The sequence below is a fragment of the Nostoc sp. MS1 genome (genome assembly GCF_019976755.1).
GTDB lineage: Bacteria > Cyanobacteriota > Cyanobacteriia > Cyanobacteriales > Nostocaceae > Trichormus.
The window spans coordinates 1,268,771-1,384,113 of the sequence record NZ_AP023441.1; the positions used below are offsets into that span (position 1 = coordinate 1,268,771).

103 protein-coding genes, 1 tRNA gene and 1 pseudogene (2 of these 105 running past the window's edge) are annotated in these 115,343 nt (G+C 40.1%); 44 read left to right on the forward strand and 61 right to left on the reverse strand.

Features of this window, described 5'->3' with window-relative positions:
* Positions 1-56 carry the final stretch of a type II toxin-antitoxin system tRNA(fMet)-specific endonuclease VapC gene (gene vapC, locus NSMS1_RS05575; protein WP_224091795.1) on the forward strand. Its footprint begins 343 nt before the window's first position, so the window shows 56 of its 399 coding nt (coding positions 344-399); the start codon falls outside the window, past its left edge; it ends in the stop codon at positions 54-56.
* A 206-nt stretch (positions 57-262) separates the two neighbouring features.
* On the opposite strand, the gene NSMS1_RS05580 is transcribed toward vapC, so the two are convergent.
* The gene (locus NSMS1_RS05580) at positions 263-580 is read right to left on the reverse strand and encodes a DUF2973 domain-containing protein (protein ID WP_224091796.1); all 318 of its coding nucleotides are present in this window, start codon (positions 578-580) and stop codon (positions 263-265) included.
* 244 nt (positions 581-824) lie between these two features.
* Positions 825-1,142 carry a DUF2605 domain-containing protein gene (locus NSMS1_RS05585; protein ID WP_224091797.1) on the reverse strand — a complete coding sequence of 106 codons (318 nt, stop codon included), beginning with the start codon at positions 1,140-1,142 and terminating at the stop codon, positions 825-827.
* Positions 1,143-1,584: 442 nt separating this feature from the next.
* Between NSMS1_RS05585 and thrS the strand changes: the two genes are divergently transcribed.
* From thrS to cysE, 3 genes are all read left to right on the forward strand, one after another.
* The gene (gene thrS, locus NSMS1_RS05590) at positions 1,585-3,432 is read left to right on the forward strand and encodes a threonine--tRNA ligase (protein WP_224091798.1); all 1,848 of its coding nucleotides are present in this window, start codon (positions 1,585-1,587) and stop codon (positions 3,430-3,432) included.
* Between the two features lie 430 nt (positions 3,433-3,862).
* The gene (locus tag NSMS1_RS05595; protein ID WP_224091799.1) at positions 3,863-4,354 is read left to right on the forward strand and encodes a hypothetical protein; all 492 of its coding nucleotides are present in this window, start codon (positions 3,863-3,865) and stop codon (positions 4,352-4,354) included.
* Positions 4,355-4,511: 157 nt separating this feature from the next.
* Positions 4,512-5,273, forward strand: a complete 762-nt coding sequence (cysE, locus tag NSMS1_RS05600; RefSeq protein WP_224091800.1) for a serine O-acetyltransferase — start codon at positions 4,512-4,514, stop codon at positions 5,271-5,273.
* Between the two features lie 78 nt (positions 5,274-5,351).
* Here the strand turns inward: cysE and NSMS1_RS05605 are convergent, their stop codons facing one another.
* Entirely contained in the window at positions 5,352-5,927 is a 576-nt protein-coding gene (locus NSMS1_RS05605; protein ID WP_224091802.1) for an Npun_F5749 family FMN-dependent PPOX-type flavoprotein, read from the reverse strand.
* A 341-nt stretch (positions 5,928-6,268) separates the two neighbouring features.
* On the opposite strand from NSMS1_RS05605, the gene nrdJ reads away from it, so the two are divergent.
* Positions 6,269-8,566, forward strand: a complete 2,298-nt coding sequence (nrdJ, locus tag NSMS1_RS05610) for a ribonucleoside-triphosphate reductase, adenosylcobalamin-dependent (RefSeq protein WP_224091804.1) — start codon at positions 6,269-6,271, stop codon at positions 8,564-8,566.
* Between the two features lie 58 nt (positions 8,567-8,624).
* Here the strand turns inward: nrdJ and NSMS1_RS05615 are convergent, their stop codons facing one another.
* Complete coding sequence (locus NSMS1_RS05615; RefSeq protein ID WP_224095118.1) at positions 8,625-9,470, reverse strand: lysophospholipid acyltransferase family protein; 846 nt, start codon at positions 9,468-9,470, stop codon at positions 8,625-8,627.
* Between the two features lie 199 nt (positions 9,471-9,669).
* On the opposite strand from NSMS1_RS05615, the gene NSMS1_RS05620 reads away from it, so the two are divergent.
* From NSMS1_RS05620 to NSMS1_RS35030, 3 genes are all read left to right on the forward strand, one after another.
* The gene (locus tag NSMS1_RS05620; RefSeq protein ID WP_224091805.1) at positions 9,670-10,779 is read left to right on the forward strand and encodes a D-alanine--D-alanine ligase family protein; all 1,110 of its coding nucleotides are present in this window, start codon (positions 9,670-9,672) and stop codon (positions 10,777-10,779) included.
* Between the two features lie 177 nt (positions 10,780-10,956).
* Positions 10,957-11,616, forward strand: a complete 660-nt coding sequence (locus NSMS1_RS05625) for a hypothetical protein (RefSeq protein WP_224091806.1) — start codon at positions 10,957-10,959, stop codon at positions 11,614-11,616.
* Between the two features lie 36 nt (positions 11,617-11,652).
* Positions 11,653-11,784 carry a hypothetical protein gene (locus tag NSMS1_RS35030; protein ID WP_263432562.1) on the forward strand — a complete coding sequence of 44 codons (132 nt, stop codon included), beginning with the start codon at positions 11,653-11,655 and terminating at the stop codon, positions 11,782-11,784.
* Between the two features lie 13 nt (positions 11,785-11,797).
* Here NSMS1_RS35030 and bchE read toward each other — a convergent pair whose 3' ends face one another.
* Positions 11,798-13,390, reverse strand: coding sequence for a magnesium-protoporphyrin IX monomethyl ester anaerobic oxidative cyclase (gene bchE, locus NSMS1_RS05630; protein WP_224091807.1), 1,593 nt, complete (start codon positions 13,388-13,390; stop codon positions 11,798-11,800).
* Positions 13,391-14,290: 900 nt separating this feature from the next.
* Here bchE and NSMS1_RS05635 point away from each other — a divergent pair.
* Positions 14,291-14,653 carry a hypothetical protein gene (locus tag NSMS1_RS05635; protein ID WP_224091808.1) on the forward strand — a complete coding sequence of 121 codons (363 nt, stop codon included), beginning with the start codon at positions 14,291-14,293 and terminating at the stop codon, positions 14,651-14,653.
* Between the two features lie 195 nt (positions 14,654-14,848).
* Here the strand turns inward: NSMS1_RS05635 and NSMS1_RS05640 are convergent, their stop codons facing one another.
* Together NSMS1_RS05640 and NSMS1_RS05645 are read right to left on the reverse strand one after the other, a co-directional pair.
* The gene (locus tag NSMS1_RS05640; protein WP_224091809.1) at positions 14,849-15,406 is read right to left on the reverse strand and encodes a hypothetical protein; all 558 of its coding nucleotides are present in this window, start codon (positions 15,404-15,406) and stop codon (positions 14,849-14,851) included.
* Positions 15,407-15,726: 320 nt separating this feature from the next.
* A complete protein-coding gene (locus NSMS1_RS05645; RefSeq protein ID WP_224095125.1) occupies positions 15,727-16,695 on the reverse strand; it encodes a CHAD domain-containing protein in 969 nt (322 codons plus the stop codon).
* 346 nt (positions 16,696-17,041) lie between these two features.
* On the opposite strand from NSMS1_RS05645, the gene NSMS1_RS05650 reads away from it, so the two are divergent.
* Complete coding sequence (locus NSMS1_RS05650; RefSeq protein WP_224091810.1) at positions 17,042-18,109, forward strand: DUF3616 domain-containing protein; 1,068 nt, start codon at positions 17,042-17,044, stop codon at positions 18,107-18,109.
* Here NSMS1_RS05650 and NSMS1_RS05655 read toward each other — a convergent pair.
* On the reverse strand, positions 18,106-18,510 hold the full coding sequence (locus NSMS1_RS05655) for an NIL domain-containing protein (protein WP_224091811.1): 405 nt from the start codon (positions 18,508-18,510) through the stop codon (positions 18,106-18,108). The two genes, NSMS1_RS05650 and NSMS1_RS05655, sit on opposite strands and share 4 nt — an antisense overlap.
* A 144-nt stretch (positions 18,511-18,654) precedes the next feature.
* Between NSMS1_RS05655 and NSMS1_RS05660 the strand changes: the two genes are divergently transcribed.
* Both NSMS1_RS05660 and NSMS1_RS05665 read left to right on the forward strand, forming a co-directional pair.
* The gene (locus tag NSMS1_RS05660; protein ID WP_224091813.1) at positions 18,655-19,233 is read left to right on the forward strand and encodes a thioredoxin family protein; all 579 of its coding nucleotides are present in this window, start codon (positions 18,655-18,657) and stop codon (positions 19,231-19,233) included.
* A 281-nt stretch (positions 19,234-19,514) separates the two neighbouring features.
* Positions 19,515-19,892 (forward strand): hypothetical protein, encoded by a 378-nt coding sequence (locus tag NSMS1_RS05665; protein WP_224091815.1) that lies wholly within the window; start codon positions 19,515-19,517, stop codon positions 19,890-19,892.
* A gap of 333 nt (positions 19,893-20,225) precedes the next feature.
* On the opposite strand, the gene NSMS1_RS05670 is transcribed toward NSMS1_RS05665, so the two are convergent.
* Together NSMS1_RS05670 and NSMS1_RS05675 are read right to left on the reverse strand one after the other, a co-directional pair.
* The gene (locus tag NSMS1_RS05670; RefSeq protein ID WP_224091817.1) at positions 20,226-21,080 is read right to left on the reverse strand and encodes a cyanophycinase; all 855 of its coding nucleotides are present in this window, start codon (positions 21,078-21,080) and stop codon (positions 20,226-20,228) included.
* Positions 21,081-21,357: 277 nt separating this feature from the next.
* Positions 21,358-21,561: a hypothetical protein gene (locus NSMS1_RS05675; protein WP_224091818.1), complete on the reverse strand. Its 204-nt coding sequence runs from the start codon at positions 21,559-21,561 to the stop codon at positions 21,358-21,360.
* 331 nt (positions 21,562-21,892) lie between these two features.
* Between NSMS1_RS05675 and NSMS1_RS05680 the strand changes: the two genes are divergently transcribed.
* Positions 21,893-23,803, forward strand: a complete 1,911-nt coding sequence (locus tag NSMS1_RS05680) for an acetate--CoA ligase family protein (protein ID WP_224091819.1) — start codon at positions 21,893-21,895, stop codon at positions 23,801-23,803.
* A gap of 132 nt (positions 23,804-23,935) precedes the next feature.
* Here NSMS1_RS05680 and NSMS1_RS05685 read toward each other — a convergent pair whose 3' ends face one another.
* The 3 genes from NSMS1_RS05685 to NSMS1_RS05695 form a co-directional block, all read right to left on the reverse strand.
* The gene (locus tag NSMS1_RS05685; RefSeq protein WP_224091820.1) at positions 23,936-24,979 is read right to left on the reverse strand and encodes a 3-deoxy-7-phosphoheptulonate synthase; all 1,044 of its coding nucleotides are present in this window, start codon (positions 24,977-24,979) and stop codon (positions 23,936-23,938) included.
* 310 nt (positions 24,980-25,289) lie between these two features.
* Complete coding sequence (locus tag NSMS1_RS05690) at positions 25,290-26,948, reverse strand: alpha-amylase family glycosyl hydrolase (protein WP_224091821.1); 1,659 nt, start codon at positions 26,946-26,948, stop codon at positions 25,290-25,292.
* 395 nt (positions 26,949-27,343) lie between these two features.
* Positions 27,344-27,724: a DUF1823 family protein gene (locus NSMS1_RS05695; protein WP_224091822.1), complete on the reverse strand. Its 381-nt coding sequence runs from the start codon at positions 27,722-27,724 to the stop codon at positions 27,344-27,346.
* A gap of 106 nt (positions 27,725-27,830) precedes the next feature.
* On the opposite strand from NSMS1_RS05695, the gene NSMS1_RS05700 reads away from it, so the two are divergent.
* Positions 27,831-28,136 carry an acylphosphatase gene (locus NSMS1_RS05700; RefSeq protein WP_224091823.1) on the forward strand — a complete coding sequence of 102 codons (306 nt, stop codon included), beginning with the start codon at positions 27,831-27,833 and terminating at the stop codon, positions 28,134-28,136.
* A 176-nt stretch (positions 28,137-28,312) separates the two neighbouring features.
* On the opposite strand, the gene NSMS1_RS05705 is transcribed toward NSMS1_RS05700, so the two are convergent.
* Positions 28,313-29,299 (reverse strand): zinc-dependent alcohol dehydrogenase family protein, encoded by a 987-nt coding sequence (locus NSMS1_RS05705; RefSeq protein ID WP_224091824.1) that lies wholly within the window; start codon positions 29,297-29,299, stop codon positions 28,313-28,315.
* 141 nt (positions 29,300-29,440) lie between these two features.
* Positions 29,441-30,193, reverse strand: a complete 753-nt coding sequence (locus tag NSMS1_RS05710) for a hypothetical protein (protein WP_224091825.1) — start codon at positions 30,191-30,193, stop codon at positions 29,441-29,443.
* A 174-nt stretch (positions 30,194-30,367) separates the two neighbouring features.
* Between NSMS1_RS05710 and NSMS1_RS05715 the strand changes: the two genes are divergently transcribed.
* Entirely contained in the window at positions 30,368-32,476 is a 2,109-nt protein-coding gene (locus tag NSMS1_RS05715) for a M3 family metallopeptidase (protein WP_224091827.1), read from the forward strand.
* Between the two features lie 100 nt (positions 32,477-32,576).
* Here the strand turns inward: NSMS1_RS05715 and NSMS1_RS05720 are convergent, their stop codons facing one another.
* Positions 32,577-32,831 (reverse strand): DUF4278 domain-containing protein, encoded by a 255-nt coding sequence (locus tag NSMS1_RS05720; protein WP_224091828.1) that lies wholly within the window; start codon positions 32,829-32,831, stop codon positions 32,577-32,579.
* Positions 32,832-33,400: 569 nt separating this feature from the next.
* Entirely contained in the window at positions 33,401-33,823 is a 423-nt protein-coding gene (locus tag NSMS1_RS05725) for a DUF4363 domain-containing protein (protein WP_224091829.1), read from the reverse strand.
* Between the two features lie 99 nt (positions 33,824-33,922).
* Between NSMS1_RS05725 and NSMS1_RS05730 the strand changes: the two genes are divergently transcribed.
* Together NSMS1_RS05730 and NSMS1_RS05735 are read left to right on the forward strand one after the other, a co-directional pair.
* Positions 33,923-34,207, forward strand: coding sequence for a peptidase (locus NSMS1_RS05730; RefSeq protein ID WP_224091830.1), 285 nt, complete (start codon positions 33,923-33,925; stop codon positions 34,205-34,207).
* 667 nt (positions 34,208-34,874) lie between these two features.
* A complete protein-coding gene (locus NSMS1_RS05735; RefSeq protein WP_224091831.1) occupies positions 34,875-35,726 on the forward strand; it encodes a universal stress protein in 852 nt (283 codons plus the stop codon).
* Positions 35,727-35,807: 81 nt separating this feature from the next.
* Here NSMS1_RS05735 and psbM read toward each other — a convergent pair whose 3' ends face one another.
* The 6 genes from psbM to NSMS1_RS05765 all read right to left on the reverse strand — a co-directional run bounded on the left by psbM (position 35,808) and on the right by NSMS1_RS05765 (position 39,381).
* The gene (gene psbM / locus NSMS1_RS05740; protein ID WP_017746279.1) at positions 35,808-35,921 is read right to left on the reverse strand and encodes a photosystem II reaction center protein PsbM; all 114 of its coding nucleotides are present in this window, start codon (positions 35,919-35,921) and stop codon (positions 35,808-35,810) included.
* Between the two features lie 100 nt (positions 35,922-36,021).
* On the reverse strand, positions 36,022-36,318 hold the full coding sequence (locus NSMS1_RS05745; protein WP_067766286.1) for a 2Fe-2S iron-sulfur cluster-binding protein: 297 nt from the start codon (positions 36,316-36,318) through the stop codon (positions 36,022-36,024).
* A 161-nt stretch (positions 36,319-36,479) separates the two neighbouring features.
* Positions 36,480-36,617: a photosystem II reaction center protein K gene (locus tag NSMS1_RS05750; protein WP_006195022.1), complete on the reverse strand. Its 138-nt coding sequence runs from the start codon at positions 36,615-36,617 to the stop codon at positions 36,480-36,482.
* 156 nt (positions 36,618-36,773) lie between these two features.
* Positions 36,774-38,411 (reverse strand): alpha/beta hydrolase, encoded by a 1,638-nt coding sequence (locus NSMS1_RS05755; RefSeq protein ID WP_224091832.1) that lies wholly within the window; start codon positions 38,409-38,411, stop codon positions 36,774-36,776.
* Between the two features lie 142 nt (positions 38,412-38,553).
* A complete protein-coding gene (locus NSMS1_RS05760) occupies positions 38,554-39,069 on the reverse strand; it encodes a GNAT family N-acetyltransferase (protein WP_224091833.1) in 516 nt (171 codons plus the stop codon).
* A complete protein-coding gene (locus NSMS1_RS05765; protein WP_224091834.1) occupies positions 39,070-39,381 on the reverse strand; it encodes a DUF1778 domain-containing protein in 312 nt (103 codons plus the stop codon).
* 125 nt (positions 39,382-39,506) lie between these two features.
* On the opposite strand from NSMS1_RS05765, the gene ggt reads away from it, so the two are divergent.
* Complete coding sequence (gene ggt / locus NSMS1_RS05770) at positions 39,507-41,276, forward strand: gamma-glutamyltransferase (protein WP_224091835.1); 1,770 nt, start codon at positions 39,507-39,509, stop codon at positions 41,274-41,276.
* A 60-nt stretch (positions 41,277-41,336) separates the two neighbouring features.
* On the opposite strand, the gene NSMS1_RS05775 is transcribed toward ggt, so the two are convergent.
* Together NSMS1_RS05775 and NSMS1_RS05780 are read right to left on the reverse strand one after the other, a co-directional pair.
* The gene (locus tag NSMS1_RS05775) at positions 41,337-41,600 is read right to left on the reverse strand and encodes a hypothetical protein (RefSeq protein WP_224091836.1); all 264 of its coding nucleotides are present in this window, start codon (positions 41,598-41,600) and stop codon (positions 41,337-41,339) included.
* 383 nt (positions 41,601-41,983) lie between these two features.
* Complete coding sequence (locus NSMS1_RS05780) at positions 41,984-42,583, reverse strand: DUF1802 family protein (RefSeq protein WP_411908665.1); 600 nt, start codon at positions 42,581-42,583, stop codon at positions 41,984-41,986.
* A gap of 79 nt (positions 42,584-42,662) precedes the next feature.
* Here NSMS1_RS05780 and NSMS1_RS05785 point away from each other — a divergent pair, with 79 nt between their 5' ends.
* Entirely contained in the window at positions 42,663-43,622 is a 960-nt protein-coding gene (locus tag NSMS1_RS05785; RefSeq protein ID WP_224091837.1) for an aldo/keto reductase, read from the forward strand.
* 754 nt (positions 43,623-44,376) lie between these two features.
* On the opposite strand, the gene NSMS1_RS05790 is transcribed toward NSMS1_RS05785, so the two are convergent.
* Complete coding sequence (locus NSMS1_RS05790) at positions 44,377-46,617, reverse strand: EAL domain-containing protein (RefSeq protein ID WP_224091838.1); 2,241 nt, start codon at positions 46,615-46,617, stop codon at positions 44,377-44,379.
* Positions 46,618-46,758: 141 nt separating this feature from the next.
* Between NSMS1_RS05790 and NSMS1_RS05795 the strand changes: the two genes are divergently transcribed.
* The 4 genes from NSMS1_RS05795 to NSMS1_RS05810 are packed head-to-tail and all read left to right on the forward strand — an operon-like array spanning position 46,759 to position 51,144.
* Positions 46,759-47,583: a PD-(D/E)XK nuclease family protein gene (locus tag NSMS1_RS05795; RefSeq protein ID WP_224091839.1), complete on the forward strand. Its 825-nt coding sequence runs from the start codon at positions 46,759-46,761 to the stop codon at positions 47,581-47,583.
* Between the two features lie 21 nt (positions 47,584-47,604).
* The gene (locus tag NSMS1_RS05800; RefSeq protein WP_224091840.1) at positions 47,605-48,066 is read left to right on the forward strand and encodes a hypothetical protein; all 462 of its coding nucleotides are present in this window, start codon (positions 47,605-47,607) and stop codon (positions 48,064-48,066) included.
* Positions 48,059-48,700 carry a GNAT family N-acetyltransferase gene (locus NSMS1_RS05805; protein WP_224091841.1) on the forward strand — a complete coding sequence of 214 codons (642 nt, stop codon included), beginning with the start codon at positions 48,059-48,061 and terminating at the stop codon, positions 48,698-48,700. The genes NSMS1_RS05800 and NSMS1_RS05805 overlap by 8 nt, the downstream gene beginning before the upstream one ends.
* Positions 48,701-48,759: 59 nt before the next feature.
* Positions 48,760-51,144, forward strand: coding sequence for a single-stranded-DNA-specific exonuclease RecJ (locus tag NSMS1_RS05810; protein ID WP_224091842.1), 2,385 nt, complete (start codon positions 48,760-48,762; stop codon positions 51,142-51,144).
* 118 nt (positions 51,145-51,262) lie between these two features.
* On the opposite strand, the gene NSMS1_RS05815 is transcribed toward NSMS1_RS05810, so the two are convergent.
* Positions 51,263-51,961, reverse strand: coding sequence for a YdcF family protein (locus NSMS1_RS05815; protein WP_224091844.1), 699 nt, complete (start codon positions 51,959-51,961; stop codon positions 51,263-51,265).
* Between the two features lie 323 nt (positions 51,962-52,284).
* Here NSMS1_RS05815 and ctpB point away from each other — a divergent pair, with 323 nt between their 5' ends.
* The 3 genes from ctpB to NSMS1_RS05830 all read left to right on the forward strand — a co-directional run bounded on the left by ctpB (position 52,285) and on the right by NSMS1_RS05830 (position 55,544).
* A complete protein-coding gene (gene ctpB, locus NSMS1_RS05820; RefSeq protein WP_224091846.1) occupies positions 52,285-53,622 on the forward strand; it encodes a carboxyl-terminal processing protease CtpB in 1,338 nt (445 codons plus the stop codon).
* A gap of 157 nt (positions 53,623-53,779) precedes the next feature.
* The gene (locus NSMS1_RS05825) at positions 53,780-54,751 is read left to right on the forward strand and encodes a glycosyltransferase (protein WP_224091848.1); all 972 of its coding nucleotides are present in this window, start codon (positions 53,780-53,782) and stop codon (positions 54,749-54,751) included.
* Between the two features lie 97 nt (positions 54,752-54,848).
* A complete protein-coding gene (locus NSMS1_RS05830; RefSeq protein WP_224091851.1) occupies positions 54,849-55,544 on the forward strand; it encodes a response regulator transcription factor in 696 nt (231 codons plus the stop codon).
* Positions 55,545-56,073: 529 nt separating this feature from the next.
* On the opposite strand, the gene NSMS1_RS05835 is transcribed toward NSMS1_RS05830, so the two are convergent.
* Positions 56,074-56,355, reverse strand: a complete 282-nt coding sequence (locus NSMS1_RS05835) for an Npun_R1517 family heterocyst differentiation transcriptional regulator (protein ID WP_067775773.1) — start codon at positions 56,353-56,355, stop codon at positions 56,074-56,076.
* Between the two features lie 758 nt (positions 56,356-57,113).
* Here NSMS1_RS05835 and NSMS1_RS05840 point away from each other — a divergent pair.
* Positions 57,114-57,470: an NAD(P)H-quinone oxidoreductase subunit M gene (locus NSMS1_RS05840; protein ID WP_224091853.1), complete on the forward strand. Its 357-nt coding sequence runs from the start codon at positions 57,114-57,116 to the stop codon at positions 57,468-57,470.
* 295 nt (positions 57,471-57,765) lie between these two features.
* On the opposite strand, the gene NSMS1_RS05845 is transcribed toward NSMS1_RS05840, so the two are convergent.
* Together NSMS1_RS05845 and NSMS1_RS05850 are read right to left on the reverse strand one after the other, a co-directional pair.
* The gene (locus tag NSMS1_RS05845; protein WP_317986581.1) at positions 57,766-58,251 is read right to left on the reverse strand and encodes a hypothetical protein; all 486 of its coding nucleotides are present in this window, start codon (positions 58,249-58,251) and stop codon (positions 57,766-57,768) included.
* 95 nt (positions 58,252-58,346) lie between these two features.
* On the reverse strand, positions 58,347-59,648 hold the full coding sequence (locus tag NSMS1_RS05850) for a cation:proton antiporter (RefSeq protein WP_224091854.1): 1,302 nt from the start codon (positions 59,646-59,648) through the stop codon (positions 58,347-58,349).
* Between the two features lie 660 nt (positions 59,649-60,308).
* Here NSMS1_RS05850 and NSMS1_RS35435 point away from each other — a divergent pair.
* Complete coding sequence (locus NSMS1_RS35435; protein ID WP_224095129.1) at positions 60,309-60,416, forward strand: pentapeptide repeat-containing protein; 108 nt, start codon at positions 60,309-60,311, stop codon at positions 60,414-60,416.
* 64 nt (positions 60,417-60,480) lie between these two features.
* Here NSMS1_RS35435 and NSMS1_RS05860 read toward each other — a convergent pair whose 3' ends face one another.
* The gene (locus NSMS1_RS05860; RefSeq protein WP_224091855.1) at positions 60,481-61,431 is read right to left on the reverse strand and encodes an RpoD/SigA family RNA polymerase sigma factor; all 951 of its coding nucleotides are present in this window, start codon (positions 61,429-61,431) and stop codon (positions 60,481-60,483) included.
* A gap of 287 nt (positions 61,432-61,718) precedes the next feature.
* Positions 61,719-62,147, reverse strand: a complete 429-nt coding sequence (locus NSMS1_RS05865) for a hypothetical protein (RefSeq protein WP_224091856.1) — start codon at positions 62,145-62,147, stop codon at positions 61,719-61,721.
* Between the two features lie 687 nt (positions 62,148-62,834).
* Here NSMS1_RS05865 and NSMS1_RS05870 point away from each other — a divergent pair.
* The 5 genes from NSMS1_RS05870 (at position 62,835) to NSMS1_RS05890 (ending at position 68,161) form a co-directional block, all read left to right on the forward strand.
* Entirely contained in the window at positions 62,835-64,490 is a 1,656-nt protein-coding gene (locus NSMS1_RS05870; protein WP_224091857.1) for an ABC transporter substrate-binding protein, read from the forward strand.
* Positions 64,491-64,627: 137 nt separating this feature from the next.
* Positions 64,628-65,653 carry an ABC transporter permease gene (locus NSMS1_RS05875; protein WP_224091858.1) on the forward strand — a complete coding sequence of 342 codons (1,026 nt, stop codon included), beginning with the start codon at positions 64,628-64,630 and terminating at the stop codon, positions 65,651-65,653.
* A gap of 315 nt (positions 65,654-65,968) precedes the next feature.
* Complete coding sequence (locus tag NSMS1_RS05880; protein ID WP_224091859.1) at positions 65,969-66,688, forward strand: MotA/TolQ/ExbB proton channel family protein; 720 nt, start codon at positions 65,969-65,971, stop codon at positions 66,686-66,688.
* Between the two features lie 135 nt (positions 66,689-66,823).
* Positions 66,824-67,447: an ExbD/TolR family protein gene (locus tag NSMS1_RS05885; protein ID WP_224091860.1), complete on the forward strand. Its 624-nt coding sequence runs from the start codon at positions 66,824-66,826 to the stop codon at positions 67,445-67,447.
* Positions 67,448-67,795: 348 nt separating this feature from the next.
* Positions 67,796-68,161: a phage holin family protein gene (locus tag NSMS1_RS05890; protein WP_224091861.1), complete on the forward strand. Its 366-nt coding sequence runs from the start codon at positions 67,796-67,798 to the stop codon at positions 68,159-68,161.
* 253 nt (positions 68,162-68,414) lie between these two features.
* On the opposite strand, the gene psb29 is transcribed toward NSMS1_RS05890, so the two are convergent.
* Positions 68,415-69,119, reverse strand: a complete 705-nt coding sequence (psb29, locus tag NSMS1_RS05895; protein WP_224091863.1) for a photosystem II biogenesis protein Psp29 — start codon at positions 69,117-69,119, stop codon at positions 68,415-68,417.
* 458 nt (positions 69,120-69,577) lie between these two features.
* On the reverse strand, positions 69,578-71,281 hold the full coding sequence (locus NSMS1_RS05900; protein WP_224091865.1) for a tetratricopeptide repeat-containing serine protease family protein: 1,704 nt from the start codon (positions 71,279-71,281) through the stop codon (positions 69,578-69,580).
* Between the two features lie 185 nt (positions 71,282-71,466).
* Here NSMS1_RS05900 and NSMS1_RS05905 point away from each other — a divergent pair, with 185 nt between their 5' ends.
* Positions 71,467-71,727, forward strand: a complete 261-nt coding sequence (locus NSMS1_RS05905) for a hypothetical protein (RefSeq protein WP_224091867.1) — start codon at positions 71,467-71,469, stop codon at positions 71,725-71,727.
* A gap of 90 nt (positions 71,728-71,817) precedes the next feature.
* Here NSMS1_RS05905 and NSMS1_RS05910 read toward each other — a convergent pair whose 3' ends face one another.
* The 12 genes from NSMS1_RS05910 to NSMS1_RS05965 all read right to left on the reverse strand — a co-directional run bounded on the left by NSMS1_RS05910 (position 71,818) and on the right by NSMS1_RS05965 (position 85,924).
* Complete coding sequence (locus tag NSMS1_RS05910) at positions 71,818-73,113, reverse strand: tetratricopeptide repeat-containing serine protease family protein (protein ID WP_224091869.1); 1,296 nt, start codon at positions 73,111-73,113, stop codon at positions 71,818-71,820.
* A 57-nt stretch (positions 73,114-73,170) separates the two neighbouring features.
* Positions 73,171-73,509, reverse strand: a complete 339-nt coding sequence (locus NSMS1_RS05915) for a XisI protein (protein WP_224091871.1) — start codon at positions 73,507-73,509, stop codon at positions 73,171-73,173.
* Complete coding sequence (locus NSMS1_RS05920; RefSeq protein WP_224091872.1) at positions 73,497-73,916, reverse strand: XisH family protein; 420 nt, start codon at positions 73,914-73,916, stop codon at positions 73,497-73,499. Before NSMS1_RS05920 ends, NSMS1_RS05915 begins: the two co-directional genes overlap by 13 nt.
* Before the next feature lie 118 nt (positions 73,917-74,034).
* Positions 74,035-75,636, reverse strand: a complete 1,602-nt coding sequence (locus NSMS1_RS05925; protein WP_224091874.1) for a serine protease — start codon at positions 75,634-75,636, stop codon at positions 74,035-74,037.
* Positions 75,637-75,799: 163 nt separating this feature from the next.
* Positions 75,800-77,659: a serine protease gene (locus NSMS1_RS05930; protein WP_224091876.1), complete on the reverse strand. Its 1,860-nt coding sequence runs from the start codon at positions 77,657-77,659 to the stop codon at positions 75,800-75,802.
* Positions 77,660-77,816: 157 nt separating this feature from the next.
* Positions 77,817-79,889: a serine protease gene (locus tag NSMS1_RS05935; RefSeq protein WP_224091878.1), complete on the reverse strand. Its 2,073-nt coding sequence runs from the start codon at positions 79,887-79,889 to the stop codon at positions 77,817-77,819.
* 3 nt (positions 79,890-79,892) lie between these two features.
* Complete coding sequence (locus tag NSMS1_RS05940; protein WP_224091880.1) at positions 79,893-80,654, reverse strand: serine protease; 762 nt, start codon at positions 80,652-80,654, stop codon at positions 79,893-79,895.
* Positions 80,655-81,242, reverse strand: coding sequence for a COP23 domain-containing protein (locus tag NSMS1_RS05945; RefSeq protein WP_224091881.1), 588 nt, complete (start codon positions 81,240-81,242; stop codon positions 80,655-80,657). It lies immediately after the preceding gene.
* Positions 81,243-81,363: 121 nt separating this feature from the next.
* Positions 81,364-83,070 carry an NAD+ synthase gene (locus NSMS1_RS05950; protein ID WP_224091883.1) on the reverse strand — a complete coding sequence of 569 codons (1,707 nt, stop codon included), beginning with the start codon at positions 83,068-83,070 and terminating at the stop codon, positions 81,364-81,366.
* Positions 83,071-83,161: 91 nt separating this feature from the next.
* Positions 83,162-83,908: an NUDIX hydrolase gene (locus NSMS1_RS05955; RefSeq protein WP_224091885.1), complete on the reverse strand. Its 747-nt coding sequence runs from the start codon at positions 83,906-83,908 to the stop codon at positions 83,162-83,164.
* Entirely contained in the window at positions 83,869-84,471 is a 603-nt protein-coding gene (locus NSMS1_RS05960) for a nicotinate-nucleotide adenylyltransferase (protein ID WP_224091887.1), read from the reverse strand. Before NSMS1_RS05960 ends, NSMS1_RS05955 begins: the two co-directional genes overlap by 40 nt.
* A gap of 64 nt (positions 84,472-84,535) precedes the next feature.
* A complete protein-coding gene (locus NSMS1_RS05965) occupies positions 84,536-85,924 on the reverse strand; it encodes a nicotinate phosphoribosyltransferase (RefSeq protein ID WP_224091888.1) in 1,389 nt (462 codons plus the stop codon).
* 433 nt (positions 85,925-86,357) lie between these two features.
* On the opposite strand from NSMS1_RS05965, the gene NSMS1_RS05970 reads away from it, so the two are divergent.
* Complete coding sequence (locus NSMS1_RS05970) at positions 86,358-86,510, forward strand: nicotinate phosphoribosyltransferase (protein ID WP_224091889.1); 153 nt, start codon at positions 86,358-86,360, stop codon at positions 86,508-86,510.
* Positions 86,511-86,989: 479 nt separating this feature from the next.
* Here NSMS1_RS05970 and NSMS1_RS05975 read toward each other — a convergent pair whose 3' ends face one another.
* The 3 genes from NSMS1_RS05975 to NSMS1_RS05985 all read right to left on the reverse strand — a co-directional run bounded on the left by NSMS1_RS05975 (position 86,990) and on the right by NSMS1_RS05985 (position 92,409).
* Positions 86,990-89,854: a PAS domain S-box protein gene (locus NSMS1_RS05975; protein WP_224091890.1), complete on the reverse strand. Its 2,865-nt coding sequence runs from the start codon at positions 89,852-89,854 to the stop codon at positions 86,990-86,992.
* Positions 89,855-90,075: 221 nt separating this feature from the next.
* On the reverse strand, positions 90,076-91,500 hold the full coding sequence (locus NSMS1_RS05980; protein WP_224091891.1) for an LCP family protein: 1,425 nt from the start codon (positions 91,498-91,500) through the stop codon (positions 90,076-90,078).
* A gap of 501 nt (positions 91,501-92,001) precedes the next feature.
* Positions 92,002-92,409: a hypothetical protein gene (locus NSMS1_RS05985; protein ID WP_224091892.1), complete on the reverse strand. Its 408-nt coding sequence runs from the start codon at positions 92,407-92,409 to the stop codon at positions 92,002-92,004.
* Positions 92,410-92,515: 106 nt separating this feature from the next.
* Between NSMS1_RS05985 and NSMS1_RS05990 the strand changes: the two genes are divergently transcribed.
* From NSMS1_RS05990 to NSMS1_RS06020, 7 genes and pseudogenes are all read left to right on the forward strand, one after another.
* Positions 92,516-93,679, forward strand: coding sequence for an AI-2E family transporter (locus NSMS1_RS05990; RefSeq protein WP_224091893.1), 1,164 nt, complete (start codon positions 92,516-92,518; stop codon positions 93,677-93,679).
* Positions 93,680-93,753: 74 nt separating this feature from the next.
* On the forward strand, positions 93,754-94,077 hold the full coding sequence (cutA, locus tag NSMS1_RS05995; RefSeq protein WP_224091894.1) for a divalent-cation tolerance protein CutA: 324 nt from the start codon (positions 93,754-93,756) through the stop codon (positions 94,075-94,077).
* Positions 94,078-94,368: 291 nt separating this feature from the next.
* A pseudogene (locus tag NSMS1_RS06000) lies at positions 94,369-94,923 on the forward strand (1,2-dihydroxy-3-keto-5-methylthiopentene dioxygenase).
* A 66-nt stretch (positions 94,924-94,989) separates the two neighbouring features.
* Positions 94,990-95,619 carry an HAD-IB family phosphatase gene (locus NSMS1_RS06005; RefSeq protein ID WP_224091895.1) on the forward strand — a complete coding sequence of 210 codons (630 nt, stop codon included), beginning with the start codon at positions 94,990-94,992 and terminating at the stop codon, positions 95,617-95,619.
* Between the two features lie 5 nt (positions 95,620-95,624).
* Positions 95,625-96,257 (forward strand): methylthioribulose 1-phosphate dehydratase, encoded by a 633-nt coding sequence (gene mtnB / locus NSMS1_RS06010; protein ID WP_224091897.1) that lies wholly within the window; start codon positions 95,625-95,627, stop codon positions 96,255-96,257.
* Between the two features lie 84 nt (positions 96,258-96,341).
* Entirely contained in the window at positions 96,342-96,662 is a 321-nt protein-coding gene (locus NSMS1_RS06015) for a putative quinol monooxygenase (RefSeq protein WP_411908666.1), read from the forward strand.
* Positions 96,663-96,773: 111 nt separating this feature from the next.
* The gene (locus NSMS1_RS06020; RefSeq protein WP_224091899.1) at positions 96,774-97,544 is read left to right on the forward strand and encodes a class II glutamine amidotransferase; all 771 of its coding nucleotides are present in this window, start codon (positions 96,774-96,776) and stop codon (positions 97,542-97,544) included.
* A 16-nt stretch (positions 97,545-97,560) separates the two neighbouring features.
* Here NSMS1_RS06020 and NSMS1_RS06025 read toward each other — a convergent pair whose 3' ends face one another.
* Together NSMS1_RS06025 and NSMS1_RS06030 are read right to left on the reverse strand one after the other, a co-directional pair.
* Positions 97,561-98,244 carry a thermonuclease family protein gene (locus NSMS1_RS06025; RefSeq protein WP_411908667.1) on the reverse strand — a complete coding sequence of 228 codons (684 nt, stop codon included), beginning with the start codon at positions 98,242-98,244 and terminating at the stop codon, positions 97,561-97,563.
* Entirely contained in the window at positions 98,234-98,602 is a 369-nt protein-coding gene (locus NSMS1_RS06030; RefSeq protein ID WP_224091901.1) for a 2Fe-2S iron-sulfur cluster-binding protein, read from the reverse strand. Before NSMS1_RS06030 ends, NSMS1_RS06025 begins: the two co-directional genes overlap by 11 nt.
* Before the next feature lie 106 nt (positions 98,603-98,708).
* Between NSMS1_RS06030 and NSMS1_RS06035 the strand changes: the two genes are divergently transcribed.
* A tRNA-Ser gene (locus tag NSMS1_RS06035) sits at positions 98,709-98,795 on the forward strand.
* A gap of 321 nt (positions 98,796-99,116) precedes the next feature.
* On the opposite strand, the gene NSMS1_RS06040 is transcribed toward NSMS1_RS06035, so the two are convergent.
* From NSMS1_RS06040 to NSMS1_RS06085, 10 genes are all read right to left on the reverse strand, one after another.
* The gene (locus NSMS1_RS06040) at positions 99,117-99,650 is read right to left on the reverse strand and encodes a PEP-CTERM sorting domain-containing protein (RefSeq protein ID WP_224091903.1); all 534 of its coding nucleotides are present in this window, start codon (positions 99,648-99,650) and stop codon (positions 99,117-99,119) included.
* 95 nt (positions 99,651-99,745) lie between these two features.
* A complete protein-coding gene (locus tag NSMS1_RS06045; protein ID WP_224091905.1) occupies positions 99,746-101,482 on the reverse strand; it encodes a M10 family metallopeptidase C-terminal domain-containing protein in 1,737 nt (578 codons plus the stop codon).
* 220 nt (positions 101,483-101,702) lie between these two features.
* The gene (locus NSMS1_RS06050; RefSeq protein WP_224091907.1) at positions 101,703-103,460 is read right to left on the reverse strand and encodes a type I secretion C-terminal target domain-containing protein; all 1,758 of its coding nucleotides are present in this window, start codon (positions 103,458-103,460) and stop codon (positions 101,703-101,705) included.
* A gap of 447 nt (positions 103,461-103,907) precedes the next feature.
* Positions 103,908-105,410 (reverse strand): IS5 family transposase, encoded by a 1,503-nt coding sequence (locus NSMS1_RS06055; protein ID WP_224085439.1) that lies wholly within the window; start codon positions 105,408-105,410, stop codon positions 103,908-103,910.
* A gap of 135 nt (positions 105,411-105,545) precedes the next feature.
* Positions 105,546-106,769, reverse strand: coding sequence for a bifunctional phosphopantothenoylcysteine decarboxylase/phosphopantothenate--cysteine ligase CoaBC (gene coaBC / locus NSMS1_RS06060; RefSeq protein WP_224091909.1), 1,224 nt, complete (start codon positions 106,767-106,769; stop codon positions 105,546-105,548).
* 92 nt (positions 106,770-106,861) lie between these two features.
* Positions 106,862-107,074: a DUF2555 domain-containing protein gene (locus NSMS1_RS06065; RefSeq protein ID WP_224091910.1), complete on the reverse strand. Its 213-nt coding sequence runs from the start codon at positions 107,072-107,074 to the stop codon at positions 106,862-106,864.
* 154 nt (positions 107,075-107,228) lie between these two features.
* The gene (locus NSMS1_RS06070) at positions 107,229-107,843 is read right to left on the reverse strand and encodes an alpha/beta hydrolase (protein ID WP_224091912.1); all 615 of its coding nucleotides are present in this window, start codon (positions 107,841-107,843) and stop codon (positions 107,229-107,231) included.
* 150 nt (positions 107,844-107,993) lie between these two features.
* Positions 107,994-109,562, reverse strand: coding sequence for a CHAT domain-containing protein (locus tag NSMS1_RS06075; protein WP_224091914.1), 1,569 nt, complete (start codon positions 109,560-109,562; stop codon positions 107,994-107,996).
* Positions 109,563-109,903: 341 nt separating this feature from the next.
* Entirely contained in the window at positions 109,904-112,159 is a 2,256-nt protein-coding gene (locus tag NSMS1_RS06080) for a protein phosphatase 2C domain-containing protein (protein ID WP_224091915.1), read from the reverse strand.
* Between the two features lie 1,351 nt (positions 112,160-113,510).
* Entirely contained in the window at positions 113,511-114,224 is a 714-nt protein-coding gene (locus NSMS1_RS06085) for a response regulator transcription factor (protein WP_224091916.1), read from the reverse strand.
* Positions 114,225-114,776: 552 nt separating this feature from the next.
* Between NSMS1_RS06085 and NSMS1_RS06090 the strand changes: the two genes are divergently transcribed.
* Positions 114,777-115,343, forward strand: the start of a protein-coding gene (locus NSMS1_RS06090) for an NACHT domain-containing protein (RefSeq protein ID WP_224091917.1). 1,764 nt of this gene lie beyond the right edge of the window; 567 of the gene's 2,331 nt are visible here — the first part of the coding sequence; the start codon lies at positions 114,777-114,779; the stop codon falls past the right edge of the window.

Below are 115,343 nucleotides of genomic sequence, written 5' to 3' on the forward strand. Positions count from 1 at the left end.
ATAATATTAGAGAATTTTCTCGCATTCCTAATTTGTTATTAGAAAATTGGGTTTAATGGGAAAATGTTATCCTAACTTTTCTTCATATTACATATAGCAAAATTAGGATTTTTTCCCTGAATCAATTGACAAAGCTGTAATCTAATATTTTAGTAACAATGAAAAAACCTGAATAGTCACTACAACTAGTTCAGGTTTTGGTTTAAATCAAGAATTTTCTTAAAAACTGAAAAATATTAAATTCGATGCTACATCTATTGCTCTATGCTTCTTCTGATTTTTCGCTTTTATGTCCTGGTGAAGATTCATAAAGAGCATCTAATTGTTGACGGGCATCTTCAACATTAATAGAACGCATAACCAACAGAGGCTCTTTAATAAATTTACCTGTACTATCCAATAATTCTGGATGTGGTGCGACTTGTCTATTGGATGATAAGTAACCATAGCCTCCCTGATTTCCACCACCAGAACGCAACCCATCACGATCAAAACTAAACATAATTAAGTTGCGAATTAAGTTAGCAACAGCTATGACAGCCAGAACCGTAAAAGCCAGAATATAGAGTAGGTGTAACATCGGATTTTCCTCCAGGGACAGCAAATTTTGAAATTTATACTTTAAACGTTTTATTTCGCCTGTTTATTACCACTGGCGAGGCTAAATAATTAACGCACTTACAGAAATTGCGTTTATATCTATTTGGAGAAATTTGTCAACATTATCTCATAAATTGTAGCTTATAATACATTATCTTTTTCTTAAAATAATATTAAGAATTTTCTATGATCATTATGAGTAATGCAACATTCTGCCATTTGTATTAATTAGACTGCTGAGAACGAAAGCGTGCTGCTACATTCCAGCATTCAGTTACTAATTGATGCCAAGGTGTCATCGTTGCCATGTCAATTCCCACTTGCCCCTCAGTAGCAGCAAACAGCATTCTTGCTGTGTTTAGTTCTTCCTGGGCTTGCTTAACACGTAAAAGCAAGTCTAACTGCTCTTGTTCATCCATAAATGAGAGCCGCTCAGTTTCCAGAAAGTCACACGATCGCTTAAACCAATACTGAAAATCGTCTAGCAACGGTTCCAATACCGTCTTTAGCAGATCAGTTCCCGATATGTTCGAGTCTGACATAAATGAGAGAGATACTTCTAATTTCTTTATTAATATTAACTCTATTTATCTTTCTTAACATTAGTATACGCTATTTCTCAAGAAATATTTAAGCCATATCTGTAGTCATAAATACAGAAATATACATCGGCTCAGATCGTAGAAACTAGAAAAGAAATATTTTTTTGACAATTTGCTGTATTATTTATGACACAAATATTCAGTTAGAAAGAAAGCAACAGTAAAACCATCTCTTTACCCTGCCAACTTGCTGTTTTGATTAAAATAGATAAATCTCAAAACATCCCCCAGAATCAATAGGTATTTATCAACATCTTCTGCTTTAAGCAAAAGTACCTTAATTACTAAGGAAAGCGTCCACAGCAGGAACATAAGCCCGTGTTATATTTGGGTAGATTTTGAGAACTTAAATTGATAAATTACTCTTGCAGTCACTTCGCTAATGGTTCAGCAGCCAATGTCGCCTAATCAAGACCCCAACAATCAGCCAGAACAACCCCAAAAAATTTACTTACCGCGTACCAGCGAATCAGAAACCTTAAAAAAGATTCGCCACACCGCTTCCCATGTAATGGCAATGGCAGTGCAGAAGCTGTTCCCCAAGGCGCAAGTTACAATTGGCCCCTGGATTGAGAATGGATTTTATTACGACTTTGACAATCCAGAGCCATTTAGTGATAAGGATCTTAAAGCCATCCAAAAAGAGATGGTGAAGATTATTAATCGCAAACTGCCAGTAATTCGGGAAGAAGTCAGCCGCGAAGAAGCCCAACGACGCATTGAGGAAATCAAAGAGCCTTATAAATTAGAAATCTTGGCAGATATTAAACAAGAACCGATCACAATTTACCACTTAGGAGAAGAGTGGTGGGATTTGTGCGCCGGGCCTCATGTAGAAAACACTAAAGAAATCAACCCGAAAGCAATTGAGTTAGAAAGTGTTGCGGGTGCTTATTGGCGTGGGGATGAAACCAAAGCCCAATTACAACGTATTTATGCTACTGCGTGGGAGACTCCCGAACAACTAACCGAGTATAAGCGCCGCAAAGAAGAAGCCTTACGACGCGACCACCGTAAACTCGGTAAAGAATTGGGATTATTTATCTTTTCTGAACAAGTAGGGCCTGGTTTACCTTTGTGGACGCCTAAAGGTACTTTGCTACGCAGCATTTTAGAAGATTATCTCAAGCAAGAACAAATCAAACGTGGCTACCAACAGGTTGTAACCCCTCACATTGGCAGAGTTGATTTATTTAAAACCTCTGGACACTGGCAGAAATACAAAGATGATTTGTTTCCCATGATGGCAGAGGATGAAAAAGCAGCAGAACAAGAACAAGGCTTTGTTCTCAAAGCTATGAACTGCCCTTTTCACATCCAAATATACAAGAGTGAGTTACGTTCATATCGAGAATTACCGATTAGATTAGCTGAATTTGGTACTGTTTACCGTTATGAGCAATCTGGGGAACTAGGCGGTTTAACTCGTGTACGTGGCTTTACTCAAGACGATGCTCACATCTTTGTTACCCCAGAACAGTTAGATGAAGAATTTCTCAAGGTCGTAGATTTGATATTGTCGGTGATTAAGACTTTAAAATTAGGTAGTTTTAAAGCGCGACTCAGTTTCCGTGATCCAGCTAGCGATAAATACATCGGTGCAGATGAAGCTTGGAACCAAGCCGAAAATGCTATTCGTCGTGCAGTTGAAACCTTGGGGATGGATCATTTTGAAGGTATTGGGGAAGCCGCCTTCTACGGGCCTAAGTTAGACTTCATTGTCAAAGATGCTTTAGATAGAGAATGGCAATTAGGCACCGTACAGGTAGATTACAACTTACCAGAACGCTTTGATTTGGAATACGTCGCTGAAGATGGTTCCCGCAAACGTCCGGTAATGATTCACCGTGCGCCTTTCGGTTCTCTAGAACGGCTGATTGGTATCTTAATTGAAGAATATGCGGGGGATTTCCCCTTATGGTTAGCACCAGTGCAAGCGAGATTGTTACCTGTAGGCGAAGCACAGCTTGACTTTACCAAAGAGGTAGCCGCAAAAATGCAGGCATTGGGTATTCGTGCCGAAGTTGACAATAGTGGCGATCGCTTGGGTAAACTCATCCGCAACGCCGAAAAAGATAAAATACCCGTGATGGCAGTTATAGGAGCTAAGGAAGTAGAAACCAACACCCTCAGCATCCGTACCCGCGCTTCTGGGGAGTTAGGCGCTATACCTGTGGATGAAGTAGTACAGAAGATGAAGGATGCGATCGCTAACTACGAGAACTTCTAGTCATCAGTCGCCTGGATATTATCCAGGCGATAACCTCAATTAATTAAACATACTGCTATGAGTACTACAAAAAATAAAGTCAGTCCAATCTCTTTTACAGCAACTACCAGATGATTGCTCAATTGAAGATATCCAATATCATTTATAGGTAATTGATAAAGTTATGCGAGGATTAGAAATACAACAAGTGAAGATTGTAATGAACTGTATTTCGCAGATTTTGGCTTTATAAAGCAGATAAAATGTAGCCATGAAGATACTGTGAAAATCTCAAATTTTTTAAGAAAAAGTTAAATCAAGCTAATCGTAAATACATAATTTCTGACAAATTTTAAGGTTGTACAAATTGTTTATCTTTTGCGGAAATTTTTAATTAGAATATGTATATAACATTACTATAATTAATATTAGAGCCTGTTGGAGGGCTGCTATGAAGTATTGTCGCCCCCGACTTCATTTTCGAGGCGGTTGGTTTTTGGCTATAGCTGCAACTGTAATTAGTACACCTGTAATTGCACAGACAGCTAATTTTGCCACACTTAACTTATCACCAGGGTTTACACCAGCACAAGGAAAGGTTTCTGGTTATACAGGTGGTGGCTATTCTGTCTCTGCTATTAGTAATCGCGATCGCGATAAAAAACCTTGCATTGGCTTTGCTGACCCCAAGCCAGACCACATCATGGTGTTAGAAAAAGACTTCCCGCGTCTGAAATTACAAATTAATAGTGGTGGGACTGATACTACCCTATTAATTCAAGGGCCAGACGATAAAACAATTCGTTGTGGTGATGACACAGGAAAGAGTAAAGACGCTAGTATTGATGACCGCAACTGGAAAAAAGGTACTTATCATATCTGGATTGCCACATTTAATCCTGGTGTCAAACGCAATTACACCTTAATTGTCCAAGAGCAATAAAACCCTTACACCCAGTCTTAAAATAGATAATCTAAGTGCATCAGTCCTAAATCAAAGTCTTAGTTTAGGATGAAAAATTTTTGTCTGCATAATAATTAACAACATGAGCGATATGATCAAACAGTAGCTTGTTGTGCTTTACCGAGGGTACTATCTCGTGCTATCTACACTACGTGCGGACTTTCGTATTATATTTGAACGTGACCCGGCTGCCCGTAACTTGCTGGAGGTCTTGTTTTGTTACCCCGGTTTGCAAGCCCTATTATTCCATCGGGTAGCTAACTGGCTTCATCGTGTCGGGATACCGTTTATACCCCGTCTGATTTCTCATATTGCCCGATTTTTAACAGGGATTGAAATTCACCCTGGTGCAACAATAGGAGAAGGTGTGTTTATCGACCACGGTATGGGTGTAGTAATTGGTGAGACTGCGATCATCGGAAATTACGCCTTAATTTATCAAGGTGTTACCCTTGGGGGAACAGGTAAAGAAAGCGGTAAACGTCACCCAACTCTGGGGGAAAATGTTGTTGTTGGTGCGGGTGCTAAGGTACTCGGTAATATTGAAATTGGCAACAATGTGCGTATTGGTGCTGGGTCTGTTGTGTTAAGAGATGTACCCTCTAACTGTACAGTTGTGGGTATTCCAGGGCGAATTGTTTATCGTTCTGGTGCTAGAGTCGATCCCTTGGAACATAACAATTTACCCGACTCCGAAGCGCAAGTAATTCGTGCTTTAGTTGACCGCATCGAATTATTAGAACAGCAAATACAAGCTTTACAGGATAACCAGTCTGTTTCCAAATCTTTTGCTTTAGTTGCTGCGACTGCTTCAGAAGAAAAAATTTCTCATGATTCTCAATGGTGCAATCTCAAGGATAAGGCAATACAAGAATTTCTTGATGGTGCAGGGATCTAGAGGAAATTCAAAATTCCCGAACCTCTCTTTCACAACTTCCCCTTTACTTGTTCCCACTCCCTACTCCCTACTCCGCATTTATGGATTAACAGTCTGCATAGACCATTCTTGGTCATCAAGACGATAGAGGTAACGGTTTTGTGGTTCACCACGTAATTCCAAATGGTCTACCTGGTTGGGTTCGAGGAGTAGTAGGCAAAAATTCGGTATGGGTTTTTGAGGATCAGGTGGCGGTGGGTTAAAAGCTGCCTGATCTTCTTTGTCTTTCCCAGGATGAGGCCAAGCAAACTGTAAGCGTGCTGCATCACTGAGTTCTTGCCAAGTAGCAATTCGGGCTGGTTGGAGATGAGGGTAAGATTCATTGTTTACCAAGGTTAAACAGCCACTAATGCGGAATTGTTCTCTTGTGTTTGGGAAGTACCAACAGGCTTCTGCCCAAGCGTGCTGCTGTATCTGGTCGATTTTATCGCTTCGGGCATCGGTAATGAATTTTAGCTGGTTAGTATCGGCTAAAAAGCCTCTAAAAACTACAGTCCGATTAGCTGGATGACCATTGGCTTTGACTGTGGCTAATTGTAGGTAACGAGAGTAAACTAAGCTGCGGTTACGATGGAGAGCATGGGCGATCGCACTTCGCCAAGGAGCAAGGGACATATTTTATAATTCGTAATTTGTAATTTTGAATACAATTATCTTGGTCAAAATAGGTTTTTTGCTAATACTAAAAGTAATATTTATTAAATTTTCGTAAAGTTTTTTAGCTGGATATCCTTTCTCTGTTCAGTTTTTCTTTATTTATGAGTTTTTTCAATACTGTTAATAATTGCTACTACGTATATAACCTTTTTAGGTAGAAAAAGACATTATACACTATAAATTTATGTGGCAATTTGTACAGTTACGACATAGCGCAAAGTGGAAAAATTTTCAATCTTTTATCCTCAATCCACTTGGTCTATAGTCGTAATCTGTGAATAAGCAATAAGACTAGTTTTATGGTTCGTGAGCTTGAGAGAAAACGTCAGAGTGCAAGGTTTCCTGAATCTGCCCCGGCTGCAAATCCGGTATTTTTTAGAACTTATAGCCGCCGTACAGAAGCGGGGTTAAGGGAAACATGGGATGAGGTATGCGATCGCACCCTCAAGGATTTGATTGAATTAGGTAAGCTTACTGAAGAAGAAGTAGCAATTCTAGAGAAGTCACAACGGAACCTCAAAGCCTTACCCAGTGGTCGTTGGTTGTGGGTAGGGGGTACAGACTGGGTTAACAAATCCAAAAACTTCTCCGGTGCGTATAATTGCACATCCACCAACCTCAAAGACTGGAAAGCCTTTGGGTTGATGATGAATCTGGCGATGATGGGCTGTGGGACGGGGGCTGTCATCGAACCACAACATACTAATCAACTACCACCCATCCGTAATCGCTTGAATGTTATTGTTCAAGGAGAAATTGGTACTACTGCTAAAAATTTACGTCGTGAATTTACACAAACCGTTATAGAAGGTAACAAAGCTACTATCTACGTTGGAGATAGCCGTGAGGGTTGGGTAGAATCTTATCAAGCCCTGCTGGAACTGTCCACCGATGAAAGATTTACTGATGAAGTACAGGTATTTGTTGATGTGAGCGATGTACGCCAAGCGGGGGAAACCCTCAAAGGCTTTGGAGGAGTTGCTAATCCTGTAAAGTTACCGGGATTGTATCAACGCTGTGCAGCCATTCTCAATAAAGCTGTAGGCAGACAATTAAACTCCGTAGAGTGCTGTCTGTTAATTGACGAGGCGGCTGTAACAATTGTTGCAGGCAATATACGAAGAAGCGCGGGCATGAGGCAGTTCACCTCTGACGACCAATTGGGGGCAAATGCCAAAGATAACCTGTGGCAGCAAGATGAAAACGGTAACTGGCGTATTGATCCTGAGCGTGATTCTTTACGAATGGCAAATCATACCAGAGTTTTTCACCGCAAGCCTACACTGCAAGAATCTATTGATGCTGTACGTAAACAATACTACAGTGGCGAAGGTGCGATTCAATGGGCTGGAGAAGCTATAGCTAGAGCAAATATTGATTTACTACCCACACAAGCTTTAAAAGTTGATTTCTTGAAGGCTTATAAGCAAGGAACAGCTAAAAATTGGTTAGAAAAACATTATCCACATATAGATACTGATGAGTTAGAGCATCGCTTGGCTCGATATGGCTTAAATCCTTGTGGAGAAATTATTGGTAGTGACTTCCACTGTAATCTATCAGAAGTTCACCTGAATCAAATTGACCCATTTGATTACAAAGAACAAGAGGAGGCTTTCACGGCTGGGGCTTTATCTGTAGCGACACTTTTAAACCATAAATTCCAAGAACCGCGCTATCAATATAGTCGGGAATTAGACCCAATTGTCGGGGTTTCTTTTACTGGCTTGTTTGATTTCTTTGTCCATGCTTTTGGTGTGGAGTGGTTGCGCTGGTGGGAGGAAGGTAGACCGGAAACAACCCAAGGATTGGCGTTTAAGCGCGAGGAAGAAAAATACCTTACCTCTTGGCGCGAGATTGTGCATCGGGTAGTGTGGGATTATTGCGATCGCCACAACATTAAACGCCCCAATCGTTGTACTACAGTCCAGCCTAGTGGGACAAAATCACTTCTTACTGGTGCTAGTCCTGGTTGGCATCCCCCCAAAGCTCAAAGGTTTATCCGTCGGATTACGTTCCGTAAAAATGACCCCGTAGCTTTGGCTTGTATTGACTACGGTTACAACGTCATACCATCGCAGTCAGATAAGGATGAACAGGGTAACTTGCTTAATGATCCCTTCGATCCTAGAGTGACTGAATGGCTAGTAGAAATTCCTGTTGCTGTATCTTGGGCTGATTTAGCGGGTGCTGATACTATTGAAATCAGTAAATTTGGTGCGATCGCCCAAATGGATTTTTATATGCAGGTACAGAAGTTCTACGTTACCCACAACACATCTGCAACCATTGAACTCCGGGAACACGAAGTAGAAACTTTAGGTACAAAAATTTGGGAAGCCATTCACAACGATGAAGGCTATATCAGTGCTGCACTTCTCGCTAGATTTGATGACCATCAAACTTTCCCTCGCCTACCATTTGAACCGATTTCTAAAGAAACTTATGAGCAAATGGTGGCTGAAGTTGCCCAACGTCGCAAAACTGATGATTTCTACACCGTTGTCAGCCGCTATGATTTCGGCGAGTTAATGGAAGTAGGCCCAGCAGGTTGTGACTCTGATAAGTGCATGATGCCTGAACAAAGTCCGAATTAGTCCATAGTCAATAGTCCATAGTTAAATGAACTGTGGACTATTGACTGTTGACTGTTGACTAATGACTAGACTCATCTACTAACTTGTCCAACTCATACTGCATCTTGCTTAAAACCAAGTTGTAGCATTCATTGACATAATGGCGATCGCTTGCGGCTTCCCTGCCATAATGTTCAAATACAATCGGTGGACAAATCCGCGTGTGTATGGTGACAGGAAAAGGAATATTGGGTAATGGGCCGATTGATAATCCCCAAGGCCAGCCTAGATAAATGGGAAATACTACTGGATCGATACCAAGTAACCAAGGCATTCCGCGATCGTGTAATTTCCTGACAATTTTATATATGTCCGCTAGCACAATTAAAGTATCGTGAGCGCCAGAGGAAATTGCCGGAATAATCGGTACATTTTCCCGCAGTGCTAGTTTAATAAATCCTTGTCTGTCAGCAAAATAGATTTTATTACGTAAATTATAGGGACGAAAAACGTCTTCTGCTCCCCCTGGATAAACTAATAAACTAGCTCCAGAGCGTAAAGCCGCATAAGCCATTTTAGGATGAGCCATAATCGCTCCGGTTTTCGCTACTAGCCCCGCGATTGGTGGGGTAACTTCCCAAACTCTGGGGTGCATCAGACCATAGACTGGTCGTTCTACTCCAAATCGGCGAAACCAGTCATACATCATCATCAGCATATCAGGAGCCGCTAGTCCACCATTATGGGAACCAACAATTAAGGCTTTCTGCTGTGCGGGGATGTTTTCCCAACCACTGGTTTGCACTCGAAAATAATGATCATAGAAAAAACCCAATATGGGCATAACAGATTTAATAAACTCTGGATCTCGCTCTTGTAAAGACCATCCAAGTTTTGTGTTTCGGGTATGTTGCTTTTGAGACAAAGTTACAGTCATTAGTCATTGGTCAGTAGTCATTAGTCTATAGTCAATAGTCCACAGTCAATAGTCAATAGTCCATAGCCAACTGACGACGGTTTACCCTGAGCGCAGCCGAAGGGTAAACTGTCAACTGTTAACTAACCACTGACTACGGAAAAATTGTGATACGCTATCAGCGTCGGGTGTGTATGAGGTACTAAATATGAGTAAATTGCGGGTGGGATTGTTGTTTGGCGGTCGTTCTGGAGAACATGAGGTTTCTATAAGTTCAGCACGGGCGATTGCTTCAGCCCTCAGTGCTGGGGAAAATGCTAATAAGTACGAAATCTTACCTTTTTATATTCAAAAGGATGGGCGGTGGTTAGCAGGTGAAGCGCCGCAAAAGGTTTTGCAGTCGGGTGTACCTCTGTTGGAATCGTCAAACTCCTCATCATCAACCGCAAGTAATATTGTAGCCAATCCGCAGCAACAAACCCTGGAACGTTGGCACTCACCTTCTCAAGTGGCGGAAGTGGATGTTTGGTTTCCCATTCTGCACGGGCCGAATGGTGAAGATGGGACAATTCAGGGCTTACTTACCCTCATGCAAATTCCCTTCGTTGGTTCTGGGGTTTTGGGTTCGGCGCTGGGGATGGATAAGATAGCGATGAAGATGGCTTTTGCCCAAGCTGGTATTCCTCAAGTCAAGTATAAGGCTGTGACTAGAGCGCAGGTATGGTCTAATGCTTGTGTATTTCCTAAATTATGTGATGAAATTGAGGCGGATTTAGGCTATCCCTGTTTTGTGAAACCTGCTAACCTGGGTTCTTCTGTAGGGATTTCCAAAGTGCGATCGCGTCAAGAATTAGAAAATGCTTTAGATAATGCTGCTCATTATGACCGCCGAATTATTGTAGAAGCTGGGGTTGTAGCCAGGGAAGTTGAGTGTGCTGTTTTAGGTAACGACCAACCCCAAGCTTCAGTAGTTGGGGAAATTACCTTTGATAGTGATTTTTATGATTACGAAACTAAATATACTCAAGGCAAAGCAGATTTACTGATTCCTGCTGCCATTCCCGACGAAATCAGCCGTAAAATTCAAGACATGGCTGTGCAAGCCTTCGCTGCTGTTGACGCTGCTGGATTAGCTAGAGTAGACTTTTTCTACGTGGAAGCTACAGGCGAAGTGTTGATCAATGAAATCAATACCCTACCAGGGTTCACCGCTACCAGTATGTATCCCCAACTCTGGGCCTATAGTGGCATCCCCTTTCCAGAATTGGTGGATAGGTTAGTTCAACTGGCAATAGAAAGACATAATCCTAGTGTTTAGTCATTGGTAATTGGTAATTAGTCAACTATAAAAAGCAGCAAATTTGGCAGAAAAGCGAATTTTGTAACCTAGATGGCACAAAAAGACTACTAAAATCGTTAAATCGGCTACGGATACCTCTTAGCTCGCCCCTTTAGTACAATCATGAACTAGAGGGGAATTAATCTGAAAGTGATCATGGAAAACAATCAGAGCATAAAGCATGAGCTAAATCAGGTAAAAAGACCTAAAGCAGTGCTAAAAAGCAGTAAATCCGTAGCAATCAATGGCTACAAAATTTTTATCTATCTGCTGACACGTCATCCCTTACTTTTATTGGCTGGGGTGTTCACAACAGTTATAGGAACGGCTAGTTTATCCTTATATAGCCTAGTCCATGTAAGTGATGTGGAACAGTTAGAAGCAGAACCAGTGCCAGCAGTAGTTGAGCAGCCTATTATTACTAATGCTGAGAATAGCGATCCTCTGCCTATGTGGATGGTGGTAGCGATCGCTCTTAGTTGTGCTAGTGGTTGTTTGGTAATTTTCCGTTTACTTAACCCACCAACACAGCGTCCTCAAGTCCAAAAGTGGCTGGCTATTTCTCATCAAGTACCATCTATACCATCCCGCGCCGCAAGGAAACAACAGCCTGTTATCAAGCCTCATCCTATTCCGGCACGCAAGCCAACAAGGCCGCCAATGACTCCTATGCAGGCTATTAAGAACCCTATAGTGGCGGTTATGTCAGCAGAACCAAGAAATCCATTTGAGGAAAGTAGGGAATCCTTGGTTGATTTGTTAGATTGGCGTAAACACAATTCTTTGACTTCGATTTTACAGCAGTATTCCTCTTAAATTTGGTAATGGGTAATAGCTAATTGGTAATTGGTTTTGACGATGGCCCTTTGGGTATGCCTCCGGCACGCCAAGGGCGAACACCAGTTCCCTACGGCAGGAAACCCGCCTACAGGACTGGACTCACCAATGACCGATTACCAATTACCAATTACCAATACCCTATAGGGTTACTCGTGGGCTATTCTTGTTGTGTTTCGTGATATTCCAGGTCATTGGGTGCGCCACAAGCTGAAATATTGCCTGTGAAATTCACATCTGCCATAAGTTCGGGATGTTCTTGTTTGCGCTGGGCTATTTGTTCGCGGGTGAGAATCTTCGATTCATCAAAACCTAGTTCAATCTCTGTATGTAAACCTTTATACTTGACTCGGTTGAGGTTGTAGAAGCGTTTGTTGAGGGTGGTTTTGACAAATGCTTTCAAGCAGCCCAATAGATACTTACGTTTGAAAGAATCTTTGACAAACCAGTACTCAAAGGTTTTACGCAAATAAAAACGGGCGTAGTTTCTTAATACACCTTTGAGAACATCTTCTCGTTCCATCGCGTCTGGTTTCATGATGGGGGTGACGAAATTGTATTGAGAATAATCTCTGACTTCGACGCGATCGCCTAAATCCTGAAATAATTCCGAAAATGGCCAAGGGGTAAACATATTCCAGTTCACCATGTCGGTTTTCCAGTCCAAAGCCATCTTGTAAGTTTCTTCGATAGTCTCTGGGGTTTCGTTCTCCAAACCCATAATAAATTGGGCTTCAGCGACCATACCATTGTCTCTTAACAGTTGAATTGCCCGTTTATTCTGTTCGATAGTTGTTTCTTTACGGAACAAGTTCAACTTCAACTGCGCCGCAGCTTCTGTACCCAAGGAAACGTGAACTAATCCAGCTTTACGGTAAAGGGCTAATTCTTCCTCATCCCGTAATATATCTGTCACCCTGGTATTAATTCCCCAATAAACACCTAAGTTTCTTTCGATTAACTCGTTACACAGGGCGATAAATTTAGGTTTGTTAATGGTTGGTTCTTCGTCAGCCAGAATGAAAAAACCTACCTTGTATTCTTTGACTAAGATTTCAATCTGATCAACGAATTGTTTGGGACTGCTAGAACGATACTTCCGCCAAAACGCCCATTGAGAACAAAAACGACAACTAAAAGGACATCCTCTGGCGTAGTTGGGAACAGCTACCCGGACATTGAGAGGAGTATATATATATTTACTCCAGTCTAAAAGACTCCAATCTGGGGTAAGGGTATCTAAATCAGCAATGGGGGGATGGGCTGGTGTGGCGATGACTTTGCCCGATTCGAGAAAGGCTATACCTAAAATATTATGGCGTTCATTCTTATCTGTACCATTGGCGATCGCCTTGAGCAAATTGACTGTAATTTCCTCCCCTTCCCCGCGAATAATATAATCTACCCAAGGCGCTTCATTGAGAACTTCTGTATACATATAGGTAGGGTGAACCCCGCCCATAATTGTGATTGCTTGGGGACAAACTTCTTTGACAATTTTTAGGGTTTTTTGGGATTGATAAATCATCGGTGTAATCGCCGTTGCCAAAACTACATCTGGCTGATGTTGGGCGATCATTTTAGCTAACACATCATCGGGAATATCATCCGTCATCGCATCAATAAAACGGATGTTGGTAAAGCCTGCTGTTTTTAACGCCCCACCCACATAAGGAACCCAACTCGGCGGCCAATTTCCAGCAATTTCCGCACCACCAGAATGATAGTTGGGTTGTATCATCATGATCCGCATAAACTACCTCTGAATTGTTAATAATTGTTCTCGCTAAGATGGAAATGGCTAGAATTTGGTAACAGGTAATTGGTAATTGGTGATAGTAAAAGATAATTACCTATTAGCTATGACCTGTAACTAAAGAAACTAAGCTGAATATCAAAATTTTCGTGTAGCGTTCTAGAAAAAAGCCTTCCCATATACGGCTGTATCCGCACAGTAAAGGCATAGCAATAAATTAATCATTTGGAGCGGCATTTGACCGCTTATTTATTATATAACTATTGAGTTATTAAAAATAAGAAATGAAATAAGCTTTTTAAAAGTTAACTTTATACCAATAAAATCAAGCCCGGCTAATTACTTATAATATGATTGTTTGGGTGAGCAATTGGTAATAGCTAATAAGTAATTTTTTAAACTAATCCCTTCCGGTTACTCCTACGGAGGAGCAAGCTACACCAGTTCCCTGGACGCGGGAAACACATATACAGGAATGGACTTACCAATTACCAGCCCCCAAGATACGATAAGTATTTAAGAGAACTGAGATAATTTGTTGTACTTTCTATTAGGAAGTGTAGGTAATTATTGCATAGTTATACTATTGACAAATGAAAGAACTCAATCTGCAAGGGGATGGAGAGATTGAGGTTTAGGTTGAATATTAGTAAAAGCAAGATGTAAAGGAAAACTAGCTAATGTTTATTTTCATTAAGTGATTGCTAAAGAAATCTGTTGAAAATGAGAGACTAGAGAAACTCAACTTAAAACAGTTGTATGAGAGTGAACGGATTTCACAATAAGCAATTTTTCCACCTAATGTAAGTTAGTAACTCAAGAGGATTCTTCTGCAATCATCTCTTAGTTGTTCGCTTTACATCAGTATTTAACTCTACAAAATAGGGATGAAGTTCTATGAAACAACCATATCTCTCTCCCGATGATTTACCTACCCATAAAACAATACTAATTAGTGAGCTATTACTTAGTCAGCTAGAAGAAACAACAAAGAAAAGATTTTATGTAGCTTGTAAACAAACGGTACGAATTCTGCTGTCTAGTTGCCATTGGTATTTTAAAGTTAATGGCGGCGTTCTCATGTTAATTATGGTTTGTCATGATATCGAAAGTTACCAAAATATCATGATGGTAGTGCCTTACCTAGCTAATAAATTGAAGCGTTTTGCTAACCAAGCGACAATTAGTATTAGTTCCCCAGTTAATCAAGGAATACCTTGGGTTATCAGCATTAATCAAATCATACCAGAGGAAGAATAATTTATATCAAGTTCGCTTAAATACTTATCATATTGTGGGGGGTGGTAATTGGTAATTGCTTTTCCCATTACCTATTCGCTATTACCGATTACCAAAAAAGAAACCATACTATAAGTAATTAACCGAACTGGATATTAGCAATTATTCATTGGTTTATGAACTAATGACTAATAACTTTTTCATCTGTATTAATTGTTAATTTGCTGTTTTTGATACATCTCTTCTACCCCAAGGTTTAATGATAGAGATGGCAATGATGGTAAATAGACAAATTACTTGAATTGCACCACCAATAATAACTCCATGAATATCAAACATGAACAAGGGATTGGTTAAGGCTTTGACTCGTTCCATATCTGCGATCGCAGTCATAGAGTTTGTCCAAGGCCCTAGCCAAAAAGTGCCAAAGGTAATCAACACGGTGGTAGCAATCCATTTGGTAATTACCCAGTAAAACTTGAAAAAGCCCCAAACTGTTAACCAACACAGCAATGTTCCTGTCAATACGGAAGCGATCGCCATTGGGATGACTACAAAATCGTCTAATAATTTCACCATCGAATTGACAGCATACAACTCATCACCATTTGTAGTTTTTAAATTAGCAACAGCCATTAACATCATTGCTAAGGCTACGCCAAACCAGACTGCATTAACGCCAACATGGAGAGAAACTAAAGCATCTTTGGGCAATCCAGTCAATTTTTTCTGCGTTGGTTTCTTTACAGATACGGTTGATGCTGTCTGAGTCATGTCGCTTTACTCCAATTTAAATAGAAGTACTCACATTAGCCTATAGAACGCTGAGTACGATTTTAGAACCTGGAGTGCAAATAAAAGCCTTTTGACCATTGCATCTGCAACATACAGCTATCAATATCATGGGTAGATGTTTATGAATAGCCCAAATCTCAAGAAAAACATCTTCAAGAAGCGATCGCTTTGATTATGGCAGGGGCAATTTTCACAGTAAGGAAGAAGTAGACAAGGAAGAACTCACCCGCAACCCCTCCTGGGAGGGGAACAGGCGAGAATATCTTGATAACTATGGACTATGGACTAATGACCAATGACTAAACTGGCTGCAATATCGTCACATGAAAGTTATGCCTATTTTCGGCTGTTAAGTATTGCTGTTGTAAAGGTTGCCATTGTTGCCACCAATGATAGCGATTTTCTGCCATTAACTTAGCAAGTGTTGGTAATTGCTCATTAAGCTGTGACTTAAATACCTCTACAAGCCACTCACCCATAACTACGCTATCTTGAATATTACCTAAAATGTCTTGGATGCTTTTAATGTCTGTGATGTATGCGGCGTAAGACTCACCATATAACTCAGTAAATAATTCCATTTGGTAGCGCACGCGCTTGGCTTGTTTTCGTAAACTATGGATAGTTTCACCTTCAGTAGTTAATTGTTTTTCTATCTTATCGGCTTTACCATTAGTGTCAATTTTTACTTCAATGTCAACAATATGGGTTCCCACTAATAATCCAGGATGCAGCAAGAAAGCGCTTACTTCTGGTAATAACAAGTCTGGTAATACTTGCTTGATAGGTAAAGACGCTAATGGTTGATAACTAGGTTTGTCTAACCATTCTTCTAACGAGTTTTTTAAAGACTTATAAGAGTCATCTTTTAAGGTTTCTATAGTTTTTTCTAAAACAGTTTCTCTTTGTTTAGCCAAAGCATCAAAGGCCTTCTGTAAAGTTTTTTGCTCTTTTTCTGGTAGATTTGGTTGATAAGTTGTTTCTAGAGTTTCTTTTAATACGTCTAAATCTCGGAGATTACCAAGACGACGAGCAATTTTACCAATATTTTTATCACTTACTGGCTTTGGCAAATTTAATGCTATATCGAATCTAGTAATAGCTGTACGTAACCGACGCATCCCTACTCGCATTTGATGTAATGCTTCTGGATCTTCATCTTTCTTAACAGATTTTTCCCACTTTAAGGTTTTCTTAAAATGTTTTTCAATAGCTTCGTAAGCATAGTCTCCAAGGGTTTCTACTTTTGGTTCTGTAGCTAGTTCCATCATTGATAATAATTATTTACTGCTTTAAACGGGTTATTGAATAATAGCAAATGATAGCCTTGATGAAAATTTTATATCTATCTTTTGATATGTCTGGTTAAGGAAATCATCCTTTGTAAGTATAATTAGATTCATTTAGGAATAAAAAAGTCTTAACAAGAGATTAAGTATAATAAAGTGTCTCTTTAGATAAATTTTGTATAAATTTATAAATTAATAGATATATAAAAATACGCAGTACATTTACTATATCGAGAGAGAGTTTTGTAATATTCTCTAGCTAAGTGGGGAATTAGCTGATTAAATTGTGTATTTAACAAAACTTTAACTCACGAGATTTAATGACATGGTAGACTCACCTGCGATCGCAAAAGTTAAGCTGACATTTACCAGTAATTTTCAAGAACACAGAGAAGATATTTCGGCAGTATTGCTGACTCAGGATCAGCATTTATGGTTGGGTTCAGATGAAACTACCACTATTGAGCGTTTATCTTTGGAGGATAGTGATAAGTTTACAAACCACCGACAATTTCGAGTAGCCGAATTTATTGATTTACCTGCACCGGAAGACGAAGAAATTGATATTGAAGGATTAGCTTATGCTAATAACTACTTATGGTTTGTTGGTTCCCACAGTTATAAGCGGAAAAATATCAAGTCAAACAAGTCAGATGAGGAAAATATTTCTCGATTAGCTAAAGTCGCTTCTGAAGGTAATCGCTACATTTTGGGTAGGATTCCTCTAGTAGATGGACAATTATATAAGTATTGTCGTCATCCCAAAAATCCCAGTCAGCAGTTATCAGCAGCTAAATTAGAGTTAACCAAGCAGGGAAATATTTTAATGTCGGCTTTGGCTGATGACCCGCATTTAGGTTTTTTTGTGCTGGCTGCAATTCCAGGAAAGGATAATGGCTTTGATGTTGAAGGTTTGGCTGTTTATGAAAATAAACTTTTTCTAGGTTTGCGTGGGCCTGTATTGCGCGGTTGGGCGATTATTTTGGAAATAGAGTTAAAAGATTCGAGTCCTGGTTTGATGAAATTACGCAACATTGGCACAGAAGAGAAAGCGTATAAAAAGCATTTTGTCTGGTTAAATGGTTTAGGGATTCGTGATTTATGCCTCGTGGGTAAAGACTTGTCAATTCTATCTGGCCCAACTATGGATTTAGATGGGCCTGTACAAATTTACCAATTAGAAAATGCTGTCAATCTACCAGAAAATATTCTCAATAGACCAAAGATAGTCAAAGAAATTGCCTATGGCGATCGCAATGACCACGCTGAAGGGATAACATTATTTGATCAGGTATCCGGTATACCTTCGATATTGGTCGTTTATGACTCCCCAGCCAAGGAGAGATTAATAGGTGATGATAGTGTCATCGCCGATGTGTTTGCATTAGGCTAAAGGTTAGTAGAGATTGCTTGTACAGGGCAGGTGGGTATACACTGCTCACAGACAATACAACGCGATCGCGTAAAAGTTAACTTAAATGTGTCTGGGTGTAAAGTCAGCGCTTCTGTAGGACAAACTCCAGTACACAAACCACAATGAACGCACACATCTTCATCAACAACAATTTCCCCTAAAGTAAGAGATACATTAATATGGCGCGATCGCATCCACTCAATAGCAGCATCTAACTGATCAATATCTCCTGATAATTCGACCACCAGCTTGCCAATTTGATTAGGCGCAACCTGAGCGCGGATAATATTTGCAGCCACATTAAACTCTTTCGCCAGTACATAAGTTACTGGCATTTGGATAGCACGTTTAGGGAAGGTGAGGGTAACTCGTTTTTTCACAGATTTAGCAGAGTCTTTTCTTTCTCTGTTGTAGCGTAATTAGTCATTGGTTATTGGTCATTAGTCATTAGTCCATAGTCAACAGTCAACAGTCAACTATCAACTGTAAAATGAAATTACTTAATAAGATTTAATAAATTTATTATGACTACAGATTCACCTATCAAGCCAGAAGTGACGACGGGAACGCGGTTGAGAAACTTTTTGATTGTAATTGTGGCGATCGCACTTAGCGTTGCTTTATTCTTAGGATTACGGGCGGAAACAACTGCTGTCTCTCTAGACAAGTTAAATCAAGCTTCCACACCTTTGGAAGTGGCAATCAGCAACGGTAAGCCTTCAATAGTAGAGTTTTATGCTGACTGGTGTACTGTTTGCCAAAAAATGGCTCCTGATATCGCCGTATTGGAACAAGAGTACGCAGACAACGTAAATTTTGTCATGCTGAATGTGGATAATACCAAGTGGTTGCCGGAGATGTTGAAATATCGGGTGGATGGTATTCCCCATTTTGTATTTTTAAACAAAGCAGGGGAGAGTTTAGCGCAGGCGATCGGCGATCAACCACGTACAATTATGGCTAATAATCTAGAAGCCTTAGTTAGTGGTTCCGCTTTACCCTATGCTCAAGCTAGCGGAAAAGTTTCTAAAGTCTCAACGTCAGTTGCGCCTGTTGGTAGTCAAGATGATCCTCGCAGTCACGGAAGTCAAGTTGTGGATTAGAAGTTTGTTGACGGTTAACTGCTAACAGTTAACCGTCAACAAAAAAAGATGTAATTGGCAATAGCTTATAACTAATTAGCTATGTTAATCTTAGACTTGAGAGAGTTACTAAAATTGATTAGTTCGCTAAAAGCATATATTTTTATGCGTGAAGCGAACATAAAAAATTTTTAATCTTAAATTTATTAAGAATTTATTCTAGTCTTCCAAAATAATAAGCAGGAATAGCAGGAGTAGTAACTGCTGGATTTACATAGCTTATTTATTTAGGGGACTGAAAAATGAAAAATGTATTTTTAAGTGGTTTATCTAGTGTGATATTGCTAGCTAGTGCAACATTACCTCATGTTGCGATCGCACAAACTACAGCTATCAACTCTACAACCTTGCGTGAAAATTCCACTAACGTTGCTTACCTACAACCATTTAATCTTGTTTCTCTTGGCTATCAAGGTTATTTAAAAGAGCAGGGAATACCTAGTGGAAGTTCTCTAATTTTAGATAACCAAATTGGCAGAATCACAGCAGTAGAGTTAGTACAAGCTGCAATTAATGCTAACAGATTACCTGCACAAATTCTCAATGACAAAGGTTACTTAAAATCTGTAGACGTACAACTAGCATCGCTGCGACGTAACGCTAACTCTGATGCTGAATAATTAGTAGTGGCGTGTCTAGCCTTAAATGTTGTAATAAATCTTCTTCTGGGGTGGGCATCCTGCCCGCCCAGGACGGGCAGGATGCCCATCCCACAAGAGAAAAGATAATGCACTATTTTAGCCTTGTCAGTTCACTACAGTTAGTTTGATTATGACAGTTGCCTAAGTCTTAAATTAGTGTGTATCTTAATCTATCTGACAACACTTATAAATTAACCAACACAAAACACAAGAGATATAGCAATGCTGCGTCTCTTGTGTTTTGTATGGACTGTGAAAAGTTATAAGTTATAAACAACTTGATAACTTTCCACTGTTCCTTATCCCTTTTGTTTAACTACTAATTGCAGAACCTACAGGTACAGCATCCACCGCAGCACCATTATTTAAGATAGGCTTGCGGGTTTTGAGGTCGAATTTATAGCCATGTGGCAAAATGTGCAGTTTTGCACCACAAATTGCTAAGGCTTCATCTTTGAGAATCTCATCCATATTGTTATACGAGGACTCTGATTCGTCTACAATGGTGACTGAACCTTGACCAATTATTTCAATTTGGTTATCAGTCACAACCATAGCCGTATTCTCGTCAATACCGAATCCTAAAACAACAGGTTCTCTAATCAAAGCTGTAATTAAGCGTCCCAACCTTCCGCGTTCAGAAAAATGTTGGTCGATGACTACGCCAGGAAGAAAACCCAAACCAGGCCCCATTTCTACAATTTCTAAACGAGGATTGGTTTCTGAATCACCAACGACAATCATTTTATCAGGCATGACTGCTGCGCCAGCACTAGTACCGCCAATAACTATACCTTCAGCCGCGCGTTCGTGAATTGCTTTGTCTAGTTCGGTTCCTTTGAGAATACTTGTAATTCGGGCTTGATCTCCTCCTGTAAAAAATATACCTGTTGCTTTGGCAACTGCTTCTAATGCAGTCGATGAAGACGCATCTTCACGTGTTTCTGTATCGATTATTCGCACGCTTTCCGCACCCAAGCGTTCAAAAACTCTAATATAGTTTTCTCCTACTTCTCTTGGTAGCTCTGTGGCTGCCGTCATAATGACAATATTAGCTCTCGTACCACCAGCGCGTCGGACAAATTCTCTTAATATTATTGAATCATTCTCTTTGTCTTCCGCACCACCAATAATTACCAACTGCCGTTTGTTTTCACCCGCAGCCATAATATCTCCTAAAGATAAAATTATTTATGTAATATCAATAAAGCATGACATACATATGTATAAAATCGCCCATACGGTAGATAAGAGGGGTGAAAAAAATACTTAACTTAGATACTAAGTTTTAAACTATTAAAAATTAATATAATTTTTATATTTTAAATTTATTTGTAATAGGTAATTTATAGAAATAATTACCTATTACTAAAAACTTGATTTGTCTAAACTCTATCAAAAATGCTTTAAAACTTGTCGAAAATACAGATTTAATGCCAATGATTTAGACAATTCGGTTTCTGTAGAGTTGGTTCATTAAGAATAACCGTGCTTGTTCTAGGGGCAGATGTCTGGGTTTACCTTGGTAAACGATTTGGTATTCTTCTTTATCTGGGCCATCTCCGTGACCAGAAATCAGTTTCAGGTGAAAAGCTTCTTCTGCCAGTTGTCTAACTTCATCTCTGATGTCAGCTTGGGTGCTATTCATAACTTAACTGTCTCGTATAACCATCCTTTTCTTTATATAAATTTTTGAGAAGTATTACACCCTTCAAAGGTTGTATTTTTATTGACTATTAATTTTTGAATGTTAAATTTTGACTGATAACTATAGAGTAATGACAATGTACTGAGCTAAATATTGATGTAATTATGCCTTCCGATAGTTGAAAATGCCTATAAGTAAAGTTAAATTCAAACAGGCAGTCTGTCAATTTTAACAGTCAAAATTATGATCTCAAGTAATCTACGATTGTTAAGGTTCATTAGTTGCAATTAAACGTTAAATTTAGAGGTGTTTCGCCAGAGGTTCAGCATCAATGGTTCAGGTAACAAGCACCGATTTCATCCGCATTAATGCTAGAAAGACAGATGTATTTGATCTCTTCAACTGTCGGTATTATGCAGGGCCTAACCCTAGTTTAGATGCGGGGGCGCTAGTATTTGATTTTGCTGTAGTGCCAGATAAAGAGCCTTTGCCTATTGAAGATTATGTTACTAGAGTAGGCGATCGCTATCCCCATCTACGTGAGCAAAATTATGAATCATATGCCCATTTATTTGCCCAAACCGTAGCGGAAGTGGGCAAATTGGACATGAGTTTACACCTCAATCGCTGGAGTGTAAAAAGCTACGACAGATACTCAAGAATTGCTGTTCAAGCACTGCACGAACGTACAATTAAATCAGTTACCTATCTAGTCTGGGACTGGTTTGAAGCCATTACTCAAGACGATGACTTTTTCTGGGATGACCAGCTTGTCACCTTGCAAAATAGATTTCGTCAGTCTGTCTATGGTGGCCCTACAGTCTACGCCTTATTGCGGACAGCCTACGAAAAAGGTATACCCGCCTTTTACCTGTGGGACGAAGGACTAATGCAATATGGCTGGGGGAAAAAACATATCCGGGGTGTAGCCACAACCTTTAACTGCGACAGCCACATTGATTCTGACTTTACCACCCGTAAAGATGACTGCAAAGCATTTCTGCACACTTTAGGTTTTCCCGTTCCCCAAGGTGAAATTGTTTACTCAGAAAAAGAAGCTAGACAAGTAGCCAGAGACATTGGCTATCCTGTAGCAGTAAAACCAGTGGTAGGTCATAAAGGTATTGGTGTTACCGCAGATATACAAGACGTAGAGGAACTAGAAAAAGCTTACGATAGAGCCTTAGCTGCCATTCCCGATAATGAACCAGCACGAATTATTGTCGAAAAAAGCATTAAAGGCAAAGATTTTCGTTTGTTGTGTGTTAACGGTCGGTTTGTCGCCGCCACAGAACGCCATCCAGCATCAGTTACAGGTGATGGCGACTCAACCATTTGGGAATTAATTCAGCGTGAAAACCGTAAGCCAGCGCGTTTGGATACTCCAACTTCACCGATGAGTAAAATTATCGTCGATGATGCGATGGAACACTATTTAGATGAACAAAACCTGACATTAAAAACAGTCCTTAAGAAAGGCGAAACTATTCGCTTGCGCAAAGTAGCTAATCTTTCTGCTGGTGGGATGAGTATCAATGCTACCCACACAATTCATGATGATAATATCATCCTGGCGCAAGACATCGCTCAATACTTCAACTTAACTTGCTTGGGTATTGATGTCATGACCGAAAGCCTTGCTGAGTCTTGGAAAGAGGGTAACTTTGCCATCATCGAAATCAACGCAGCACCAGGTGTAATGATGCACCTAAACCCGGCTGTAGGTGATAGTGTTGACGTACCTTCTCACATTTTAGAAACATTTTTTGCCTCTGGTTTAGAGGCTAGAATCCCGATTATTACCTTTAATAAAACAACTGTCCAGGATTTGCAAACTACGATTGACCACATTCTGTTGCAACATCCAGAATGGACAATAGGCGCAGTTTGTCGGGATGCCATTTTTGTCAACCGATCGCAAAAGGTATTACGCGAAGATTACAATAGCAACATCCAAAGTTTGCTACGTAATCCCAAACTCGATTTACTAATAGCAGAATATCCAGAAGATATTCTCGCAGAAGACGGGATGTTTTATTACGGCAGTAATTTAGTAGTGTTAGAAAATCCCACTGAAACAGAAATGATGTTAGCACGGGATCTTGTTGATGGTTCCACTGTCGTTATTAAAAAAGAAAATAACGTTTCCATTCGTCGTAAAGGGTTAATAGAAGATTACACTTTAGGCGAAGAAGAACCATTTACACGGGTTTATCTCAAAGAAGTCGGGGTAATTTTGTAGGAAAAATGTAGGGGCGTACAGATGTACACCCCTACCCCTATACTGGTCAGAAATAATATTGAATGAGGAAACTAAAAATCAAAATTTCTTACTCCCCACTCCCTATTGCCTACTCCCTATTCCCATCCTAAATTACTTCAGTCTTTCATAAGCATCTAGAATAATTCGTTCTGTTTCTTCCCAACCAATACAGGGATCAGTGACAGACACACCATATTTTAATTCTTCTCGCTTACAGTTAATTGGTTGATTGCCTTCATATAAGTTTGATTCCAGCATCATCCCTACAATTGATGTGTTGCCATCAACTATTTGTTGCACCACATTTTCTAACACTGAAGGTTGTAATTTGTAGTTCTTATTAGTATTGCCATGACTACAATCAATCACAATTCTGGGAGGTAACTTAGCCTCTTTTAATTTGTTTTCTACATCTTTCACACTTGCCGTATCAAAATTAGGTTGATTTCCACCCCGTAAAATTACATGACCGTAAGCATTACCTTTAGTTTCAAAAATACTTACCTGTCCTTCAGGGTTAATGCCTAAGAAATTGTGGGGCATTCTGGCAGAATGTAGCGCATTTAAAGCCACTTGAATATTACCATCAGTGCCATTTTTAAAGCCTACAGGCATAGAAAGACCGCTAGCCATTTCCCGGTGTGTTTGAGATTCTGTAGTACGTGCGCCGATTGCAGCCCATGTAATCAACTCACCAATGTATTGCGGTACGATAGGATCTAACGCTTCTGTAGCGGTGGGTAGACCCAACTGAGTCAGCTTGATGAGTAAGTCTCTAGCAAGTAGCAAACCGTTCTCTACATGAAAAGAATCATCCATGTCTGGGTCATTGATTAATCCTTTCCAGCCTACGGTAGTACGGGGTTTTTCAAAATAGACCCGCATGATTAACAGTAACTTATCTTGGACGCGATCGCCTAAATTTTTCAACTTATGGGCATATTCCAGCGCTGCGTTAGGGTCGTGAATTGAACAAGGCCCAACTACTATAAACTTTCGCCTATCTTGAAAATCTAAGATTTTTTCTATTTCCTCTCTGAACTGCAAAACAGTGTTTTCAGCAGCTTCTGTTAATGGCAATTTTGCTTTTACTTCGTTAGGAGTTAATAGAACTTGATAATTTTCAATATTTGCGTTAGTTAATTTATTGTGCATGGAAAATTTCTCTAGATTCCCTGAATGATATTTTGAGCGTATTGAGTATACATATTGTAGAGGAAATGGACAACTTAAACTCAAGAGTAATGCTAATAAAATCAAAAAATCCAGACATTAGTTATTAGTCATTAGTCCATAGTGATTATCCTTTATTTCTCAGTCCCCTTGCAAGTAAATATTTTTATCATGTTGCAAAACATAAAAAGGGGAAGATTTCTTCCCCTGATAATTAACTATTGGAATGTTGTGTAATACACAAACACCAGTAAGTACCACCCACCAAAACTATCATCACTCACTACTCTCTTTACTGCCACACAAACACCTTAGCTTCATAAGGCCCAATATCTGTGATGATGCCATCATCGCCAGCTTCTACGTCATAGTCACCAGTCCACTCATGCCAAGTACCACCTGAAGGAAAGTTGGGAACATGATAGCCAGCGAGGAAGTCTTTTGAGAAATTCGCCACCACTACCACACGGGAACCTTCATCATTCCAACGACTGTAGGCTAACACTTTAGCTTCTGCATTTTCGTGGATAAAGTCTATATTTTCTGTATATAAGGCATGACTACTCTTGCGTAAACCAATCAATCCTTTGTAGTAGTCAAACAAACTACGATTGAGGTCATTACCTAGCAAAGTCCAATCAATTTTAGCTTGGTCTTGTTGTTTGGGTTTGTATTCGCCAAATTCTTCACCCATCCAAACTAAAGGCACACCTACAGCTGTCATTAAAATAGCTGCACCTAGTTTAGCCCTTCTAAAAGCTTCCTCGTTAAAAATTTCTCGATTACCCAACTCGACCATAATGTGGTCATGGTCATGATTGGTGAGATAATTAACAACATTAGTAGCACCCAGAAAACCTTGGCGTTTTGGATCAATGACATCTTTAAGGTTTTCTAAATCAAATCTATCACCGCAGATATGTTCTTTAATGGTGTGGTAGAAACTATCATGCCAGCAGCCATCCATTGGCCCGTCTAAATTGGTAATGCTAGGAGTTTCTGGGATGTGTTCGGCAATATTATAAAATGGTTTTGCACTAGCCGTGTTTTTTGCTTCTTGAGTAATCCAGTGCATGAAATCATAGTTGGCTATTTGCCGTGCCGCATCATAGCGAATGCCATCTATATGATATTCTTTTACCCAAAATCTGACTGCATCACCAATAAATTTTCGTGCTGGGTAAGTGTCTAAATTTTCATCATAGTGTTCGTAATTAAATTCCGGCCCCCAGTTATTATCAGGATCACGAGGTTCGTGGTGATACCAAAAATCATGGTCTATCTGTGTTAACGGACTGGATGCTTCTGAATGATTATAAATCCCGTCCATAATGATGCGAATACCTCGCTGATGGCATTCATCAATCAGTTGTTTTAAACCTGCTGTAGAACCATAACTAGATTCAGTCGCAAAGAAATAACGAGGATTATAACCCCAACTATAATCACCAGGATATTCTTTTACAGGTAATAACTCAATTGCATTGATACCCAAATCACACAAATAATCTAATTTTTCAATAACATGCTTATATTTGCCGCGTGCATAAGGGTCATCTTCCCCACCAGAAAAATCACCTACATGTAATTCATAAATAACTAATTCATGGTCTGCTGGTAGAGGTTTATCATCATGTTGCCAAACATAAGTATCGACAATTCTTTCACCGTCTTTAATTTTGACGATGCCGTTATCTTTACCGCTTAATTCATCAATATCAGTGGCGTAAGGGTCGGTGACATCAACCCATTGGTCTTCTTCAAAAAACCATGATTTTGTCTGTACACGAAATTTATATTGATAAGTACCGTCTTCTAATTCAACAGTTGTCCGAAAATAACCATCATCACCTTTTTCCATTGGTATTTCTTGCCAATCAGAAAAAGAACCAATTAAGGCAGCGCCTTTGTTATATGGTGCAAATAGATTAAATTCAATTGCCTTTGCCATAAAATTATGTAAAATATAATAATGCGGATATAAAGCATTCTCTAAATTATTAATCAATTTGCAAATCGGTCATAGGAAATAATTAGTTTAACCTTTCCTCTATCAATAGATGTAGGCTTACAGAGATTAAAGGTATATTTATTATTCAGTAAATTAATAAATAGTTGGTTCCCTAACCATTTTATATTGTCTAGAGTCATTGGATAGATAAATAAAGATATTAGATTTTTGCTAAAAATTAGATAATTAAAAGTAAATAAATAGGAACTTTTAAAATTCAAACGCAAGTTTAAATAGAATAACAAGTAATTGTTTCTAACATAGATTTAATAGTACAAATCAATAATTAAATAAAAAAGCTAGGTAAGATTTACCTAACTTTTTTACATAAAAAATTATAATTCACCCTGGTCAATCTTTTGCTGCAAATGACTTAATAACCAGTTAGCAGCAGTAGCTCTCCGAGTTTCCCGTGGCGTAAAAGTGCCGATTTTGTAACCTTTAAAACCTAACTTCTCTTTTGTGATTTGTTTGTATTGTTGAGGAATAGAACGAGTTAATTTCATCGTTGCTGGGCGACTATCGAGAAAATTTGGGGGTTCTGGATACTCATCTCGCCATTCTGGTGCTACTGAGCTATTATACCATTTAGCTGTCGCTGAGTCGTAGCGGTAGCCTAAATAGTACCAGACTAATTGCATAACTGTAGCGTCATCAATTTGATCGTTGAGAATACCCCAGATAGTATCTGTATTCAGTGGTGGTAGTTCAGACATAAGCAATGCAGAATTAAGAATTTTAAATTAGCAGATTTCAATATAAAAAATCCGTTCTTGATTCACAAACAATGTAGACTGGTAATCGTAAACCATAGATGGATCAATGCCAAATTCTACACCACAGTCACAACTCATTCGCGCTCATGTATTTATTACGGGGAGAGTGCAAGGAGTAGGCTATCGCTACGCCACAGTTGATACCGCCAGCCAATTGGGGTTAACTGGTTGGGTACGAAATCTCCCTGATGGGCGTGTAGAAGCTGTATTTGAAGGGGCGCGAGAAATTGTAGAGGAAATAGTGCGTTGGTGTCACGTAGGGCCTCCGGCGGCTGTGGTTCAAGATGTGGCGGTGGAATATGAAGAACCAGAAAATTTACGTGGGTTTGAAGTGAAACGGTTAGTTAAGTAAGTTGAATTGTATTTGACGTAAGGGCGCGATCGCCTACAATCAATCGTAGGTCATCACTAAATTTCAGTTTTGTAACGACACTGAATCCTGTGGTAACAAACGCAATTTTTGACTTTTATGTATTTATTCCCAGATAACTACCTGAAAGTACTATGGAAATCCAATATAAAGTTCCCTCACTTCATTACTAAAACAGCAGACCCCTCTATCTTGCCACTACGTAGCGCATCTAAAGCCTCATTAGCTTGAGTTAAGGGGAAAGAATTAACCTCTGTACGGATAGGGATTTGCGGCGCTATAGTCAGAAACTCTTCCCCGTCTTGGCGTGTTAAATTAGCTACAGACCTTAACACCCTTTCTTCCCAAAGAATGCTGTAGGGAAAGGAAGGAATATCGCTCATGTGAATACCAGCACAAACAACCACACCTCCTTTAGCAACTGCGCGCAAGGCAGTAGGGACAAGTTTCCCGACTGGTGCAAAAATAATTGCTGCATCCAAAGGTTCTGGTGGTAATACATCTGAGTCACCCGCCCAATTTGCACCTAATTGACGCGCAAATTCTTGACCTACAATATCCCCAGGACGAGTGAAAGCAAATACTTTGCGTCCTTGATAACGTGCTAATTGAATTAAAATATGAGCAGAAGAACCGAAACCGTAAAAACCTAGTTTTGCAACATCCCCGGTCATATTGTAAGCCCGATAGCCAATTAACCCGCCACATAACAAAGGTGCAGCTTGTAAGTCTGGATAACTGGGGTCTAAAGGAAAACAAAAGCGGTGATCGGCTACTGTATAGTCTGCGTAGCCGCCATCTAGATTATAACCTGTAAACTCAGCATAATCACAGAGGTTTTCCCTTCCAGAGAGACAGTAAGGGCAATGAGCGCAAGTATGACCCAACCAAGGTACTCCTACTCTCTGACCAAGATGAAATTGATCAACTTTTTCACCTAACTCCTCAATCGTCCCTACAATTTGATGTCCCAATATCAGAGGAAGTTTTGGGTGTGTCAATTCTCCATCAACTATATGTAAATCTGTGCGGCACACAGCGCAAGCATGAACGCGAATCAATACTTGCTCTGAGTTCGGTTTTGGTACTGGTAACTCTGCAAGGCGTAAGGGTTGACGCGGTGCGTCTAAAATCATGGCGCGCATAATATTCGTAATTAATACAGAGGTGTAAAAATCTTGGTATAGGTAGTTTCCCAGAGTTTACACAATACTAATAAATTATTTATCAGCTAGTCCTATAACTAAGGTTGCAAAGTTGTAATGAGAATTTTGCAAAATAGCTGCTTAACTTTCTTGATTCTTTAGCTTTGTTTTCACTTGTGATAGCTTAAATGGGAAATGAACACCAAAGCCTAATGCCGCTATTGTTCCCATACTAAGTATGAATGAGGGTTCGGGAACTGATTGGGCTGATTGTATAACCTCTGTCTGCTGGTTGATTAAGGTTGGCTCATCTATACCAATACAGGAATTAAAACTACCAGGAAAATTATTACATAATGATGGGGAGGTTCTTGGTACCAATATTCCCGAATTATATTGTTGAACTCTAATATTACCAGGTAAAGGGCTAGGAAGCGGTTGACCAGTTTGGATAAGAAACCGAGGTGTTAATTCCACATTGTATGTAATACCTTGAGTTACCTGTGGCTGAGACTGCAATGGTATACCAAATTCGCCTATGTCGTTTTTAAACTGAACAATAGCCCCATCATAATACCGGAAAGAAATATCAGAGATGGAACGTTGTACTCCACCAATGGTTTGTACTTCTCCATTTTTGATGACATCTTCTGAATATATTAAAGACTCTCCTTCAAAAAGTTGATATGACCAATTATCTAAATCATTCTCGGTGATGAATGGATTGCTAGTTTGATCGCTTGACCAATCAACCACTATTTTAGTGATATCAGTGAAACGGAAATCGGAAAATGTCAAAGTAGTCCGAAAATCAGCAGCCATCACAGATGATGACGCATTAGCCAAAGTCATTGTAGTTCCTACTGCAATGGCAAGCTTTTGGATTAACTTCATAGGATTTGGATGATTACTGATTTAAGCTACATCGAGATTGTACACGTTTAAGCGCAATATCTTACAGTAACTTTACAAGATTGGCGATTTTGGCATTATGGCACGCCGAAATGGGGCTGCGATCGCTACATTAGAAGAATACACTTACCCATCATCTGCGACTCACATTTAACCATGAGTGCGAATCCTACCATTACTCATAATCCCTTACTTAAAGGTTCTGGTTTACCTCCATTTACTGAAATTCGACCAGAACAAGTAGAACCAGCCTTTCAAGCATTATTGGCGGAACTAGAACAAGAACTCACCACCTTAGAAGCTAATGTCAAGCCTACTTGGGATGGCTTAGTTGAACCATTAGAAAAGTTAAGCGAACGGCTGACTTGGAGTTGGAGCGTAGTGAACCATTTAATGGGTGTAAAAAATAGCCCAGAACTGCGTACAGCCTATGAAGCAGTACAACCGGGAGTTGTACAGTTTGTTAACCAGTTGGGACAAAGCCAACCCATTTACAACGCTTTTAAAGAACTCCGCGCCAGCGATAGTTGGGATACTTTAGACTCAGCCCAAAAGCGTATAGTGGAAGCAGCTATTCGGGATGCGGAACTATCCGGTGTAGGCTTACAAGGTGAAGCAAGAGAACGTTTCAACACCATTCAAATGGAATTAGCAGAACTTTCTACCAAGTTCTCTAACCATGTCCTTGATGCTACCACTGCCTTTAGCCTTACCCTTACAACTCAAGCAGAAATCAACGGCTTACCCCAAAGTTTAGTTAGTTTAGCCGCACAAACAGCCCGCGCAGCTGGAGAAGAACACGCCACATCAGAAAATGGCCCTTGGCGCATTACCTTAGACTTCCCCAGTTACAACCCCTTCATGCAGCACAGCACTAGACGGGATTTACGGGAGAAGTTATACAAAGCTTATATTACCCGTGCCTCATCTGGTGAGTTAGATAACAACCCACTCATAGAACGGATTTTAGAATTACGCCAAGAACTAGCCAACTTACTCGGTTTCGCCAATTACGCCGAGTTGAGTCTTGCGAGTAAAATGGCTCCTAATGTGGAAGCTGTAGAAGCCCTCTTAGAAGAGTTACGCGCTGCTAGTTACAACGCAGCCGTCAAAGACTTAGCAGCACTCAAAGAGTTTGCAGCCGCCAAAGGTGCGCCAGAAGCCTCAGATTTACGCCACTGGGATATTCCATTTTGGGCAGAACGCCAACGAGAAGAAAAGTTTGCCTTCACCGCCGAAGAACTGCGTCCTTACTTCCCCCTACCCCAAGTTCTAGACGGTTTATTTGGGCTGGTAAATAGGTTATTTGGTATCACCGTTACCCCCGCCGACGGTCAAGCCCCAGTTTGGCACAAAGATGTGCGTTATTTCCAAATTGCCGATGAAAGCGGTAGTCCTATTGCCTACTTCTACCTCGATCCTTACAGCCGTCCTAGTGAGAAGCGTGGCGGTGCATGGATGGATATCTGCATCAACCGTGGCAAAATCACAGAGAATGGTATAACTACTGTGCGTTTACCCGTGGCCTATCTGGTGTGTAATCAAACTCCCCCAGTAGACGGTAAACCCAGCTTAATGACCTTCTATGAAGTCGAAACCCTATTCCATGAATTTGGTCATGGGTTACATCATATGCTCACCAAGGTTAACTACACAGGGGCAGCAGGCATTAATAATGTAGAGTGGGATGCAGTCGAACTACCAAGCCAGTTTATGGAAAACTGGTGTTATGAACGTAAGACATTGTTTAGCTTGGCGAAACATTACGAAACTGGCGAACCTCTCCCAGAGCATTATTACCAAAAGCTGCTAGCAGCCCGTAACTATATGAGTGGGACTGGTATCTTGCGGCAACTCCACTTTAGTAGTGTAGATATAGAATTACACTCCCGTTATCACCCTGGTGGTAAGGAAACTGCCGCAGATGTGCGTCATCGTGTAGCCAAGAATACGACAGTTTTACCTCCGCTACCGGAAGATTCATTCCTCTGTGCATTTGGACACATCTTTGCAGGCGGTTATGCTGCGGGATACTACAGCTACAAGTGGGCTGAGGTATTAAGTGCAGATGCTTTTGCTGCTTTTGAAGATGCTGGCTTGGAGGACGAGGAAGCTGTTAAAGCTACAGGTAAGCGTTATCGAGATACTGTGTTAGCTCTCGGTGGTAGCAAACATCCTATGGAGGTGTTTGAGGCGTTTAGAGGACGGGAACCGAGTACTGTTTCTCTGCTCAAGCATAATGGTTTGTTGCCCAATGTAGCTTGAGATTGTTAAACACAAAGTAACGCGAAGGAATGCAGAGAGTTTTGTCTGTGTTCCTTTGCGTGATAGCTCTAGCTGTTTAGAGGGAAATCACACTAATCTATTAATGATTTACTATTACTGCTACTGAGTTATCTTGTTGTTGTGCAGTGCTATTGATAATGTAAGCAATTCCTCGATAAATTAATTTGTGGGCTGCTGATAGTAAACAAATCTGTTCTACTTTCCCACGAGAGTTAGTATTATAGGCGACTCCACGATACTTTAACTCATGAGATTGTTGAGGATAAGAAATTAGTTGATTGTTTAGCTGATTTGGGTCATATTCATAGCTTTGACCACGGTAAGAAAGTTTCATATTTGTACTTCCTGAATGAATATAGTGAACGCTTGATGATACTTACAGTTTGCTTTAGCTTCAGTAATCACCACAGCTATGCTTTCTAAAAAGTAAATCAAAAGCTGATTCAGGATTTACGCAAATGAATAATGAAGAAATATGACGTTATGGGTGATATTTCTTTTGTAACTAAGTGAAAAACAAGTAGATGCAGCGATAAATCCCCAAATATCGATGATGTTGTAGCGATCGCTAGCTGTAACTGCATATTGACATGAAAAATATTGTCAATCAATTTTATTTACAAATCTATAAATCTTTGTCCAATTCACACACCTGAATTAAGTGATTATCCTTATGAAATCAGGCTTGCTTAATTTTGAATTGGTATGATCCCAAATTGGGATAAATTATTTTAATTCAAACGGCTGCAATAGATAGAGATCAAGGTTTTTAATCCAAAATCCCAAACTACTACAAGTAAACGATGCTCTAAATAGAAAAAGGCTAAAAGATAAATATTTAATAATTCTCAAGCATGAGTAAATTCAAGATTATTTTTATTACTCACGCCCAATTTTACGTACTTAAGGTTTGGCTACACTGAGAATATCCTTGTTCAGTGATTGTAATGATGCTAGAACCTTGGCTTTATCTGGTTTAGAGGCTTTGAGTCCGCCATTAATTTCATCGGCTGAATCTTCAATTTTTTTGTAAGTATCAGGAGATTTAGCTTTTACACCATCTTCTACCTTTGACCAATATCCTTCAAATTTGCCAAACTCATCTTTAGCTTTAGTAAAATTATTTGCCTTTACTGCTGTCTGTGTGTTGTTTACTACACCTTCTAAACCAGAAAAGTCTGTTTTAGCATTGGAATTACTTGTACTTGTAGATGCAGAATTTGCTGTAGGTGATGTTTGCGCTGTAGGTTGTTCAGCTTGGTTACATCCTCCCAAAACCATTAAGCTAATTCCCGCAATTATCAGTATTTGTTTAAACCGTTCCATTACAGGTTCCTCAATATACAATGGATAGAAATTCTAGGTGATATCTATCTAAAACCATTTCATCTGTAAATCAAGTTAAATTTTCTAAAGAAAAATTCTATGAAACGTTCATTTCGTAAATATCACCGCATCTTGGGCATCATAATTTCTATACCACTGATGCTAACAGTACTGACGGGAATGTTAGCAACGTTTGTTCGCGAATGGTCTCTCAGTATAGGTGTTAGCGCTAGTTTCCTTTTGAGTATCCACACAGGAGAAATTTTTCATCTTGAAGGTATCTATCCTATTTTGAATGGAATAGGATTGATTGGCTTACTAGCAACCGGACTCAGCTTATCTGGTTTGTTTGGGAGAAAGACTCGACAAAACCCTAAAAATTAGATAAGTAATAATAAATACTATGTAAGTTTTGGCGATCGCCTCCACATTCACCCTACATGATATGGCGATCGCCTAACTTCTCAAAACTGTTCAGATTGGTTAACAAACTAGCCCAACTGATTTACATAAATTTATATATTTATCTCATTTAACTATATAAAAATTTGTAAAACTCGCTCATATTCTTGACCAAGTAAGAAACAGCTATTAAAAACTACTTATTAAAATAATAATTTTTTCTAATAATTTTAAATATAAAAGAAATCTAATGATATAGATATTTTTTTGAGAATACATTAAAGTCTTCATCATTAGGCAAAATCAGCCAATCATTATTGTTGCAATAATTTACAGTTCTCTAATTAAAAATATTGAACATACATTAAAAATAATAAATAATCTCATCAATTGTGAATTAAATCAGGCAATATTAAGAGTAAGCTTAATGATGGAAACTTAGTCAAAGAGTTAAGTTATTAAGCACAATCAAAGCGAAACAAACATTAACATATTAAAAAGATTTATATTTTTAAGTGTTAATTACTAATAGCTAAAAATTTGAATTGTGCTAGCTTAATTACTAGGTTGTTGAGCTAAGTGATGAAAATTTCATCCGAACCTAAAACAAAAGTTAAAAATCAATCAACCTTAAGAACAAGAAGCAACAATGATAGAAAAGATTTTGCTAGCGGTTTCTGGATTGGGACACGCAGAAGAAATGTTGAAAACATTGAAAGAAGTCCCATCAATTCAAGCAGCCAAAGTCACAGTTCTGCACGTAGTTACTCCTCAAACTACCTCATCTGCAATGACAGACAAATGGGAGGATGGTGGCAAAATTCTGGCAAATGCAATTCAAACTTTGAACTTAGATCCTAGCCAAGTATCTTCAATTTTGCGTCAAGGCGATCCTAAAGATGTAGTTTGTCAAGTAGCAGATGAAATTGACGCTGACTTAATTATCATGGGTTCACGGGGACTCAAGCGCCTGCAATCGATTTTATCGAACTCAGTTAGTCAGTATGTCTTCCAATTGTCATCACGTCCCATGTTGCTGGTGAAAGATGACATTTATGTCAAAAAAATTAAGCGTGTTATGGTAGCGATGGATAATTCCGACGCAGCCAAACATTGTTTAAAATTGGCCTTGTTCTTACTGCGGGGTATTCCAGGTAGTCAATTAATTTTGACCAATGTTACTACAGATTTACGTGGTAAAAACTCTGAAGTAGCAGAAATCAGCCCTGACAAAAATCCTGTGTTAGCAGCAGGCGTGGCGGAAGCACAAAAATACGGTGTGCAAACTCGCTGTTACAGCAGTAGCGGTAAACCAGGCGAAGAAATCTGTCGCTTGGCCGATGAATTGAACATAGATTTATTGCTACTCGGTTCTCCAGATCGCCGTCCATCAGTAGCTAAGAATTTTGTCGATATCGACAGACTCATCGGCGCTTCCTTATCAGACTATGTTCGCATCAACGCTACCTGTCCGGTATTATTAGCGCGGACAAGTGGGTAAATTTATCAAAGCGGTTGATCAATAAAAACCCCTCAACCATTAGGTATAGGGGTTTCTTTGTTTTCTACAAAAAGCAATCAATTAATCTTTTTTACCTTCGCGGCTGGCTGTTTGGATATATAGAATGATTAAAAACACGGCGGGTACTAGCACGAACAGAATGCTCGCAACAAACCCCAAGTCATTAACTTGCATGGCAAGGAAGCCCCTCTCTAATTTCCAGTCAACAACTTTAGAATAGCATCAACGATGCCAGTATTAGCTCTTTTTTTTTACTTCTTTAGCCACTAACAATTTAGGGTTTAGTAACTACGCTGACGGGGCCATTTACCAGGGTTTGACAAGCCAAGCGGTAATTTGCCGGCTTCTTCTTCAACATACGATTTTCTACATTTGTTGGTGTAGAAAGATTTTCAATTCCTTCGACTATTTCCACAACACAAGTCCCACACTGACCACCGCCGCCACAATTGGTCAGTTTGCCAAAAAATTTATAGATGTCAACGCCATTTTCTATTGCTTTCAGGCGCAGATTAGCACCATCTGCCGCGATAACTTCTTTATTTTCTTTCACAAATTTGATGTTACCCATAACTGCCTAATTCCTCGTTGACTGCAAGCTACCCACGCAATACACATATTATTACTGAATTTATCCAATTTATTACAAAAAATTAAGAATTATCAACATAGAATAATTACAAAAAATAGGACAGGTAAATCACCTGTCCTACTAATTGGTTAAAGCTTAACTTATCTAAATCCAACAGCAGCTTGCCATACGAAAGCAAGCAATAAAAAGAAAACGGGAATTACAGGGAGAACGTCTACCAAAGGGTCAAAAATTTGGTAAGCTTCAGGCAATTTTGCGAGTAAAAGAGCTGCTTCCATGTTTGTTAAAATCCACCTAATCCAACACAGCATTCATAATTGAGATGTATCTTAACATGAATTAGTCATTAATCATTAGTCCATAGTCCACAGTTATTCTCTCTTGTGTTCCATCCGTAGCTACGGGAAGCAAGCTACATCTCCCTCCTCCAAAGTTTATTGCTTACCTATAGGAACAGTTCCAGGAGGAATTTCTGTAACTATGCGGAAGGGGAAGGTTTTAGTTGAGGCTAATTGAGCGTAATCTGGGGTGAGAAAGATGGCGTATTTTTGGGCTTCTGGTGTGAGTTGTGCGGCCATTGCTAGGGCGATCGCTTTTATGAATCTACGTACATCTGTGGCTTGTTCACCAACAACTTCGCCACCAGTTAAAGGTGTATTGGGTTGGTTCACTTGATCTAATGTGGTGCTGGGGTCTTTGACACTCAAATGTGTACCACCAATTATTCCTACTAACCATTTCGGTGAGGAGATTTTACTAAATGCAACAATTTGCTCTGTTAAGGCTGGGGTAGTTTTATCTGCGGAACTAGCAACAATTAACGTCGGGATTTGCACTTTGGTTAAACCAGTTTCGCCAAACATGATTGAAGTTGTGGGATTAAAAGCCATTACCTGTTTAATTCTGTTATCCCGCAATTGATAGCTTTTTTCTGGTAATTCTTGAGCAACACATTGCAGAGTTTCTCCCAAGCTCAAAATTGCCAATTTTTTCTGACAGTGTTCTTTTATTCCTGTGATTTGTAACTCTGCTCCAGCCAGTGATAACGCCGTACCACCACCAAAAGAATAACCTATAACCATTGTGTTATTCGTTGCCAGTTTTCCTTGCAGAGGATTACCCTTTGTTTGGTTGAGCTTTTCTAATTCATCCAAAACAAAACTGACATCTTTAGGCCGGTCTAAAAACTCTTGGGGTTGTAAAAACCGAGTTTTACCTTGAAGAGCCAAATCTGTATGTATCTGATTACTACCAGGATGTTCTAGAGCTACAAATATATAACCGTGAGAGGCTAAATGTTGGGCTAGATAACGTAAATCTGTGCGGACTGACCCCATCCCATGAGTATAGATGATGATAGGTTTTTCCTGAGTTGCAGCTGTTGACCAGTAAATGTCAACCGGAATTTGACGATCGCGTTTTTGATCATTCAAATTCAAGTTGAGTACCTGTACTTGAGCATTCCCTGGTTCGCTAGGGTCAAAAGGTAAAGCAATCTGCGGTTTTCTGGGATCAAGTAGGCTATTAATTGACACCAAATACTGTTGTGTACGCCAGAAACTACTATTTAAACTCCCCGCTACTTGTAAAGCTTGGGGTAGGTTAATTTCTAGCGTTTTACTGGGGTAAGCCTCAAGAATGCTGACAACAGAAAGTCCCCCTGGTGCATTAGCACCCAAAACGAAACTAGCTCTTAAAGCTGTTGCACCTGCTTGGTCTTTGCGCGTCACCGCAGTAGAAAGGTCATTGAGAATAGTTGTGCCAATTTGCGTATTCAGTAACCTACTGATGGTAACTACATTTAAAGGTACTCTTGTCCTTAACGTTCTGATGAGCCTACCGCGTTGTTGTTGAGATAATCTGCTGGTAAATAGGTCTAAACTTTTTGGAAATTCACCAGTCTCCGCCGCTTTTCGTAAATCCGCCACCGGAATCGATTCAGCAAACAACCCAAACCGCACTACAATTGTCTCGGCTGCTTTTACTGGGGTGTTGATAGCTAAAAGCTGTGTAACGGTGAGTGTAGATAAAAGACCTGTAAAAACTTTTATACCTTTCCCAAAAATTCCCATAAAGATATTATCTATAGTATCACTTACGGGAATATAGCTAATATCAGTGTATTTGGCTACTGTAATCTAAAAAAAGAAATATTGCCTAAGATAGTTCGTATAAAAAAGTTCCCAATCACCACAGGAACCACAACATTGAGAATTATGCAAACATTTGTGCGATCGTCTCCATCATCAGAAACAACCGATGTGAATAGTTGGGAAACTTAATAAAACCATAATGCTCATAAAAAGAACTAGCATTATGATCTTTAGCTTCGACTATGACAGCAATTGTAGCAATTTCACTTTGCAAACTGCGATAAAGCGCATCCAGTAATAGCATTTCTCCCAAACCTTTTCGGCGATGGTTTTGATCGACTGCTAATCTACCAAGAAGAGTTGCGGGTACTATAGGGTATTTTGGTAATTTTTTACTTATTTCTTTTGGTAATTCGTCAAATTTAATACTTGTTGCTGACAGTGTATAGTAACCAACGATTAAACCTGAACTTCTTTCAATTAATACAAAGGGAGCAGCTACACGCTTACGAGCATCTTGTCTTGCTTGTTGTTTTAAATAACGGTCTAGTTTTTCTATACCACAACAAAAAACCGCCCGGTCATGTTCTCCTAGCGGCTCTATGAAGTAATTCTCAAAAGCATCAGAGAATGCCACTTACACACCCATATTTTGTTTGTAACGTTGAGCAGCAGCCCGCAATTTTGCATTAGGTGCAGGTGGATTAAGCAATGCTTCTACAAAAACTTCTTGGTCTTGTCTGCTTAAAATCATCATTTCATTTTCTTGAATAACCTGAATTGCAATTTTCTGAACACTACTGATAACAAAATCTGTGAGTGTTCGACCCTGAATATCAGCAGCACGCTGAAATAATTCTTTCTGCTCTTTGGTTATACGTGCTTCTAAGCGTTCAGCTTTAGAACGTGCTGAATTTTGCTTACGGCTTCCATCCATTGTATTAGCCATGATTAGGCTTTAATTTTTTTTGTACGGCAATTATCCTTACAATTTATGATCAAGCCATTCTCCTGAAATGTCAACAGTAGGAGCCATTGGTTGTAGGCTAAAAGTATCGTATGCAGTAGTATAAAATGCTTACCCTTACCAAAGCCAAGCAGGTTGTATTTACCGTCTTTTCCCTTGGGGTTCTCTGTTACGGTGAAATAGTTTCTGCCACTATTACCTTACCTCTACGCAGTAAGAGTGGAATGGTAGTATCTGCCCATCCTTTGGCAAGTCAGGCGGGGGTGGAAATGTTACGTAAGGGTGGAAATGCAGTTGATGCAGCAGTAGCCACAACCTTTGCTATTTCTGTAGTTGAGCCGTTTTCCGCCGGAATTGGTGGTGGGGGATTTTTACTGATGCGTTCCCAGAAAACGGGAGAAATTAGGGCGTTGGACTTTCGGGAACGCGCACCCCTCAAGGCTACGAGAAATATGTACTTGGATGCACAAGGTAAGGTGCGTCCGAATGCAAGTGTTAACGGTTATTTGGCGGTGGCTACACCAGGAACGATCGCTGGGATGTATGAAGTGCATCGTCGTTATGGTAAGCTCCCTTGGAGCGAGGTAGTAAAACCTGCGATCGCACTTGCTAAAGATGGTTTCATTCTCGGTCAAAGACCAACTTGGCGTTCTATTTCCGTATATGAAACTCGTAAACAAATAATTCTCAACAACCCAGCCGCTAGAGAAATCTTCACTCGTAACGGCGAATTTTATCAACCAGGGGAAAGATTGGTACAGCGTGATTTAGCACGCACATTAGAAACGATCGCCAAAAATCCCCAAAGCTTTTACACTGGTAGTATTGCTAATGCGATCGCCGCAGACATGGCAAAAAATGGCGGTCTAATTACTCTAGCCGACCTCAAAGGCTATAAACCCATCTGGCGAAATCCTGTCTGTGGCAATTTTCGTCAAGCTAAAATCTGCTCAATGCCACCGCCATCATCAGGTGGGGTATTACTCATACAGATGTTAAATATTATTGGTGACACAGATTTAAAATCTTGGGGTTGGCATCACCCAAATGCTTTGCATTTATTAACAGAAGCGATGAAAATTGCTTACAGCGATCGCTCACAATATTTAGGCGACCCTGATTTTGTCAAAATTCCCCTACAAGCACTGATTAGTCCAGCCTACGGCAAAAAGCGCCGCGCTGAAATCAATCCAGATAGAGCCACACCCTCAACGCAAGTCAAACCCATCCCGCCAGAGATTTTACAGAAGTTTGGACAAGCAGAGATTCCCCAAAGGATATATGCAGGCTATGAATCTCCCGAAACTAGCCACATCAATGTCGTTGATGATGAACGTAATGCAGTCAGCCTCACATTTACCGTTAACTATGGGTTTGGTTCTGGGGTCGTTGCATCGGGAACTGGTATTTTGCTCAACGATGAGATGGATGATTTTGCTGCTGCGCCAGGGGTTCCTAATGTATTCGGACTAGTAGGGAACGAAGCCAATGCGATCGCACCCCGGAAAACTCCCCTATCCAGCATGACACCGACCATCATCACCGAGAACGAACGCCTGCGGATGGTAGTAGGTGCGCCCGGTGGTAGCACCATCATCACTCAAGTTTTGCAAGTTATACTCAATGTTTTGGAATATAATATGGATGCTGGTGCAGCTGTATCTGTCCCACGCATACATCACCAGTGGCTACCCGATCAATTGCGAGTAGAAAGTTGGGGTTTAGATGCACTTACCCTGCAAGACTTACGCCGACGCGGACATAACGTCAAAGAAATTATTCCTTGGGGCAATATTAACGCGATCGTCGTCACTAAAACAGGCGACTTAGAAGGCGCTGCTGACCCACGCGGCGAAGGTATTCCCATAGCAAAATGACTGATAAGACTTCTACAAGCTTAGTGCAGCGCTGTTAACTGATAACTGTTAACTGAATAATTACTGACCATTAACCATTGATTCTGCATAAACGCTGCTGCCAAATTCGTTGGCGCGGGCGCTGGGAACTAGTGTCCAACCAGCTTTCAGTAACTTCTGATAGGTTGCCCAACCTTTGGAGCCACCTGGAATCTGATAATCTGGTACTGAAAATTGTGGAAAATGAGTATATGGTCGCCACGGCTGGCTAGGTGCAGTTTGCAAATATAAAATTTTGTCACCATCACCGCTACTTTTAGATATCCAGCACATTTGTCGATACATGGCAAACTCCTTTGCTTAAGGCATATGTTGCATATTGGCAGACTTTTGTCAATAGTTGCATCACCCTTGTGGGATAATTTTTGTCCTCTTAGGTTATGTCAACTAATGCACAATTTATAACCGCACAATTACTTAAATAAACAGTGGATATTTAGATTACTTATCAAGGTTATAAGCCAGATAAGGCTTTTATACCTGACTTTCACCTGAGATTAAGATTTTTTTAATGGTATATGCGGTCTTCATAAGTATATGTATCAAGAACTACTTTTTAGGAAATAATTTAAGTTTTGTTTCAAAAAAAGAGTTTTGACGGTAGAGGTAGAGGGAGATAAGGGAGTAGGGGGAGACGTGAGAGAAGGAGAAACAACCACTAATAACTGTCAACTGTCAACTGTCAACTGACTAATGACTTCCTTAACCTCCTCTACCATCTGCCTATAGTTAGAGTCAGATAGAACTGGTTGGGAGTCTAGTAGTTGGATGGGTGCAGTGATATCTATCCAGGATTTGCAACCGCCATATTCTGGAAGATACGTAATTTCTTGGGCTTGGGATAGTTTATAAGTCCGTAGGAGGAGAATGAATATTGGTTGTTGTGGTTTCCAGTTTAAGCGATCGCTAATAAAATTCTCGTTCCAAATGTGAAAAGGTAATAAGGCTTTGATAATTGCTTCATCACTGAGGGGTAGAATGTCGGTAATCTGCGCCCAACTGCCAATACGCACTGTTTCGGGATGCCAACCAGATGGTACTGGCTGTACAAGATTTGCATATTCAGCCTTGAGTAAAGATGGCTGTTGATGTTCATAGGTGGGATAAAGCAGAACTTGTTCGTGAGCTACTTGGAAGCGTCCGTTTTTTTCTTTGATACCGCCTTTACGTAGCAGCATAATTGTTTTGCCACTTTCTAAGGCGTTGATGGCTACAGCCCATTCTTTGAGAGTATGCACTGTTTGAGTAAATTGTGTCAGCATCGGCATCTACTGGAACTCTGATTTAATTTGAAGCTAAGACCGTTAAAGTATAAAACTATCCAGGGAAGTGAATTAAAGAACGTTTATGCAAAAGCGAACACTAGGCACATCTGATGTCAAAATCTCACCCATTCTCATGGGAACTTGGCAAGCAGGGAAGAAAATGTGGGTAGGAATTGAAGACGCGGACTCAATTAAAACTATCCGTGCGGCTTATGAGTCAGGAATCACTACAATTGACACAGCCGAAGTCTACGGTGATGGACATTCGGAAAGGATTATAGCCGAAGCTTTATCTGATGTGCGTGACCAAGTAGAATATGCAACTAAAGTTTTCGCTAACCATCTCAAGTATGACCAAGTGATTGCGGCTTGCGATCGCTCCCTCAAAAATCTCAAGACTGATTATATCGACTTATATCAAATTCATTGGCCCTCTGGTGCGTTCAATAGTGAAATCGTTCCCATAGAGGAAACCATGAGCGCTCTTAACCACTTGAAAGAACAAGGTAAGATTCGCGCCATTGGTGTTTCCAACTTCTCCCGCACCCAATTAGCCGAGGCTTCACAGTACGGTAGGATTGATAGCTTACAACCTCCTTACTCATTATTTTGGCGACAAGTAGAAAAGGAAATAGCGCCATACTGTGTAGAAAATAATATCTCCATTGTGGCTTATTCACCCCTAGCCCAAGGATTGCTTACAGGTAAGTTTACTCGTGGACAAAAATTTGATCCAGCAGATAACCGTGCGAAAAATAAACTATTTCAAGGAGAAAACTTTGAACGCGCCCAACAAGCGTTAGATAAACTGCGTCCCATCGCTGAACGCCATCATGCAACTTTGGCACAGTTAGCATTAGCTTGGTTAATTTCCCAACCCCAAACAAATGCCATCGCCGGCGCACGCTATCCTGAACAAGCCAAAGACAACGCCCAAGCTGGCAATATCCAATTATCTACCGAGGAACTGAGCGAAATTGATGCGATCGGTCGTATTGTCACCGACCATCTTGATGATAGTTCTGTCATGTGGAATTGGTAATTTTATTAGTCAATAGTTCATAGTCAATAGTCAATAGTCCACAGTTCTTCTACCCCCCTCTCTCGGTAATCAAACCACATCTCCCCAATTATCAACAAAAGATAGTTGGGGATCAAAGCTTTAAGCCTTTATTGCAAAAATCTACAAAATATCAACTTTAGTAAACAAACGCTTGTTTACTACTAACTAGGTGCTAACTTATATATCAAGACACCAAACAAAACCAAACATAAAGGGTAAATGACTCGGTGTCGCCCGTCATCAGCCCAAGCAAATTTCAGCATATTTTTATATGATGTGGCAAAGAGTCTAAAGCAGACCAAGCCAAATCCTAAAGCGGAAAAACAAAGATTGCTGAGTTTGTTAGTTGTTACGCCCACCCTATTTGTAAACCTTCTCAACTAGTCTCTTATTACATTAACCACTTTGAAATCCTGTGAATTTGAAAAGCCTGGTCTACCTAGATCAGGTTTTTCAATATTTTGGTATTTTGCTGATGAAGAAATGATAAAGTATTATAGATAATGCAAGGAGTGTCATAATTTACGCTTGAGTCTCTAGTAAAAAAACTAGGATAACGCTACCGCTTAAGATGGCGTACTCAAGAAACCGAAATATTTTATTTAGGGTACGTTATGCACTTTAAATAATATAGACAAGCCCACTGATGTGGGCTGCTTTTTTATAACCCTTTAGGTATCAGTGGACATCCGCAGGTTAGTAGGGTGGAGCGAAAGCCAAGTTTTATTTGTTCCTACACCTTCCGCAAGCAAGAGCCGTTTCGTGACGGTTCCACATTCTCTGCAACCTGGAATATACAGTTTCTACCTTTTGCTTTTGCTTGATAGAGTCCTTGGTCAGCCGCAGCAATCAAATTGAGCGGAGATAACTGGCGATTGGGGATAATAGTAGCTATACCAAAACTTAATGTAATAAACTCACCAATCAAAGAACTGGGATGAGCGAGTTTTAATGCACTCACACTAGTTTGAATTTCTTTGGCAAGAGCAACAGCTCCTTGGGCATCAATATTAGGCAAAATAATTGCAAACTCTTCTCCACCATAACGAGCGACTAAATGACTAGATTCGGCGACTGTTTTTGAGATAGCATCAGCTACGTATTTAATAACATCATCTCCAGCTAAATGCCCTAATGTATCGTTATAAAGCTTAAAGAAGTCGATATCACACAAAATTAAAGATAAAAAAGCTTGCTCTTGTGCTAATTGCTCCCATTCTACTGTGAGCCTATTATCAAAACAACGTCGATTGGCAATTTGAGTTAGACCATCTAAAGATGCAAGACGTTGTAATTCTTGGTTAGCTTGTTGGAGTTGCTGGTAAAGTTCTGATTGGTGAATAGCGATCGCAGCTTGCCCCGCCAACTGTTTAAATAGATTAATCTCTGATTGTTGCCATTGTCTAGTACTGCGACATTGATGAGCAATTAACAGTCCCCATAAGCGTTCTTTTTGCAAAATGGGTACAACTAAGTTGGCGCGAATTTGCAAACTCCGCAACAAGTCGAGATGACAAGGCGTAAGTTCAGCATTTTCGATATCTTCAGTCGCTTTAGTATGGCCTTGTTGATAATAAGTTCCTTGAGTAGCTTGAAAGCATGTATCCATCACCTGAAATCCTAAGATAGATAAGCATCCTTCAGCTACAGATTCTACAGCCACAAACCCACTCCAGTCTGGCTTAAACTGATAAATTAATACTCTATCTACCTCAAATAATTGTCTTAGTTCATCTGCTGTAGTTTGCAGAATTTCTTCCAAATGTAATGATTGACGAATGCGTTGCGTCACAGCCGCCACAATTTTTTCAGACTCACTTTGGTTTTGAACAATTTGTCGAACCTGCTGATTAGAGTGCAATACTACAGGCGACTTTGTTTCCAACTGAGGTGTAGTTGTAACAGGTATAGGACTAGGTTTAGCAATTAAATAACCTTGAGCAAAAGTTGCACCTCGTTCTTGCAACCAATTCAGTTCTTCAATACACTCAATCCCTTCAGCCACAGTCTGGATATCTAATTTTTGGGCAATTTCTAATAGTTTTTCCGTAATTGAAGCTTTGTAGGGGTCTAGATGGACATTTCTGGTTAACTCCATATCCAATTTAATTAAGTCTGGACGTAACTGATGTAATAAGTTCAGACTAGAGTAACCGGAACCAATGTCATCAAGAGCAATGGAAAAGCCTGCATCTCGGTAATATTTAAGAACAGCCTTGAGGTGTTCTAAATTTTGCGGACTGTCTGATTCTACAACTTCAAAGACAACCCGTTCATGAGAAATACCTGCTTTATCAATAGCTTCTACCGTAGAACGTAGACAAGATACGGGGTCATAAAGCGCTGTAGGTGCAAAATTGATGAATATTTTTTCACTTAGTTGATAACGACTGAATTGAGCAATAGTGCTGAGACGCGCAATGCGGTCGAATTGAGGTAGAAGTCCAGCTTCGGTTGCCAATTCTATGATAGGAGATGGCGCAATTAAATTGCCCTGTTCGTCTATTCCGCGTAATAGTGCTTCATATCCATAAATTTCCGATGTATTTCTCATGGAAACAATGGGTTGGAAATGTGTGGTGAAGCGTTCCTTCGCCATCATTTCTATCAACCAGTCGGACTCAGTGAATTTAATAAAACGTTGCAATGAACCAATTTCACTAAAATCTGGCAGTTTAGGTTGAGTCTTCCCTTTAATAAACAGAACTTGCGTTTCTTTTAGTTCTATGTGCGTCAGGATTTGAGACAATTTAAGAGCAACTTCTTGTGCTTGTCCGGCTTGACAGTACAAACTCAAACCTGCACGCTCATCCATTGATTCATATTTAATAGCTAACTGCTGTAGGTAGTCAGTAACTTTTTTCAGGGTGTGTTGAGTAGGGAACCAGAGAAAAAGTTTACCTGCTTGTTGACGCTGACACGATTTAAGATAACGACAAAAACAAGTTTTAGCGCCTGAAGATGCTTCACTCATAATTAAATCAATACTTTACTCAACCTCATTGACTTAGTATTCCCAAAGCATCTGCTAATCAAAAGGCTACTCTTGGGTGAGTGCTATATATGTCAAAACTCATCTGAGTTATAACTAAGCGATCGCTTCTAAAATAAAAGAATGCTGACAACTCACACTCAATTATTACGCCTGTCCCAAGGACATTTGAATTTACTCGAAACCTGTCCGCGTAAATTTCAACACGCTTACTTAGAACAACTCAATTCACCAGCAAATCCTGAACATGAGGAACGACAAACTTTAGGTAGTCGCTTTCACCTGCTTATGCAGCAAAGAGAAATGGGTCTACCAATTAATAGTTTTTTACAAGCTGATCCCCAACTCAAAAAATGGATGTCTGCTTTTGCGGATGCAGCACCAGAAATTCTCACACCTGCAACCGATAGACCAACCTTCCGTGAGAGTGAACACTATCGCACCCTACAAGTTCAAGATTATCTACTCACAGTTATCTATGATTTATTAATTGCCGATAATCAACAAGCCCAAATTTTAGACTGGAAAACATATCCCAAACCACCAGACAAACGCAAGCTATCTAAAAATTGGCAAACACGCTTATATATGTATGTATTAGCTGAAACTAGCGAATACTTACCGGAAAATATTTCTATGACCTACTGGTTTGTACAATCTCAAGGCAAACCACAAAACATTCAATTTACTTACAGTGATAGCTTACACAAACAAACAGCAAAAAACCTAAACCAACTATTAAATCAATTAACTATTTGGCTGAACAATTATCAACATGGGGAGTTATTTCCCCAAATTCCAGAACATAGTAAGACTTGTGAATATTGCCAATTTGCTAAAAAGTGCGTTCGCCAACGGCGGGGCGTAGCCCATCGTACAGCAATAACAGAAGAGACAATTAGTACAGTTCCAGCTAGTCTTGAAGTGATTCAAGAAGTATCACTATAGCAATTGAGGCTAAGAAATTAAATGCTAAACTCATGGTTTCGTTTTTGGTGGTACTGGTTAATCATTGTTACCAGTGGAGTGATTATCTTCAGCTTGAGTTTGCTTATTGCGCCAGGTTTCATGCAGAATTTTTTTGACGCAATGTTCTTTTCCACTATCCCAGCACACACTAACTTTAGTAATGAAGCATATACATACATTAAATTCCTGTATGGTCTTCTTGGTGCTGTGATGATTGGCTGGAGTGTAGCTTTATTTTACATTCTTTGGCAGCCATTTCGTCATGAGAAAATTGAAGGATGGTTCTCCATGTTAACATCAGTAGTTGCTTGGTTCAGCATAGATACTTCTTTTTCTTTAGCAAGTGGATTCTGGCAAAATGCTGTTCTCAATGTAGCATTTTTTATATTATTTATGATTCCTCTAGCTGCTACTTACACAGCCTTTAAAAATAAAAAAATTGATAGTAATATTTATGAATAACTTTGATGAAACTGATATCATTTATGTGCGAGAATTAGGAATAGATGATATTGCTCCTGTATACCATTTGGGAGAAGAATTATTTACCAGTGATTTATATCCTTACCTTTACCGCACTTGGGACGAATGGGAGGTAATTGGACTTTATAACACAGACCCAGAATACTGTTTAGTTGCAGAAACAGATGGCGAACTAGCAGGATTTATTCTAGGCACTATTATTACCAAAGCATCTTGGACTTATGGCTATATTTTATGGTTAGGAGTGAACCCAAAATTTCAACGTCAGGGAGTCGCTGATAAATTAGTTGATAAAGTTGTCGCTCGGATGATTGAAGATGGCGCAAGATTTATGTTAGTAGATACTGACCCTACCAACACACCAGCCGTTAAATTTTTCAACCGCAAAGGTTTCGGCAATATTCGCCAACATATCTTCTTATCAATGAATTTAAGCAAACACCCATATTATGGCAGACTAATTGACTACGAACACCAAAAAGCAGAAAGAGCCGGATATAGACGTTCTCGTCCAGCTATTCGGGCGCGTAAAGCAGATGGCGGCGCTAACGAAGTAGTTATTAATCCTTTAATTAAAGAAACGCCAAGTAACGATGAACCAAGTCCGATTTAGCTAGATTAAATAAAACGTACCTTTTGAGTAAACTGATGTCTGCTAATTTGAATTAAAAAATGCAGTGGATTTTAACAGCAACTGAACAACCACCCGATTGGTTTATCCAAGCAGTGAAAAAGTATGCACCTACAAATTCTCAAGGAACATATGCAGCACAACTATTATGGCAAAGAGGCATTAAAGAAGAATCACAATTAGCAGCATTTATTAACTATAAAACTTATCAACCAGCCAGCCCATTTGAGTTTGGGCAGGAAATGCAGTTAGGGGTAGCAAGATTAAAACAGGCATTGCAAGCTGGGGAAAAAGTGGCGATTTGGGGAGACTTTGATGCTGATGGTATTACTTCCACGGCTGTTCTTTGGGATGGGTTGGGGCAATTTTTCCCACAACATCAAAAGTTAGGTTATTACATTCCCAATCGCTTGAAAGAATCTCACGGTTTGAATGAATCAGGTATTGATGATTTAGCGAGTAAAGGTTTTACTTTAATTGTTACTTGTGACACAGGCAGCACAAATATTGATGAAATTATATACGCCCAAAAATTAGGTATAGATGTCATAGTTACAGACCACCACACTTTACCTGTAGAACGTCCACCAGTCATCGCAATTATTAACCCCCGCTATTTACCTAATGAACATCCGTTGTTTCATTTATCGGGCGTGGGTGTAGCTTATAAGTTAATAGAAGCTCTTTATCAAACCTTACCTGATATACCCAAAAATCCTTTAGAAGATTTATTAGATTTAGTCGCAGTAGGTTTAATTGCCGACTTAGTACAACTTAGTGGCGATTGTCGTTATTTAGCACAGTTGGGCATCCAAAGATTACAAGCCGATTTTCAACAACCACCAGCCGCCAGACGCAGACCAGGGGTAGGACGATTATTAGAATTGTGCCAGAGAAGTGGCGATCGCCCCACAGATATTTCCTTCGGTCTAGGGCCACGCATTAACGCAGTTAGCCGTATTCAAGGCGATGCAAGTTTCTGTGTAGAACTCCTAACCAGTCGAGACATTAATCGTTGTCATCAATTAGCCGAAATTACAGAACTAGCAAACACCCGGCGTAAGTCCTTACAGAAAGACGTACAAGCACAAGTAACTCAAAAACTCACACAACTAGACCTATCAACCACCAGCGTCATCGTCCTAGAAGATACCCAATGGCCTGTAGGTGTACTCGGTTTAGTCGCCGGACAAGTAGCCCAAGAGACAGGTCGCCCAACGATTTTGTTAAGTACTGAGGGAGTGGGGGAAGTGGGGGGAGTAGGGGGAGATATATTAAAAGATACTCCCTCATCCCCCTCATCTCCCCTCGCCCGTGGTTCGGCTCGTTCAGTCAACTCTGTTGATTTGTACCAATTGGTAAAAAAACAAGCACATTTATTACATCGCTTTGGCGGACATCCCTTTGCGGCTGGGTTGAGTTTGTTAGCAGAAAATATTCCTTTATTTACCCAAGCAATTAACCAGCAACTACGGCAAACTTTGGGGAGTGTGAACTTAACCCCAACAGTGCAAGCAGATATTGCAGTCACAGTTGCAGACTTAGGTAAAGAATTATTTTTAGAACTGAAACTCTTAGAACCATGCGGTATGGGAAACCCTGTTCCCAAACTTTTGATTCAAAACTGCTGGTTTGAAAATGCGTGGCATCGCAATCAACAAGATTGGCAAGGAAAAAAAGTACAGTATATTAAAACCGAATTTGATATCCGCGACGACTCTGGTAAAAATCCCTTCCCTGGTATTTGGTGGGGTCATTATAAAGACGAATTACCCATAGGTAAATGTGATTGTATAGCCGAACTAGACTACAACACCTATAAAAAACGCTACGAAATCAGATTAATTGCCGTCCGTCCCAACGCCAACTCAGAACTCAAAACCCACCACTCAACCCACATCCTCGACTGGCGTAACCTCCCCCCCCACTCCCAACTCCCCAGTACAGACGCGATTAATCGCGTCTCTATCCACTCCCTCATCCTCCAAGAATGCCCCACCAACTGGGACGATTTACGCGCTTGGTGGAGGCGATCGCTTTACAATAATCAACAACTAGTTCTAGCTTGGTCACAACCCCAGCACCAACCACCGCAAGAAATCTGGTTTACCCTAGTTGGTATTGCCAAATACCTCAGTCGCACAAATCAATTAGCTACCCGCACGCAAATTTTAGAAAAACTGAAGATTAGTGATAGATGCTTACTTTTAGGCATCAAAGCTTTAAAGTATTGGGGATTCACAGTCAAAAGACAAGACCGTTCTTTACAATTTAGCTGGGATGCTGACAGTTTCCAAGAAAGCAATGCTGATGCAGCTATTGCCGAGTTTCAAGCAGCCATCAGCGAAGAACAATTCCAGCAGAACTATTTTGCCGAAGTGCCTTTGTCTACTATTATGGCGATCGCTAGTTATGAGACTAATTAGTCAGTTGACAGTTGACAGTTGACAGTTGACAGTAATAATTATTCTCTCCCTCATCTCCTCTACTCCCTCATCTCCTCTACTCCCTCATCTCCTCTACTCCCTCATCTCCTCTACTCCCTCATCTCCCCAAATTCCCTTGACGTTCACATTTAAAGCCTCGACGCTGCCAAACTGACATATCAACTTGGCTTAGTTGAATCACATCTTTGCATTGGGGCTGAATAATCTGACTCAAACCTGCCCAAAATAAACTACGGGTGACATCTAATCCTGTTTTTATTACAGATTCTCGATTGCCAGGAACACCCTTTTCTTTAACAACCTCAACATCAACCCAAATACCATGAGCGCCTAAAAGGATCTGTGCCATCCATTTGGCTCTGGGTAGGTGAGTGGGCGAAGTTATAAGTTTCACCTTATGGACTCGCCAACGCTTTAAAATTGGTACTCCATAGTAGAAATTTTCAAAAGTCGAATTAGCGCACTTTTCCAGCCAAACATTGTCTAAATCTGCCAATTCGCGCTGAAAAATTAACTTAATACATGGGTCTTGAGAACCATGAGAAATTAAAATCGGAATTTGTGGATATTGTTTGGCTATTTGAGAAATATAAATTTCCCTTCTAATGCTACCACCAAGGACAAAAAAAGCATCGACAGGCTGGGAATATGCAGAAACTAAGGTTATAGTAGTGATGACAAGCCAACTGCCAAACACTAGACATAAAACCCACACAAGTTTTTGTAGTAATCGCCACTTTTTTTGGAGTTTCTGTCCTATGGGAACTGATGAATTTATCGTGAATTTGCGCCTCATGAGACAAGATAAAAAGGCTTTGTTGGTTAAGCTAAAAAAGACCGCTCATTCTCGCAAAGAAGTGCTATCTTAGAAAATTAATATGGGGTGTAAACATGACGGTAACAAAACTGTCACACTATTGTCATAATGCTGGATTAGACTGAGCAAGAAAATTACAAAACAGTAATGATTGTTAATAAAGTAACGTAAAACTTACGCCTAGTTTCAAGAGGATAATTAATGTGGGGAGTGTAGCTGAAAATTAATTATCAAAACTTAAGAATTGTCCGAAAGTCTGATTGCTAAACTGTCAAAATCACCATAGATTCCTGCTGATATACATGAACTCATCTGCGAAAAATCACTCGCTGCTCCAAATTGCCATGATTGGAGGGGCGATCGCTACAACAGCAACTGTATCCTTATTTGGCCCCGCTTGGACTCGCAGCGTTCGCGCTGCCTTACAAGATAGCCCTAAAGCGGTGGTAGATCAAGTATGGCAATTAGTAAATAGTGAATATGTTGATGGCAAGTTTAATCAACAAGATTGGCTGGCAGTCAGAAAAAATTTATTAAGTAAAGAATATACATCTAAAGAAGAAGCGTATGTGGCAATTCGGGAAGCTTTACAAAAGCTCAACGATCCATATACAAGATTCATGGACCCTCAACAGTTTGAATCTCTTACCAATCAAACTTCTGGGGAAGTCTCCGGTATCGGCATCCGCATGGAACTAAATGAAACAACCAAGCGGCTGACTGTATTGGAAGCTATAGAAAACTCTCCCGCATTGAAAGCTGGGATCAAAGCTGGGGATGAAATATTAGCAATTGATGGTAAATCCACTCATCAAATGAAAGTGGATGATGCCTCTAAATTAATTCGTGGTAAAGAAGGCACTCCCATCACCTTACGTCTAGGACGTACTGGCAACAGCACCGTCGATTTAAAACTTACAAGAGCCAAAATAGAAGTCCCAACCGTCAGCTACAACCTCAAACAAGAAGGAAACCGTCGGGTTGGTTACATTCGTCTACGGGAATTTAGCGCCCACGCTTCCGAGCAAATGGAACGCGCTATCCGTAACTTGAATGCACAAAAAGTAGATTCTTACGTCCTAGATTTGCGCGGTAATCCCGGTGGTTTATTGCAAGCCAGTGTTGAAATTGCGCGGATGTGGTTAGAGGATGGCGGCATTGTCCGTACAGTTAACCGTCAGGGAGTTAACGAGGACATGAAGGCTAACCGCACTGCCTTAACAAAACTTCCTTTGGCCGTATTGGTAGATGGTAACTCGGCAAGCGCCAGTGAAATTTTGACAGGTGCGCTCAAGGATAATAAACGCGCCGTAGTTGTTGGCTCTCAAACCTTCGGTAAAGCCTTGGTGCAATCAGTTCATGAACTACCAGACGGTTCTGGTTTAGCAGTCACCATCGCTCACTACTACACCCCCAAAGGTACAGACATCAACCACAAAGGTATCGCCCCAGATATCAAACTAGAGCTAACCGAAGCACAGGAACGTCAACTAGCATCCAATCCTCAACTGATTGGCACTCAGAACGATCCTCAATATGCTCGTGCGATCGCAGCATTATCTAGTAATAACTTTGCCCGTCCTCCCCTTAACCAAACCAATCCATCTATGAGCCTGGGAGCAAGGGAATTGAAGTTTTAAACCTCTCCTTGCGAGTGATTAGTTACGGGTGTTCATATAATCAGTTACCAACTTGAAGAGAGGGTGAGCTAGGAGACAGTTGACAGATTAAGTTCACTGTCCATTGTCTGCCAAGCTGTACTAAGTTAGTATTGCCCAAACCAATCTCTCAAGTTTTATGAATTATCAGCAAATTGATACAACCACCGCCAACAGCTTTTTGCCTATGGTATCGGTGGTTGTTCCTATTTATAACGGTGAGGCAGATTTACCAGATTTAATTCACTGTTTGACATCTCAAACCTATCCGAAAGAACGGGTAGAGTATTTGTTAGTCGACAATAACAGCAGCGATCGCACATACACGCTCATAGAAGAATTTGCCGCTAATTCTCCCATTACCATTCGTCCCCTCAACGAAAACCAAATTCAAAGCTCCTACGCTGCTCGTAACGCTGGAATTAGGGCGGCTGTGGGTGACATTGTGGTATTTACGGATGCTGATTGCCGTCCTCAACCCCAATGGATTAATACACTGATTAAGCCTTTTGTCAACACTGAAATAGCCATTGTTGTGGGGGAAATTCTGGCCCTACCAGGAAAAAATTTATTAGAGAAACACGCAGACCGTCAAGACACACTCTCTCAAAAGCACACCCTTGCCCATAAGTTTTATCCCTATGGACAAACGGCTAACTTAGCAATACGGCGTAGTGTCTTTCATCAATCAGGATTATTTCGTCCCTATCTTAATAGTGGTGGAGATGCAGATATTTGTTGGCGCATCTTGCAGTTAAATATTGGCAAGCTAGAATTTGCCCCAGAAGCCATCATTCAGCATCGTCACCGTGCCACACTTAAAGAATTAGCCAGTCAATGGCGACGCTATGGACGCTCCAACCGCTATCTGCACGAATTGTATGGCGTAGATTTAATGCGAGAGATTAGCCTCAAGGAATTAGGCTACCGTTTAGCTCGTTGGTTAATTAAAGAGTTACCACAAAACAGTGTCAAAGCGATCGCAGGTAAAGCCGACTTAGTAGATTTGCTCAGTACTCCCATTAGCCTGTTTAATGCTAAAGCGCGTACTCAGGGACAAAAAAATGCCAAACTACCAGAAGAAGCTAAGACAATTGAATGGCTGGAATAAGTTTGAACTTTGGATTCATCATTCGCTACAGTTGAACAAGGTAGTTCGTATCCCCTCCCCGCTCCCTACTCTCAACTTAGACCAAAGGAAATTTTAGATGTCAGCACAATTGTTACTGGTAGATGATGAACCCGGATTAAGAGAAGCCGTTAAAGACTACTTACAAGAAAGTGGTTATAACGTTCAAGTCGCCAGTAATGCGCGTGAGGGTTGGGAGTGGATGCAGCAAAATACACCAGACCTAGTGATTTCTGATGTCATGATGCCACAGGTAGATGGGTATCAATTTCTCAAACAATTGCGCGAAGATCCCCGCTTTCAATCGCTACCCGTGGTATTTTTAACCGCAAAAGGGATGACAAGCGATCGCATTCAAGGTTATCAAGCTGGGGTTGATGCTTATCTACCTAAACCTTTTGATCCAGATGAGCTAGTAGCCATAGTAGAAAACTTACTCACCCGCCGCATGAGTAAGGCGCAAATTAGCACAGAAGATGGGGAAACACCAGATATTGCCGAATTAGCCAATCAAATTGCCCAAATCAAAGCTTTATTAACTCAAAGAAACGCTATTTCTCAGTCACCAGCCCCTTTTAAAATCGACCTTACCCCCAGAGAACAGAGTGTTTTAAATTTGGTAGCCGAAGGGTTAATGAACAAAGAAATCGCCCGCCGTTTAGAAACCAGCGTGCGTAACGTCGAAAAATATGTCAGTCGTTTGTTCAGCAAAACAGGTACTAACAGCCGTACAGAATTAGTTCGCTTTGCCTTAGAACACGGACTAGCAAAATAGACTACTTGTAAGTTCTTGTCTCTGTGCCTCTGTGGTAAAAAGCCTTTTAAACACAGAGGTACAAAGACACGGAGGTTTATCAAAAAACCCCGTGTAGCAGCAAGGTGATGATAGTTATTACGTACACATCTTGAAAAATTAACCATCTACCTTTTCAAGATAGAAAACACTAGAAAATTTGTGGCTATTTTTACTAATTAATCTCCGCAAGCCGAAGTAAAACCCTGGTCAAAATAATTGTGCTTATAAACAAACCTTCTAAAGCTTTTATTCGCTTAAGAAGCTAGGCATTATAGTACTAGTAATTACTCAACTATATACGTAAGGTAAGTGATGAGAATTACTTTTATAGATGCTTTGTTTAGCTTTTCGAGAGTAGAGGAAATTTGAGCTTATTAACAAAAGCATTAAGTTATACAAGCCAACTCATTATTTAGAGCAAATATTTAGGTAGGCTAACTTGTAAATAATTAAGATTTTCTGCCCAGTATTTGATTTGCCGCTACTCAAATTACACCTTTATTTCTAACTACAGATTGGTATCAACAGCGTTACGTAAACGCATTAGTTGACGGCGCATTTGTGGTGATGCTTTAAACTCAGAGACTTCTTGTGCTTTTACAGACGCTTGTAGCATCTCTAAAAAGTCATCAGACCCTTCTGTTAGAGCATCTAGTAGCACCTGCATTAGTTGCTCGCGATCGCCCAACAAACTTTTTTCCTCAACTAACCGAAATTTGAGATGTATTTCGCACTCATAGACACCGACTTCTATATTATTTATCTGCCGTGGTAATGCTTTGGAGTTCATAGTTTAAGGGATTCCTGTATTTGGTGGTATGAGGTTAAGGAGATTAGCTCCTACGAAATTCTTTATAGTTTTTTGAACCCGTTGTGCCTGAATTAACAATGTTTTTTCTATTTACAGCATTTATTGTGCCATTACACTCTCCTGTATGTTTTTTTGATAGACTTTCAGGTTTCAGTTTCAGTCTTCCTGTACTAGTTGTTGTTCAGGTAAGCCATAACTATTATTCAGTTTTTGAGATTATATACAATAAAGTTTCTGTAAGAAGTTGTTCTATGTTTTTAAAGCTTTTTACATCAACTTTATTTGACGGTCAATAATAGTTTGAGTTTTTACTGAAAAAATCGTGTTTACACGTAAGTAAATCCCCTATTATTATTGCTTTTATTAAAGCTGGACATAGTTAAATGCAACTTCCGTAAAATTACTCAATGTACGTTTTTTTCACCATTAAATTCAGAAAGTTTAGACGGTAAATTTGATCAAAAATAAAATTTTGATTTTAAACCATAGCACAGGCTCTACCCTAAACTAAAGAAAATCCAATCTCTGAATCAAAAAGAACATGAAGAAGATAGAGGAAATCGGGCAGAGAAAGCCCAAGTGTCCGGCTGGGTAAGAAAAATAAGAACTTTTTCTGACTCCCCCATCCCCCCACTCCCCACTCCCTACTCTATTCACAACTAATTTGAGTATTTTTAAGGCTATATATAACGTCTACAATTATTGCAGTGTAATTAACTTGAATCTGACACCCAACTATGGACAACGCAATGCTGCTCAAGTCTACAACCCGACACATCCGCATTTTTGCAGCTGAAATTGACCGGGATGGCGAACTAGTTCCCAGTAATCAAGTCTTAACCTTGGATATTGACCCAGACAACGAACTAAACTGGAATGAAGATGCTTTACAAAAAATTTACCGTAAGTTCGATGAACTAGTGGAAGCTTCCAGTGGTGCAGATTTGACAGACTATAACTTACGCCGCATCGGCTCAGACTTGGAACATTATCTGCGATCGCTCCTGCAAAAAGGCGAAATTAGCTACAATCTCTCAGCTCGCGTCACTAACTACAGCTTGGGACTTCCTCAAGTTGCCGTGGGTGATAAATAAGGGACTATTCAACCAAAAAATACCCCATTGCTGTGTACGCAGGGAGTGAAGGGAGCAGGAGGAGCAGGGGGAGAAATAATTCACTATTCCCTCCTTCCTTGCCTCCTGCTATAGCCTACGGTGTACACACAAGTCTGATAACCAGTCCCACAATGTTTTGATCCCCCCTAACCCCCCTTAAAAAAGGGGAACAAGAATCAAAGTCCCCCTTATTAAGGGGAGCCACTGCGTTGGGCGGGTTTCCCGACTTAAAGCAAGTGGCGTGGATTTAGGGGGATCAAACCACATTTTGCACTCAGCACAAAGATGTGTGTACACTGTAGCCTAAGTCAGCCATCTCCATTTCTTCACGAATTGTCATCTTCAAGTTATACAGATGATTAAAAGCGCGAGCAATCAGTACGCAAAAGGCAGCACTTGAAGATAATCCTTTTTGGATGGGTAAGTCGGTGAGATAATTGTCAATTTCAAGTCCGCCAACGCCATAACGAGTCAGAAATTGATAAGCTGTACCAGCAGCATAACTAAAAAAACCGCCTTGTTGAGCTATACGCTGGAGTATATGAAATTCCATAGGTAATCTGAGCGGTTTATCATGCTTTTTGCCATCATTAAGAGAAGCATGAACAATTAACTCAGTAGCATGAGGCTTAACATCGGCATAAATTCCTTGATTAGTTCCCACAATTAAGGTATGCCCCTTTTCGATTTGAGGATTAATCTGGCGATATTCTCCGGCCCAATCGCTGTGTTCTCCGAACAAACAAAGACGGCCAGGCACAAAGATTCTCATTTGCTGTTTCTTGTTGTCAATCGAGGTATATAATATCGTGATTAATTTCCATCAACAAGGGCTATTGCTGTAGTTAAAAGTTTCTAAGCAAGTGATTGTTCGGGTGATTGTTCATAAGCTGTGCCTTGCAATAACAAGTTAACTAACGGTGATGCCATCAGTGTAGTTAATATCGCCATAATTACCATGATGGTGAACAAAGTTGGTGTGATAATCCCTTGTTCCAAACCAATATTTAGGATAATTAACTCCATCAAACCGCGTGCATTCATCAATACACCTATAGTTGCCGACTCACGCCAGTTTACCCCGGACATCTTTGCTGCTAACATACAGGCGACACCTTTACCGAAAATAGCGATCGCTAAAATTAATCCGGTGAAAGCCCACAATAAAGGTGTATTCACCAGTCTAACTTCTGTATTCAGCCCAGAGAAAACAAAGAATATCGGCAGCAAAAACCCAGTTGTCAAAAACTCAATGCGATCGCGCACTTGTTGAGCAAATTCCCCCCGTGGCATTGCTGTACCTAGAATAAATGCACCAAACACTGCATAGATACCAACTGCATCAGTCAGCCAGGAACATAACATTAAAACTACCAACACCAAAGTCAGAATTTGCACATTCACACCACCCTTTTTGGTAGTCATACGTGCAAATATGGTGAGTGCTGGCCGCCCCAAGAATAGAGAAAACAGTACGTAGCAAATACCACCACCAATAGCAAATGCCGCAATATTAGCATTAGCATGAATACTTGCTAATACAATTGCCAGCAAGCACCATGCAGTTGCATCATCAATTGAGCCTGCGGCTAATGCCAAAGTGCCAAAACTGGTTTTAGCAATCCCTCGTTCATACAGCATCCGCGCTAACATAGGGAAAGCTGTGATAGACATAGAAGCGCCTAAGTATAGTGCTGCTGCCCAAGGTTTTACTCCTACTTTAAAAAGTTCAGCTTGATTGTATAGAAATAATGCTGCTACCGCACCTAAGCTAAAAGGTGCAAGTATTCCCGCCCAAGATACAAAACCTGCGCTTTTGAGGCGTTGTTTAATAAGTTCAGTATTAAATTCTAAGCCAATTAAGAACATATATAGTACCAACCCAATCTGACTAACAGCAAACAGGATTGACATTGATGGGTTGGGAATTTTGGCTCCCGTTGCTAATAACAGTGGAGCTTTAGGAAATAGCCATTGCTGCAAACTGGGTGCGATCGCTCCAAATAGTGATGGCCCTAACATCACACCTGCAATCATTTCACATACTACATCTGTTTGCCCCAAAAAGCGTTTTCCTATAATTGTCACTATCCGACAAGTCGCAAGAATTACGGTTAATTGCAAAAGTAGCCTCAAAACCAGTTCAAAATTTGACATGTTATTTTTCGTCTATCAGGATGTTATTCATCTACAAATCAATTTTGGTCAAATCCATACATCAGCTAATAATTTTTCGGTGTTGCAATTAAAGTGGGAATTAATAAGCTTACTACCTCCTATTTCCTCAGCGATAAGATTATTAACAATAAATTATTTTCTAAATAATGAATATTGTGTACATATAACTTTTCTTACCTCAGTCAAGTACAAGTAAGAATAATTAAACGCAGATAAGCGCAGATAAACTTGTACCTTAGCAGACGAGGAAACGCTATATATCAACTAAATCTCAACTATGATTTGTCCACAATGCGCTTAGAAATGTATATATATTAGCTTTTATAAAAAATAATTTATATTAAGAAAAGTAAATGTACAAGAAACTTGTCCTTTTTTATTTCTATAGGACTCATATTTGATTTCTATTCGCGTAGCCATACAAAACTCATTACACTTTTATTTCTTCTTACCTGTTTGCCTCAGCAAATGATTTCAGGAATTAAAGCAGATTCCTCTATAGGTTTAATCCTTTAGAAGCACTTATTTTCGCTTATTTTTTGTCTTTTGATAGAAGTAACTGCTAAAAACATATTTTAATCTTTGATAAATACTGTGAATTTAATATTTTTAAAAAACAATTGAATTATATTTTTAAACATACATCAAGCAGCATTAGAAAGAGCCAATTTGAGCGATGCTAATCTGGAGAAGGCTAATTTAGAAGGTACTAATTTAGAAGGTGGCGACAGTAGTTTGGCGACCTGAAGATTCAATACTTATCAAGAGAATAAAGCTATCACCCCATTAAGGGTGATGCTCATAGCAGCTATCAAGAGGATAGATACTGCTCAATTGATGGGTGTTGACGACGTAGCGCAGTCATTGCTTGTTGCTGGATTTGACGTACTCGCTCTCGACTCACATTCAGCTTCTCGCCAATTTGAGCTAGGCTTCGTTCTTGATTATCCAACAGTCCAAAGCGCAAGATTAATACTTCTCGCTGCACTGGTTTGAGTGATGCTAACAAATCATTTAAGTCTTGACGCAGCAACTCTTGGGTAATCTGTTCATTGGGGGATACACCCTGATCCGGTAGTAGTTCGCTTAGTTCTGTATCTTGATTATCTCCGACTTTTAAATCTAGAGAAATTGTCCCGCTCGCTGCACTGAGATATTCTCGAATTTGGCTGGGTTCTAGTTCCACCTTCTGCGCAATTTCGGCAACGGTAGCACGACGACCAAGGGTTTGAAATAGTTCTCGCTGTATTTTTTTGATTTGATTCAGTTTCTCGTTAACGTGAATCGGTAGCCTGACTGTGCGAGATTTTTCGGCGATCGCTCTAGTGATTGCTTGACTAATCCACCAGTATATGTATGTTGATAACTTATAACCTCGGTTGGGGTCAAATTTCTCTACTCCCCTTTGTAAGCCGATCGCTCCTTCTTGAACCAAGTCCAAAAACTCCAAATTACGGCGCTGATACTTTTTAGCAACCGAAACTACCAAGCGTAGATTTGCTGTGATCATCTTTTGCTTGGCTCGTTTCCCTCTGTGAAGTATTTGATTTATTTCCGCTTCGCTTTTGTTTACAAAAATCGCTAATTCTGCTAACGTTGGCTCTCGTTGCAATTGTTCACTAAGCTGTTGCTTTTGCTCGTCAATGGCAATCATTTGCTGTACTTGCCTGCCATAAGTTATTTCTTGGTCTGATGTTAATAAAGGGAACTGACCAATCTCTTGCAAATAAACGCGAACCATGTCAGAACTCAGGCTAGACATACAACTTTAAAAACTCTCCACAATTAGACAGAATTAAAAGTATAAAGCAAATAGCCTCGTTTTTTCAGAAAAAAATCAACTTAAAATTAAACCTGCTACAATTTAGATTTTTGTGGAGAAAGTTCTAACTTATGGTATAGTCAGTACTGGGTCATAGCTAATAAATAATTGCGTATTAGCATAAGCAATAATTAATTACCAACCTCTACAGTACAATAAAAAAATAATTTTATTCTACGAATATGACCTATTAACTCATTAATTGTCCACTGTTAACTGTAAATTATTCAACCCCAATCACGCTTTTCTCTTTGGGAATATAACTGATCGCAGTATAATGCCCAAGCTACACCAAATATACCACTTAGGGAACCAGCGATCGCAGCCGTCACTCCCCATCCTAATGGCCCAGTCCAATTAGTAATTTCTTTAAGAATTGCTGTACTCGCTTTGCTAACTATATAAGTTGTCCCTGCTGCACCAACTGTAACTAAACCTATTTCTAAGAGGATATCTAACATTTCTTTATTAGATAAATCTTCTTGAAAATAAATATTCCAGATACTAGTATACATCAGGCTATCAGAAGCGGTTAAGACGATTTGCTTGGGTATTTCTGCGCCAGGAGTTGGTGCGGCTGTAGCTGTACCGCTACTAATGGAATATGTGGCGATCGCTAATACTGTTTCTAGTCTTTTTTTACCTATTTCACTCATGGGAAACACAACCTATGATTACAACTAAAATATAGCAACAGATATAGAGTTAGGTAATTGCTAGGAGCGTCTATCACTTATTTTGTCATCTAATATTTGTTCAGGTTGCTTTTTTCAAGAATAATTAATAAGAGTAATAAATAAAGTCCGCTTGCGCGGACTAATGGACATTGGATAAGGTTAGGTTATTACCAAGATGGCCTACTATTTTCTAGAGGCTAACTCTATTGTTGATGAATAACTGATATAAATCAAGTGTAAATAGTTAGTTTTTTAGACATAACTACTGCGCTTGTGTCTCAATTTGGATTACAAGAAATATTTGTATATCATTTATTTACATCATAATTAAATATAAATATTATATTTATTTTAGCCAAACTTATCAAATGTTTATGAATATTAGGTCTGAATAGAATTTGCTCAAATCAAAGTTTTAGTTTAAAAATAGAATGGTGGTTCACGAGAATAACCCTAGAAATTCTAATTTCTAGGGTCTTATTTTTTTCGATTGATATTAGGTTAGGACGAAAATCGAGTAACAATTAAGTACAATTAATTTTATCTATAGGAATCCTATATACAAAACTCAACAGAGCGATCGCCTAACTAAATCTTGAAAAATAAACTATAAAAACAAATTTATATAGTATAATGTCTGACCGCCATTGCAAAAATAAGAACGCTATGAATTGGTTTGCTTTGTCTGGGAGACGGTGGAGATGGATGAGTAAATTCGTCTCTTTGTTCTGTCTTTGTTTATTTTTAGTTATCAGTTGTACACCACGCACACAAACAACTACACCAACATCAGGTACTACTAATGCTCCCGCCGGGGATGGACGTATTACAGTAGGGACGACAGGTAAGCCAAGAACTCTAGATCCGGCTGATGCTTATGAATTAGCATCTTTGGGTTTTGTATTTAATTTGAGCGATCGCCTCTATACTTATGAACCAGGTAGTACAGAAATTAAACCGCAACTGGCTACAGCATTACCAAAAGTCAGCCAAGATGCTTTAACCTACACCATACCCTTACGTCAGGGAGTAGTTTTTCATGATGGTACGCCATTTAATGCCAAAGCAATGGAATTTAGTATCCGGCGTTTTATTGAAAATAAAGGTAAACCTTCTTTCTTACTCTCTGATACTGTTGCTTCGGTGAAAGCTACGGGTGATTATGAGTTAACAGTTCAATTAAAAAAACCCTTTGCAGCTTTTCCTTCACTGTTAGCATTTGCGGGAATTTGTGCAGTCTCACCCACAGCTTATGAAATTGGTACTGGTAAATTTAAACCAGATACATTTGTGGGTACTGGGCCTTACAAATTAGCACAGTATGGGACAGATTCATTGCGCTTTGATGTCTTTGATAAATATTGGGGAGAAAAACCTAAAAACAAAGGCATAAATGTACAGATTCAGACCAGTCCAGTCAATTTGTTTAACGCCTTTCGTACTGGCGCAGTAGATGTAGCTTACCAGTCTTTACAACCAGACCAAATTAGAAGTTTAGAAGATGGCGGTAAAAAAGGAGATTGGCAATCAATAACGTCTGAAGGTAGCGTCATTACTATCATGGCGTTGAATCGTAATCAGCAGCCTCTAGATAAACCAGAAGTTAGACAAGCAATAGCATCAATGATTGACCGTCAAACTTTAAATAATAGAGCTTTGTTTGGTCAAGCTGAACCGCTTTACAGCTTAATTCCCACTACCTTTAATGTTTCCCAACCAGTATTTAAAGAAAAGTATACTGATACTAACTTCGACAAAGCTAAACAATTGTTAACTGCGGCTGGTTTTTCTGCCACAAATCCGGCAAAAGTGCAAATTTGGTATCCTTCGAGTTCAGCACCTCGCCGTTTGGCAGCACAAACATTAAAAGCGATCGCTGATCAAAATCTCGGTGGTATACTTCAGATTGAAGTTAGTACAGTCGAAGGTGCTACCTTTTATAAAGACATCACCAAGGGTATATATCCAGTCGCTTTACTTGACTGGTATCCTGACTTTTTAGACCCAGATAACTATGTACAGCCATTCTTATCTTGTCAAAAAGGTTCAGTTGCTAAAGGATGTGAAGATGGAGGTAGTCAAACTCAAGGTTCTTTTTACTATAACGAAGCCGTCAATAAATTAATTGACCAGCAACGCCAAGAGCTAAATGCTGCAAACCGTCAGAAAATATTTGCCCAAATTCAAAATCAATTATCAATCGATATACCTTATATTCCCTTGTGGCAAAGCAAAGACTTCGTATTTGCTCGACAAGGCATAAACAACGTACAACTTGACCCATCACAAATTCTCGTCTATAAGTCAATAGTCAAGGGTTAATAGTCATTAGTCATTAGTCATTAGTCCATAGTCATTAGTCCTGGTTTTGAATCTCAACAACCAGCTAATAACTAAAAACCAATGACCAATGACCAATGACCAATGACCAATGACCAATGACCAATGACTAAAATATTATGTCTCGCTCCAAAGCCTTACAATATTACATCGTCTCTCGGTTACTCTTTGCACCCTTGCAATTATTTACCATTGTGACGATTGTATTTTTATTACTCAGAGCCACATCAGGAGATCCAGTTGATGCAATTCTGGGTGGACGCGCATCAGAAGCTGTTAAACAGCAATATCGAGAACAACTAGGTTTAAATCGACCTTTATTCATACAGTACTTAAACTATTTAGGTGACTTACTACGGTTTGATTTAGGTACATCCTTAAGTAGCCAGGGAAAATCAGTCTGGAATATCATTGGACAACATTTTCCGGCAACAGTAGAGTTAGCAGTGTTTAGCATGGCTGTTGCTTTCATTGTTGGCATATTGGTAGGTACGCTTTCCGCTTCTCGTCCAGGAACATCGTTTGACCTTGGCGGACGGTTATTTGGGATTATTACCTATGCACTACCAATGTTTTGGGCGGGAATGCTGTTGCAGTTGATTTTCTCAGTACAATTGGGCTGGTTTCCCAATTCCAACCGTTTACCCTCAAATATAGACCCTCCTGTGTCGATTACTGGGCTTTACACCCTTGATAGCTTACTCCGGGGCAATTTTGATTTATTTTTGACATCATTACATCATTTAGCGCTTCCTAGTATCACTTTAGGAGTTTTGCTCAGTGGTATTTTTGAGCGCATTGTAAGAGTTAATTTAAAGCAAACACTCAAAGCTGATTATGTAGAAGCGGCTAGAGCCAGGGGTATTTCTGAAAATAAGATTTTAGTTTCTCACGCTCTCAAAAATGCTTTAATTCCCGTAATTACTGTTTTAGGATTAACCTTCGCTTCCCTACTAGGTGGAGCAGTTTTGACTGAGGTAACATTTTCTTGGCCTGGGTTAGCGAATAGACTATATCAGGCTATTTCTGAACGTGATTATCCCACAGTCCAAGGTGTACTAATATTTTTTGGGGCAATTGTAGTGTCAGCCAGTATTTTGATTGATATTCTCAATGCTTATGTTGACCCACGCATCCGTTATTAAATGATTTTTACTATCAAAAATAGTCACTTAATTTTGAAATTTGGCTATAGGGAATAGGTAATCTCAATTGAGATTTTCCTATTCCCATATTTTTTATCCTTTATACAAAAAGCTTAAACTTGATTCCCTCCTGCCTCCTGCCCCTTCTCAAGCTGTAAAATTTGAGTGTTCATCTGAAGAACCTTAACTTTACATTCCAGATAAGCTTGAATAGTTCTGGAAATTTATTTTGTTAGTCCTCAGATGTGTATTAATCTTTAAAATTAAAATGCTTTGGGATACTTGCTTGAGTAATGGCGGGAGGAAAGTTAAACAGTGGATATTATAGATTTGTTTTACAAGGGCGGCCCAGCAATGTGGCCTTTGCTGGCTCTGTCGATTTTATCTGTAAGTGTGATTTTTGAGCGTCTTTGGTTCTGGTTGCGGATTTTCTCGCAAGAAAAGGCGATCGTCGATCGCGTATTAGATGCAGCTCATGATAACTGGGAAATAGCGGCGGATATTGCTAGAGAGGCTACAGATCAACCAATCGGTCGATTCCTCTACGCTCCCTTACATTTACAAAAAACTGACGTAGAAACCTTTCGATTAGCGTTGGAGTCTTCAGCAGAAGATGAATTAGCCGGGATGCGGCGGGGTGAAAAGCTGTTAGAAGCTGTCATTGCCCTTGCACCTCTACTCGGACTGTTAGGTACAGTTTTAGGTTTAATTCACTCTTTGCGCTCCATTCGCATCGGTGATTTGGGAACTGAATCTGCGGCTGGGGTAACTACTGGTATTGGTGAATCCTTAATTAGTACGGCAACAGGGTTAATAGTTGCCATTGTTAGTTTAGTATTTTACCGATTATTCCAAAGTTTTATTGTCAATCAAGTCAAAGTCTTTCGTAAAGCAGGAAATGAACTAGAGTTGCTATATCGCCAGTCTCCCCCAGATTTGAGCAACAGCACGTCAGTAATTAGTCGTGATAGTTTACCCAGTACGACAGGTAGAGGTAAGTTTTCACCGCCTCCTGAACCACCAAATTTAACTTAATGAGGTACAGGGGTATATGGATATAAAGGAAAGAAATTAGTTGGTATCAAGCTAAAGTCAGTAGGTTTGAGGTTTTCCATACCCCTTTCCTCAATTCCAGAATGCCAACCTAGAATTAGCCATGAGCATGAAACAATGAAAGTTAATTTACATACTCCAGTAGAAGAATTACAGATTCAGATTATCCCGTTAATAGATGTGGTTTTTTGTATTTTGACGTTCTTTTTGTTAGCCGCTTTACAATTTACTCGACAGCAAGCTATCAACGTTGATTTGCCAAAAGCTACTACCAGTACAGCCGCCAGTATAAATTCAGCAGGTGGTAATTTGATTGTCACCATTGATGCTGTAGGTAATACTTATGTAGAAAAACAACAGGTCACAAGAGATGGTTTGGTACAAGCTTTGAGACAGTATGTGCAAGCCAACCCTAATGGTGTCTTGGTACTCAACGCTTCACGTACAGCCACTTATAACGATGTCATTGAGACATTAGATTTACTGCGACAAGTAGGAGGCGATCGCGTATCTTTAGGAATTATCCCTACTTCTGCTCAACCCCAACCCAATATTCCTAATCTTCCTATTAATCCTGGTATAGCACCTATACCCAACACTGAACCAGTCCCAGGAATCAATCCCCCACCCAGCGAACTCAATCCCAACTTACCTACAGATAATCAAATCCCTAGCGGACAAGGTAATCCTTTAAATCCCAGCGTTCCCCAAGTGCCTGTAGCACCTAGTCCTGCACGGTAACGGTGAGATAGGGGAGTAGGGGGAGTAGGGGAAGATAAGTAGGCAAGTTTAAGATTCATCTCCCTCATACCCCTCATCTCCCTCATCCCCTGATCATTTACCAAACCTAAAGATATACAAAATATTTTGCTGATAGAGAAAAATATCTGGTAACTTACAAATTATTGGTTAAGCTTCAAATTCAAATACAGTAGTTTGACTAAGTTAACTACAAAACTATAGGAATCAAAGCTAGATACTCAGAGCCTTAAATCTCTGATTGTTGAGTCCTAATTTCTGCTGTATTACTCCATCGATAGACTAGGTAATTTATCGCCAAGCACCATACACGTTTCAGGGGTTGAGGCAATGAACGAAATTTTGACGCTGCTAATTGTTTGGATAGCTACATCTGTCAGCTTGTTGATTATCAGTAAGTTGCCTTTAGGTGTTGAAGTTGACACTCCAAAAAAAGCATTTCTTTCGGCTGCTGTTTTGGGTATTGTGACGGCAATAATCAGACCTGTTTTACGTTTAATATTTGCTGTTCCCGATATACTCACCTTTAACTTATTATCGGGTTTTTTCACATTTATGATTGCCGTCGTCTGCTTTAGTATTGCAGCTTGGCTAGTCGAAGGCTTTCGCTTGCGTTTCGGAATCTGGAGCGCTGTGTTAGGTGCTTTTGCCCTGACATTAATTAACAGCTTAATTTATAAGTTGTTGGGATTATAGAAGTCAATAGTCAACAGGAGCCAGTGCTGTGGGCGGCTCTGCCGACTTGAAGCAACTGGCGTTCCACAGTCCACAGTCCATAGTTAAAAACTAATGACTAATGACCAATGACTAAGCAGAAAGTCTGAGCGCCGACTTCTGGTGAGTCCAGTGCTGTTCGCGTAGCGTCCCGTAGGGAAAGAGGGTTTCCCTCCGCAGGCAACTGGCGAACCCGCGAGGGCGAGGGCGAACAGAACTTTGTAAGATATGACTACTATTCATTTGGCGGTGTAACTGAGGTGCTAGCTTGTTGCTGACGTTGTTCGCGTTTTTTGCGATCAGCTGATAGCATATCAGCCATTACTGCCAGTGCTTGCGTCATTTTGTCTAGATTAGAACGATATAAGTCTAAATCCTTAGTTACTTTATCGTCAGACAGATGCAAGCCTGCGGCAATAGTTTTTAGTGCCTCAGTGCGTTGCTTTTCGTCTTTGACTAAATCTGGATTTGAAAGTTCTAACAATGTAAATAGACCGATCGCAAACAAACGGCTATATTTAAAGCTATTATTATTGGCGATCGCTTGTAGCTGTGCTTGCAAGTCAGGATCTTGCTGTAAATGATTAGCTTGACTTAGCCACGCTATCAGATCATTAGCTGATAAGCTTTGAGCTACAGCTTGCAACCTTTCGGCATCTTGTCTATAGCGTTGTGGATCTTGCTCTACAGCTTGGCAGATAGCATTAAATATAGATTCCTTATCCCGTTCTGGTTGATAGCCTTGCATGAAGCGGTCAAAGGTAGTGACAACACCCAAGGCATAAACGGGATTGTAGCTAAAATCAACATTTACTGACAGCAGGTGCATTTCTACCATCAATTCCTCTACTACCCGACGATAAATTGTGTTAATCGGTCGGGTGTGGAGAGAGTAGAAAGTTCGTTTTGTATCAGAGACGGTACGGAGGACGTTATTCACAAAGAAAATCTTAAGGGCAACGTTATCTTATTTTCTACCTTAAAGGCAACTTTGCCAAGTTGTGGTTTCCGTATGCTGTGGTTATTTGTTGGCTGCAATTTTAAAAATAAAAACCTCCAGTATGTGGAAGGCTGGAGGGAGTGATTTAGTGTAAGGATATTTAACATCCTCCTTTAGATAGATTAAACTTAGGTAAAAAAACGGTTAATTCAAAAACAATTTATTCTTGATTAATTCTCGGCTTTGTTCGCTTTCGGGTGCAAATTTTTAAATAGTAACGATGTACTCAATATACCTAAGAGTGCAATGGTTACGGAAGGCTCTGGTACTGATTGTGTTTGTCTAAATCTGATGTACTCAGATAAGCCATTGAGATTATCGGTATTAATTAGGTCAAACAATTTTAGATTTTGGATTGACGATTTTGGATTGACTGCACCCACAAGATTTAAGTGATGCTATTGCTCAAGTAGTTTAATCAAATTCAACATTTTTTCAGACAACTGTGTATTTCCTTGTTGTCGGAAGAGTTCAGCAGCTTTTCGCAAATCAGTGATCGCCTCTTGCTTATTTCCCAATTCGGCGCGGACAATACCGCGAGTGCCATAGGCTAGGGCAAAGTTGGGATTAATCCTGATGGCTGCCGTATAATCAGCCACAGCCCCTTGCTTGTCTCCCAACGCAGCGCGGACTACACCCCGATTGCTGTATGCTAGAGCTAAGTTAGGATTAATTTTGATAGCTGAGGTGTAATCAGCGATCGCTCCTTGCTGATCTCCTAAATTTACGCGGACTAAACCCCTGTTGAAGTAGGCATCGGCATAGTTGGGATTAATTTTGATGGCTGAGTTGTAATCAGCGATCGCACCTTGCTTATCTCCCAATTTAAGGCGGACTGCACCCCGGTTATTGTAGGCTTTGTCATAGTTGGGGTTAATTTTGATGGCAGTATTGTAATCAGCGATCGCCCCTTGCCTATCCTCCAAATCATCGCGGGTATTACCTCGGTTGAAGTAGGGATCGGCATAGTTGGGATCAATCTTAATCGCAGAGTTGTAATCAGCGATCGCCCCTTGCTTATCCCCTAAAGCCGCACGAGCTAAACCCCGGTTGTTGTAAGCAAAACCATAGTTGGGATCAATTTTGATAGCTGAGGTGTAATCAGCGATCGCCCCTTGCCTATCCCCCAAATCTGCGCGGACTATACCCCGATTGTTGTAAGCTATGGCATTGTTGGGATCAATTTTGATAGCAGAGTTGTAATCAGCGATCGCCCCTTGCTGATCTCCCAATTGGGCGCGGACTAAACCCCGGTTGTTATAGGTATTGGCTGAGTTGGGATTAATTTTGAGCGCAGAGTTGTAATCAGCTAATGCTCCTTGATAATCTTTCTTATCATACTTATTCAAAGCTTGAATAAAGAAATCATCAGCCTTGGGTGCTGTCGTTAATTGAGTCTTAGGCGCATTAACTCCCGTATCTACTCCAACTTTTGCTGACAGTCGCAAAAATGTATTGATCGGAATACCTAAATTAAACCCTGTTTTGCTTTGTTTGGTATCTAAATCTGCCCTACCGTGAACGCCAATGAGTTCGCCCTTTTCGTTCAATACTGCACCACCACTCATCCCTTCTGAGGTATTGTTACTGTAGACCAAAGCATAACCATCACGTAATGGTTTTGAGGCATTAGCCGTAATTGTCCCATTACTAAAAGTGTAGATTGACTGATTAATTGCAAATGTTGGCGCAGGATAACCAGCGACATAAGCCGTTGTGCCTTCACTACTGCTATCAGAGTTGCCGATTTTGGCTACATTGTAATTTTGATTGCTGCTAAACTCGACTACAGCTAAATCTACTCCTGGTAATTGTTTGACACTGCTGTAATTGACGGCATAAGTTTTACCATCAGCAGTCACAATTTCATAATTGTCTTTGACTTCTACGACATGAGCCGCAGTAAGAACTGTATAAGTATTGCCGTCTTTTTTAATAATTACCCCAGAACCATATTTGGGCTTTTTGCTTTGAATTAATACTGTAATTTGTTTAGCAATGTTATTAACTTCGCTTGCCAATAACGCCACAGCTACTTGTGTTTGTACAATAACAATTGTGGCTCCAATGATTGCTGGTGTAATTTGATTATAAAAGTTCATAATAAATCTGTTATAAATTTAAAATTTATGTTGGGCGATCGCCTAATTTCAAATATCTCATTATTTATCTTTATTTAAAATAGAAATTACATTTATTTTCAATCAAAAACTAATTTAATATTATAATTAATTATCGCTAATTTAAGCATAAGATTCATGTAAAACTTAACCAACACTGTTAAAATATGACGACAATCACTCCGACATTATCACTAGAATTAGAGCAAAAATTGCGAGAAAGCATTGCACACCACGACACTGAGAATGTTCGACAGCTATTAGCTGATGCCTTTGCACCAACAGTCGAAGTATTACTAGCAGAAAAAACAGACGTTGCAATTCATAATGATGAATTTGAGGTAATTGCTGACCAATTGGCTGATGATTTTGCAGCTTGTGTTGGGTCAGATGTATTTCCATTATTCAGATTATGCCGTCAGTCGTGAAGGTATTTATGAGGAGCATCCTTAAAAGTGGACTATCTTCTGGATACTAATATGCGATCGCCAACTAACTAAAGAAGAATAGATAATACACTACTGTTGCTGCAATCTAATGAACTCCAGCATTTTTTCATACCATTGTGTATTCCCTTGTTGTCGAAAAAGATCAGCCGCTTTCTGTAAATCCGCAATTCCACCTTGCTTGTCTCCCAATTCGCCACGAGCTATACCCCGACTGCTATAATTTATGGCTAAGTTGGGATCAATTTTGATGGCAGAGCTAAAATCAGCAATCGCTCTTTGATAGTCTTTTAATTTGAGGTGGATTGAACCCCGCAAACCGTAGACAGTGACATTCTCAGGATTAATTTTGATAGCAGTGCTGTAATCAGCTATTGCTCCTTGATAGTCTCCCAAACGTGAGCGGGCTATACCCCGTCCGATGTATGGTTGTGTATATTTGGGATTGAGGCGAATTGCTTGAGTAAAATCAGCGATCGCCCCTTGATAGTCTTTTAAACGTGAGCGGGCTATACCCTGCCCGATGTATGCTTGTGTATATTTAGGATTGAGGCGAATTGCCTGAGTAAAATTAGCGATCGCCTCTTGATAGTCTTCCTTGTTATACTTATCCACGGCCTGGAGCAAAAAATCAGCAGCTTTGGGTGCTGTTGCTACAGGTGTGTTGGGCGCAGAAACTCCCGTATCTACTCCAACTTGTGCAGACATTCGTAAAAATGTATTGACGGGAATGCCTAAATTAAATCCTGTTTTAATTTCTTTAGCATCTTTATCTGCTCTACCATGTATGGCAATGAGTTCACCTTGGTCATTCAATACTGCACCACCACTCATCCCTTCTGAGGTATTGTTGCTGTAGACCAAAGCATAACCGTCGCGTAATGGTTTTGAGGCATTAGCTGTAATTGTCCCATTGCTAAAAGTGTAGATTGATTGATTAATCGCAAATGTTGGTGCAGGAAAACCAGCCACATATGCAGTTGTGCCTTCGCTGCTACTATCAGAGTTACCAATTTTGGCTACATTGTAATTTTGATTACTGCTGAACTGTACTACAGCTAAGTCTACTCCTGGTAATTGTTTAACACTGCTGTAATCAAGTGGGTAACGTTTACCCTCAGCAGTTACAATTTCATAATTATCTTTGACTTCGACGACATGAGCCGCAGTGAGAACAGTGTAAGTATTACCCTCTTTCTTGATAATTACCCCAGAACCATATCTAGGTTTTTTGCTTTGAATCAGCACTGTAATTTGTTTGGCAATGTTATTGACTTCGCCTGCCGATAGTGCCATTACCGCTTGTGGTTGTACCAGGGCAATGGTGACTCCAATGATTGCTGGCGTTATTTGATAATAAAAGTTCATGATAAATATCTTATAAACTTTAATTTATTTTACGCATTGCTTATTACTGCAAACCTGTCACGAAACCGCAAAATCTGTATGTTTTCTTTGTTCAAGGGTTCTAAAAGCCAAAACAATCTGCTCGTGAGGAATCCCCGCCGCAACTAAATCTACCGCAACACCTTCTTCTGTGCCATCGTGCTGAATCCAAAGTTTATGATCAATAATATCGATGTGTAGCAAAGTGCCGTAGATCCGATAACCATTTTGCCACCCAGCTTCTACTAATAGATAGCGATCGCGCTCTCTATCAAACACCAATTCTACTTCCACTTCCTCGTCGCTACCCAGAAAATCAGCATACTCTTGCAGCACTTTTTCAATAATGGTTCTATACTCACCCTTCAGTGAATCCATTGGATAATTTCCTCCTTGAATATATCGAAGGTAACTAAACGAATAATGCCATCTTCAATCAAGGTTTGACCTGCTTCTTCTTCAAAAACTCTCTTACGGGTATCTTCACTAACTGCGAGATAGAGGATATATTCGGGATAGTAGCGTTTCAGCAAACAAGTATATAAAACAAATTGACCAACAGCTTCTTCCAAATCTTTCATATCTGAAGGACGGGTAAAACTTTTTATTTCTACTGCTATTTTTTCAAATCCCCGTTCTGCTGCTAGTAATCGCTTTGCACCTAAATCAACAAAGAGATTTTTTCCACGAGCTAGACGAATCCGCAATGGATCATGGGTGATTGTCCAGCCATCTTTAATCAAAGCATTTTTGACCGTATCGTGATAGATATCTTTAGCAGGCATAGTAGTTTTATTGTAATGCACCTACGTGATCGCCAAGTTTCTACTCAAAGCGATCGCTCTTTGACTCAGTGAATGCGATCACCTACGCTAAGCTACCGCTAACGCCCACCATCAGCTATCAATGCTGATATTTTCTGATCAACTCCAGCGTTTTTTGGTAAGGTTGTGTATTTCCTTGTTGTTGAAACAGTTCAGCAGCTTTCTGCCAATCTGTAATTGCCCCTTGCTTATCTCCCAAATCATAGTGGGCTAAACCCCGACCAAAGTAGGCTTCAGCTAAGTTAGGATTAATTTTGAGAGCTTGGGTGTAATCAGAGATCGCCTCTTGAAAGTCTCCTAATTCATAGCGGGCTGAACCTCGGTTTATGTAGACATCGGCGTAGTGAGGATTAATTTTGAGAGCTTGGGTGTAATCAGCGATCGCCTCTTGAAAGTCTCCTAATTCATAGTGGGTTATACCCCGGTTGTAGTAGGCTAAGTCAAAGTTAGGATTAATTTTGAGAGCTTGGGTGTAGTCAGCGATTGCCCCTTTATAGTCTCCCAATTCATGGCGGTCAAAACCCCGGTTGTTGTAGGCTTGGGCATAGTTGGAATTAATTTTAAGGGCTAAGTTGTAATCAGCTATAGCCCCTTGCAAGTCTTCCAATTTATCACGGAGTACACCTCGGTTGTAGTAGGTATCGGCATAGTTGGGATTAATTTTGAGAGCTTGGGTGTGATCAGTGATCGCTCCTTGTTTGTCTCCTAATTCAGCGCGGGCTAAACCCCGGTTGATGTAGGCTAAGTCAAAGTTAGGATTAATTTTGAGAGCTTGGGTGTAGTCAGCGATTGCCCCTTTATAGTCTCCCAATTTATAGCGGACTACACCCCGGTTGTTGTATGCATCGGCATAGTTGCGATTGAGGCTAATTGCTTTGGTATAGTCAGCGATCGCTCCTTTGTTGTCTCCCTTTGTATACTTCTCCCCACCCTGAATGTAAAAGTCATCAGCTTTAGGTGCTGTAGCTACTGGCGTATTCGGCGCAGCCACTCCTGTATTTACCTCAACTTTTGCTGACAGTCGCAAAAATGTATTGATGGGAATGCCTAAATTAAAACCTGTTTTGGTTTGTTTGGTATCTAAATCTTCTCTCCCATGAATCCCGATGAGTTCACCCTTGTCATTCAAGACTGCACCACCACTCATCCCTGGTTGAGTATTATCGCTATAAACTAACGCATAACCATCACGCAAGGGTTTCGACGTATTGGCAGTAATCTTGCCATCAATGCAAGTGTAGATTGATTGATTAATAGCATAAGTCGGTGCGGGAAACCCAGCTACATAAGCAGTTTCGCCTATTTCGCTTTTATCTGAGTTACCGATTTTGGCAACATTGTAATTGCGACTGCTGCTAAACTGCACTACCGCTAAATCTACTCCTGGCAGTAGTTTTACAGTACTGTAATTGACTGCATAACGCTGACCATCAGAGGTGATTATTTCATAATTATCTTTAACTTCTACCACATGAGCCGCAGTGAGAACAGTGTAAGTATTGCCATCTTTTTTGAGAATTACTCCAGAACCGTACTTTGGCTTTTTACTTTGGATTAATACTGTAATTTGTTCAGCAATTTTACTCACTTCCGGTTGCGATAGTGCCATTACCGCTTTTGGTTGCACTAGGGCGATCGCAACTGTGATGATTGCTGGGGTGATTTGATAAGCAAATTTCATGATTTAATCTTGACTCAGGTTTAAAAGTGAGTTAAGCGATCGCCTACTCTTAATCGCCTTATTAATTTATATTTATTGACTATAAAAATTGACCTTACTTTTTCATCAGTCAAGGCGATATGTATGGTTAGCTAGAATTACTCTAAGCATAATCTTATTATCTTTACTGAGTCTGTCCCAGAAAACTTTTAATTTCAGGTGTTGCTAATAACTTTTTGGCATCAGCAATCAGGTGATCGCTCCAGTAATTTTTCTTGAGAAAAGCTAAATCTGCATATTGTTTATCGATAGTGAGTGCCTGTTGTGCCTTAGTAATTGCTTGTTCCTTTTCACCTTTGTTATATAGCACAACGGCTAATGCCATTAAAGGTTCTGCCAATTTTTGATCAAGTGAAATTGCAGTTTCCCAATTCTTAATTGCTCTTTCTATATTGCCCTCGTAATGGTAAACAAAGCCCAAATTATCATAGGTTATGGCATAATTGGGATTAATTTTGAGAGCTAAGTTGTAATCAGCGATTGCTCCCTGTTTGTCTCCCAAAGTATAGCGGGCTAAACCCCGGTTGTTGTATGCTTCGGTATAGTTGGGATTAATTTTGAGAGCTAAGTTGTAATCAGCGATTGCTCCCTGTTTGTCTCCCAACTCCAAGCGGACTACACCCCGATTGTTGTATGCTTCGACTAAGTTGGGATTAATTTTGAGAGCTAAGTTGTAATCAGCGATTGCTCCCTGTTTGTCTCCCAAAGTATAGTGGGCTAAACCCCGGTTGTTGTAGGCATCGGCATAGTTGGGATTAATTTTGAGGGCTGAGTTGTAATCAGCAATTGCCCCTTGTTTATCTCCCAAATCCGAGCGGACTAAACCCCGGTTGTTGTAGGCATCGGCATAGTTGGGATTAATTTTGAGGGCTGAGTTGTAATCAGCAATTGCTCCTTGTTTGTCTCCCAAATCCGAGCGGGCTACACCCCGATTGTTGTATGCTTCGGTATAATTGGAATTAATTTTGAGGGCTAAGTTGTAATCAGCAATTGCTGCTTGTTTATCTCCCAAATCCGAGCGGGCTAAACCCCGATTGTTGTATGCTTCGGCTAAGTTGGAATCAATTTTGAGGGCTGAGTTGTAATCAGCAATTGCCCCTTGTTTATCTCCCAAATCCGAGCGGGCTACACCCCGATTGTTGTATGCTGCGGCTAAGTTGGGATTAATTTTGAGAGTAGAGGTGTAATCAGCGATTGCTCCTTGTTTGTCTCCCTTGTTATACTTATCCACAGCCTGAAGAAAGAAATCATCGGCTTTGGGTGCTGTTGCTACAGGTGTGTTCGGAGCAGAAATTCCTGTATCTACTCCAACTTGTGCTGACATTCGCAAAAATGTATTGATGGGAATGCCTAAATTAAACCCTGTTTTGCTTTGTTTGGTATCTAAATCTGCCCTACCGTGAACGCCAATGAGTTCGCCCTTTTCGTTCAATACTGCACCACCACTCATCCCTTCTGAGGTATTGTTACTGTAGACCAAAGCATAACCATCACGTAATGGTTTTGAGGCATTAGCCGTAATTGTCCCATTACTAAAAGTGTAGATTGACTGATTAATTGCAAATGTTGGCGCAGGATAACCAGCGACATAAGCCGTTGTGCCTTCACTACTGCTATCAGAGTTGCCGATTTTGGCTACATTGTAATTTTGATTGCTGCTAAACTCGACTACAGCTAAATCTACTCCTGGTAATTGTTTGACACTGCTGTAATTGACGGCATAAGTTTTACCATCAGCAGTCACAATTTCATAATTGTCTTTGACTTCTACGACATGAGCCGCAGTAAGAACTGTATAAGTATTGCCGTCTTTTTTAATAATTACCCCAGAACCATATTTGGGCTTTTTACTTTGAATCAGCACTGTGATTTGTTTGGCAATATTATTGACTTCGCCTGCCGATAGTGCCATTACTGCTTGTGGTTGCACTATAGCGATCGCAACTGTGATGATTGCTGGGGTGATTTGATAAGCAAATTTCATGATTTAATCTTGACTCAGGTTTAAAAGTGAGTTAAGCGATCGCCTACTCTTAATCGCCTTATTAATTTATATTTATTGACTATAAAAATTGACCTTACTTTTTCATCAGTCAAGGCAATATATATGGTTAGCTAGAATTACTCTAAGCATAATCTTATTACCTTGAGTTAGCCTGTCCTAAAAAACTTCTCATCTCAGGTATTTCTAAGAACTTTTGCGTATCAGCAATTAGGCGATCGCTCCAGTTATTTTTCTTGAGAAAACCTAAATCTGCATATTGTTTATCAATGCTAAGTGCCTGTTGTGCCTTAGTAATTGCTTGTTCCTTTTCACCTTTGGTATATAGCACAACGGCTAATGCCATTAAAGGTTCGGCAAGTTTTTGATCAAGTGATATTGCACTTTCCCAATTCTTAATTGCTCTTTCTATATTGCCCTGGTCATGGTAAACAAAGCCCAAATTATCATAGGCTACGGCATACTTGGGATTAATTTTGAGGGCTAAGTTGTAATCAGCGATCGCCCCTTGCTGATCTCCCAATTTATAATAGCGGGCTATACCCCGGTTGTTATAGGCTTGGGCATCGTTGGGATTAATTTTCAGGGCAGAGGTGTAGTCAGCAATCGCCCCTTTATAGTCTCCCAGATCCGAGCGGGCATTGCCCCGTCCGATGTAGGCTTCGGCATAGTTGGGATTAATTTTGAGGGCAGTGTTGTAATCAGCGATTGCCCCTTGTTTGTCTCCCAAATCCAAGCGGGCTACACCCAGGTTGAGGTAGGCTAGGGCATAATTGGGATTAATTTTGAGGGCAGTGTTGTAATCAGCGATTGCTCCTTGTTTGTCTCCCAAAGTATAGCGGGCTAAACCCCGGTTGAGGTAGGCATCAGTATATTTGGGATTAATTTTGAGGGCAGTGTTGTAATCAGCGATTGCCCCTTGTTTGTCTCCCAAAGTATAGCGGGCTAAACCCCGGTTGAGGTAGGCATCAGTATATTTGGGATTAATTTTGAGGGCAGTGTTGTAATCAGCGATTGCCCCTTGTTTGTCTCCCAAAGCCGAGCGGGCATTACCCCGACTGTAGTAAGCTTCGGCATAGTTGGGATTAATTTTGAGGGCAGTGTTGTAATCAGCGATTGCCCCTTGTTTGTCTCCCAAAGCCGAGTGGTCTACACCCAAGTTGAGGTAGGCTATGGCATAGTTGGGATTAATTTTGAGGGCAGTGTTGTAATCAGCGATTGCCCCTTGTTTGTCTCCCAAAGCCGAGCGGGCTATACCCCGGTTGTTGTAGGCTATGGCATAGTTGGGATTAATTTTGAGGGCAGTGTTGTAATCAGCGATTGCCCCTTGGTTGTCTCCCAAAGTATAACGGGCATTACCCCGTCCGATGTAGAGTTCGGCTGAGTTGGGATTAATTTTGATACCTTGGGTAAAATCAGTGATCGCCCCTTGAAAGTCTCCCTTGTTATACTTATCCACAGCCTGAATCAAGAAATCACCAGCTTTGGGTGCTGTTGCTACAGGTGTGTTCGGAGCAGAAATTCCTGTATCTACTCCAACTTGTGCTGACATTCGCAAAAATGTATTGATGGGAATGCCTAAATTAAAACCTGTTTTGGTTTGTTTGGTATCTAAATCTGCCCTACCGTGAACGCCAATGAGTTCGCCCTTTTCGTTCAATACTGCACCACCACTCATCCCTTCTGAGGTATTGTTACTGTAGACCAAAGCATAACCATCACGTAATGGTTTTGAGGCATTAGCCGTAATTGTCCCATTACTAAAAGTGTAGATTGACTGATTAATTGCAAATGTTGGCGCAGGATAACCAGCGACATAAGCCGTTGTGCCTTCACTACTGCTATCAGAGTTGCCGATTTTGGCTACATTGTAATTTTGATTGCTGCTAAACTCGACTACAGCTAAATCTACTCCTGGTAATTGTTTGACACTGCTGTAATTGACGGCATAAGTTTTACCATCAGCAGTCACAATTTCATAATTGTCTTTGACTTCTACGACATGAGCCGCAGTAAGAACTGTATAAGTATTGCCGTCTTTTTTAATAATTACCCCAGAACCATATTTGGGCTTTTTACTTTGAATCAGCACTGTGATTTGTTTGGCAATATTATTGACTTCGCCTGCCGATAGTGCCATTACTGCTTGTGGTTGCACTATAGCGATCGCAACTCCAATGATTGCTGGGGTGATTTGATAATAAAATTTCATTATTTAATCTCCTATAAGGTTTATCACTGTCTTGATTGGTACAGCCCAACTCAGGTGAGTAATCTTTTGGTGCAAAGTTGGATCAGCTTCCGTACCATCAGCAAACACAGAAGGAGTATCCCACAAAGGGTAGGCGTGCATTCCATTCACACCTACAACTTCACCGCGACTATTGAGTAACGCTCCCCCACTCATGCCCTTTTGGATCTCATTGGTGTAACCAATTTGGTATCCTCCCTCTAAAGCCTTGGGCAACATCAACGACACCTTACCAGTAGTCAAGACAAAGCCTTGCTCCCCAGATGGCTTTTCTGTCATGGGAAACCCAACAGCAAAAACCTCATCCCCCACTACAACAGAAGAACCAAGGGATGCGACTGAATAAGTAGTGCCAGTGCTGTGAAACTGTAATACAGCTAAATCATTGTTGCCAAAGTGATTAGTCTTGGGTATATTAGCCGACCAAATGCGACCATCGGCAGTTTGAATGCGATAGGGAGGTTTACTTGCACGCAGCACATGAGCATTTGTCAGCACAGTATAAACTGTGCCTTGTCTTTGCAGAATAATTCCTGAACCTAAAAAATCTGACGATATCACTTTGACAGTGATGGCTTGCGCTTGCAGTTGCAGTTGTTTTACAGATATTTGAGTTATTGGTTGTGGCGGTTGAGTCAGCTTGCTACTACTGATACTTGCCCATATTGACAGCGTAAAGCCAAACGCTCCAACACAGGCAAACAGTGTTAATTTACGCCAGTTCATTTAAGGATTATTACTTTCGCCTGCACTTGGTTGAGATGGTGCAAAGTAAAGGAAAGCTTCGATATCAATATTAACGGGGTCGTTACTTGTCTCACCACCGCTTTGATTCGTGGCGTTTCCAGAAGCTAAAGCACGGCGGTCAAATAATTGGCGTGCGGTAGCGTCAGGATCGCTACCAGGTTTAAGAGTGAATAACAGATTATTTTTGTTACAAACAGCATCTCTTTCAGCCGTGGCACACACTACTGGTTGTCTGTTGAGAATACCTGTTTTGATATATCTTAGAGTGCCGTTATCATAACTTCTTTGAAATCTATAAGATACTTGCTGACAGCGTTGCTGAGGTTTTAATCCCGGAAAGAAATCCGAAACCCAATAAATTAGAGGTATTTTTTTGCGGTCTTGGGTGAAAACAAAGGTTGTAGGTACAGATTTACCTTTAAATTGACCCGTATCGCAACGAAAGGTTGCATTTCCAGCAAAGCTTGGTTGATTGAGGATAGTTGTGCTGACAAAGGTAGTGAGCATCCCCACCCCAAAAACTCTTACACCCCATGTCAAAAATTGACTAGATATCGCCATAGTCATAAATGCAACTTATTAAAAAAGGGTAAATCGCACTATTGCGGGAACACACTCAGCTACAAATGCAAAACAGTATATTTCGGATTATACATATTCTGTAAAAATACCATATTCTTCTGGGTTTTTAATCATCATGCCCAGACTCAATTTTTTGGTAATTACTTTTAATCGCATTCCAGTTACTGGCTATTGGCATTCGCCAACCAGTACCAAAGGCGCGGTCAGTGATTTTTAAGCCTGGAGGTGCTTGGCGGCGCTTAAATTCTGCTCTTGCTAACATCTGGATAACTTTGTCTACTACTGTCTGGTCGTGTCCGGCTGCAACAATTTGCCTTACTGACTGATGGTCGTGAATTAGGCGTTGTAAGATGTTGTCTAAGATTTCGTAAGGGGGAAGGGAGTCTTGGTCAACTTGACCGGGTTTGAGTTCGGCGCTTGGTGCTTTGATGAGGATGTTTTCCGGGATGAGTGGGGAGTGGGAGTTTAGCCATTTGCACAGGGAGTAGACGCGGGTTTTGGGAACATCTGCAATGACTGCTAAACCGCCGTTCATGTCGCCGTAGAGGGTACAGTAACCGACTGCCATTTCGGATTTGTTGCCTGTGGATAGTAATAGGTAGCCGAATTTATTAGCGATCGCCATTAATAAGTTACCGCGAATCCGTGACTGAATATTCTCCTCCGCCAGTCCAAATTCTGTACCTGCAAATAACCCCGCCAAGCTATTATCGAAGCTTTGCATTAACTCGCCAATGGGTAAAATCTGCGTTTTAATTCCCAAATTATCAGCTAATGCTACAGCATCACTAATAGAATGTTCTGAACTATAAGGGGATGGCATTAATACACCCAAGACGTTTTCTTTACCTAATGCCGCACTAGCAATTGTCGCTACAAGTGCAGAATCAATTCCTCCACTTAAACCTAATACTACTTTAGAAAATCCGCATTTTTGGGCATAATCTTTCACGCCTAAAACTAAAGCGTGCCAAATTTCTTCCTCTTCTAATTCATATACAGGAGCAACGGAATTTAATGTAAAATCTCGTTTTGTTTCGTCAAATTCTACTGTAATTAAATCAGTGGTAAAACTCTTAGCACGACACATAACTTCGCCTTGCCGATTTAAAGCAAAACTACTACCATCAAAAAGTAAATCATCATTACCGCCGACTTGGTTAGTATAAATAACTGGCTGCTGAAACCTTACTGCAATATGTTTCAGCATTGCTTCTCGGAAGCTTGGCTTACCCACAGTGTAAGGTGAAGCCGATAAATTAACAATGAACTCTACACCTAATGTTGTCAAATCAGCAATAGGATTTACTATATAACTACGTTTGCCCCAAAACTCTTCGTCATTCCATAAATCTTCACAAATTGTCACGCCAATCTTGAGATTATCTAATACAAAATGATTAGATTGTTGCCCTGCTTCAAAATAACGTTGTTCATCAAACACATCATAAGTAGGCAATAGTCGCTTATGAAAGTATTCCTTAACTTTGCCATTTTCTAATAAAGCTATGCTGTTAAATAAAGGTTTTCCCCCTGTAGTATAAGCTTGATGATTTGCATCAACCGTACCAACTAATACAGCCAAATTCGCAGGTAAATCTTGAGCCAATTGATGCAACGTAACGGTCATAGCTTCTAGAAAACTAGGATTTAATAATAAATCCCGTGGAGGATAGCCACACAAAGATAATTCTGGTGTTAACAATAATCTTGCACCTTTAGCGACTGCCTGCTGTGCCATTTCCAGCATCTTCTGAGCATTACCTGACAAGTCACCAATTATAGGGTTAATTTGAGCGATCGCAATTTTCATAGTTATTAGTCATTAGTCATTAGTCATTAGCTACAACTGTTCGCCTATCAGTAATTACGTTAGCGGAGCGGGGCGGGAGCATCGTTACGAATTAAATAAATACCAAAGGTTTATCTTTAAAAGGTGCAAAAGCTTCTGCATCAAATTTATATAAACTGGCGGGACGACCTGCTCCTCTTGATACTTTAACCCCGGTATCTGATAAAAATCCTAGCTTCAATAAACGGGCGCGGAAATTAGAGTAATCGGAGAAGTTTTCGCCTAAAACTGTTGTATATAACTGATATAAATCACTTAAAGTAAACATTTCTGGCAAAACTTCAAAAGCCACAGGGCTGTATTCCAATTTATTACGTAAGCGCCTATGCCCATAAGCCAAAATTTCATTATGGTCAAATGCTAATTTTGGCACTTGCTTGACTGGATACCAAGCAATACCTGTAACACCATCAGCAATTAATTCTGCTTCTTCAAATCTAACAAGAGCAAAGTAACTAACCGAGAGGTAACGAACACCATAACTATCATTTACTTCTCTGGGGTCACGGTTGGGGCCACCAAAAGTATATAACTGTTCTAAATAGAGATTTTTGACTCTAATTTTCTCTGCCATAATGCGATAAGCCGCATCTTCTAAAGACTCTCCTTCTCGCACCAAAGTACCAGGAAGACTCCAATAATTTAGAAATGGTTCTTGCTGTCTCATTACTAACAGAACTAACAGCCGATTTTTTTCAGTATCTACAGAAAAAATTACATTATCTACACCAACCTTAAAATCAGCCAAAGGTTGTTGATTTAACGAAGTTGGAAACTTTTTGTGGTTGCGTCCTGGCATTTGTACAAATGCTGTTGATTAATATAAGCGACAATAGGGGGGGTTAGAGCTTCGGTATCTCCGTGTTCGCGGTAGGCGGTTGAGGAAACATCTAGACCTGTAAAAGAGGCGATCGCAATTTTGCCTCCTAGTTGTTGGATAGTTTCTACACTAGATTCATCTATTACATATCCGGGTCGTGGCACAATCAACAACTGCACCTGCTGTAATAATTCTTCAATTCGATACCAACGCGGTAATTGACTCAGCAAATCTGAACCAATTACTAAAGTAAACTCTGTTTGTGTACCCCAACGCAATTTCGCCTTCTCCACTGTTTCCAGAGTTCTCAAGCTACTCAAGTCCTGCTCTAAAGCAATATTCTGTCTGGGCGCATCTATATCCGCAATCAACAGCCGCAACATCGCCGCCCGATGTGCTAACAAGGCTTGATGAGCTTTAAACGGGTTATCCGCCGCCCACACAGCTACCCAATCATAACGCTCAGACAACCACCACAGAATAGTTTGATGTCCGGCTGTTGGTGGATCTGCACTTGTTCCAAATAAAGCGATTTTGTTCATAGTTATTTAGTCATTAGTCATTGGTCATTAGTCAACAGTCCATAGTTTTTCTCCTCTGCTTCCCCTACTCCCTACTCCCCACTCCCTTCTTCGTCTGTTCTGTTAACTCTTGCAGTGTGCTAGAAATTTCTACGGGTACGGAAATAGGATTATCTAAACGTCGTGTTTGTTCGCTGAGGCTGGTGACGGAGGCGGCGGTGCGTTGGCGGATTTCTGCTAGGGTTGGAGGCGGTTGTAGGTGTTGACCTTGTTTAACGACTAGTTGTAGTAAGGGTGTTTCTTGTGCGAGAGGTGTATCTGTAATTAACCCCAGTCTATCGACTGTGGCTTTACCTTCCGCATACGACCGGAAAATTTGCTTGCGTCCTGGGTATGTTACTTTACCACTGGACTGTTTCATGACTGGGATATTATTAATTTCTACGAGTTTATAAACTCCGTTGACGGGGGAACCTGTGACCAGTTTGGTTCCTAGTCCGTAACCATCGATTTCTGCACCGGCTGCTTTGAGTTTGGCAATTTCCCATTCATCTAGGTCGCCGCTTGCAAAGATGTCTACTTCTGGTAGGAGCGATCGCACTTGTTTTGATAGGCTAACTAAGTCACCAGAATCTAGCCTCACCCCCGATAATTGCATTTTTCCACTATTCACTTTCTCGGCTAACTGTTGAGCAGCCGCAACGGTATCATAAGTATCTATTAATAATGGCGCACCAGGAAAGTAGCGATGAAACGCACTAAAAGCTTCACCTTCACTGCCTTCCATCGCCGACAACGCCATAACCAAGGCGTGAGCCATCGTACCACTAGGTTGTTGTCCCAGTTGTAGCGCTGCTAACACATTGGAGGTGGCATCTAAGCCGCCAGCTAATGCTGCCCTAGCTGCCCACAAGGAGGCTTGGGGGCTAAAGGCTCGTCTTGTACCAAATTCTAAAAGTGTTGCTTGCTCACCCGCTATATCACGGAGGCGTGCTGCCCTTGTCGCTACTAGGGTTTGGTAGTTAATAGTATTTAATAAATACGTTTCTACTAACTGTGCTTGCCAAAGTGGTGCTTCCACCCGTAAAAATGGTTCGTTGGCAAATACGGCTGTCCCTTCTGGTACTGCCCAAACATCCCCAGTAAATCGAGCCTCTGCCAGCAATGACCAAAAACTTTCTTCTACATGCGCAAAAATGCCTGTAGCTTGTAATGCCGCTATTTGTTCCGGGCTAAAGCGTAACTTTTCTAAATATTCGAGTGCTTGCGCTAGTCCCATTGCAATTAAGTAGCCAAAATCCTCTGGCAAGCGTCGCACAAATAATTCAAAACTAGCTTGTTTTTGTTCTAAGCCCTCACCTGTATAACAAGCTGCCATTGTCAGCTGATATAGGTCGGTAAGTAAGCTGTAGTCAGCAGCAGAGATGTTTAATTCTGGGGTTTGCTGAGTATCCCAGATGGGGATAGTTGTCATGCAAGCGCTTCCTTAAAAGAATGCTTCTTTATATTATGGTAGTTTTTACCATAAATGTTGTCAAGTAGCAAAATATTTTTGCTATATGCGGCTTAATACAGGCATCTTCAGCAATCAATAATCTAATATAGATTAATTACTTAATAATTTTTAATAGTTAAAATGAATAATATCTCGTCATAGCTTTTTTTTAAAAAGTCAGGAATTAAGGTCACGTTCCTGCTATCGCACTCAATTTACAGTCTTTACTATGAGAATTTTTGGGTTAAAATGTAAGTGAAAGCTTTTGCTTGCAAAGAAGTTAAAGTATTGCAAAGCTATCTGAAAAAATATTGCAGATATTCTCGATATATTGAGAAAAAGAGTCAGCTAAGATTATTTGAATTAGATTAGATGAATCACCAGGAATTGGCTCAAATAGGAGTCTAACTTTATGGCTATTTCCAAAATGCTTGCTGGCGTAATGCAATATGTCTCTGAAGCTTTCTTGCGGATTTTTGGCCCTACAGACGATGCGTATCCAATTATAGGAGTACAACCATTTACAGGTGAACCTTATAAAAAAAGTGCAGCAGATACTTGGTAAATAAAGCAGGAAACAGCTAACAGCATCTATTTGTTTGCTGCTACTACGAACTTATCAATAAATGAAAAATAAATCTTTAAGTCATAAAAAGGCATGGAATGATGATTCTGTGTCTTTTTTTATTGTCATTAGTCATTAGTCATTAGTCATTAGTCATTAGTCAACAGTCAACAGTCAAGAGTTACTAAGTAAGTCGGTGGGAAAAAACAAAGCTAAGTTAAGAAAGGTAAACAAGGCTATAACCCTCTTCCCTCCTGCCTTCTGCCTTCTGCCTCCTGCCTTGCCATAGCGATAATTTTTAACACTGAGCTACTTAACTAATTTATATTCTCTCATCCCTCTGCTTGCTTTGTTTTAGGGAAGTCCAGAAAATAAATTATCCCAATTTTTAAACTCAACGCCACTGTTTCTTCCCCCTGCTCCCTGCTCCCTGCCCCCCTGCCTACAAAGTGATGGAGTATTTTTTAGCGGGAAGTCCCTTATTGTCGGATAGGAATTTCAATGATAAATTCTGTACCTTGTCCAAGTTTTGAATAACATTCCAGTGTACCATTGTGTTTTTCGGTGATGATTTGATAACTGATAGGCATCCCCATCCCTGTTCCTTTGCCAACAGGTTTAGTCGTAAAAAAGGGATTAAATACTTGTTTTTGCACTTTTTCTGGCATTCCTGTACCGTTATCAGCGATCGCAATTCTCAGCCAATGAGAACGAACCACCGAAGTAGTAATCCGAATTGTCGGAATTTTCCCCACTCCCCATTCGCTACTTCCTGCTCCCTCCTCCAAAGCATCAATAGCATTGGCCAAAATATTCATAAAAACTTGATTGAGTTGCCCAGCATAGCATTCTATTAAAGGTAATTCACCATAGTCTTTCATGACTTGAATTGCTGGACGCTGCGGCTGTTCTTTGAGACGATGTTGCAAAATCATTAATGTGCTGTCGATACCTGTGTGAATATCCACAGCTTTGAACTCGGCTTCATCCATGCGTGAGAAGGTACGCAGCGATAGAACAATCTGACGGATGCGTTGAGTACCTACCTTCATTGAATTTAAGATTTTGGGTAAATCTTGTTGGATGTATTCCAGGTCAATTTCCTCATGCAACGCCTGAAGTTCAGGGTCATAATTGGGGATTTTCTGGAGATAAACTTTAACAATTCTCAATAAATCTTGGATATGCTCCTCAAGATAGTTTAAATTGCCGTGAATAAAATTGACGGGGTTATTAATTTCGTGAGCAACACCAGCTACTAATTGTCCCAAGCTAGACATTTTTTCTGCTTGAATCATCTGTGTCTGAGTGCGTTGGAGTTCTTGTAGAGTTGTTTCTAATTCTTGTGCTTGTTGTCTGAGTTGGGCTTCAATTTGTTGGCGATCGCGGATATCACGGGCAATGGTGGATATAAACTCCAGTTCTCCCTGGTCATTTTTATGAGCAATAATCACCTGAGACACAGGAAATTCATCACCATTGCGCGATCGCAGTATAGATTCTCCAGACCAAGTTCCCTTTTGTATTGCTGTGGGTATAATTTCAGTTTGAAATTCTTCTAACATCGAAGTTCCCATGAACTCAGTAATTGGCAGTTCTTCAGCCTCAGTTGCAGAAATACTGAGTATCTTTTGTCCTGCCTTATTCATGTAGCAATTTCTTCCAATAGCATCAGCGATACCAACGATATCTGGAGTTGCTTCCAAAATAGCTAATAATTTCTGTTGTTCTTGTTCTGCGCGTATCTGCTCACTAATATTACGTACTACCGAAAGCGCATGAGGCTTACCGTTATAGTTAAAAGGTTGTCCTATCACCTCCACATCAATAGAAGTACCATCTTTATGAATGTCTACAGCTTGGCAATGAAATTTATGACCAGCCTTGATTGTGTTAATAAATTCATTTAAAAGCGGGTAACAATCAGGATGAATATAATCTGTAGTTTTCAAATTAAGAAACTCTGCTTGACTATAGCCGTGCATTTCACAAAAAGCAGGATTAACAGCTACCATCTCACAAATATCGAGATCCATAACATTGATGCCATCATTGACTGATTCAAAAATACTGCGATACTGCGCTTCTTGTTGGCGTAAGATAATTTCAGCTTGTTTGCGTTCGCTAATATCGCTCAAAGTACCCAGCATTCGATACGCTTGACCTTCATTATTGAACAAAAATATTCCTGTATCTTGAGCATCAATATATGAACCATCTTGAATTTGAAAACGATACTCAACTTGATAGCGGGTTTTCTGCTCCATCGCTTGCGTCAGTAGGTTAGTAGCCATTTCCCGATCATCTGGATGAATCCTAGATTCCCAACTAGCAACATCAAAATTTTGTAATTCTTCTGTACTCAAACCTATAATTTGTTCGCTATTACCAGCCCATAAAATTTTGCCTGAGAGAACATCGTAGTCATAGACAGCTTGTCCAGTTTGTTCAGTTGCCAGGCGAAATCTTTCTTCACTTTCACACAGAGCATCTGCAAACTTTTGGCGATCGCTTACATCTTGTACCATTGAATAAATACCCAAAGAATTACCATTACCATCAACCAGTGGAGTATTAATCCATTCACAGGTAATTAACTTGCCGTCTTTAGTCAGGTTCTCATTTAAACTGTAATGACCACCTTTATTTTCCAGCAGAGACTTCATCACCTCAATCACATCTTCTCTTTGGTTTTTCGGCACAATTTCTAATGCGTGCTGATGCAGCATTTCGATTGCTGTGTAGCCAAAGATTTTTTCTGCTGCTGGGTTCCATTCGACTACTTCAAAATTAGAGTTCCACTCAATGATTCCTAAAGGTGTCTGTTGCAGCAAAAACTTTATTTTCATCTCAAATCGCTTGAGAGCTTCTTCTGTAACTTTACGCTCAGTCACATCTCTAGCCACAGCAAAGATAAAGTCATCGTGAGCAACCGAAGTCCACGATAGCCAGCGATAGGAACCATCTTTACAAAGATAGCGATTTTCAAACCGAAAAACCCGGATTCCTTGACTCAATTTCGACATTTCACCCACTGTAGAAGCTCTGTCTTCTGGGTGTACCAACTCGATGAAGGGGATTGATTGTAATTCCGCTTGAGAATAGCCAAGCATTTTTTCACCAGCCGGATTTACTCGCTTGAGATAGCCGTCAAAGCCAGCAATACAGAGCATATCTACTGATATATCAAAAAATAGTAATAGGTTTTGAGATGCGCTCAGTTCTTGTTCGAGCCTAGCGATGGTTGCACTAAATTCATGGGTGCTTGATGCTAACTGTTGCTTTAGTTCAGCGTTTTGTTGCTGGAGAATAATTATTTGCTGTTCCAGTGCTTCAGTAGACATTAAGCTATTCCTCCCATCGGCTGGCAAAGCATAAGACAAATTTAAAATTAAAAATTCAAATTTAAAAAGGTATACACAACAATACTTTGGCAGGTATGTATCTGTGATATTCTTTCGCTACATAGTAGTATTCCCATTACTGGCAAGAAAAATTCCTCCACCCACAAGTGAGTAGAGGAATTTTCTTAGTCATTAGTGAACAATCAATATTTAAATAATAACTATTGACTAGAATTTTCTAACAGAGATTTTTTTTGTAACCAATCTTTACCTACTTGAATACTAATATCTGAGTTGAGACTACCAGTACTTTCAACACGCACTTCGCCGAAGCCAATAGCATTGCGGATGGTTTCAGCGCTATTGCTATCACCTTGTTGGGCAATAATATTAGTAACTTCTAGAGGTTCATTCCACGGTCTAGCTATATAAATATTTCGATAACCAGCTTGTTCTAGAGCGCGAATTAAAGGACGTAGCTGTGAGCGATCGCTTCCTGTACTATCTTGAATTGCTACACGTAAAGCTGTCGGCTCATTAACTGAATTTTCCGAGGTTGCTTGCAAACCAAAGTGCTGTGACATTAATTTGCCAATACCATCTCTGTTTGGTATCCAATAGCTAGCATTAAATTCACCTTGTTCGCTAAATCTTCCGGGTAGCATTAACATCTGCATATTGGCGCGATTTGTCCGCACACCAAAACCTACCAGTGCTAATAATTCCTCAACTGTTAAATTAGTGTCGATGTTGTCTTTAACTACATTGAGAATTTTTGGTAACTGAGCTACTGTCGCTGGGTTGAGAGTCTGATCAATTAAAGCGCGAATTACCATTTGCTGGCGTTGAATCCGACCAATATCACCTAATTCATCATGACGATAACGGAGTAATTGTAATGCTTGGTCGCCGTTGAGATGCTGCTTCCCGGCCTTCAAGTTAATATATAAGTGTTGAGAATCGTCACGGTATTTCATGTCTTTGGGTACATAAACAGTCACTCCCCCCAAAGCATCAATGAGTTTGGCAACACCTAAAACGTTAATACGAATATAGCGGTCAATTCCCACGCCACCCAAAAGATTACTCACAGTGGTTGCGGTTAACGCTGGCCCGCCCTCCACATTAGCAGCGTTAATTTTCTTTACGCCATGCCCTTCTATTTCTGTACGGGTGTCTCTAGGAATCGACAGCATGGTTACTTTTTTAGTCTCTGGGTCAAATTTGACCAAGAGCATTACATCCGAAAGACCATCAAAGGAGTTGACTTGAGGTAAATATCTGAGATTCTTGGTGTCAGCAGGAGGATTCTTGACATCTGGTGGTAGAACACTCATCCCCATCAACAACAGATTTACGGGACGGGTTAATTGCGAGAATTGCAACCCACTACCGGCGATCGCATCCCGATCAAAGACAGCTTGTTCCTGGGGGCTAAGTTGATCTTGCTGCAAATTTACCGATTTTATGTTGTTCAACGCATTCGCCAATAAGCCCCCGACCGTTGCCGAAATTATCGCCAGCCCACCCACATACATCCAGAACCATCGCCAACTCTCCAGTTTTGTACTTTGCGATTTCTTGCCACCGGAATTAGGGGCGTTTGACGATGGGTTTCCTTCTGCTGAAGTTCTTTGAATGGTCACAGACTTCCTCACACTTAACTGATTAATTAATTTAGGTAAATTTGCCGACTAACAATAATGCTGATAAATCAACCCATAATAGCTAACTTTTAACAGTTATCAGTTATCAGTTACCAAGTCATAGTGATTTATTTATCCTTTGGTTTAAGTCCCTACTAAATTAGTGAGGGAAACTGGTGGGTTTAAATTACCCAGCATAGGCCTTGATGACTGTTCACTGTTGACTGTTCACTGATTTAATCCACAACACTTATAGCAGTATTTTTCTTAGTTGTGGCAAATTTCCTCATGATTTATAGCAGTATGCCAATAGTAAGTTCAATTTGGCTAGGTCTGGGAGAAAATTATGGAAGTTATGAGTGCTGAGTTATGAGTTATGAGTGCCGTTAGCGTTAGCGGGGCGTTCAGCCCGTGCTGAGTTCTGAGTCATGAGTAGGAATTTATTCCTGGTCTCCCTCATCTCCCTCATCTCTCCCCGCTCCCTGCCCCCTTGCCTCCTACCTACTTCCTCAATATACGCTCTGCCAAGTTACTCATCCCTGGTAAACGGTAAGATTTACTTTGAAGTAACCGCAAAACTAGCCATACACTCACCAAAAAGTAACCAGATGTAAAGAAGCTATTAAGTATTAGTAAACGTAGTGTAAATAAATCTGAAGTTGCCGCTCCTGTAGCCAATAATAGATACCCCAACAACCAAATAAACGCCAAAGTAATAGACAGACGACTTACAGCCAGTTGTTCCCGGCTACCCTGACGGCGATAAACAGCCCATAAGGAGGGAAAAAAACCAATAATAGGTATTAGATGTAAAATAAGCTGAGTTTTGGAAATAGTCGAGTCTTCCCCACTGCCAACTCCCAACTCCCAACTCCCCCTTGTTTTGTTAACTGATTGAAAATCTTCCATTGTTTTTGTCAAATCCTAAAGTAGATGGATGAATGACAATGATGTAGTTAGAGATAATAAGCTATAGATACAGAATTTTTTAGTTCTATCCCGCAATCGGCCAAAGATGCAGACACTCAAGCTACTAAACTGGTGGCAGGCACTAACACCAATAGCAAGAATTGGGGCGATCGCTCTATTCGCTCCCTTGCTAGTTCTCAATGGTTGGGCATTTTCCGCAATTTTTGATTATTTTCACTCCCTAATTGTTATTTTAGTCGGAGCCTCTGTTTTAGCATTTTTGCTCAACTACCCTGTTAGCTGGATGGAACATCACGGCGCGAGGCGAGAGCAAGTTGCTATTTTAGTATTTTTATTGGCTCTAGCGATTTTACTAGCCCTTGGCGTTACTTTGATCCCTCTAGCGTTGACGCAAGCCCAACAACTGGTGGCGCGTATTCCTGAGTTAATTGACTCTGGGCGATCGCAGTTGATGATTCTCAACGAGAAGGCAGAGACTCTTGGCTTACCTATAAACCTTGATGCTCTTGTAGTCCAAATTAATGATCGCGTCAAGGGACAACTACAAGCGATCGCCGGACAAGTTCTCAATTTGGCCGTAGTTACCTTCACCAGCTTGCTAGATTTTCTCTTGACGATGGTGTTAACTTTCTACCTGTTGCAGCATGGTGCTGAACTCTGGGAAAGCTTAGTAGATTGGCTACCGAGCAGATTTCGTAACCCCTTTTCCCAAACAGTACGCCTGAGCTTTCAAAATTTCTTTATTACCCAATTAATTCTTTCTACTTGTATGGCCTCAGCCTTGATTCCTGCTTTCTTGTGGCTGAAGGTTCCATTTGGGCTATTATTTGGTCTAACTATCGGCATTATGGCACTTGTGCCATTTGGCGGCTCTGTAGGGATTGCTCTGACTACCTCACTGGTAGCGCTGCAAGATTTCTCTATGGGGGTTAGAGTCTTAATTGCCGCCGTAATTGTACAACAAATCCTCGAAAATCTGATTGCTCCCCGTATTTTAGGCAACTTTACTGGGTTAAATCCAGTTTGGATACTCATTTCAGTATTGACAGGCGCTAGAATTGGCGGACTTTTAGGTGTGATTGTGGCCGTACCCACGGCTGTAATTATCAAGACTGCCTTGACTGCCTTGCGTCCCTCTAACGCAAGTTCTGAAATGGAGGTAACAGATACTACAGAGATAGCCGCATCAATAGTACAGAAAGAAAAGGCTCAAAATGCTTTGAGTATTTCTGAGCCAACAGTACCTTAAATAGTGCTGAAAAATTCTTAATACTTCTACAAGCTCAGTACAAGTTTTGAATTTTGAATTAAATAGCTTCTACCATGAAAATTTACTATGTAACTTTAAATAACATTGAGGAAGCTCGTCAAATTGGCAGGATATTACTTGAGCGTCAGTTAGCGGTTTGTGTCAATTGGTTTCCTATTACTTGTGCTTATATTTGGCAAGGAGAAATTTCTGAAGAACCAGAAGTAGTTTTAATTGTCAAAACTCAAGACGGTTACGCTATAGAAATCGAAAAAGTTATTCGAGAGCATATTAGTTATACTAATTTTATTGCGGAAATTTCTCCTGTAGCAGTTAATCAAGGTTTTCTCAATTGGTTGAATGCGGAAATACCGACGCGATCGCCCCTACCAACCTAAAAATACTCTTGCGATTCTCTCTGTGTCTCCGTGGTGAATAATAGTTTATCAATTGATAATTGACAATTGACAATTGTTTCATTCAAGGTTTAAGACCTCTCCTTTTAAGGAGAAAAAATCCAAAAATAAATCCTTGTCTCCAATCCTCTCATTTCCAGGGAGAGGTAATTGTCCATTTTCCATTGTTCATTGTTGAATAAACCACAGAGGCACAAAGTCACAGAGTAAAGAAGGAGTTTTTCAATAGAAATCAATATTCTGAAATAATATTCTTTTCCTTGGAGGTCAAAAATGGCAGTTCTCAAACTAGAGGATGGAACTCTCCATAGCAATTTAGATTATATTACCCAACAATTAGCCCCCCTTAATATTTCCATCAATCGCTGGAACATTCCTAATAATCCCGAACTGCAAAGTTTATTGGCACAGGATAGCCTCAACGAAGATGAAAAATAACAGGTACTTAAAGCTTTAGATAGTTACTTTGAGAAACTACAACAAACAGCAGGTTATCAATCGCGTGATTTAGTAGTTTTGCATCCAGGGATTGCTAATCTTGATGGGTTAATGGCAAAATTTGACCAAATTCATACCCATGCAGATGATGAAGTCCGTTATGTCATTGATGGAGAAGCGATTTTTGGCTTTGTATGTCCTGATGGTAGCCAAGTAGAACTGACAGTACAGCCGGAGGAATATATCAATGTTCCAGCCAGAACTGAACATTGGTTTTATCTCACCCCAGCAAGACGAGTAAAAGCAGTACGTTATTTCATCACCACAGAAGGTTGGACACCGCAATATACAGGCAGAGAAATTCGCACCCGTCAACCCGTAGCAAAGTAACTCAAAATCATAATATTATAAATAAATTACGAATTACATTAGCGTAGCGGGGCGTAGCCCATTAATATGAAGCGGATTGTTTTCTGTGACTTTGACGGAACTATTACAGTTGAAGAAACATTTGTGGCAGTTTTGAAAAAGTTTGCACCAGAACTTTCTGCACAACTGATACCAGAAATATATGCAAAAAAGCTGACGCTGAGAAAAGGAGTAAAGCAAATTCTGCAATCAATTCCTTCTGCAAGTTATCCAGAAATTGTTGAATTTACTAAACCTCAATCGATACGTCCTGGATTTATAGAATTACTGGATTTCTTAGAATTTCAAGGAGTCCCATTAGTAGTAATTTCTGGCGGACTACGAGGAATGGTAGAGGTTGTTTTAAATGATTTAGTGCAGAGAATAGAGGCAATTTATGCAGTAGATGTAGATACGAGCAATGCCTATTTAAAAGTAAATTCTCAATACGAAGGAGATACAGAGCTTATTGCTAAAGTACAAGTTATGGACAAGTACCCAGCCGATGAAAAAATTGCGATCGGTGACTCCATTACAGACTTAAATATGGCTTTGCAAGCATCTATTGTATTTGCACGCCCTCCCTTAACAAAATATTTAGATGAAAAGCAAAAACCTTATATTTTCTGGAACGATTTTCTAGAGATACGCGATTATTTAGCTCAATCATGGAGTTAAATTCTATGACAAGCTCAATCATAGAAGATCCTCGTGGGCAACTGATAGCAGATGCTCATTATTTTTATCAACAAGGTTGGATGGTAGGAACTGCGGGTAATCTTTCAGCAAAGTTAGCTGATGGTAGCTTCTGGATTACAGCTAGTGGTAAATCTAAAGGTAAATTATCACTCGATGATTTTGTTTGCATTGCTTCAGATGGCAAAGTAAAAATATCAGCCGCTAATTTGCAACCTTCAGCAGAAACAGCTATCCATCAGCTAATTTATCGCCTATTTCCAGAATCACAAGCTTGTTACCATGTCCATTCAATCGAGAACAATTTAGTTTCTTGCTTCGGTGAAGGTGATGCTTTACCTTTACCATCACTAGAAATGCTCAAAGGCTTGGGAGTTCGGCAGGAAAAACCCAATTGTACTATCGAAATCTTTGCAAATCATCTCCAAGTTTCCCGCATTGCGGCTGATATTGAAAAACGCTTTTCTATAACACCGCCGCAAATACCCGCTTTACTAATTCGTGATCACGGTGTAACAGTCTGGGCTGCTTCTCCTGAAGCCGCTCGTAATTATGTTGAGTTAATAGAATACATCTTTCGCTATATGGTAGTCGCAGGTGGGTTAGAAATAGGGAAATGAGGAGCAGGAGAGCAAAGGAAAAAAACAACTGATAACTAACTGTTGACTATTGACTGTTGACTATGGACTAATGACAAATGACTAATGACCAATGACCAATCACATATGACTACTCAAACTCTTCGTGTTGTTGCTCGTCTTGTAGCCTTACCAGATAAAGTGGAAGAACTTAAGGCTATATTGTTGGGACTAATTGAACCAACTAGGCAAGAAGTTGGTGTGATTAAATATGAACTTTTACAAAATCAAGCTGATCCTACGGATTTTACCTTTGTAGAGGAATGGGCATCTGCGGAGGCGCTGGATACTCATTTAGCCTCAACCCATCTACAAGCAGCAGTAGACAAGCTGGAGGGGGTGGTAGCAGCGCCACCAGATATCCGTCGCTATAATCTTTTAGCTTAGTGGAGTTAGCTGAAAATTTTCAGATTGAAGCGATCGCACCAAAACTGTTGCCGCATTCTGAAGTATCTTGATTTTGAGGCATGAGTCGAAATTTCAGAAGTTGCAATATCAATGTGCCAATTGTTGGGAATGAATTGTAATGTACCAACTGATATCTGTTTTTCCTTTGAAGGATTTTCCGCACGCGGAGGAAAAACAGATCATCACAGTGATGGTTGGGGAATTGCTTTCTTTGAAGGAAAGGGATGTCGGATATTTTTAGACTCTAAACCGTCTATTGATTCTCCCATAGCGGATTTTGTCCGATGCTATCCCATCCACTCTACCCATGTAATCGCCCATATTCGCAAGGCTACCCAAGGTGAAGTCGCCTTGGAAAACTGTCATCCTTTTCGCCGTGAATTATGGGGCAGATATTGGGTGTTTGCCCATAATGGTAATTTGCCCGATTTTCAACCAGAAACGCAAGGCTTTTATAAAGCAGTGGGTGATACTGATAGTGAAAAAGCGTTCTGTTTGATATTAGAAACGCTGCGACAAAGTTTTCCTGAAGGTAAACCCCCGCTAGAAAAACTCTATCCTGTGCTGCAAAAGGTCACAGAAAAATTAGCCGCTATTGGTGTTTTCAACTACTTACTATCAGACGGTGAACATTTTTTTACTCATTGTTCAACCAATCTTAGTTACATAGTGCGTCAAGCACCCTTTGCAGCTGCACATTTGATTGATCAGGATATGACTGTAGATTTTAGTGAGTTAACAACACCAAGCGATCGCGTTGCTGTAATTGCGACTACACCTCTTACAGATAACGAAGTTTGGACACCAATTCAACCAGGAGAACTTTTAGTTTTTCAAGACGGTTTGCCATTGAGACTGTAAATAAGTGCTGCAATTCCTAACGATTTAGGCGACGAAACTCAGCAGGTGTTTGGCGCATCGGTTTATCTGGTTTCCAAATGCCTTGTCCCATGATTCTCGCCCATTGTTGGGCGCGTTCTAGTCGTTGATCGTATTTTTGATTAGGCGATCGCACAACAAATAAAGCATACCCTTGTTTGACTATTTGTTCATTTAATAACTTGTCATCTTTCCACACATAAGCCAAAGTCCGGCCGATTGTATCTTTTGCCTCCATATCGAACTCCAGCATCACTGGTTTGTCTAAATCACCTATCGCCTGTTCTAAAAACTCCTTGGATTGCATTCCCCAAGGACGTTGACTTAAATCTGGCGCATCTACACCAATTAACCGCACTTGAGAAATTAAGTTTGGCTGTTCAGCCATTCCCACCACTTCCAAAGTCTGTCCACTCACCACCCGCGCTACCCTCACCTGCGTTTGCGTCATCGCTGGATTTTTGGCTTGACACCCTACCAGGAGTATTATGCAGGCGAGGAGGATGAGTTTTTGCACCCAAGTAGGGGAATAGGGAGTGGGGAGTGGGGAATGGGGAAATTGGGAAGAGATGGGGGAGCGGGGGAAGTAGGGGGGGATAGGGGAGAAATAGGAAAAATTCTCCCTCATCTCCCTCATCCCCCTCATCCCCCTCATCTCCCTCACCTTGCTATTACTCTTCATCTAACGGTAAACCAGCTTTCACTTTTCCCTTAGCAAAGTAACGCCCAAACTGAAGTTCGTAAACTTCATCTTCGTCTTGTGTTTCTACTTCCAAGTCAGAACGGGCGTAGCTGACGCATAACAAAGCATAACCTTGACGACGCAATTCTGGGGATAATCCTACCGCCTCTGGTTGATATATTTCCCCCGACAACACCCTGACAGCACAAGTGGTACAAGCCCCATTTCGACAAGAAAATGGCAATTCCACCCCTTGGTGTTCGGCTGTGTGCAGGATGTAGCGGTCATCTGGTACTTGTAGGGTGTACTCTTTGCCTGTGGCGCGATCGCGTACTTTAATTGTGTATGTCTCGGACATCTTGATTCGGGAGTTTAATTGGACTTTCAGATTGCTCTAAAAAAACTTCTTCCTTTATCATTGCATTTTTTAGAGTTTTAGCCTACAATGGTAAATCGTGGCATCTGGAGAGATGGCCGAGTGGTTGAAGGCGCAGCACTGGAAATGCTGTTTGGGAGCAATTTCAACGAGGGTTCGAATCCCTCTCTCTCCGTTTTTCCTTTATTCTATAGGCATTTCAGCCATATAAAATTTTAGATAGTGGGTTAAGTTGATTGCACTATTGGTTGAATTGGGTGAAATTATAATTTTCCGCTTCAATTATAAGAATAATTAATATTGTAAAAACTATTAACTGCTAAATTTTATTTTTTGTAAAAATCGTTTTACTTGTCATAACTTAAAAGATATACCCTTAACTCTAAGGCCTTCTTGTTACCATATAGCTTTAATCTTCAGCCAATGAAGATGGCATGGTTTCAGAAGAGCGAATGAAGTTAAGGGTATAAACTTTTTTAGAAATCGTCTATTTTACTTAACACTCTATCTGTCTGTTCAATTTGCGTTTTAATATTGAAGTTACTCCGCAAGCTCCTAAAGCTACTAAACCTATGACTGTTGTTGGTTCAGGAACTGATGTATTTTGTAAAGTGTAGGTTACATCACCAAATCCACTATTTAAGAAACCAAAACTGTAGGAAAAGTAAGCTTCGCTCAAATCAAAATTACCCGGAATAAAAGAGAAAAAAGGTTCAGGAGAATAACTTAATCCTAAAAACTGACCATTTGAAAAGGCTACTTGTGGATTATTAGCTACTGTATAATCAGAGCCTTGAAAGTTAAAAGCAACATTAGTAACATCAATAAATTCGTCCCCAATGCCAGTTAAACTTGCGTCATCATAGCTGAAAGAACCAGTGTAATTATTCCCAGATAGTGAACCCGAATCAATAGCAACTTGAAAGTTATAATTAATAGTTGCAGCTTGAGAAGAATTAAACCAAGCTGTGGCAAAGTTGAAGCTTAAACTGGCAGTAGCAACAGTGATTAATTGCTGGATTTTATTCATGATTTTGGCTATGAAGTATCTAAATTTGCTAGGTGACAAAGTAAATAAATTGGAAAAAAGGCTGATATAGAAATACTCATATCAGCCTGAAGTTTTTAGAAAAATGGTGATAGGGAAAGAAAGTTGTCGGGGTTGCTTAAACTAGCAACATCAACATTTTCCACAACGATGAAATCTCTAGCTTTTGCAGAACCATTAAAACCATCAGGATCAATTTTGACTACACTATTTTGTTGTCCTCTTGAGCCAAACTGCACATATCCATCAGCGATCGCATCTGTACCTGTATAACCGAGACTGTATAATGCTCCAGTGAGGTCAATTTTATCGCTACCCACAGTAAAATCAGTAATGCGATCGCCACCATCTACATTACTTTCATAGCGGAAAATATCGCTACCTAACCCACCCGTGAGAACATCGGAACCTTGCAAACCAATAATGATATTGTTCGCATCAGTAGCAATTAAATTGTCTCTTTGAGATGTGCCATTGATGATGTCTGTGCTGTTGATGCTGATAATGTTGAAATCATAGTTAATATCCGTCGCACTATCACCATCTATAACCAACACATAATCATAATCAAAAGGTAGGAGGGTAGCTTGAAAATCAGTGCTAATGTTCAAACCAAAGGCCACAGGAATAAATGGGTCATCAGCGTAAAGCCTCCAGCTAGCCGAGGGTGAACCATCTGTCAGACTATCGAAAATTAACGTCTGTCCTGCTTGACCACGAAAACTATATACATCACTTTCTTGACCAGGGGAAAGGGTTCCAGATACAAGCGTATTCAAGCTAACAGTGTTATGTTCTATTGTTAATAGTCGAAAATCATAACTACCAGTATCAGAGGAGCCTAAAGGATTGCCTATAATAAGTGTGTAAGTACCATTTTCTGTCAGAGGTGGTAAGATACCATCTTGATCGGCATCTTGAGCAAATAAAGTCTCTCCCGAAGGTCTAATTAAGGTAATACTGATATCATCAGACTGATCATTTTTTAGCGCATCATAATATAAACGTTGTCCCGCAGTACCAGTAAAAGTGTAAATGAAGAATTTTTCTGGTTCGTCAATAGTTCCTGTAATACGGGTGTTAAGCGTTAGTTCACTTGTTAAGGAAATTAACTGAAAACTGTAGTTGATATCTGTGTCACTCAAACCATTTGCAACTATTGTATAAGTACCATCAGGTATGAAAAGTGGAAGATTAGAACTAATGTCAATAGCCGTGACAAATTGCCCATTCTGGTCGTAAAGCTGCCAGTAACCAGAGGGGGAACTACTCGTCAAACTATCAAGATATAAAAATTTCCCAGGCGGATCTGTAAAGCGATACACGTTAGCTTCTCCACCAGGGGATAATGTATCACTGATGACTTGATTCAAGCTAATATTAGGAGCGCTAGTAACGTCTATTAGCTCAAAGTTATAATTTCCAGGTGTAAAAGATTCAGGCGAATTACTCTCAAAAATTAGTTGGTAAGTCCCAGTTTGGGTCAAAGTTAATAGAGGTTGGGGTTCTGGAACATCTATTAAACCTGGGTAATCACTATCTGCTTCTTGGTCGAGGAAAACCGTATTTCCTAAAGGATCGACCAAACGAACGCGGATATTATTAGATAAGTTATTTTGGAGTGCATCGTAATACAATACCTGTCCGACACTACCATTAAAGGTGAACACATCCTGTTCGTCCTGGTAGTCAATACTACCTAAGACAGATTGATTTAGAATCAATTGGCTTGTATTCGTTGTAACGTTATAGCTGAGAGTTTGAACATTTGGCAGTTCTTCCGACGCAACTAAAGCTTTATAGTTACTTGTCATCAGATTTCCCTTTTGTCATCAGCAAGAGTCTCTATTCTTTTACCAAATCACTGATGAAAAAATAACAATCTTTAGTAGTAGATATGTCGCTTATTCTCTCTTAAGGATTACGTACTATTACTGCGTATATGTATTTTCATGTATATATAAAGTAATACGTGATATAAAGCTTTTTGAAGCGCTATAGAAAAATAGTAGTAGGGAATGAGTTAAACCAACATCAGCGTGATAACAAAATAAAATTTTCTGGATTGCTTAAACTAGCAACATCAACATTTTCTACAAATATGAAATTTCTAGCTTTTGCAGAACCACTAAAACCATCAGGGTCAATATTGATAAAAGTGCCTAATTTTCCTCTTGAGCCAAACTGCACATATCCATCACCAATTGGATCTGTACCTTGATAATTAATACTATTTAATAATCCTCGTAGGTCGATTTTATCGCTACCGATAGTAAAATCAGTAATGCGATCGCCTCCATCCACAGTACTGGTATATTGAAAAATATCTATACCCAAGCCACCCGTGAGAACGTCTGCACCTTGTGAACCAACAATAATATTATTAACGTCAGTCCCTATTAAAGTATCTCGCCCAGAAGTACCATTAATAATAGCTGTATTATCGACGTTAATAACTTGAAAACTGTAGTTGATATCCGTATCACTTTTACCATTTATAGCTAAGACAAAAACAGAAGAAGGATAGGGATAGACATTGAGTGGTGTAAATTCAAAGTCAAAGCTAATATTGCCACCCAACAATACACTTTTTAATGGGAAATCACTGTTATAGTAAAGCTGCCAACTGGCTGAGGGAAAACCATTCGTCAAGCTATCAAAAATTAACGTCTGTCCTGGTATATAAGAGAAACTATACACAGCCGCTTCTTGACCAGGAGAAAGAGTTCCCGTGATTGGTTCATTGTAGTTAATAGGTGCATCATCCGCATCTATTAATTGGAACTCAAAGCTATTAGTAGAGTCCGAGCTTCCACCACTTATATAAAGTGTATAAGTCCCATCTTCTGGTAGAGCAGGTAGAAGTAAATTAGCATCTGCATTTAATGGTGCTGTTGAGAAAAAGTAATCTTGTCCAGACGGAGTAAAAATATATATATTAAGATTACTGGACAAGTCTTTGTTAAGGGCATCAAAATACAAGTGCTGTCCTACAGTACCTTTAAATGTATAGATATAGAAGTCCTCTGGTTCGTCAATAGTGCCTGAGACGGGAGTATTAAAAGTTATCTGACTGTTTCTTAACTGGAAACTGTAGTTGAAATCAGTGTTATTAACTCCATCCAAAACTAATGTATAAGTATCATCCCCAGGTAAGGAAAATGGTGTAGTAACAGAATTGAGACTACCAGCCGTAATAAATTGTCCATTCGGATCATAAATTTGCCAGTAACCAGAGGGAGAACCGACTGTTAAACCATCAAATAATAAAGTTTGTCCTGCTGTTCCTGTAAAGCGATATACTTCGGCTTCTCCACCAGGAGAAAATGTCTTACTAATGACTTGATTTAAGTTAATAGTCGGGACAGTAGCAACGTCTATTAGCTCAAAGTTATAATTTTCGGGTTGAGAAGATCCAGCAGTGCTACTTACAAAAATTAGTTGATAAGTGCCTGTTTGTGTCAATGTGAACAGACTGTCAGGCCCGCTATCAGTAATTAAACGTGGGTAGTCATTATCTGCATCTTGGTTGTAGAAAACTGTATTTCCTGAAGGGTCAACCAAGCGAACGCTGACATTATCAGATAAGTTACTTTGAAGAGCATCGTAATATAATACCTGTCCAACTGTCCCAGTGAAAGTAAATATATCTTGCTGATTTTGTTCATCAATACTACCTAAGACGGATTGATTTAAAGTTAATTCTCTTGTGGTAGTTACGCTGTTGTAGTTGAGATGTTGAATGTCTTGGTGTTGCTCCGACGCAACGAAGGTTTTATAGCTACTCGCCATCGGATTTTCCTTTTTTCATCAGCATTAATCCGTATGTTTATACCAAATTGCTGATGTAAAAATAACACTCTTTAGTAATATATATAGGTTGTATTGAATACAATCTTAGTTAAAGGATTATAATAGTTCATAAGTGCATAAAATATCAATATTAATAAGTAATAATTCGTTTAAATGCTTTTAATAGAACATTTAGTATAAGATGATTAAGATTCCCATCGTAAAAGAGCGAGTATATTTTAATTACGATATATAAATTTGCTATATTTCAGCTTAGTACCATAGCACTCATATTTGATTTCTGAAAAAGTCTCAGTACAATTTTTGTTCCCTGTTCCCCGTTCTCTGTTCCCTACCTTCACGAGTAATTTCACGAATCAAACTGGATTCCTATATAGGGCTTGCTGAAAAAGTCATTTCAAAGGAAGAGAAAAATTGATTAAGTAGTCAGTCCAGAAAAAAGATAAGTTTTTGTTGTTTAAGGTTTAATGAAATATCAGTTTCGATAATAGAAGAAGTAAAAAAAGACTCAGTTTTGAAAAATAGGCAAAAAAATACACAAAAAAGCCGTAATAGCAGAGTAGAAAGATTCATAACTAAAAAAGTTATGGCAATAGCGGTGAAAGAAGTATGAGGAAGTTTAGCCATAACTCTACCAAGGCTAAATCTTCGTTTACCTTGTCCAAACTTGCCCTCAATACAATTACGAATCCTTTCGTCATAAGCGGCTTGTTTCTTCTTTTCAGGGCTGACATTTTGGGGGGGTCTACCTAGTGGTGGGCCACTAATTCTAATTCCCCTTTCTTGACACCAAGCTCGATTCTCCCTCGTCCGATAAATCTTATCAACATGAACTGATTCAGGATAATATCCGGTGTAGTTTTTGTATGCTTCTACTTGTGATTTTAAGTCTCCTGATTCGTTAAAGTTGTCCCAACTAATATGGTCTAAAAATACATAGCCATCATAGTAACTAGCTGAAAACTTAGCCCCAAACTCTACTGTTCTCCCGGCTTTACCTCGGATAATCGGACGAATGTGTGGTTGGTTTAAACTGACAATGCGGTCTTGTATACTAATTTTTTGATTTTCATATAACCATAACTGTTGACGATAAACTTCTGCTACTACTAGCAACATCTTATATTGACTGTTGCTCAGTTTTAATAGTGACGCACCTAAATTTATTAGCTGCTGAATATGAGTTAAATTTCTGTTGATATATTGCAGTTGCTTTCTGATAGCTTTCCTTCTTTCTTTAACTGTTGGTTTTCTTTTCTTGGCTACTGCTAAATAATCCTTTCTTGCTTTGTTTCTGTAGGTTCTTGGTTTGTTGATATTTCTTACTAATAAGGACTTATATAATGTATCTATGATTGTTTCTGTTTGCTTTCTGGCTTGATTTAATAATCCTAAATCTGTCGGATAACTTATGTCTGCTGGCGCACAACTAGCATCTAATATTAATTTTCCTCTATTGGCTGGCTTACTTTTTGAATCCTCGACCTCTGGCTTTTTTGCTCTTACTTCTACCTCCTGTTTATTTTCTAACATCTTCCTGACTATTTCTTGATTGATTTTATTGACTAATTCTATATCTATCCTTTCTCTAAAATGAACTAGCATTGACGGGTCAAATGCAGATTCATTACTATATGCTGACATTCCTATAAAGTATTGCAGATACGGGTTCTCCCGAATTTGTTCTACTGTCTCTCTGTCACTTATTCCTAATTTTTCTTTAATTATTAATGCTCCCAACGCCATTCTAAATGTTTTGGCTGGCGCTCCCATTCTTGCTGAAAATATTTCTGCGTACTCTGCTTCAAATTTTGACCAAGGTATCATGTTCGCCATGATTACCCATCGGTTATCTGACGCTAGTTTTCCCCCAAAGGGTAGTTCAAAGTTTTCTGCTGCTTTTTCTTGCTTTTGCGCTCTTCGATACATTTTAACGCAACTTGCTACAAGGATTTTTACTTATCTTACCCTTTTTCTTTTCACCTTATTTTTCTTTCCTGACCCTGAAACTCTTCATTCTGCTATCTTTCGCCCTTATTCAGCCAGCCCTATATATTTCTTCAACTATTTGAAAATAAAATCAAACAAATAATGTGCCATTTGCAGTTTAGAACAAGGCGCTATTACTTGTTGCTGCCCTTGAGTATTTAAAAAGATGGCTTGGTTATTGTCACTCCCAAAACCACTATCTGGTTTGTCGATGGGGTTAGCAACGATCGCATCTAATTTTTTACTATATAACTTTTCTTTAGCTGGTGTAACTATATCCCCTGTTTGGGCGGCAAAACCAATTAAACGCTGATGTGGTTGTTTGAGTTGCCCTAATTGAGCAACTATATCTGGTACAGGTTCCAACGGTAAGGATTGGGGGAGCGATCGCTTGGGTAATTTCTCTATACTATAATCTTTAGGTTTCACATCGGCCACAGCCGCAGACATAATAATGATATCTGCGTTGGGTAAATATTCCAGCATCACCTGCTGCATTTCTTCGGCACTAATAATAGGAATTGCTTGTACACCCAGAGGAACTTCCCAATTAGCAGCGCCATGTACCAAAGTCACTTGCGCACCCCGATGTAAAGCAGCTTGGGCTAATGCCAGTCCCATTTTACCTGTAGAGGGATTACCAATGTACCGCACTGGGTCAAGATACTCTTGCGTACCCCCCGCACTAATTAAAACACGCTTAAGGGCCAAGTCTCGCTTGCCTTGGGTATGTAATAAAGATTGGATATAAGTCAAAATTTCTGGAGGTTCGGCCATTCTTCCAGCACCGACGCGATCGCACGCTAACAAACCCGATGCTGTACCAATCCCATGATACCTGCTATCTGTTAATAACTGTTGCCAATTGCGTTGCACTGTTAGCTGTTCCCACATATCAGTATTCATCGCTGGCGCTAACAACACCGGACAAGTGGAAGCTAACACCGTATTGGTGAGTAAGTTATCAGCCATCCCGTGAGTTAGTTTAGCCAAGGTATTCGCTGTGAGGGGGGCAATTACCATCAAATCTGCCCACTCACCTAACTCAATATGCAACGGACGGGAGTGAGTAGGCTGCCAAAAATCATCATCAGTATAAGCAGGGTGACGAGAGAGGGTAGCTAAAGTCAGGGGTGTCACAAATTGCTGCGCTGAACGAGTCATCAGGACTCGAACCTCTACCCCCGTTTTAAACAAACTAGAAACTACTTCACAAACCTTGTAAGCAGCAATACCACCGCCCACAGCCACAAGCACCCGACTTTTGCGATTTTCTGTTGGGGGTTGGGAATTAACCATGACAAAAATTGAAGAGTAAGAAGTTAGGAAAATAATTCGTAATTCGTAATTAAGAATTTAATTAACTTCCCTAACTTCTGATTGGTAAATACTTATGCCTCGTCGTAGGGTTCTAAGTCTAACAGATGGATGTAGGGTTCTACTAACTCTGGACGCTGAAAAGCGATCGCTCTTAGTAGATGCCAGTCATTTAAACCCTCAAAAGCATTGCTATAATTATCCATCTCTAGACGAGTTGCTAGTTCTTCTACCTCTGCTGCGGACATGGCAGCAATTTCTTTCTTGGAAATGCTTAGAGTTTTCATAATGCTTGCCCCTCCCTTTTGCAGCATTCGCACCCAGCACGGATTGAGTGACGCAATAATGTGCCACTCAATCTATATTACTCACTAGATGACCTGAATTTACTAAAATTTTTGGGGATTTATACCATAATTTGTAAAAAAATTATAACTTAGACTAAACAAGAGTATTGACAATGAAATTTCTGGCTATATTTAACATTTCCAGATTAATTTCGTGTCCAGTATCAAATTCATGATATTTGACTGGAACACCCAAGGATTCTACGGTTGTGCGAGCTTTGACAGCCGCTTGCAAAGGGACAACTTCATCCCGCCTACCGTGCATGATTAAAATGGGAGGAGTATTGGTACTATTAGGGGCGATCGCTTCTGGATGCAAATACCCACTCATCACCACCAAACCAGCCAAGGGTAATTTTGAGCCGATATCAAAAGTCATTGCCCCACCCTGAGAAAATCCACTCAAGATAGTTCGGGATAAAGGCACACCAGTACTACTTTCTAAAGAAAGCACAAAATCTTTTAGCTGTTGCCGACTTTCTGCCAAACCCTCATACATATTTTCCACTCTCAGGTCATACCAAGCACGGCCAAGAGGAGTGTAAGGGTAGGGAAAAGGTGCATTGGGAAAGACAAACTGGTAATCAGGTAAGCTGAAGTAGGGTAACAGAGATGCCACATCCTCAGCATTAGCACCCCAACCATGTAAGGTAACAATTAACCCGGCTGGTGTTTGAGAATTAGCAGGGGGAACCGTAATGAATTGCAAAGACAGAGGTTTGCTCCTAAAAACTGACGCTGTAATAAATCCTAATCTGTCAGGCTACCAATCAGACCTTTAAATTCACCTCTAACGGGACTTAAATATTTTTGACAAAAACTTACAACTAAATTTTTATCTTTAATCTCTAACCTCCTTTTAGGCATCTTCGATAATAAATTCCCAAATTTCACCTCTGGAACTACCAAATTTTAACTGCATACCTGATTTTAACGGAACTTCTTCCCGCAGGAGTTGTTGCCAACCATTAGCCCCTAAAAACCAAGTCGTGCCGTAGGTGGAAAAATCTTGGAGATAATAAGAGGGTGCTTGAGTAGTATTTGTAAAAATATTGCGGCATAAAATCTCGGCGTGTCGCTTAGAAACTGAAGGTTCGGGAATGATGATATCGTTATCTTTTGTGCGACCGATGCGAGTAACACCATTTCTTAAATGCCAAGTGCGACCACCTGGTGAGAGCGATCGCAACGAAGCAATCATCCTGGGAGTATCAGAATTAGGAATCGCCGTATCTGGCATTTCCGTCACACTTTCATCAAAACTTTTGATGAGTTCACCATCAAAGTCTGGATGGAGGTAGAGAACGGGTAAAGTCCAAGCTGGTTGATTATATTTATATAGTGTTAGCAGTTCTTGTCTAGCTTCCGCCACTGCTTCATCGATGGCTTTGCGCGATCGCAATGCTTCGGCAAACGCTTGAATAAAACTGTGACTTTCACGGTCAGCGATTTCGTCCCGCATAGCCAAAACCGCCGGCACACCGTGACGAATTAACACTTCTGCCAAACTACTAGTAGGGATAGCCTGATGATTAATAGCTGCTGGTTGTGCGCCCCAACAGGCGTTAAATACTGCTAATTTTAAGGCACTGCGGGTTAGTACTTGGGCTAATTCTATACCATTGATGCTCATGCCTGGGCGCAAAAATAGCAACCCACCGTCAGGATTTGGTAAACCGTGACCAGCGTAGAAGAAGACATTATATGCTTTAGTTTCTAACTCTTGAATCAGTTCTTGCGGTGTTGGCTGGATCAGCGTTTTTACACTACAGGGTGCGTAATTATGGGAATGACTACCACATAACAGAGTTTGTTCTAAGATAGCCGCTTCCTTTTGCAGTTGCAGGTTTTGGTCATGTCCCAGAACCAACAGCACTTTTAGGGCTTGGTCAGTACGTAAGTATGGTAAAGCTTCAACTTCGCTGGTAGTGCGGCTAAATAATACATCTGGGGAGAGGGACATGGCCGGCTGACCGGGTTCCCGTTGCATAATTTCCCAAGGTAGGGCAATTAAATCTGGGTCACGAATTTCTAGACGAAAGCGCAAACGTGTATGCTGACCCATAGCGATCCCACGACTACGTTCTAGACTTCCCAAAATTGGGCCATCGAAGATCCAACGCCACAAATTCATCCCCAAATACTGCATGAGGCGACTACCATAACCAGTGGTTTGGTTAGAGGAGGACGAAACTAAATTCCAAGGAGCGGGGTTTGTTAAGGGGGGTTTAGTATCTGAAGAAATGTAAATTCCACTATGGCCAGCAAACATTTGCTGCCACTCTTGCCAAACTTGGGTGAGTTCAACAGGCCAGGCACAGTCACGTAGAACATAGCCACTGGGATAGGGAGCCTTAACCACCCAAATGGCGAAACTATCTTTGCCAGTATTGATGAGACGGGCGATCGCCAGATTCAGGGATGGCATGGATTAGGTCACTACGAGGTACAAACAATTCAAAATTTAAAATTCAAAACTGTACTCACTGGGTCTATCATTTTACACAAGAAGTTACACTTTGATGTATTTCCCTGTATAAAAATAAAAACCCAACAACCTTTGTGATACCTGCCAAGGAGATTCTCGTTGTTGGAGAACTTTGAACTTGTGGATAGCATCTTGTTATTATGTATAGTATTTCAGCTTTTTATTAGTTTATCTTAAATTTAGGGGTCTAATACCCCCATGCCTGTACACGTAGGATTCATATTTGATTGTTGACAATTGACAGTTAACCGTCAACTGTCAACAAACCTCATGATTTTGAATTATTGTGGATTGTTTGCAGGATTTGGTGTAGAAGGTAGGCTATCTTTAGCAGGGGAAACACTATCGCAAGGGCTGTCTTGACCAGGTGATAAAACAGTGACAGCATACTTTTTGAGTTGAGCTAATTCGAGCTTGACTGGTTTATCTGAAGGTGCGGGAGGATTTGTTGCCAGATTGTTAGAACTAGCTGGGAGGGGATTATTACATAAACGAAGATACACTTCATAACCCCCAGACGTTGGTTGAGGATTAGGTTTTTTCTCGATAACTTCTAAAAAGCTTTCAGGTGGTAATTTTTGTTGATTAACAGCAATTTCACTGTTAGTTTTAATTATCCATCCAGAGGCGAGATTATTTAGCGATCGCTCTACATTAGGACTGTTAGTAGCTGATGGTACAGTCTTAGTTGGGTTAGCAGTGGGGATTGCATATTGCGATCGTAGCAACATTACCCAATAACCGAAGACACCCGCTGTTGCCACTAAGATTAAGGGTACGAGCCAACTTAGGGGTAGTTTGCTGATTCTGTTGGGTAAATTATTAGCAACTACTTTGGTTTTTTGTTCTGAGTTATTTTCTAGTAATGTTGACTGTTGTGTCGTTGGTGTTAAATTAACAGTTTTGATATTAGTACTTTCGGGAATAACTGCTTTTAAAGTTATCTGTGGTTCAGTGTATTTAACTCGGCAATTAACTAGAGCAATTGTGACATTATCATGACCGTTTTTGGTGTTAGCAATGTTCACCAATCGCTCCACCACATGCACAATATTATTTTCTTCACCAGTGAGAATCGGTAAAATTTCTGTTTCCCAGTAATCTTCTACACGGTCAAAATCACTCAACCCGTCAGAAGTTAACAGAAAAACTCCATCCTCATCCAAGATAAATCGTTGCGCTGTGGGATGTAGCGAACTGCTAGGACTCATGCCTAAAGCTTGCACCAGCGAACCAGATCCACCTTGTTGGACAGCTTCACGATAAATTGCATAACCTAATCTTACTTCCCTTGAAGCTACATCATCATCCAGGGTAACTTGATAACAACCTTGGCGGGTAATCCAATAGGCGCGACTATCGCCAACGTGGGTAATATACATTTCGTGGGCAATAGGTAATGCCATCACTAAGGTTGTACCCATGCGTTTTCGCCCTTGGCGGTTTTCGCTGTCATTGCGCTGACTAATTTTGTCATTAACAATAGCTACAGCCCTTTCTAAGTCAGCTATTAAAAGAGCGGGTTCAATATGATCTATTGGTACATTTGTCAGTTGTTGTACTTGCTGTTGAATGGTTTCAATGGCTAAATTAGAGGCGACATTTCCCCCTTCATGCCCACCAATTCCATCACAGACAATAGCCAAGGCAGTTGATTGGGGTGGTTTACTTAATAGTGTGCCACTGGGTGGGTAGCAAGCATCTTCGTTCCGTTGCCGACTGGGACCAGTGTCAGTTTGTGTGGCAATTTGGATGGTGGTGGTTTGGGCTTTAGCTAATTCTGTCAGTCCTTGGTCTAAAACAGCGACTAGCAATTCTGATGATCTAATTTCACCTTGAATGAGTTGATGCGTAATTTGGTCAACAAATTCTGCTATGGCTGGTTTAGCTTCCTGGCGCAACTGCTGCCAAAATTGTCCTAATTGCGGCAATTCTGGCACTGTTGCTGAGTCTGATTGTAGTTCTAATAACCGTACTAATGGGCCTTCTACCCGCAACAGATGGGAGTTGAGTAAGCTAGAAACCACCCCTTCACTCTTAAATGGTTGCCAAAGGTTAGCAATTTGCCATAGCCAATGTAATTGGCGCATAGACGAAGCGTAGCGCCAAGCATCGGTAAACTCATTACATAAATGTACCTGTTGAGCTAAATTGTCTGCAAAAAGTGGCGCTTTTTCTAACAACAAAACTTGGCTATGGAGATTGCCATCAGTTACAGAGGTGATTCCGTAGACCTGCGGGATATTTAAACGATAAGGAATGAGGCGCAGATAAGGTCTGATGGGATGGGTATTTTCTAACTCAGGCGTTTCGGGTAATAAACCTGGCTTAGTATCTAAAACAACGGATTTATTAATAACTAAATAGCGATCGCCTAATATTGTTCCGGCACTGTCAACACTCAGACTATCCCCCACCACCCACAAATAACGCTTGGGTAAGGGTGTGGAGCATCGCTGGCAAAACTTGTGAGTCAGGGGGTTAAGAGCCTGACACAGTTCATTTGGACAGTAGAGCGTTGCCGCATCATTTTCCATAGTGTTCGCACCGATCAGCGATTGGCAATTGTTTTAACATTACGTTAGCGGCAAAAATTCACACCGCTCATATATTTTTAATTCCATTTATCCAACAGGGGATCATGATTATTAGCTGGCAATACCAGCAGATGTTAATACTTATTTGAACTTATGCAAACAATTGACTCCTTTGTCAATCCTACAGCCTCATCATAGCTTTTATTTAAGTAGAAGGCAGTAGCCTCCGGTATACGGCAGACTTAGTAAGAGCCATAAGAGAAAAGCCTTTTGCTATCAGGGTTTGAAACTTTTGCATTTTACCTTTAATTATGTCTACCTAACTTAGTTATTGCTTTTGTTTGTTAAAGCGACTAATACCTATTCTCCCAAAATTATTTGCGTTGATTGCATCATCTCTGAGCAACTACATCAAATACAATAAGCTATTACGCTTTTAAATTACATAGTCATTCATCAGGTTTGGTGACTGTTGAATGTTAACCGTCAACAAAAAATGATGTACAACTTCTGCTCCAAGCTCATTTTCATAGTTTATAAGTTGCTGAACGCCCATAAACTTTAATTAAGAATTAAGATACTAAGAGTGAGACAACAAAAAAATTAATTATTAATGCTATCCTGCAAGTTGCACAATAGCCTACAGCTACTTTGTTGCAGAACTCGGAGAATAGGTTAACACCTACATAATTCTTAACCAGCCCTAAGAAAGTGTGATAGATGTTTCTAATTGGGTGGTGAGAGAAATAAGGATTTTTACTTGGTACTGGCTTAACACCCTGCCACTGCGCTTTAGCAGTTCTTTTGGATGATAAATGTCTAATTGATTTGCTACTGTGCAAATTGAGACATTTATAAAAATACTTTTTCCAAAACCTTAGTGAATCTGGTATGGCGTTTCCCATTCTGGTGAAGTACAAAATTACCCCTCCCCAACCCTCACCTTGCCAAGTGGGGGTTCCCCCCTTTGTAGCAAGTGGCGTGAGGGTGCGTGATAGCGCGGGTGGGGTGTATTTCATGTGCTTGGGAATTGCTATATGAGAAATTGACCAATTTTTTAAAAAAGATAAAAAGGTTTTTATTTGAATACTTTACTCAATGCCTTGGATTTATAGCCATAGTCACATAGGTTAGGAGATTATCAAAGCTTGGTTGCAAGGAATAATAAGACTTTACCTCCTGCCTCCTGCCATACAACTGAATTATGAGAACGGAATCAAATCTTTAAGTAATTATCTATTGCAAGTATCAAAAAGGAGGATATCAATCTATGATCAAATTATAAATAGCCACACCCTGATAATATTCCGTAAATTAACTGATGGCTCAAGTCAACTCTTGTTTTTAGGATCTAAGTTGTAGATTCTGGTATTTCAAACTTATATCCGTAACCACGAACAGTTTTAATAAACTCAGGAACACTAGTATCAGCTTCTAGCTTTTTGCGTAGCTGGCCGATATGTACATCTACTACTCGTCCATCTCCTACGTAGTCGCAACCCCAAATTTTTTGAATTAACTGAGGACGGCTCCAAGCTTGACCGGGATGACTTGCTAAAAAATGTAGAATATTAAACTCTAAAGCTGTGAGATTAAGAGGCTTATCGTTAAGCGTTACCTCTCGTCCTTCTGGGTTAATTGCCAATTGCTTGAATATTAAACGTTGTGAAGGAGAAGGTTTAATGGAGCGTACACGTCTTAAAAGCGCTTGTACTCGCACTTCAATTTCAGCTAAACTAAATGGCTTAGTAATGAAGTCATCAGCGCCAGCCGCTAAGATTTTTATCTTATCAGCTTCCTCCGTTCTACCAGTGAGAATCATCACCAAGACATTATTGCGGCTTTGCATTTCTTGACAAAGATTGTAGCCACTGGTGTCTGGAAGATTCCAATCGAGGATGACCAAAGCTGGGTTAAATTGCTCAAATAATGACAAAGCCGTTCTACCATCAGCCGCAGACTCTATTTGATATTTGCGGCTTAAAAAGCGATATATAAGGTTACGGACTCCAAAATCATCATCTACAACAAGAATTTTGGGGTTTGTAGCGGAAAGCGTCACCATACTGTTTTAGCGATTGTTATAGCCTATTGTTTATTTAGCCTTGTGCTATTAGTAATACGCCTAACACAGAAGCAGCCATTAAAGTGCTTATGTTATGAGCGTTTTTACTGGAAAGCGTTGATATTAGTCTACCTCCGGTGAGTACGTAGACCAATAGTAGCTGACAGCTATACATTATCGTTGTATTACTTAGCTACATTTAATTTTCCATTAAATTTATGAAAAGTTCAGCCATGATTATGCCTACAAAATGTATAACTTTTGTATAACTTTGGTATGTTTTTACGTTCCCATGCTAAAATTACAAATCTTCATAATCAAGAGAAGTTAACTTTTATCAGTGTGTTCCCTATATGTCGAGCTTCTCTGAATAGGTTTTATTGGTTCTACAACAAAGCCAAAAAGTAATTCCAGTCAAAATTACCGTAATAAACCCTACTCTGGTCTAACCAAAGGAAAAACTACCTACGGGGAGATACGAGTATCTGTCTGGAGTGCGTCTACGTGCAGATACAAAGACAATAGTATCTAATAACACATTAGACTAAAAGTATGACCAGCCAAGGACTAAAAGCGTCTCCTGAAGGTATTAGAGCTGCAAAAACAGCCTTAACAGATAAAACTCTGACTCAACAAAAACTAGCAGCCGCTTTAGGAATTACACGGCAACCTGTATCTAAATTTTTTGCAGGTGAGCCTGTATCTCGCAGTTGTTTCGTGCAAATTTGCCAACAACTAGGACTCTCTTGGCAAAATGTTATTGGTTTAGCTGAACAACCTTCAGAGGCAGAACAACCCAAAAAAGTTGATACTGATGCGTTAGTAGAGGAAGTCCGGCAAAAGCGTCATGATAAAATCCTAGACCAGTGCAGCACTGTCCAAATGTTGGATGTTGCTCAGGTAATTCCATTAAAAGAAATTTATACTCCTGTCTATGTTTTGGAAGAAGTAACAAGCCAGCAATGGTTAGAAATTTCCGATCTCATGAGAGATTGGCGCTTTGAACACGGCTTTGGCGGGTTTTACAATCAACATCAAAAAACGTTATCGGCTTTAGAGGCTGTATCACGTCATTCTAAGTTGATGCTTTTGGGTAAGCCTGGTTCGGGTAAAACTACA

Coding starts and splice junctions, on each gene's coding strand:
- NSMS1_RS05800 (WP_224091840.1), top strand. CDS start 47,605: ATGCTAAACTCATGGTTTCGTTTTTGGTGGTACTGGTTAATCATTGTT.
- coaBC (WP_224091909.1), bottom strand. CDS start 106,769: ATGGTTAATTCCCAACCCCCAACAGAAAATCGCAAAAGTCGGGTGCTT.
- NSMS1_RS05635 (WP_224091808.1), top strand. CDS start 14,291: ATGAAACAACCATATCTCTCTCCCGATGATTTACCTACCCATAAAACA.
- NSMS1_RS05785 (WP_224091837.1), top strand. CDS start 42,663: ATGCAAAAGCGAACACTAGGCACATCTGATGTCAAAATCTCACCCATT.
- NSMS1_RS05920 (WP_224091872.1), bottom strand. CDS start 73,916: ATGCCTGCTAAAGATATCTATCACGATACGGTCAAAAATGCTTTGATT.
- NSMS1_RS06025 (WP_411908667.1), bottom strand. CDS start 98,244: ATGAAGAGTAATAGCAAGGTGAGGGAGATGAGGGGGATGAGGGGGATG.
- NSMS1_RS05790 (WP_224091838.1), bottom strand. CDS start 46,617: ATGAGTGAAGCATCTTCAGGCGCTAAAACTTGTTTTTGTCGTTATCTT.
- NSMS1_RS05625 (WP_224091806.1), top strand. CDS start 10,957: ATGGAAAACAATCAGAGCATAAAGCATGAGCTAAATCAGGTAAAAAGA.
- NSMS1_RS05815 (WP_224091844.1), bottom strand. CDS start 51,961: ATGAGGCGCAAATTCACGATAAATTCATCAGTTCCCATAGGACAGAAA.
- NSMS1_RS06085 (WP_224091916.1), bottom strand. CDS start 114,224: ATGGTGACGCTTTCCGCTACAAACCCCAAAATTCTTGTTGTAGATGAT.
- NSMS1_RS05935 (WP_224091878.1), bottom strand. CDS start 79,889: ATGAAATTTTATTATCAAATCACCCCAGCAATCATTGGAGTTGCGATC.
- NSMS1_RS05840 (WP_224091853.1), top strand. CDS start 57,114: ATGGACAACGCAATGCTGCTCAAGTCTACAACCCGACACATCCGCATT.
- NSMS1_RS05595 (WP_224091799.1), top strand. CDS start 3,863: ATGAAGTATTGTCGCCCCCGACTTCATTTTCGAGGCGGTTGGTTTTTG.
- NSMS1_RS05955 (WP_224091885.1), bottom strand. CDS start 83,908: ATGCCAGGACGCAACCACAAAAAGTTTCCAACTTCGTTAAATCAACAA.
- NSMS1_RS05985 (WP_224091892.1), bottom strand. CDS start 92,409: ATGGAAGATTTTCAATCAGTTAACAAAACAAGGGGGAGTTGGGAGTTG.
- NSMS1_RS06050 (WP_224091907.1), bottom strand. CDS start 103,460: ATGGCGAGTAGCTATAAAACCTTCGTTGCGTCGGAGCAACACCAAGAC.
- NSMS1_RS05970 (WP_224091889.1), top strand. CDS start 86,358: ATGGCTATTTCCAAAATGCTTGCTGGCGTAATGCAATATGTCTCTGAA.
- NSMS1_RS05825 (WP_224091848.1), top strand. CDS start 53,780: ATGAATTATCAGCAAATTGATACAACCACCGCCAACAGCTTTTTGCCT.
- NSMS1_RS05765 (WP_224091834.1), bottom strand. CDS start 39,381: ATGGCTAATACAATGGATGGAAGCCGTAAGCAAAATTCAGCACGTTCT.
- NSMS1_RS05580 (WP_224091796.1), bottom strand. CDS start 580: ATGTTACACCTACTCTATATTCTGGCTTTTACGGTTCTGGCTGTCATA.
- NSMS1_RS05695 (WP_224091822.1), bottom strand. CDS start 27,724: ATGTCTGAACTACCACCACTGAATACAGATACTATCTGGGGTATTCTC.
- NSMS1_RS05910 (WP_224091869.1), bottom strand. CDS start 73,113: ATGAACTTTTATTATCAAATAACGCCAGCAATCATTGGAGTCACCATT.
- NSMS1_RS05945 (WP_224091881.1), bottom strand. CDS start 81,242: ATGACTATGGCGATATCTAGTCAATTTTTGACATGGGGTGTAAGAGTT.
- NSMS1_RS05650 (WP_224091810.1), top strand. CDS start 17,042: ATGGTAGACTCACCTGCGATCGCAAAAGTTAAGCTGACATTTACCAGT.
- NSMS1_RS05805 (WP_224091841.1), top strand. CDS start 48,059: ATGAATAACTTTGATGAAACTGATATCATTTATGTGCGAGAATTAGGA.
- NSMS1_RS05965 (WP_224091888.1), bottom strand. CDS start 85,924: ATGACAACTATCCCCATCTGGGATACTCAGCAAACCCCAGAATTAAAC.
- NSMS1_RS05605 (WP_224091802.1), bottom strand. CDS start 5,927: ATGTCCCTTGCTCCTTGGCGAAGTGCGATCGCCCATGCTCTCCATCGT.
- NSMS1_RS05640 (WP_224091809.1), bottom strand. CDS start 15,406: ATGACTCAGACAGCATCAACCGTATCTGTAAAGAAACCAACGCAGAAA.
- NSMS1_RS05675 (WP_224091818.1), bottom strand. CDS start 21,561: ATGAATAGCACCCAAGCTGACATCAGAGATGAAGTTAGACAACTGGCA.
- NSMS1_RS05645 (WP_224095125.1), bottom strand. CDS start 16,695: ATGGAACTAGCTACAGAACCAAAAGTAGAAACCCTTGGAGACTATGCT.
- NSMS1_RS05905 (WP_224091867.1), top strand. CDS start 71,467: ATGACGACAATCACTCCGACATTATCACTAGAATTAGAGCAAAAATTG.
- NSMS1_RS05730 (WP_224091830.1), top strand. CDS start 33,923: ATGAAACGTTCATTTCGTAAATATCACCGCATCTTGGGCATCATAATT.
- NSMS1_RS06030 (WP_224091901.1), bottom strand. CDS start 98,602: ATGTCCGAGACATACACAATTAAAGTACGCGATCGCGCCACAGGCAAA.
- NSMS1_RS05710 (WP_224091825.1), bottom strand. CDS start 30,193: ATGAAGTTAATCCAAAAGCTTGCCATTGCAGTAGGAACTACAATGACT.
- cutA (WP_224091894.1), top strand. CDS start 93,754: ATGAAAATTTACTATGTAACTTTAAATAACATTGAGGAAGCTCGTCAA.
- NSMS1_RS05720 (WP_224091828.1), bottom strand. CDS start 32,831: ATGAAACTTTCTTACCGTGGTCAAAGCTATGAATATGACCCAAATCAG.
- NSMS1_RS06080 (WP_224091915.1), bottom strand. CDS start 112,159: ATGGAAAATGATGCGGCAACGCTCTACTGTCCAAATGAACTGTGTCAG.
- NSMS1_RS06045 (WP_224091905.1), bottom strand. CDS start 101,482: ATGACAAGTAACTATAAAGCTTTAGTTGCGTCGGAAGAACTGCCAAAT.
- nrdJ (WP_224091804.1), top strand. CDS start 6,269: ATGGTTCGTGAGCTTGAGAGAAAACGTCAGAGTGCAAGGTTTCCTGAA.
- NSMS1_RS05660 (WP_224091813.1), top strand. CDS start 18,655: ATGACTACAGATTCACCTATCAAGCCAGAAGTGACGACGGGAACGCGG.
- NSMS1_RS06020 (WP_224091899.1), top strand. CDS start 96,774: ATGTGCCAATTGTTGGGAATGAATTGTAATGTACCAACTGATATCTGT.
- NSMS1_RS05795 (WP_224091839.1), top strand. CDS start 46,759: ATGCTGACAACTCACACTCAATTATTACGCCTGTCCCAAGGACATTTG.
- NSMS1_RS05620 (WP_224091805.1), top strand. CDS start 9,670: ATGAGTAAATTGCGGGTGGGATTGTTGTTTGGCGGTCGTTCTGGAGAA.
- NSMS1_RS05735 (WP_224091831.1), top strand. CDS start 34,875: ATGATAGAAAAGATTTTGCTAGCGGTTTCTGGATTGGGACACGCAGAA.
- ctpB (WP_224091846.1), top strand. CDS start 52,285: ATGAACTCATCTGCGAAAAATCACTCGCTGCTCCAAATTGCCATGATT.
- NSMS1_RS05745 (WP_067766286.1), bottom strand. CDS start 36,318: ATGGGTAACATCAAATTTGTGAAAGAAAATAAAGAAGTTATCGCGGCA.
- NSMS1_RS05780 (WP_411908665.1), bottom strand. CDS start 42,583: ATGCCGATGCTGACACAATTTACTCAAACAGTGCATACTCTCAAAGAA.
- NSMS1_RS06055 (WP_224085439.1), bottom strand. CDS start 105,410: ATGTATCGAAGAGCGCAAAAGCAAGAAAAAGCAGCAGAAAACTTTGAA.
- NSMS1_RS05665 (WP_224091815.1), top strand. CDS start 19,515: ATGAAAAATGTATTTTTAAGTGGTTTATCTAGTGTGATATTGCTAGCT.
- NSMS1_RS05750 (WP_006195022.1), bottom strand. CDS start 36,617: ATGGAAGCAGCTCTTTTACTCGCAAAATTGCCTGAAGCTTACCAAATT.
- NSMS1_RS05670 (WP_224091817.1), bottom strand. CDS start 21,080: ATGGCTGCGGGTGAAAACAAACGGCAGTTGGTAATTATTGGTGGTGCG.
- NSMS1_RS06065 (WP_224091910.1), bottom strand. CDS start 107,074: ATGAAAACTCTAAGCATTTCCAAGAAAGAAATTGCTGCCATGTCCGCA.
- NSMS1_RS05890 (WP_224091861.1), top strand. CDS start 67,796: ATGAACGAAATTTTGACGCTGCTAATTGTTTGGATAGCTACATCTGTC.
- NSMS1_RS05875 (WP_224091858.1), top strand. CDS start 64,628: ATGTCTCGCTCCAAAGCCTTACAATATTACATCGTCTCTCGGTTACTC.
- NSMS1_RS06075 (WP_224091914.1), bottom strand. CDS start 109,562: ATGCCATCCCTGAATCTGGCGATCGCCCGTCTCATCAATACTGGCAAA.
- NSMS1_RS05900 (WP_224091865.1), bottom strand. CDS start 71,281: ATGAACTTTTATAATCAAATTACACCAGCAATCATTGGAGCCACAATT.
- NSMS1_RS05830 (WP_224091851.1), top strand. CDS start 54,849: ATGTCAGCACAATTGTTACTGGTAGATGATGAACCCGGATTAAGAGAA.
- NSMS1_RS06015 (WP_411908666.1), top strand. CDS start 96,342: ATGACCAATGACCAATCACATATGACTACTCAAACTCTTCGTGTTGTT.
- NSMS1_RS05725 (WP_224091829.1), bottom strand. CDS start 33,823: ATGGAACGGTTTAAACAAATACTGATAATTGCGGGAATTAGCTTAATG.
- psbM (WP_017746279.1), bottom strand. CDS start 35,921: ATGCAAGTTAATGACTTGGGGTTTGTTGCGAGCATTCTGTTCGTGCTA.
- bchE (WP_224091807.1), bottom strand. CDS start 13,390: ATGCGGATCATGATGATACAACCCAACTATCATTCTGGTGGTGCGGAA.
- NSMS1_RS06040 (WP_224091903.1), bottom strand. CDS start 99,650: ATGAATAAAATCCAGCAATTAATCACTGTTGCTACTGCCAGTTTAAGC.
- NSMS1_RS05690 (WP_224091821.1), bottom strand. CDS start 26,948: ATGGCAAAGGCAATTGAATTTAATCTATTTGCACCATATAACAAAGGC.
- NSMS1_RS05705 (WP_224091824.1), bottom strand. CDS start 29,299: ATGCGCGCCATGATTTTAGACGCACCGCGTCAACCCTTACGCCTTGCA.
- NSMS1_RS05850 (WP_224091854.1), bottom strand. CDS start 59,648: ATGTCAAATTTTGAACTGGTTTTGAGGCTACTTTTGCAATTAACCGTA.
- NSMS1_RS05885 (WP_224091860.1), top strand. CDS start 66,824: ATGAAAGTTAATTTACATACTCCAGTAGAAGAATTACAGATTCAGATT.
- mtnB (WP_224091897.1), top strand. CDS start 95,625: ATGACAAGCTCAATCATAGAAGATCCTCGTGGGCAACTGATAGCAGAT.
- NSMS1_RS05915 (WP_224091871.1), bottom strand. CDS start 73,509: ATGGATTCACTGAAGGGTGAGTATAGAACCATTATTGAAAAAGTGCTG.
- NSMS1_RS05930 (WP_224091876.1), bottom strand. CDS start 77,659: ATGAAATTTGCTTATCAAATCACCCCAGCAATCATCACAGTTGCGATC.
- NSMS1_RS05865 (WP_224091856.1), bottom strand. CDS start 62,147: ATGAGTGAAATAGGTAAAAAAAGACTAGAAACAGTATTAGCGATCGCC.
- NSMS1_RS05950 (WP_224091883.1), bottom strand. CDS start 83,070: ATGAAAATTGCGATCGCTCAAATTAACCCTATAATTGGTGACTTGTCA.
- NSMS1_RS05960 (WP_224091887.1), bottom strand. CDS start 84,471: ATGAACAAAATCGCTTTATTTGGAACAAGTGCAGATCCACCAACAGCC.
- NSMS1_RS05975 (WP_224091890.1), bottom strand. CDS start 89,854: ATGTCTACTGAAGCACTGGAACAGCAAATAATTATTCTCCAGCAACAA.
- NSMS1_RS05925 (WP_224091874.1), bottom strand. CDS start 75,636: ATGAAATTTGCTTATCAAATCACCCCAGCAATCATCACAGTTGCGATC.
- NSMS1_RS05835 (WP_067775773.1), bottom strand. CDS start 56,355: ATGAACTCCAAAGCATTACCACGGCAGATAAATAATATAGAAGTCGGT.
- NSMS1_RS05680 (WP_224091819.1), top strand. CDS start 21,893: ATGGTTCAGGTAACAAGCACCGATTTCATCCGCATTAATGCTAGAAAG.
- NSMS1_RS05860 (WP_224091855.1), bottom strand. CDS start 61,431: ATGTCTAGCCTGAGTTCTGACATGGTTCGCGTTTATTTGCAAGAGATT.
- NSMS1_RS05700 (WP_224091823.1), top strand. CDS start 27,831: ATGCCAAATTCTACACCACAGTCACAACTCATTCGCGCTCATGTATTT.
- NSMS1_RS05585 (WP_224091797.1), bottom strand. CDS start 1,142: ATGTCAGACTCGAACATATCGGGAACTGATCTGCTAAAGACGGTATTG.
- NSMS1_RS05810 (WP_224091842.1), top strand. CDS start 48,760: ATGCAGTGGATTTTAACAGCAACTGAACAACCACCCGATTGGTTTATC.
- NSMS1_RS05940 (WP_224091880.1), bottom strand. CDS start 80,654: ATGAACTGGCGTAAATTAACACTGTTTGCCTGTGTTGGAGCGTTTGGC.
- NSMS1_RS05685 (WP_224091820.1), bottom strand. CDS start 24,979: ATGCACAATAAATTAACTAACGCAAATATTGAAAATTATCAAGTTCTA.
- NSMS1_RS05755 (WP_224091832.1), bottom strand. CDS start 38,411: ATGGGAATTTTTGGGAAAGGTATAAAAGTTTTTACAGGTCTTTTATCT.
- NSMS1_RS06005 (WP_224091895.1), top strand. CDS start 94,990: ATGAAGCGGATTGTTTTCTGTGACTTTGACGGAACTATTACAGTTGAA.
- NSMS1_RS05775 (WP_224091836.1), bottom strand. CDS start 41,600: ATGTATCGACAAATGTGCTGGATATCTAAAAGTAGCGGTGATGGTGAC.
- NSMS1_RS05715 (WP_224091827.1), top strand. CDS start 30,368: ATGAGTGCGAATCCTACCATTACTCATAATCCCTTACTTAAAGGTTCT.
- NSMS1_RS05870 (WP_224091857.1), top strand. CDS start 62,835: ATGAATTGGTTTGCTTTGTCTGGGAGACGGTGGAGATGGATGAGTAAA.
- ggt (WP_224091835.1), top strand. CDS start 39,507: ATGCTTACCCTTACCAAAGCCAAGCAGGTTGTATTTACCGTCTTTTCC.
- NSMS1_RS05990 (WP_224091893.1), top strand. CDS start 92,516: ATGCAGACACTCAAGCTACTAAACTGGTGGCAGGCACTAACACCAATA.
- thrS (WP_224091798.1), top strand. CDS start 1,585: ATGGTTCAGCAGCCAATGTCGCCTAATCAAGACCCCAACAATCAGCCA.